This is a genomic window from Mesorhizobium sp. GW821-FHT07A06, assembly GCF_059419085.1.
In genome coordinates, this window is the sequence record NZ_JBWKRC010000003.1 from 335,092 (window position 1) to 445,953 (window position 110,862).

Here is a 110,862-nt window from a genome sequence, read left to right on the forward strand (position 1 = left end):
TCGCCACTATGCCTTGCGCGAAGGCTCCGGTGGCGCCGGCAAGCATCGCGGCGGTTTCGGCCTCGCCTATGAGGTGGAAATCCTGCGCGGCGATGCGCGCGCCTCCTTCGTCATGGATCACGGCCGCTTCGGCCCGCAAGGCGCGCTCGGCGGCGGGGATGGCGCGGTCAACACCGTCACCGTCTTCCGCAATGGCGAGGAACATGTGCCGCCGCATCTCTCCAAGGAGCAGGACATCCCGCTCAAGGCCGGCGACCGCGTGCGCGTCGGCACGCCTGGCGGCGGCGGTTATGGCGATCCGCGCGAGCGCGACGTCGATCAGGTGCAGCGCGACGTGGCGCTGGGGTACTACACCTCCGAGGAAGCCGCCCAGAAATTCGGCGTGGTCCTGTCGGCGGACGGTCTGACAATTGACCGCAAGGCGACGGACAGGCAGCGCGCCGGCTAAACACCGCCAAGCGCCATGACACAGAGCGGTCACAGCGCCGTGATCGCCGCAGCACATGTCGTTTCCGTCACCGCCGGTGGCACGAAAGCCCGTAGACTTCCGAGGTCAACGGAGATCTGGAACATGCGTCTTTTCGGTCGTTTCGTGCTTGCCGCTTCCGTCGCCCTTACCCTTGCTGCCGGTGCTGCTTCCGCCCAGGACAAGAAGCTCAGGATCGGCACCGAGGGCGCTTATCCGCCCTTCAACTACGTCAGCGCCGACGGCACGCTGGGCGGCTTCGACATCGATCTCGGCAAGGCGCTGTGCGCCGAAATGAAAGTTGAGTGCGAATTCAGCGTGCAGGATTTCGACGGCTCGATCCCCGCTCTGCAGGCCGGCAAGTTCGATGCCATCATCAACATCACCATCACGCCCGAGCGGGCCGAGAAGGTCGAGTTCACCCACAAATACTACCAGACGCCGCCGGCCATCGCCGTGCCGAAGGATTCCGCCATTGCGGGCACTTCGCCGGACGATTTGAAGGGCAAGGCGCTCGGTGTGCAGACCGCCACCATCCACCAGAAATTCGCAGAGCAGAAATATTCGGGCTCGACCGTGAAGGCCTACCCGACCGGCGACGATGCTCGTACCGACATGGCCAACGGCCGGCTTGATGCGATGATGGACGGCTCGATCATCCTGACCGAATGGCTGAAGAAACCGGACGGCGCCTGCTGCAAGCTGCTCGGCACACTGACGGCCGATCCGGCCATCCACGGCCCCGGCGTCGGCATCGCGCTGCAGAAGGGCGACAAGGGACTGGCTGACAAGTTCAATGCCGCCATAGACGCGCTGCGCGCCAATGGAAAATACAAGGAAATCAACGACAAGTACTTTTCGTTCGACGTCTACGGGAGTTAATCCCGGCACCAATCGACCTCGGCGGCGCCACCCGGCGCTGCCGATTTTTTTACGAACGATGGAGATATCCTTGGCTGAGCGGCATTCCCCTTTCTACAGCAGCATCGTCGGGCTGGGCGCGACCATGGGTCGGGTCGGCGGCGATTTCATCTCGGCCAGATATTATTCCGGCATCGCCGACGAGCACCTGAACACCCGCATGAATGTCGGCGTGCAGGACCTCAGCACCATGGGCAAGATGGACATCAAGGGGCCGCACGCCGAGGCGCTGGTCAACCATGTCATCGTCAACGACGCCGCGGCGATGAAACCGGGCCAGGTCCGCTATTCCACGGTCTGTCGCGAGGATGGCGGCATCATGGACGACCTCACCGTGTTCCGGCTGGGACCGGAGCATTTCATGCTGGTCACCGGCTCGGTCAATCGCCTGAAGATGCTGCCCTGGCTGCAGCACCATGCCCAGGGGCGCAAGGCCTATGTCACCGACATCACCGCCGCCGTCGCCTTTCCGACCATCCAGGGTCCGCGCTCGCGCCAATTGTTGAAGGCGCTGGTCTCTGATGCCGATCTGGACGGCCTGAAACGCTGGGCGTTCACATCGGGGCGCGTCGGCGAGACAAAGGTGCTGATCTCGCGCACCGGCGTGACCGGTGAACTCGGCTTCGAACTCTTCGTGCCGGCCGACGAGGCCGCTTCCGTCTGGGAGGCGCTGATGCGGACAGGAGCGGACTTCGGCCTGAAACCCTATGGCGTGCTGGCGATGTTCACGCTCGGGCTGGAAAAGGCCTATCCAGCGCATGGCATCGACATGGATGAGAGTCGCACGCCGTTCCATGTCGGCCTCGACCGCTGGATCAAGTTCGACAAAGGCGATTTCGTCGGCCGCGAGGCTTTGCTCAAGGTGCGCGACAAGGGACTCGATGAACGCTGGACCGGGCTGATCCTCGACGGCGACAAACCGGCTGCGACGAACGCCCGTGTACTGGCCGATGGTGAAGATGCCGGCGTCGTCACCTACAGCGATCACGGCTATTCACTCGGCAAGCTGCTGGCGACCGCGCATCTGCGCCTGCCGTTCACCGCGATCGGTACCGAACTCAGCATCGATATCGATGGCAAGCCGACTCGCGCGGTCGTGGCGCCGATGCCGTTCTTCGATCCCGAAGGGGCGAGGTTGCGGGCCTAGCAGCCTCACTGTGGCCAGCCGCCGGCGCCGCCCCTGACCTTCCTGCCGGCATCCTCTGCCCGTACAGTGACGGGGAGAGGGAACAGCTAGAGCGTATTTTTTCCGCTGGAAAATAAACGCGCTCTGCACGTAATTGTCGCAGCATTCCAGGTTGGCGAGTTGTGATGGTCCCGGACCCCACTGGCGCAGTGCTACTGTATAAGCTGCCTCATGGAGAGACATTGAAGACCGTCCGCGACGCAGCTTGCAGTCGATGATGCCCTCACAGTTGTGACCAACCCCCATCGACCGGAATCTCAAGGCCGGTCGTGAAGGTCGCGTCGAACGCGAGGAAGAGGACGGCCTTCGCGATCTCCTCCGAGGTCCCGAAGCGCTTCATCGGGATGATGCCGAGTGTGTGCCCCCTCACGTGGGCCCGCATCTCCTTTCGAGGCTGCCCGTCTCGATGGGACCGGGCGACACCGCGTTGACGCGGATGTCCTTGGGAAGGAGCTCGGCTGCGAGCAAGCGGGCGAAGGATCGCAGCGCAGCCTTGGCGGCGCCGTAGGTGGCTTGCCCGGGCAGTGCCTTGACGTTGGCGACAGAGGTCGTGAGGACGACTGAGCCGCGATTGATCAGCGGCGCGAGCTTCTGGATATTTGTGAACTGCTTTGTATGATAATGCGGTGCAGAGACGACGGTCAATGATATTTGTAACTATTTAGTACGAAACTATTTCAGGATCCTGTGGACGCAAGGGTGCTGGGTTGGACAAGTCGATACCGGAGACCTTGACGACGGCCTGCCACGCGGCTTCCTGGCTGGCGCGATCGTGGAGGTGTGGTTGGCGCTGCACCTCCATTGGGCCTGAGAACTTCCCTTGAGCCGAGGCGAAGAATTGCCCTGAGACGTCGGTTCCGAACTCCGACGCCTGGAGGTAACGACGGGCCGCGGTCTCCGGCTTCTGATTCATACCGGGAATGAGGTTCACGATTGGAATCATCAGATACTTCACCAACAGGCCAGCGTTTCGCGCCACCTTGGTGTCGTTCGACGCACCGGGGGAGACAGCGTACACGGCCATGCCGGAGGGTAGCCTGCGCGCCAGCGCCGCGACCCACCAAGCGATGATGAGCTTCGCGTCGGCATACGCATTGTTGGGCGCGTACTTCACGTTCGGCCCGTTGCGAATCAGCGCTTCAACAGCGGCGGTTCGGTTACCTTGGAAACTCTTGGCCGCGAAGGTTGGCAGTTCGGTGTACTTGAACATGGGTACGCCCCCGCGGGCAGGCTCCGCACTGGTGACAACGATCCGCGCGTCGGGGCTGAGAAGGTCGGCGCGAAGCAACCCGACAGTCAGCTGATGATGGCCGATCAGCGGGGCCTCAGAAGCCTCAATGCCCGCCGCAGTGATCACGCGCTTCTTGGTTGGGACCAATCCGGCATTGAGCAGCAGGAAATCGACCGGCCGAGCTTGTTTGACCAGCTCGGCGAGCGCGGACCGGACGCTAGCCGGCGTGTCCAACTCCAGTTCCAGAGGCGTGAAGGTCTGTCTTTTGGTTTCCGCTGCCAGTTGAGCGGCCGCTTCCTTGGCCTGAGCCAGTCTGCGTCCGGTGATGATGATCTCGCCCCAGCCCTCTTCGGCAAGAGAGCGGGCTGCTGCATAACCGAGCCCGGAGGTTGCGCCAGTGACGAGGGCGACCGAATGGTTCATGGGCGGCTCCTTGGTGAAGGTTAAGGTCGAAGGAGTCCCACAGTGTAGGGCCGCCTTGTGATTTTTGAACTACTCGATTATATATTGGTGTAAAGGATAGGGGTCAAGGAGTTTAGAACTAAATGTTTCAAAATGCCGAGAGGCCTCGTGGTCGCCCCCGTAGCTTCGACGAGAAGGACGCCTTGGAAAAGGCGACCCGGGTGTTCCGGTCGAAAGGCTACGACGGCGTGACCATTGACGATCTCGTCGCGGGCATGGGTGTGGGACGGCCAAGCCTGTATTCCGTCTTCGGCGACAAGCGGACGATATTTTTGCGTGCCCTTCGGGCGTACGCTGAAGCGAAGGGTGCTCGCGCTGCGAAGGCGCTCTTCTCGCCGACGACTCTTCGCGATTCGCTCGCCGGCTTCATGAGGCACGCCGTAGAAAGTGCGACCGAGGAAGGATCAGCCCCTGGTTGTCTTCTGGTGTGCGTTGCGCCGCTCGTGGACGATGCCGAGGTCCGGCAGTTCCTGCAGGACGCCGCGGCTGGCGGGATGGCGCTGGTAGAACGGCGATTCTACGACGCGATCAGCGCGGGAGAGGTGCCGTCTGACTTTCCGGTATCCGCGCGCGCGAGCCAGGTCCTCGACCTGTCGCGCGGTCTCACCATGCGTGCGCAGATGGGCATGCCGCGCAAGCCGCTGCTCAAAGACGCAGAGGAGGCGGCCGACTTAGTCCTACTGCCGAGACGGTGAACTGCGGCGCCAGAAGGTGATGTCGCGCTCGTGGGGGTCCGGCCGATCCGAATATTCAGCCGGCCCATCACCCCCGCCGATCGAGCCGCGCCACCAGCCGGTCCCCCGCCCACTGGATGCCGCAGACCAGAATGATCAGCACGATCACCACGGCGACCATCACCGACGTCTCGAAACGCTGATAGCCGTAACGGATGGCGAGATCGCCGAGGCCGCCGGCGCCGATGGCGCCGGCCATGGCCGAGGCGCCGATCAGCGTCACCAGGGTCACCGTGAAGCCGGCGACGATGCCGGGCAGCGCCTCGGGCACCAGCACCTCGCGGATGATCGCCCAGCGGTTGCCGCCCATGGCGCGCGCCGCCTCGATCAGGCCGTGGTCGACCTCGCGCAGCGACACTTCGGCGATGCGCGCATAATAGGGCGTGGCGGCGATCGACAGCGGCACGATGGCCGCCCAGGTGCCGATCGAGGTGCCGACGATCAGCCGCGTCAGCGGGATCAGCGCCACCAGAAGGATGATGAACGGCACCGAGCGGAAGCCGTTGATGACGGCGCCGAGCACGCGATTGACCCACAGGCTTTCGGCGATGCCGCCGCGTTCGGTGGCGATCAATGCCAGCCCGAGCGGCAGGCCGAAGACCAGCGAGATGAGGCCGGAGGCGGCCGTCATAAGCACCGTTTCCCAGATCGATCGCAGCAGAAGCTCAAACAGGATTGGCGACATGGCCAAGCACCTCCACCCGCGCCTGGCGGGATTTCAGGAATGAGATGATTTCAGCGAGGTGACTCGCGTCGCTGCCGGGAACGGAGAGGAACAGCGTGCCGACGGGCTGCTGCTGGATATGGTCGATGCCGCCATGGACGAGGCGGAAGGAGCCTGGAACGGACGCGGCAAGGTCGGACAGCAGCGGGCCGCTCGCGGCTTCGCCGGCCACGTCGACGCGCAGGATCGTGTGCGCGCCGGCCGCCGGCAGCAGGCGCGCCGACAACTCGGCCGGCAATTGTGGTCGGATGGCGCCAAGGAGGCTGCGTGTGACGTCGGACTGCGGCTCGGCGAACACCGACCACACCGGCCCGTCCTCGACGATGCGCCCGGCATCGATCACCGCCACGCGGTCGGCGATGGAGCGGATCACCTCCATCTCGTGGGTGATCAACAAGATGGTCAGGCCAAGCTTCCGGTTGATGTCTTTCAGCAGCGCGAGAATCGAGCGCGTCGTCTCCGGGTCGAGGGCCGAGGTCGCTTCATCCGACAGCAGCAGCGCCGGCCGCGCGGCCAGCGCCCGGGCAATGCCGACGCGCTGCTTCTGGCCGCCCGACAGCGATGCTGGATAGGCCTTGGCCTTGTCCGACAGGCCGACGAGTTCAAGCAGCTCCGCCGCCCGTGCCAGACGCTCGGCTCTCGGTCGGCCCTCGATCTTCAACGGCAGCGCGACATTGTCCTCCACTGTCTTGGCCGACAGCAGGTTGAAATGCTGGAAGATCATGCCGATACGCCGCCGCAACGGCTGCAGGTCGCGCTCGCCGAGCCGGCTGATCTCGCGGCCCTCGATGAACACCTCACCGGAATCCGGCCGCTCCAGCCCGTTCAGGCAGCGGATCAGCGTCGATTTGCCGGCGCCGCTGCGGCCGATAATGCCGAGGATCTCACCCTTGCGTACGGTGAGCGAAATGCCGTCGAGCGCCGCTGTGGCGCCAAAGCGACGCTTCAGATCGACAAGGCGCACCAGGTCCTGCGGCGCGTCCGGTCGGGCGTGGGTCGGACCGGCGATTTCCCCGGGCGCCGTGATATGTTGGTTCATGCGGTTCCCTGTTCTCGCCATCGCAAAACGCAATTGCGGCCCGCGCTCAGGCGCGGACCGCTTTTGCTCTCGAACTGGACGTCGGGCGATCAATAGGCGCTGAGGCCGGTGCCCTTGTAGACCTTGTCGAATTCGGCCTTGACCGCGTCGTTCTGGTAGGAAGCCACCAGTGTCTTCACCCAGGCTTCGTTCTCGTTGCCGACCTTGACCGCGATGAAATTGCGGTACGGATTGTCGGATATCGGCTCCTGGGCAATGCGGTTTTCCGGCGTCAGGCCGCTTTTCAGCGCCCAGTCGGTGTTGACCACGGCGGCATCGAGATCCTCGACCGAGCGGCCGACGATGCCGGCGTCAAGCTCCTTGATCTCGACCTTCCTGGGGTTCTCCGCGATGTCGGCGGTGGTGGCCAGGATGCCGGTGCCGTCCTTCAGCTTGATCACGCCTTCGTTCTGCAGCACGCGCAGCGCCCGGCCTTCATTGGACGGGTCGTTCGGCACGCCGATGACCGCGCCCTCGGGCAGATCGGCGACTTTCGTGTATTTCTTCGAATAGAGGCCGATCGGCCAGACGCCGGTGTAGCCGACCCGCACGATATGGTAGCCTTGCGTCTTGATCTGGTTGTCGAGATAGGGCTGGTGCTGGAAGGCGTTGGCGTCGATTTCGCCGCGCTCCAGCGCCTCGTTGGGCTGGGTGTAGTCGTTGAACACCACGGTCTCGACGGTCAGGCCCTTTTCGGCCGCCTGGGCGACCACGACGCGCCAGACGTCCTCATCCTCGCCGCTGATGATGCCGACCTTGATCGCCTTCTTGTCTTCGGCGAAGGACGCATGCGGCGCCATCAGGCCGCCGACCGCGACGGCCGATGCGAACAGCAGAGCCAGGCCACCGCGCCGGTTGATGATTGACCAAAGGGAAGATGGCAAAGTGCTGTTGACGTCGGGCATGATTGATCTCTGCGGTTGTGAAGTCACGGTGCCAGGGCGGATTGCCCAAGCTTGGTCATATCGTCAGGAATTCTATCGGTTTTATCAAAGAACGTGTTTCGCTGGTCTCGGAGAAGCAGGGAATATTCTCTCAAAAATTCCAGGGAAGGGAGCACAGGACACCACCGGATCGATCGCGGCGGCACCGCGCTGCGATCCGGTGGCTACGGATGTTGACGTGGACGAGCCCGGCATGGACGGCGCGCGGCCAAGAGCGTCTGGAGCAGTTGCTTGAGCTGCTGGAGAACCTCATCGAGGTGAGATCTGACTTCTCTCCCGCGCGGGTTGGCGCCGCAAGCAATTGCAGGCGGACCACTTTCCCGCTTGACTGACCAGCCGGACCGAATACCCTAGAACGAAATACCGGCTCTGATCGCCGGGCGGCAAGAATGCCTCGTATGCCTCGCCCTTGCGGCGCTGGCTGCGGGGCATTGTCATTTCTGGGGTCCTGTTTGAAACGGCGCATCGAGATCGGCATCCTCTATTCCCGCTCGGGGAGCTATCAGCTCGTCTCCGATGCGTGCCGCATGGGCGCCATGCGCGCCATCGCCGACATCAATGCCGATCGCGGCTCGGGCATCGAGCTCGTGCCCGTCGAACGCGATCCGCAAAGCAATGCCGACCGCTACGCGACGCTTTGCGAGGACATCTTCAAGACCAGCAGTGCCCGCCATGTCGTCGGCTGCGTCACATCCTGGAGCCGCAAGGAGACGATCCCGGTGCTGGAGAAGGCTGGGGGCATGCTCTGGTACGCCTGCCCCTATGAGGGCTTCGAGGCCAACGAGCATGTCGTCTACATGCACGCCTGCCCCAATCAGCATCTGGTGCCGCTGATGGCCCATGTCGTGCCGCGCTTCGGCGCCAACGGCTTCCTGCTTGGCTCGAACTATATCTGGGGCTGGGAGATGAACCGTGTCGCGCGCGACCTGATCGCGGACGCCGGCGGCAAGGTCCTGGGCGAACGCTATCTGCGCATCGGCGAGACCGACGTGTCGCGCCTGATCGGGGAAATCCGGGCGACGCGGCCGAACTTCATCCTCAACAATCTGATCGGCACATCGTCCTACGCCTTCCTGGCCGCCTATCGCGATTTGGGCGATGAGGATCCTGCCTTCAGCCCGCAAACCTGCCCGGTCATCTCCTGCAACCTCACCGAGGGCGAGCTGCCGGCGATCGGCGAAACGGGCAAGGGACATCTGTCGGTCGGGCCTTATTTCGCACCACGGCCGGCGGCTTTCGCGTCCTCCTTCGAGGCCTCCGCCTATGCCTCCGTGCAGGTGATGGCCGACGTCCTGTCGCGAGATCCCGACGCCGGTCCGGCGGAATTCTCCAAAGCCTTCGCCGAAACGCGCTTCTCCACCCGTCTGGGGCCGATCGCCATCGACGCCCACACCCAGCACGCGACGCTGCCGGTCATCATCGGCCGGATCGCCGACGGCTATTTCGAGGTCGTCAGCCGGCAGCACGAGGTCGCGCCGGATCCCTATCTGTCGCGCTACGACCCCGCCAAGACGTTCGGCCGCCCGCGCCTGAGGGTGGTGTCGTGACCCGAACCCCGCGCATCCCCAATCTCGGCGGCGCCAAGGCCTTCATCCTGCATCGCCCGCATCCGACGGTGCAGGCCATCACAAGACAATTGTCGGCCATCGGCCTCGTCACGCTCGACTGCTGGCCGGAACTGCCGCCCGAGGCGCTCGCCGCCGATTTCGTCTTCTTCGACACCGATCTCGGTTTCGACGAGCAATTCCCCTGGAAGCCGGGCGAGGCGCCGATGCCACTGGTGGCGCTGATCGGTTCGGAGGCGCCGGGCCGCATCGAATGGGCATTGTCGCACAAGGCCGACGCCCAGCTTTTGAAGCCGGTCGGCACCGCCGGCGTCTACAGCGCGCTGCTGATCGCACGACAGAGTTTCGAGGCGCGCAAGAATTTAGCCGGCGAAATTGCCTCGCTGCGCCAGCGTGTCGCCGAGCGCCAGACGATCGTGCGTGCGGTGGCGGCACTGTCGAAAGGCACCGACGACGAGCGCGCCTATGCGCAACTGCGCTCGCTGGCGATGAGCTGGCAGATCAGCGTCGAGGATGCCGCACGCCGGATCGTGGCGATGATGAGCGAGGAAACAGGCGAGGAAGGCGGCGATGACCAGTCCCATCGCGCCTGATCTCATCGCGCCCGCGCGCATGCCGGCCAGGCCACGCACGGGCGTCTGGCGCCGGCTGGTCAAGCGCCGTCTGGCGATGCTCGGCCTGGTCATCGTCGCCATCGTGGTCGCCGGCGCCGTGCTGGCGGCCTGGCTGACCGGCTATGATCCCAACGAACAGATGTTCGACGGCCTGACCATCGAGGGCTCGCCCTTGCCGCCGGATGCCAAATTCTGGCTCGGCACCGACCTGCTTGGCCGCGACCTGCTGACCCGCATTCTCTACGGCGCCCGCACCTCGCTGATCATCGGCATCGTCGCCAATGGCGTTGCGCTGTTCATCGGCACGCTGGTCGGCGTCACGGCAGGCTATTTCCGCGGCTGGATCGGCAGCGCGCTGATGCGCTTCACCGATCTTATGATGGCGTTTCCGGCGCTGCTACTCGCCATCTGCCTGGCGGCGGTGTTCGAGCCCAGCCTGTGGATCGTTGCCATGGTCATCGCTCTGGTCAACTGGGTGCAGACCGCGCGCGTCATCTACACCGAAACCTCCTCGCTCGCCGAACGCGAGTTCATCGACGCCGAACGCACCATCGGGGCGAGTGCGCCGCGCATTCTGTTTCGCCACATCCTGCCGCATCTCCTGCCGACCATCATCGTCTGGGGCACGCTCGGCATTTCGACGACGGTGCTGCTCGAGGCTACGCTCTCCTTCCTCGGCATCGGCGTGCAGCCGCCGACGGCCTCCTGGGGCAACATCATTTTCGAGAACCAGACCTATTTCCAGGCAGCGCCCTGGCTGGTGTTCTTCCCCGGCGCGGCGATCCTGGCGCTGGCGCTGGCCTTCAACCTGATCGGCGACGCGCTGCGTGACATCCTCGATCCGACGCAAAGGGGCCGGGCATGATCGCCTATCTCGGCCGCCGGCTGATCCAGTCGCTGCTCATCCTGCTCGGCGTCTCGCTGATCACCTTCGCGCTGCTCTACCTGTTGCCGGCCGATCCGGTGCGCCAGATCGCCGGGCGCAGCGCCACGCCACAGACGGTCGAGAACATCCGCCAGCAGCTCGGCCTCGACCAGCCCTTCGTCGTCCAGTACTGGCACTATCTGACCAGGCTCGTCAGCGGCGATCTCGGCCGCTCATACATCCAGCGCTCCGAAGTTACCGAGCTGATCGTCTCGCGGTTGCCGGCGAGCCTGCTGTTGATGGTCGGCGCCATCCTGTGCGAGTTGCTGATCGGCCTCTCCATGGGCCTGATCGCCGCCGTCAAGCGCGGCACCGCGACCGACCAGACCTTGATGGTCGCATCCTTCGTCGGCGTCTCGGCGCCGCAATTCGTCGTCGGCCTCTTGCTGCTTTACGTCTTTGCCGTGCGGCTGAGCTGGTTTCCGATCGGCGGCTACGGCACCTGGCGCCATCTGGTGTTGCCGTCGCTCACCATGGGCATCCTCGGCGCCGGCTGGTACGCGCGCATGATGCGTTCGTCGATGATCGACGTGCTGCGTCAGGACTACGTCCGCACCGCGCGTGCGAAAGGCCTGGCGCGTGGTGCCATCCTCTTCCGCCACGCACTGCCCAACGCCATCCTGCCGATCATCGCCATGATCGGCATCGACATCGGCATCTTCATGGGCGGCATCGTCGTCGTCGAAAGCGTGTTCGGCTGGCCCGGCATCGGCCAGCTGGCATGGCAGGCCATCCAGCGCGTCGACATCCCGATCATCATGGGCGTCACGCTGGTCTCGGCCTTTGCCATCGTGCTCGGCAATCTCCTGGCCGACATCATCGCGCCCTTCATCGATCCCCGCATCAAGCTCAGATGACAATCAGGACATGACCGAAAACAAACAGAGAAAGGGAACATAACAATGAAAAAGTATCTCATATCCACGGTAGCGGCATCGGCGCTGGCGCTGATGCTCGGCATGACGAGCGCCCGCGCCGAGGACACGATCGATCCCAACGCCAAGCAGGGCGGCGCCATCACCATCACCTACAAGGACGATGTCGCCACCCTCGACCCGGCGATCGGCTATGACTGGCAGAACTGGTCGATGATCAAGAGCCTGTTCGACGGGTTGATGGACTACGAGCCTGGCACCACCAACCTCAAGCCCGACCTTGCCGAGAGCTACGAGATCTCGCCCGACGGCAAGACCTTCACCTTCAAGCTGCGCCACGGCGTGAAATTCCACAACGGCCGCGAAATGACCGCCGACGATGTGAAATACTCGCTCGACCGCGTCACCAATCCGAAGACGCAGAGCCCGGGCGCCGGCTTCTTCGGCTCGATCAAGGGCTACGACGACGTCGCCGCCGGCAAGGCCGAAACACTCTCCGGCGTAACCGTTGTCGACCCCTACACCGTCAAGTTCGAACTGACCCGCCCCGACGCCACCTTCCTGCATGTCATGGCCATCAACTTCGCCCATGTCGTGCCGAAGGAAGAGGTCGAGAAATACGGCGCCGATTTCGGCAAGCATCCGGTCGGCACCGGCGCCTTCAAGCTCGCCGAATGGACGTTGGGACAGCGCATCGTCTTCGAGCGCAACCCGGATTATTGGCACAAGGGCCTGCCGCACCTGGACAAGATCACCTTCGAGATCGGCCAGGAGCCGATCGTGGCGCTGCTGCGCCTGCAGAAGGGCGAGATCGACGTGCCCGGCGACGGCATTCCGCCGGCGAAGTTCCAGGAAGTGATGGCCGATCCCGAGCAGAAGGCGCGTGTCGTCGAAGGCGGCCAGCTGCACACCGGCTATGTCACCATGAACACCACCATGGCGCCGTTCGACAATGTGAAGGTGCGCCAGGCCGTCAACATGGCCATCAACAAGGCGCGCGTCATCCAGATCATCAACGGCCGCGCCGTGCCGGCCAACCAGCCGCTGCCGCCGTCCATGCCGGGCTACGACAAGGAATACAAGGGCTATCCCTATGATGTCGCCAAGGCCAAGGCGCTGCTTGCCGAGGCCGGCCACCCCGATGGTTTCGACACGCAACTGTTCGCCATGAACACCGACCCCAACCCGCGCATAGCCCAGGCGATCCAGCAGGATCTGGCGGCGATCGGCATCAAGGCCAGCATCCAGTCGCTCGCCCAAGCCAATGTCATTGCCGCCGGCGGCGACAAGGCCGGCGCGCCGATGATCTGGTCGGGCGGCATGGCCTGGATCGCCGACTTCCCGGATCCGTCGAACTTCTACGGCCCGATCCTCGGCTGCGCCGGTGCCGTGCCGGGCGGCTGGAACTGGTCCTGGTACTGCAACAAGGATCTCGACGCCAAGGCGGCCGAGGCCGACTCGGTGGTCGATCCCTCAAAGGCCGTCGAACGCGACAAGATGTGGAGCGCCATCTACGGCAAGGTGATGGAGGACGCGCCCTGGGCGCCGGTCTTCAACGAACAGCGCTTCACCATGAAATCGGCCCGCATGGGCGGCGCCGACAACCTCTATGTCGACCCGGTCCATATCCCGATCAACTATGACAATGTGTACGTAAAAGATGTGCAATAACTGCGATTACACTATCCACGGGCGCCATCACCATTTCGGCTGGGACAATTCCTTCGTCCCGGCCGAACGTGTGGCGCCCGGCTCGACCATCGAGTTCCAGTGCCTCGACTCCTCAGGCGGTCAGCTGAAGGCCGACAGCACGGTTGGCGATATCGCCAAGCTCGACTTCGCAACGATCAACCCGGTGACCGGGCCAATCTTCGTCGAGGGTGCCGAACCGGGTGACGCGCTGAAGGTGACGATCGAGATGTTCAAACCGTCCGGCTTCGGCTGGACGGCGAACATTCCGGGCTTCGGGCTGCTCGCCGACGATTTCATGGAGCCGGCGCTGAACATCTGGAAATATGACGCAGCCTCGCTCGAGCCGGCGCTGTTCGGCAAGAATGCGCGTGTGCCGCTAAAACCTTTTGCCGGCACCATTGGCAACGCACCGGCCGAGATGGGCCATCACTCGGTGGTTCCGCCCAGGCGCGTCGGCGGCAATCTCGACATCCGCGATCTCGCCGCCGGCACCACGCTCTATCTGCCGGTGGAAGTGGCTGGTGCGCTGTTCTCGGTCGGCGACACCCATGCCGCGCAAGGCGACGGCGAGGTCTGCGGCACGGCGATCGAAAGCCCGATGGACGTCGTGCTCAAGCTCGACCTGGTCAAGGACGCGAGGCTGAAGACTCCGCGCTTCACCACGCCGGGCCCGGTGACGCGCCATCTCGACGCCAAGGGCTATGAGGTGACGACCGGCATCGGGCCGGACCTGATGACGGGCGCGAAGGAGGCCGTTGCGCAAATGGTCGACCTGCTCGCCGGGCGCTACAAGCTCGATCCGGTCGAGGCTTACATGCTGGCCTCGGTCTGCGGCGACCTGCGCATCAGCGAGATCGTCGACATGCCGAACTGGGTGGTCTCGTTCTACTTCCCGCGCTGCGTCTTCGAATGAACGCCGGCGCGGGCAGGAAGCGGACCGGGGTTGCCGCTCCGGTGACGGCGGGACCGGTGCTCGATATTACCGGCCTGTCGGTCAGCGTGCGCGGCGAGGATGGCGGGCGCGAGGTTGTTTCCGACCTGTCGTTCACGCTTGCTCGCGGCGAAACGCTCTGCATCGCCGGCGAGTCCGGCTCCGGGAAATCGATGACGGCGCTGGCGATCATGCAATTGCTGCCGCAGCCTGCCGCCCGCATATCCTCCGGCACCATCCGCCTCGGTGAAACCGAGCTGACTGATCTCGACGAGCGCCAGATGCGACGCATTCGCGGCGACCGCATCGCCATGATCTTCCAGGAGCCGATGACCTCGCTGAACCCTGTGCTGTCGATCGGACGCCAGCTCACCGAATCCATCGAGGCGCATACCAGCCTGTCGCAAGCCGAGGCCCGCCAGCGTGCCATCGAGGCTCTGAAGGCGGTCCGCATTTCGGAAGCCGAAAGCCGGCTAAGGCAGTTTCCGCACGAACTCTCCGGCGGCATGCGCCAGCGGGTGATGATCGCCATGGCGTTGGCGCTCGAGCCCGACGTGCTGATCGCCGACGAGCCGACGACGGCACTCGACGTCACCGTGCAGGGCGAGGTACTGGAACTGCTGCGTGACCTGCAGCGCCAGCACGGCACCAGCGTCGTCCTCATCACTCACGACATGGGCGTGGTTGCCGAGATGGCCGATCGCGTCATCATCATGCGGCATGGCCGCATGATCGAGGAGGGCAGGACATCGGACATTTTTGCCCGACCGCGGGCCGACTACACCCGCGAACTGCTGGCCGCTGTACCGCGCATCGGCAGCGGCGTCGGGCGGCAAAAATCCAGGGATGCACAAGCGCTAACGCTGGCCAATGTCGCCGAGGTCAAGGATCTGCATGTCCGCTTCGACCTGCGCGGCGGCGTCCTCGGCAGGGTCAACCGCCGTGTTCACGCCGTCGAAGGCGTCAGTTTCTCGATCGCGCCCAACGAGACGCTGGCGCTGGTCGGCGAGTCCGGCTGCGGCAAGTCGACCACCGCGAAGGCGTTGGCCGGGCTGGTGCCGTACAGCGGCGACATCGTTGTCGGTGGACGCAATTTGTCGGGCCTGGGTCGCGACGAACGCAAGGCGGTGCGCCGCGACGTGCAGATGATTTTCCAGGACCCCTTTGCCTCGCTCGACCCGCGCATGCGCGTCGGCGATCTTGTCGCCGAGCCGCTCGTCATCCATGGCATCGCCTCGAAGGACGAGAGGCGGGAGCGCGTGGCGGCATTGTTCGAGCGTGTCGGCCTGTCGGCGGACCAGATGGAGCTCTATCCGCACGAATTCTCCGGCGGCCAGCGACAGCGGGTCTGCATTGCGCGCGCGCTGGCGCTACGGCCGAAACTGATCATCGCGGATGAAAGCGTATCGGCGCTTGACGTCTCTGTGCAGGCACGCGTGCTCGACCTGTTGAAGGAATTGCAGCGCGAATTCGGCGTCGCCTACCTCTTCATCTCGCACGACATGGCGGTGGTCGAGAACATTTCCGACCGCGTCGCCGTCATGTATCTCGGCCAGATCGTCGAGATGGGCACGCGCGACCAGGTCTTTTCCAACCCGCGTCACCCCTACACGAAACGGCTGATCGAGGCCGTGCCGGTGCCTGATCCGGCCAGGCGCAGGAGCCGCTTTGCTCGGCTCGATCAGGAGATCCCGAGCGCGACTCGCAAGATCGGCGAGGCGCCGCTGAAGCTGGCCTTGCAAGATGTCGGCAACGGCCATCTCGTCGCTGCCGGTAACTAAGGCAATTCCAGGAAAAGTGGGAAGCGGATTCCGTGCGCAATTGCGTCAAAACAAAGAGTTGGAGCAAGCCACCGTTTCCGTGAGACAGCTACTGCTCGAAAGCAACCTCACGGATTTTCGGGCTTCTCGCAGGGAACTCGCCCAATTTGGTTAGCGAATACAAGCTTTCCATCTCTCCGGCAGGGCGACCGGGAAAGAGCTGGTTCCAGAGCTGCACGACATGTTCGGCCATTTTCAGCTTGATGGCCAAATCCGTTTCATATGTGTGCAAGACATGCTGATGGATCATCTGCCGCGTGCGCAGCAGTGCCTCGGAACGGGAGGACGTGATGATGCTGGTCACGCTGTCGCCGTGCAGACGGTGATGATTGAGCAACGCAGCCTCATAGGCGACGGAGCCGTTGCGGATTGCCTCGAGGATAAAGTACCAGTCGCCGCCCGCCGGCAGGGACAGGACCTGCGCGACGAAATCCGGCGTGATGTCGAACTTCCGGAAAACCGCCGCGCTGATATTGATGACCGTGTTCTTGACACCCAGCCCTTCGTTGACCTCCCGCGCCGCCGAAACCTGGTAGCTGCGCTTCCATTTGAAATTGGAGAGATCGGTGAGGTACGGGCTGGACAGATAGTCGCCGACGGTCTCGCTTCGATCATTGATGATCTTCGATGCGCAAAAGGCAAACTTCACGCCTGGATCGCGGAACAAGGGCACCAGTGTTTCGAGGAAACTCGGGTCTGATACGTCATCGGCTTCGGCGATCCAGATCAAGTCGGCCCTTGCAAGCGACATGCCTTTGAACCACTGGGGGTAGGGCGCCCCGGAATTCCTGTCATTGACGATGACACGGGTGCCATGGACGCCGGCATAATAATCCAGGATCGATCGGCTATCGTCGGTCGAGGCATCGTCCAGGATGATGAGTTCAAAATCCTGAAACGACTGCCCCAGGATACTATCCATACGCTCCCGCAGATAGCGGGCGTAATTGTAGTTCGGCACGATGATCGAGACCGCCGGCGGCTTGTTTGCGACCTTCCGCATGGTCGACAGCAGTCGCGGAAAGACCCGATCGGTGGAAAAATTTAGCCTTGCCTTGGCGCTCGCCTGCCTGCCAAGCCGCATCCGCAGGGGCTTGTCCCGGATCAGGTTCAGCGTCGCATCGGCCATAGCTACGGGATCAGCCAATCCGACGATGATGCCGGCATCGTCTTCGACGAAATCCGGAGCCCCACCGCTCTCGGCGAAGCAGATCACCGGCAATTCGGCGAAGGCAGCCTCCAGCATGACGCGGCCGAACGGCTCTTCGCGGGAGGTCAGAAGAAACAGGTCGGCCCGCCGCAGGTAAGCCCCCACATCGTCGACATCACCCAGAAATGTGACTTTCTCGTCCAACCCGTCCGCCCGCAATCTGCCGAGTTGCTGCGACCATGTACCGAGAACCTCATCTCGTTCCCGCCCCGGAAACGAGCCGAGCCAGTAGAAATGATAGTCTTCAACCCCGCGTGCCCGAAGGATCCGGGCGACCTCGATAAAGAGGTCGGCACCCTTGCGGAAGGGCATGCCGATGCCCGAACCCAGGACGATGACCTTGTCCGTCGGCCAGCCGGCAAGGCGGCGGCTTTCAAGGCGCCGGATTTCCGTGAGGTTTTGATCGGCGTTGGGTTGCGGAACCGCGCTTGGGATGACATCGATGGCGCCCGCTGCAACGTTGTGCTCGGACACCAGATAGTCCCGGACACTTCGGGAACACGCCACAAATCTTCGCGTGCGGGAAACGACATCGCCCATATTGTCCTTTGCGTATCGGGCAACGCTCGTTCCCAACTCCCTGGCATGCGTCAGGATTGGCCGCTCCAGTTCAGCAAGCAGCGCGTGCGCACGGCCGGTCGCAAGGCTGTTGCAATAGATGAGGTCCGGTATGCCACCGCACCATTCCGTAATGTGGGCCAACTTCGAGGCGGGCGTCTCTGCCTCTGAAGCCAGATCATCCAGAACGACGGTATCGGCGAGGCGTCGAAACTCTTCGAGCCGTTGACCCCCTGCCAGGCACAGGACCTTGATCTCCAGATTGGTGTGCGATTGCAGCCATTGGATGATGTTGATCAACGATGCCTGCGCTCCGCCGAGAGCCGCATCGTGCGACACGAACAAAACGCGCCACGACGGCTTCCCGGGTGATCTGCCGGCCGCTGGCCGTGCCGACAGGACGTCCCGCGTCTCCTGCAGATAGGCGTAGCCATAGCGGGCATCGGGCTCGAGATAGGCTCCCTCAGCCCACTCGTTCCAGGCATTGACGAAGATCAGCCGGCTGTCGAAATCGGCAAAACGATCGCATGTATCGACGACCGCGTTGGCGAGCCATTGCTTGTAGCGGGACGGCGATGCGTTCACCAGAATGTAGGCGGCCTCCATCCTCCGCGCCGTGTTGTCCCAGGAAGGGCAAAGCCCGCGAAACAGCGTGTAGGGAACCTGCGGGTACGCGCGGCTGCGATTGAGGAGCTCTGTCCAGTCGTAGACCTTCCCCCTGAAGCCGCTCCTGAGCGTTGGCATGCCGGCGCTGATCTCGGGAAGTCGTCCAAGATTCGGTGGGAACTCGACGGCGGCGTCGAATCCGAATTCGGCGGGATCGCCCGAGTCGAACGACTGCGGATAGGCAAGAAAAATCTCGCCGATGCCGGCCTCCCGGCAATGGGTCCTCCAGCGCCGTGCCGTTTCAGCCGCCGACGGAAACAATCCGGGCCGATAAACCATAAGCAGTGGCTTGCCGCCGATACGGATGTATCTTCTGTCACGGAAATAGCCGGCTACGTATCGGATGAAGGCCAGGTCGTCCTCGGGCGAGTGCGATTGCGGGATCAAGACTTCCTGTTCGCGCCCATTCCAACGGCGGCTCCACGGCTCGTTTGCCCAGTTGATGCAGAAGCCCATCTCGTGTGCGTCGTTCTCGACGAATTGGGCGATCGGCATCTCAAGGACGCGCTTGCCGTTGAACCAGTAGAAGTGGAAACAGAATCCCGAGAGGCCATACTGAAGGGCAATCTCGATCTGCTCCTTCTGGATGTCCTTCACTCGCAGGTCGTAGAAGCCAAGATCCGCCGGGAGCCTGGGCTGGTAATGACCGTCGAACTGCGGCGTGGCCCGCGTCACATTCGTCCATTCCGTGAAGCCCTTTCCCCAGAAGGCGTCATTTTCAGGAATCGGATGAAACTGCGGCAGATAAAATGCAATGAGGCGCGCCCTCAAAGCGGCTGGTCGCCCCTCGCCGGATCGCGGCACATAGGTGGCGGGTCTCTGGGGGGCGCCGGCATTTGTGCCTGGAGCACGCCGGGTGCTGCGCCCCTCAATCTTGCCGAAACGAATGTAGTGATCCAACGGATTCATCGACGTGGCAGTCACGTCGGGATACTTCGCCAGGTAGTATTCGTTGTCGAAGTCAGGACTCGGGTTTCGCGACTCGGCGGCACCGTGCCTGATGTAATGCAGGATCGGATCTTTTCCGCTCCTGGCTACATCCGGATTCTGGGCCAGGTACCACGACAAATCGAACAGCCCGCTGGCGCGAATTCGTTGCCAGGTTCGGAATATCTTCCATCGCCTTCTGCTGACGAGCGATCCTACGAAGATCTGGAGTTCGGATCTATCCAATCGGGTCTGCCTCCCGGCAATCCGGCGCCATGTCGTCATCCCAGGTAACGCCGGAGATCTTTGTGCAGATCATTCCAAGCACACGCTCTAGGGCATGCTGCAACGTGCCGTCTTGTTGGCTTGCCTCTTCGGGGAAGACTGCCATAGGCAGATCAAGCCGCATGAGCGGTTCCAGCGCGCCGCGGCGAACCCAGAACATCGTCCCGGCAAAGAAGTCGAGACGAGAGCTGGAGGGCAGCCCCATCGTCTCCAGCAAGTTGAGGACCATCGCCCTGTTCTCCCCCCACGCAGCCTTCTCCCCCTTCCATTCATTGGGCAACCGAAAGCGTCTGGATCCAATCATCTGGGTGTCGGGCGAACGCTCGAACTCGGCGATGATGCGGTCAACCATCTCGCGGGATCCGATCAGGTCGAACGCACTCGCCTGGCGCCAGATATCACCGAGGACCATGCGCGGCCCGCGCGGCCCGGACTTCTTGCCATGCAGCTTGCAGATCAGGTCAAAGGGATCGAGCCTTCCTTCATGAAGTAATTGGATGAAAGGGCCGACGTCGCGACCGCGATTGTCATAAACCACCACCTCGGCATCCGGAAATCTCGCCTGGACGCGCTGCGCGAGTGCCACGTCGGGCTCGGTCAGTGTGAGGATGAGATGGAACGGGCGATCGATCCTCGCCAGCAGCGCCTCGAATTCGGGCCAGAGATCGGGGTAATGCAGATGAAGCGCTACGGCGATCCTGGGTTTGGCGGTGGGCCGGCGTTCGGGGGCCTCGGCTGGCGGACCATCAAAGTGCCGCGACAGGGTTTTCTGCAGATTGTCGCTCGCCGTGCCAAAACCCCAACCGGCAAGGCTGCCAAGGGCACGGGCCAACTCGCGCCCTTCCGCCCCTGAAATGTGCAAAAGAGGCTGCAATACGATCCCGTGGCCAAGCGGCAGTTGAAATCGCCTGTGGCGACGGCGCCGACTCAACAGCGTGCCAACATCCCTGATGCTTATGGGGCGAGCGCTCGCCGCAACGACGTCGCTTCTGTCAAACCGCAGCACCAGGCCGCCTTCACTGCTTTTAAGCAGATAGGACGTCCGGCTGGTGACAGGCACATAGACGATCTTGTCGGCCTGTCCCGGCCGGCGAACATTGAGCCGGAGAAACGGCATCCGCCTCTCTGTTGGAGAAAGCTCGACGATGTAGCGTCCCGGCGTGTGGATGTGGATTTCGCTCGGCGCACCGCTTCGGTCTACGCCATATGCGTCGCCTTTTCGCGGTTCGCAGGGCAGGACATCGGGCGGAACAAGCCTCGTGTCGATAGCGTCAGGCGACATAGCCGCTGTTCCGATTCGCGTGCGATCGGTCAAGGATGCTGTCAAATATGCCGATCAGCCGGCCCAGGGAATTGATCAGTCTATTTCGATTAAGCGTAAGGCAGTAGAAGCCTATCTTCGTCAGATAGCGGAGTATGTCCACAAATGGGCTATAGGCTATGCCGTACTTCCTGCGCAAGTGGATCTCCGATCGCATCTTGGACCGATATCGGAAGATCCGTGACCGGGTTGATTGTGCAACCGAAGTGCCAACGTCGTGGACAGCATGCGCGCTACTGACAAGGATCATGGGTTCGTCACGCTGCAGCAGCCGATAAGAGAGATCGTCATCTTCGAAATACAGGAAGATATCCTCGTCGAAGCCTCCCGTATCGAGGAAGAGTGTTCTTCTGATCATGAACACGCCGCCATTGACGAAGCGCACGCAACAATCCCCCCAGACCTGCCGGATACGTGTGGGCAGCGACACACCGGAAAGGCGATCGATTTCGCTCTGCTCGCGAAACCACAGGCGCCCATCCACCGTGTTCGTGCGCGGCACGAAGACGCCGCAATTCGGGTAGCGTTCAGCCGCCTGCATGAGCGCGTCGACGGCGTCCGCGCCAAGGCGCACATCGGGATTGACGAACAGCAAATACTCTCCCGATGCCGCCGCCGCCCCGATGTTGCAGGCACGCCCAAAGCCGAGGTTTGCAGGATTATCGATGCGATGAACGGCAAAACCGGATAGCGCGGCGGAAAGATCGTCGGTGCTTGCGTTGTCGACGCACACGATCTCGATGCCCGGGGGCAAGCAAGCGAGCGCGCCGCGCACAGTATGCGCGCTGTTGTGCGTCACGGTAACGGCGGTTATCGATCTATTCATTACTAAAGCCATCCTGATATCCCAGTTGGCTTCCCCCTGCAGGCTGGCTATCCATACGCAATCTAAGCGTTACGGCTCTGGCGGTCGAGTCCATTCCCCTGAACTAAGACTGGGACGATGTGTACGCTGGTTCAGCCTTGCCGGCCGTCACGGCTAACATGGCCGTGCCGCTTCCGAGCTTCCGGCTGGCGTGATCTGGCCAATCGGCCGTGCCGCCGCCCGGCGAGCAAGAGCCTGCCAGGCTTCGAACGTGAAATCCGCAAGCCGCCCCCTTGCCGTTCATCCTCATCTTGCACATGTTCAATACCGCTTGCTGGTGATCGTTTGGGGGGACGGTCGGATTCATCACGGGAGGAAATAGAGAATGAAGGCATGCTGTTTGGTTTCGGCCGCGCTTCTCGCCGCGACCGCGATCCCCGCCTCGGCCGCCGGAATTTCCGATGGGAAAGTCAAGATCGGCATCCTCAATGACCAATCCGGCGTCTATGCCGATTTCGGCGGCAAATGGTCGGTCGAGGCGGCCAAGATGGCGGTCGAGGATTTCGGCGGCAAGGTGCAGGGCGCGCCGATCGAGATCATCAGCGCCGACCATCAGAACAAGCCCGACATCGCCTCCAACATCGCAAGGCAGTGGTACGACACCGAACAGGTCGACGCCATCATGGAACTGACGACCTCATCGGTCGCGCTCGCCGTCCAGGGGATTTCCAAGGAAAAGAAGAAGATAGACATCGTCACGGGTGCCGCGACCACCGACCTTACCGGCAAGCAGTGCTCGCCCTACGGCTTCCACTGGGCCTATGACACCCATTCGCAGGCGGTGGGAACCGGCGGTTCCCTCGTGCAGCAGGGTGGCGACAGCTGGTTCTTCGTCACCGTTGACTATGCGTTCGGCTATTCGCTCAAGGAACAGACCGCCAAATTCGTCGAGAGCCATGGCGGCAAGGTGTTGGGCGAGGTGCGTTATCCCCTCGGGTCTACCGATTACTCATCCTTCCTGCTGCAGGCGCAGTCTTCGGGCGCCAAGGTCATCGGGCTGGCGAATGCCGGCCTCGACACGTCCAATTCCATCAAGCAGGCCGCCGAATTCGGCATCGTCCAGGGCGGCCAGCGTCTCGCGGCGCTTCTGTTCACACTGGCCGAGGTGCATGGGCTGGGTCTCCAGGCCGCGCAAGGCGTCGTGCTGACCGAGGGCTATTACTGGGATCGCGACGACAAGAGCCGCGAATTCGGACAGCGCTTCTTCAAGCGCACCAATCGCATGCCGAACATGATCCAGGCCGCGACCTATTCGGCGGTGACGCAGTATCTGAAAGCGATCGACAAGGCCGGCACCGACGAGACCGAGGCCGTCGCCAGGCAATTGCATTCGTTGCCGGTGGACGACGCCGTGACCACCAACGGCAAGGTGCAGTCGGATGGCAACATGGTCCACGACATGTATCTCTACCAGGTCAAGGCGCCCGGCGAGAGCACCAAGGATTGGGACTACTACAAGTATCTCGCCACCATCCCCGGCAAGGAGGCCTTCCTGAGCGAGAAGGAAAGCGGCTGCCCAACGGCGGCACAGTGATCGGCGCGGCCGATGGCGCCGCCTGACCTCGACGGGAGCGAACCGCCCGTGGTGCTGTCCGCCCGCGGGCTGCGGCGCGATTTCGCCGGCTTCGTCGCCGTCAGGAATGTCGACCTCGATGTCCGCCACCGCAACATCCATGCCCTGATCGGGCCCAACGGCGCCGGCAAGACTACGGTCTTCAACCTGCTCACCAAGTTCCTGGCGCCGACCAGCGGCAGGATCGAACTGCTCGGCCACGACATCACCCGCACCTCGCCGGCGAAGGTGGCGCGGATGGGGCTGGTGCGCTCGTTCCAGATATCGGCGATCTTTCCGCATCTCAGCGTGCTCGACAATGTGCGCGTCGCGCTGCAGCGGCCGGCTGGGCTCGGCGTCCAGTTCTGGCGCTCGCTTGCCGCGCTCGACCGCTTGACGCCGCGTGCGATCGAGCTGCTGCGGTCGGTCGGTCTCGACGATGCCAGGAACAGGCTGGCCGGCGATCTTTCCTATGGCAGGAAACGTGTGCTCGAGATCGCCACCACATTGGCGCTCGATCCGAAAGTGCTGCTGCTGGACGAGCCGATGGCCGGCATGGGGCATGAGGACGTGGCCACGGTTTCGGCCATCATTCGCTCGGTGGCCAGCGACCGCGCCGTCTTGATGGTCGAGCACAATCTGACGGTCGTCGCGGATCTCTGCGACTGGATCACGGTCATGCAGCGCGGCGAGGTGCTTGCGGCCGGCGACTACGCCACAGTCAGCCGCGACGAACGCGTCAAGGTCGCCTATATGGGCACCGCCGATGACTGATGCCGCGCCCCTGCTGGTGGTCCGCGGTCTCAACGCCTGGTATGGCGAGGGCCATGCGCTGCATGGCGTCGACCTGGAGGTATTTCGCGGCGAAACGGTCACGCTGCTCGGCCGCAACGGCGTCGGCAAGACGACGACGCTGCGCGCCATCATGGGGCTGATCCGCAAGCGAACGGGCGAGGTCGTTTTCGACGGCACGGACCTGATGCGTCTGCCGCTGCACCGCACCGCGCACCAGGGCATCGGCTTCGTGCCGGAGGAGCGCGGCATCTTCGCGACGCTGACCGTGGAAGAGAACCTGGTCCTGCCGCCGGTCGTCGCCGAAGGCGGCATGAGCGTCGCGGAAATATTCGATCTTTTCCCCAATCTGAAGGAGCGTCGCAACAGCCCTGGCACAAGGCTGTCGGGCGGCGAACAGCAGATGCTGGCGATCGCGCGCATGCTCAGGACCGGTGTGAAGATGCTGCTTCTCGACGAGCCGACCGAGGGCCTCGCGCCAGTCATCGTGCAACGCATCGGCGAGCTGCTGGTGACATTGAAGAAGCGCGGCATGACGATCCTGCTGGTCGAGCAGAATTTCCGCTTCGCCAGCCGTGTCGCCGACCGTTTCTACCTGATGGAGCACGGCAAGGTCGTCGCCGGATTTCCGACCGGTGAGCTGGCGGACCGCATGACGCAGCTCCACGACATTCTGGGTGTATGATGACGCCATGACGATGATCTTCGGCATCCCCGTCCAGGCCTTCCTTGGCCAGTTGCTGGTCGGCCTGATCAACGGCTCTTTCTACGCCATGCTGAGCCTGGGCCTGGCCGTCATTTTCGGCCTGCTGCGTGTCATCAATTTCGCCCATGGCGCCCAGTATATGCTCGGCGCCTTCACAGGTTATCTCCTGCTCACCTATCTCGGCATCGGCTATTGGCCCGCTCTGATCCTTGCGCCGCTGATCGTCGGCCTCTTCGGCGTCGTGGTCGAGCGCCTGGCGCTGTCACGGCTTTATGACACCGATCCGCTCTACGGCCTGCTCTTCACCTTCGGCCTGGCGCTCGTGCTCGAAGGCATATTCCGCTACTCTTACGGCGTGTCGGGAAATCCCTACGCCGTGCCGCCGCTGCTTTCGGGCGGCACCAATCTCGGCTTCATGTTCCTGCCCAATTATCGCGGCTGGGTCGTGGTCGCCTCGCTGATTGTCTGTTTCGGGACCTGGGCGTTGATCGAGAAGACCAGGCTCGGTTCCTATCTGCGCGCGGCAACCGAGAATCCCCGTCTCGTCCAGGCTTTCGGCGTCAATGTGCCGTTGCTCCTGACGCTGACCTACGGCCTCGGTTCCGCCCTTGCCGGGCTGGCCGGAATTCTGGCGGCGCCTGTCTATCAGGTGAGCCCGCTGATGGGATCGGATCTCATCATCGTCGTCTTCGCGGTCGTCGTGGTGGGCGGCATGGGATCGATCCTCGGCGCGATCGTCACCGGTTACATGCTTGGCCTCGCCGAAGGCCTGACCAAGGTCTTCTACCCCGAGGCCTCCAACCTCGTGGTCTTCGTCATCATGGCGATCGTGCTCTTGGTCCGGCCGGCCGGCCTGTTCGGAAGGGACGCCTGACATGGCGCAAGGGACACCCGACATGGCCGGGCTGACGCTTCGCGAGACATCAGCCAGCACCCCGGCATGGCTCGAATGGACGCTGGTCGGGCTCGGCATCGCGGCGCTGCTGGTGGCGCCCTTCCTGGTCTATCCGATCTTCCTGATGAAGATGCTGTGTTTCGCGCTGTTCGCCTGCGCGTTCAATCTCCTGCTCGGCTATACCGGCCTGCTGTCGTTCGGCCATGCCACCTTCTTTGGCGGCGCCGCCTACTTCACCGCGCATGCCGTCAAGGTCTGGGGCTGGCCGCCGGAAGCCGGCATCCTGCTCGGCATTGCGGGCGCAGCCTTGCTCGGCCTTGTCATGGGTTTCTTCGCCATTCGCCGGCAAGGCATCTATTTCGCCATGATCACGCTGGCGCTGTCGCAGATGTTCTTCTTCTTCTGCGTCCAGGCGCCCTTCACCGAGGGTGAGGACGGCATTCAAGGCGTGCCGCGCGGCATGCTGCTTGGCGTCCTCGACCTGAACGTCTCGCTGAATATGTATTACTTCGTGCTTGTCGTGTTCCTGGTCGGCGTCTTCGCCATCTGGCGCATCGTCAATTCGCCCTTCGGCATGATCCTGCGCTCGATCCGCGAAAACGAGAACCGCGCCATTTCGCTGGGCTATTCCGTCGCCAACTACAAGCTCGGCGCCTTCGTCATGTCGGCGACGCTGGCCGGGCTGGCGGGCTCCCTCAAGGCGATCGTCTTCCAGTTCGCCACGCTCACCGACGTCACCTGGCAGATGTCGGGCGAGGTGATCCTGATGACGCTGCTCGGCGGCATCGGCACGATGGTCGGGCCGATCGTGGGCGCCAGCCTCGTCGTTGGGCTTGAAAACACGCTCGCCACCTCCGGTTTCCCGGTGACCATCGCCACCGGGCTCATCTTCATGGTCTGCGTGCTGGTCTTCCGCCGCGGCATCGTCGGGGAGCTTTATGCGCGGCTGCTCGGGCGGGAGGGGAAGGATTGATCAGCGCCGGATTGGATGGGCGCGATGAGCGGACCGGCCGCGCGCTCGAAGGACGCCAGGCGCCGATGTGCAGACGTCTTGAAATGGGCCGAAAGTAGAAGCTGCCGTTCCGCTGTTGATCCAAGGCAGACCCTCAACTCAATTGACCGGTGCCGTCACCATCCAGGAGTGCTTGGCGTTCCCGCGAGAAAGACCAGACATTTGCCTCGTCTGCTTCCAGTACCCAGATGCTGTCGAAATCGTCATCGGGCCATGATTGCGGAGCGGTCCCTGTGCCACCGACAAGCGCAGCCGTCAGAGCAGGAATAGACTCGTGTTGCCAGCTAACCAACACAGGTGATTGGGCTGTGCGGATGGCATCCGCCGCTAACTGCTCTTGGCCCTTTGAATGAGTGACATCCGGTTCAAGGCCGAGACGCCTTGCCAGTGGAGTGATTGTCTGGCTAGGCCGCTTGCTCCGAGTGCCGGAACCGTCTCTTTTGATCATGCCTGACGCAACAATTGATGCAGGTCTGCCCAGAGGTAGAGGCGGCTCGTAAAAAAATCGGCAAAGGCCTCCCGCGCGTTGCCAGCCTCGCACCGTCAGTGATGCGGGATCACTTTCGCCCTGTTCGGTGACTCCGAGGTCCGGACCACCTGGGACCGGCTTTTCGGCATGACGGATGATCATTACAAGCTTGTTTGGCATCGTTTCGCCTGCCTTATGTTAGCATTGGATCAAGTCGCCTGGGATCGCTCTCGATGCAAGCTCGTTTCCACCTGTTGTGGGCCCACCATGGCGGCATCGGACTGCCGGGCCAAAATTTCCTGCGTTTAGCGTAGTGGGATGCCAAGGTAATCCTCCCGACTTTTTACCTCGGCTTCGCTTAAATAGCCCATTCGGAGGCAGTTCGCGACTTCATATGGGTGGTCCGGCGGGATTGAGAGCGTGGCGTTAAAGTCATCGAGGCACCCCTGCCGCAGCGCTTTATCCACCAGTTGCTGCAACGTCGCTTCTTTTCCATGCTGGTGCGTTCGATATTCGCCGAGGACATAATACCCAACCCCAACGACAACGGCCGCGAAAGCGCCCAGCAGTCGCAATCGCGCGTTATTGGGCATTTGCCCTCCGCAGAGCAGCGCAGCCGTTCAGGCTACCGGGCTTGGTCAGGGTGAATCCCTGCCGGTCAATCCCCCGGCTGCCGCTCGACCCTCGGTCCAGAACTGGTTGGCACCGATCGGTGTTGCAGAGGGGGGTCGCGTTCTTGGGCACAGTCGTGGCGGCAATCGGTGGTCGGCACCGGCCACGCGGGTGCTTCGAAGACGGTCAGTTGGCGCGCGGACCCTGTGCACCACGTCACCGCTTGCACAGTCGCGCCACCAGGCCGCGAAAGCCGAATGGCAACCAAATCATTTGAATATCGATGTGATCCGACGCAAATGCACTCTTGCCGAGGAAATCCTCAAGTCCCTTTAGATCAAATGTTTGTCGGGTTTCGGGGCCAACGAATTGCAACCTCTTCATTGAAGAGCAATCTGTCGCATAGATCGACATTGTTCCGCCCGGACGTAGAACCCTGTGGGCTTCCGCCAGGGCGGTTCCGGTCGGCGAGCAGAAGTAAATCACGTTGACGGCAAGAACCTTGTCCATTGAGGCGGTTTCCACTGGCAGCCGCTCGAAGGTACCCTGGATCAGCTTCAGCTTTCCGTCTTGAATTGCGGCTCGATTTCGAATTTGGGCCTGACGAAACATCGTCGGCGACCGGTCCACCCCCGTAACCGTACCGCTATGCGCAAGTCTGGCCATTTTCTTGAGCGCCCAACCCGGCCCAAACCCTATTTCAAGCACGTCATCCCGCTCGCCGATGCCCAATCGTTCGATGGCCCGCCTGTTGGGCAGGTGATTTATCAGGCCCATGACTGCCCCAGCAGCACGTCCGCACATGCCCTCCGGCATGGAAAACTGTTGCGCAATAAAGTTGTGCAGGCCAATGGTGCCTATGCCATCGAGTGTCTCGACGACGGATGGACCTGATGGTGCCAGATGCCGGCCAGGCGCACCTTGGAATGCAAGGCTATCGTTTCCGCCGCATCTGTCAATCTGTGGAACCAATGGCGTTGCGGGCGGCCCCTGGGCTTCTTCATCCAACATTCATTGTCGCTTTTTATTGCGGGCGATACCCAGGATGCCAGTTCGATGCGGCAGTGTCCGAAACGTGCCCGGCGCCATGGCGCCAGCGGCCATCGTTGCCACCGCAGACAGGACTACGATCGCCGAACGACGGTGTAGGTCGTCTCTATGGTCAGAGGAACACCGGACCGATCAGCCGGGCCCTTTCGAGTGGAGCGAGAAACGACATCGCCGCAATAGCGGTGCCGCTGAATCCTCCGCATTGCCACAGGAAGCGCGAGCGCCAAAAAGCAAACGATGGCAACGATCGGTACCGCTACGGCTGCAAGGGCCGCGCCTAGAACCAGCGCGGACGCAATCCAGAAGGTTTCAGCGATCCTGTTCATTGAGATGACTCCATTCTCCGCGAAGCAATGAGCCACTTATGTTTCCCGCGCATTTCCGCTGGAATACATATTCGTAAGATGCCGTAGTGGCGGACGCATCGCCGGCGCCTCGAGGCTCAGCCCGTCGTCCCCTCACCCATAGCACCCGCGCTGCACCGCCAGCCGCCGCACCAGCGCCAGCACGGCATCAATCGTCGGCGTCGGCTTGTCCGTCAGCCGGCCAAGTTCCTGTACCGCTGTTACCAGCGCGTCGATCTCCATCGGGCGCCCGCGCTCCAAATCCTGCAGCATCGAGGTCTTGTGCTCGCCGACGTCGCCAGCGCCCTTGATGCGGCGGTCGACCCCGATCGGAAAACGCACGCCCAGGCTTTCGCCGATCGCTTGCGCCTCCAGCATCATGGTGCGGGCAAGCTGGCGGGTACCTTCGTCGGCGACGATTCCCGCCAGCGTGCTGCCGGTCAGCGCCGAGATCGGGTTGAAGGAGAGGTTGCCCCACAGCTTCACCCAGATTTCGCTGCGGATATCCTCGCGCACCGGCGCCTGCAGGCCGGCCTTGACCATTTCCTCCGCCAGACGCGTCACCCGTTCGCTGCGCTCGCCCGAGGGTTCGCCAAGCGAGAAGCGCTTGCCCTCGACATGGCGGATGAGGCCGGGCGCGTCGACCTCGACGGCGGGATAGACGACCGAGCCGACGACGCGCTCCGGCCCGATCCGCTGCCAGATCGCGCCGCCGGGATCGACCGCGTTCAGCCTGGTGCCTTCGAGCGGCCCGACCACGCCATGGAAATACCACCACGGCACGCCGTTCTGCATGGTGACGACTGATGTGTGGTCTCCAAGCAGTGGTGCGATCTGGTCCAGTGCCGGGGTGAGCGAGTGGGCCTTCAGCGCCAGCACGACAGCGTCCTGCACGCCGAGTTCCTCGGCCTTCGCGGCGGCTCTCACCGGCGCCACCGATTCCTGGCCGTCCTCGATCAGGCGCAGGCCGTTTGCCTTGACCGCTTCGAGGTGGGCGCCGCGTGCGACGATCGACAGGTCGGTTCGGCCGGCGATGGCCAGCTTGGCCGCGAGATAGCCGCCGATCGCGCCGGCGCCGAAAATGGTGATCTTCATCGTGGGCCTTTGATTTCATGCATGTCGTTATCCAGGAACCGAGAACACGTGCAAGCGACATGCATCAGAGCCCGAGTTTGGCGGCAAGCCCGATGCGCTGCAGCTTGCCCGTCGCGCCCTTGGGGATTTCGTCCAGGATCAGCACCTTGCGCGGCACCTTGAAGTCGGCGAGCCGCGTCGCGGCGTGAGCGCGTATATCGTTTTCGGTGGCGCTCATGCCTTCGCGCAGCACCACGGCCGCCGCCACCTCTTCGCCGAGCTTGTCATGCGGCATGGCGAAGGTGACCACCTGCGCCACCGCCGGATGGTCCATCAGCACGTCGTCGACCTCGAGCGGCGAGATCTTCTCGCCGCCACGGTTGATGATCTCCTTGAGCCTGCCGGTGACGCGGAGATAACCGTCCTCGTCGAGCACGCCCTGGTCGCCGGTGTGGAACCAGCCATGCGCGAAGGCCGTGGCGTTGGCGTCCGGGTTCTTCTCATAGCCCGCGGTGACATTGGGACCGCGAATGACGATCTCGCCGGTCTCGCCGGCTGTCAGCAGCCGCCCGTCCGGCGCCATCACCGCCACTTCGGGGCCGGCGGAAGCCCCTACGCTTCCCGGCTTGCGCAGGCCCGGCGGCAGCCGGTTCGACGCCATCTGGTGCGCGGCCTCGGTCATCCCGTAGGATTCGATCACCGGACAGCCGAAGGTTGTCTCGAGCTCGCCCATCACTTGCGCCGGCAGCGACGCCGAGGAGGAGCGGATGAAGCGCAGGCGCGCCGCCGCCAGCACCTCCGCATTGCGCGCCGCGCGCGGCAGGATCGCCTGGTGCATGGTCGGCACCGCCGTGTACCAGCTCGGCCTGGCGTCGCCCAACCACTGGAAGAAGCGCAGGGCGTTGAAGCCCGGCGTGCAGAAGATGCTGCCCCCCGCTGCCAGCGACGACAGCACCGCCGCGATCAGGCCATGGATGTGGAACAGCGGCATGATGTTGAGGCAGCGGTCGTCGGCGCTCAAGCCGAGCGTCGCGCCGATATGACGGGCGGAAGCGGCAATGTTGGCATGGCTGAGCGGCACCAGCTTCGGACGCGATGTCGTGCCTGACGTGTGCAACAAAAGCGCGATGTCGCCGTCCCCTGCCATGTCGGGCGCCGCTTGCGGGCCGACCGCCGCGCCTTCGATGGTGAAACTGCCGGCAGGCGTGTCGGGTTGCACGATGAGCCTCAACACGCCGATGCCGAGGCGTTCAGCCACCGCCACCGCCGGCCCGGCCTCGTTCTCCGCGACGAGGATCGCCTTGGCGCCGATGTCGGTGAGGTAGAAATCGAGCTCGTCTGCCCGGTAGGCCGAGTTGAGCGGCGCCGTCGAGGCGGCCGCGGCCACGGCGACGAAAGCGGTGGCCATCTCCGGCCCATTCGGCAGCACGATGGCCACCCTGTCGCCCCGGCCGATGCCGAGCGCATGCAGCCGCTCGGCCGTGGCCTGGATCAGGCTCCGCAGCCCGCCATGGGTGAGTGTGGTTCTCTCGGGGGCCAGGATCGCCGGAGCGTCGTCGGCGCCGGCGGCGAGGCGGAGGGAGAGGTCGGGGTGGGCTTCAGCTTGGGTCATGGTCACCGGCTATGTTCAAACGACTGCTTTTGGAAGTCCAGCGGACGACACCGACCCTGGACAATTGTAGAGGGCGCCGCCGCCCCTCATTGCCCTGCCGGGCATTTCTCCCCGTATAGTGACGGGGAAAAAGGGCTGACAGCAACGTCGGCGCTTACCTTGCAACGCTGGCGACTGGCGAAATCATTCGCGACAGGGTCCTTCTCCCGGTCGCTATGCTCGGTCGGCCTTGCCCCATCCCTCAATACCCAAGCGCCACCCCGTCCTTGCGCGGATCGGAGGCTCCGGTCAGCGTGCCTTTCTCCCAGTCGATCAGCACCGCCTGCCCGCCGCCAAGCGGATGCTGCGGTTCGACGACGCGATGGCCGCGCTTGCGCAGGCCTTCGAGCGTCTCGCCGGGAACGTTGCGCTCGGCCTCCACAACGCCGTCATTGTAGAACACGCGCGGCGCATCCAGCGCCTGCTGCGGGTCCATGCCGAAGTCGATCATGTTGGTCAAAAGATGGACATGGCCGAAAGGCTGGTAGCCGCCGCCCATGACGCCGAACGGCATCACCACGCGGCCGTTCTTCGTCGCCATGCCGGGCATGATCGTGTGCATAGGCCGCTTGCCGGGCGCGATCGCGTTCGGGTGTGCCGGGTCGAGCCGGAAGCTCGAGCCGCGATTCTGCAGCACGACGCCGGTCTTCGGACTGACGACACCGCTGCCGAACGAATAATAGGTCGAGTTGATGAAGGAGACCGCGTTGCGGTCGCGGTCGACGATCGAGATGTAGACCGTGTCGCTGCCGGGCAGGTCCAGGCGCGGCAGATGCGTCATGGCGCGGTCGCGATGAATTTCGGCGCGCAGCCGGTCGGCATAGGCGCTGGACAGAAGCTCTCTCACCGGCACCGGAACATGGTCCTGGTCGCCGAGGTAGCGGTCGCGGTCCTGATAGGCGAGGCGCCCGGCCTCGATTTCGAGATGCAGCCGCTCGGTACCGTTGGGGTCGAGCTCGCCGACCTTGAAGCCCGACAGCACGTTCAGCATCAACAGCGCCGTCATCCCCTGGTTGTTCGGCGGCATCTGGTGGATGTCATGGCCGCGGTAGGAGGTGCTGACCGGCGCCACATAGTCGCCCTTGGTCGCTGCGAAATCCTCGTGCGAATGCAGCCCGCCGAGTTCATTGAGCCGGCGCACCATGTCGTCGGCGACGGCACCTTCATAGAACCCCGCGCGGCCCTGCCTCGCGATCACCCGCAAGGTGGCGGCGAGTTCCGGCTGGCGATGGATATCGCCGGCCTTCGGCGCCTTGCCGTCCGGCAGGAAGATGCGCGCGGCGTGTTCGTCGGCCGACAGGTCGGTTTCCGGCTCGGCCCAGTCGAAGGCGACGCGGTCATGCACGACATAGCCGTTCTCGGCATAATGGATGGCGGGCACCAGAACCTCGGCCAGGCTCTTGCGTCCATGATCCTCCAGCAGCCGGCACCAGGCGTCGATGGCGCCCGGCACGGTCACCGCGTGCGGCCCCTGTTTGGGAAGCTCGCTGAAACCCTTGTCCAGATACCAGTCGACCGTGGCGCCCGCGGGCGCTCGGCCGGAACCGTTGAAGGCCAGCACGTCGCCTTGCCCCTTCGGGCAGTAAAGGACAAAGCAATCGCCACCGATGCCGGTCGATTGCGGCTCGACGACGCCTTGCACGGCGGCGGCGCAGACGGCGGCGTCCATGGCGTTGCCGCCGGCGCGCAGCATGTCGATCGCGGCAAGGGTGGCGAGCGGATGCGAGGTCGCGGCAACCGCCTCCGTGGCACGAACCGGCGAGCGGCCGGGAAACTGGAAATCACGCATTCTGTCTGGATATCCCATGGTCACTTCAGCGAATTGGTCTGATGGAAATCATTGCCGCCGCCCGAAGATCTGCGCCACCGACAGGAGCAGAACGGAAAGCACGATCAGGCAGGTCGAGATGGCGGCGATGGTCGGATCGATCTGGTCGCGCAGCGCGTTGAACATGCGGCGTGTCAATGTCGTCGTCTCGCCGCCCGATATGAACAGCGAAACCACCACTTCGTCAAAGGAAGTGATGAAGGCGAACAGCGCGCCCGAGACGATCGAGAAGCGGATTTGCGGCATGGTCACCTGCCAGAAGGCGCCGATGCGCCCGGCGCCCAGGCTGCGCGCCACCCGCTCCTGGTTCATGTCGTAGGAGCGCAATCCCGAAAGTACGGTCAGCACCACCAGGGGCAGCGCCTGCACCGTATGGGCGATGACCAGGCCGGTCAGCGTGTTGTTGAGGCCGATGCGCGCATAGAGGAAGAAGGTGCCGATGCCGATCAGGATCACCGGTATGATCAGCGAGGCCGTCAATAGCGCGTTGATGGTACCGTTGAAGCGCAGCGTGCCCCGGTTGATCGCATAGGCGGCGGCGGTGCCGAGCGGCGTCGCCATCAGCACGGTCATGACGGCCACCTTGACCGATACGACGGTCGCGTCGCGCCATTCCAGCGACTGGAAGTAGCTCTGGTACCAGCGCAGCGACCATTGCCGTGGCGGGAACTGCAGCAGCGTCGAATCCGAAAACGACATGATGACGATGATGACCGACGGCGCGATCAGGAACAACAGCACCAGGCCGCCCAGCGCGTAGAGCCACAGACGTTGCCGGTGCGAGATCGGCAGGCCGACATCCCCGCTCATCGCGAACTCCATACACCGGTGGCGCGCGCGCCGAGCAGCCATTGGAAGAGACCGAGAAGCGCCAGCGTGACCAACAGCAGCACGACGCCAAGCGCCGCGCCCGCACCCCAGTTGGAATAGAGGCTGGTGGTCTGCTCCATGCGCATCGCCCACATGATCACCTTGCCGCCGCCCATCAGAGCAGGCGTGACGAAGAAGCCGAGGCAGAGCACGAAGACGATGACCACGCCCGAGGCGAGGCCGGGCAGCGACAGCGGAAAGAAGATCTGCCGGAAGGTGGCGACCGGGCCGGCGCCAAGGTTCATGCCGGCGCGCAGGCAGTCGGTGTCGATGGTCTTCATCGAGGCGTAGAGCGGCAGCACCAGGAAGGGCAGCAATATATATGCGTCATGCCGATGACGACGCCGGACAGATTGTTGGCGAGCGGCAGCGGCTGGCTGATCACGCCGAGGTCGATCAGCCAGCTGTTGATCAGGCCCTTGCGCTGCAGGATCACCAGCCAGGCATAGGTGCGCACCAGCACCGATGTCCAGAACGGCAGGATGACGAAGATGAGGCAGATCGACGCCGCGCGGCGCGGCAGCTGCGACAGCATGTAGGCCAGGGGATAGCCGAGCAGCACGCAGGCGCCGGTGACGATGAAGGCTACCTTGAAGGTGGTGATGAAGGTCTTGATGTAGGAGGCCTGCTCGAAGAAGCGCGCATAGTTGGACGCGCTGAAGGCCCCGGCTTCGTCGAACAGCGACAGCCAGAACAGCCAGCCGATCGGCACGATGATGATGGCGAAGACGAGGAACAGGCTGGGTGACAGAAGCGCCAGCAGACTGAGCTGCTCGCGCCGCGCATCGGCACGCAGCGCCCGCGCGTTGAGGTCCCGGCCCGCGCCGGCGGCCTCGTCGAGGAGGGCGGATGGCGCGTTCATCCCTCTGCTTCCACCAGGATCGTGTCCTTTGCATCGAGGCCAAGCCTGACCGGCTGGCCGGGGGCCGGCAGCCTGGACAGCACATCGCTGCGGCAATAGTCGCGCAGCGTCAGCTGGCGGCCGTCGCGCAGCGAGGCGTAACAGACGAAGCTGTCGCCCTGGTAGATGATGTCACTGAGCGTGGCGTCGAGCACGTTGATGCCGTCCGACGGCTCGGCCGCCGTGACCAGCCGCAGCTTCTCCGGCCGCACCACCATCAGATGCCGGCCGGCGGCGGGCGGCGCCCCTGCCGTCTGGATCCGCCTGTCCTCATACCAGACCGACCCGTTGCGGCATTCGACCGGAATGAAATTCGATTCGCCGATGAAGCCGGCGACGAATTGCGTCTTCGGCGCGGCGTAGAGCGTTTCCGGCTTGTCGAGCTGCTCGATGCGCCCGGCGTTCATCACCGCGATGCGGTCCGACATGGTGATGGCTTCGCGCTGGTCGTGCGTGACATAGACCGTCGTCATGCCAAGCCGCCGGTGCAGGGCGCGCAGTTCGATCTGCATGTGTTCGCGCAGGCCCTTGTCGAGCGCCGACAGCGGTTCGTCCATCAGCACGATGCGCGGCTCGAAGACGATGGCGCGCGCCAGGGCCACACGCTGGCGCTGGCCGCCGGAAAGCTGGTCGACCCGGCGCTCGCCGAGGCCCTTGAGCTTGACCAGCTCGAGCGCCTTCTCCACCCGCTCGGCCGTTTCCGGGACCGCCACGCCGCGCTGCTTCAGCGGGAAGGCGATGTTGTGAAAGACGTTCATATGCGGAAACAGCGCGTAGTTCTGGAACACCATGCCGATGTTGCGCTTGTGCGGCGGCGTGGTGATGATCTCATCGTCGCCGACCCGGATCGAGCCGCCATTGGCCCTGACGAAACCGGCCAGGATCATCAGCAGCGTCGTCTTTCCGGAGCCGGAGGGCCCGAGCAGCGTCAGGAACTCGCCGGCCTCGACATCGAGGTTCAGGTCGCGCAGCACCGACACGCTGCCAAATCGTTTCTCGATCCGGCGCATGCTGATCGGCAGCGCGGATGGCGCAATGGACAAGGTCATCGTCTCCTGGTGAGGGGGCGGCGCAAGCAGGGCGGGTTCTGTGTCATCATGCGCCGCCCTGCCGTGGTTCGGGTCCGGCCACGGCCTATTGCTGGATCAGATTGTTGAACTTCTCCGTCGCCTCCACCAGATTGTCACGCCAGAACTCGGCGTCCTGCAGCACCTGCTTCTTGACGTTTTCGGGCGACGAGTTGATGTCCTTGATCCGCTCCGGCGGGATCTTGCCTGTCTCGAAAGCCTTCTCGTTCACCGGGCCATTGTCGACATAGAGCGGCAGATTGGCCTGCAATTGCGGGCTGACGAACATCGCCAGCGCCTTCATGGCGGCTTCCTTGTTCTTGGCGCCCTTGGGAATGACCATGCAGTCGGCGGTGAGCACGCCCTGGTCGAAGGAGAAGCTGACCGGCGCGCCTTCCTTCTTCAGCGTGCCGGCGCGGCCGTTCCAGATGCTCGCCATGTCGACTTCGCCGTCCTTGACCAGCTGCATCGCCTGCGCGCCTGATGTCCACCAGGCATCGACATGGCCGCGGATCTTGTCGACGGATTTCAGCGCGCCGTCGATGTCGACCGGATAGACCTTGTCGATCGGCAGGCCAGAGGCGAGTGCGGCGACGCTCAGCGTCTCGGTCGACTGGCTGCCGCTCAGCGCGCGCCGCCCCGGAAATTTCTCCACGTTCCAGAAGTCGGCCCAGGTCTTCGGACCCTTGTCGCCGAAGACGTCGGTCCGGTAGATGAGGACGACCGAGGTATAGGAAATGCCGACCCAGTCGTCATGCACCAGCTTCGGGTTGATGCCGCTCTTGTCGATGATGCCGTAGTCGAGCTTCTCGAACAGGCCTTCCTTCGAGCCGCGCGCGCATTCGTCGGCGCCGAGTTCGGTTATATCCCATTTCACCGCATTGCCGGTCACCTGCAGGCGCACGTCGTCGAGGCCGTTGGTGGTGTCCTGCTTGATGGTGATGCCGAGCGCGTCGGCGGTCGGATTGAAGAAGGCCTTGGTCTGCGCCTCCTGATAGGTGCCGCCCCATGAGGCGACGGTCATGGTATCGCCCGCCATGGCGGGGGCCGCGCCGGCCGCCATCAGGGCGGCAACCGCAACAACGCTAACGCTTCTGATCCTGTTCATTTTTCGGCTCTCCAACCGGTGTTCCCATTATTTTTGATTTCGCATGCTATTTTGTATACAATTTTGAGTGTAGCTTGGCGATCAGCGATGTCAACAGCGCTCGGCATCGCCAGGAGCCCTTGACGGAGGGCTGAGGGGATGCGGTGCCAGGGCGTGGCAAATCGAGCCGACTTTGAATACAGCTATGAGACCACATCGACTTCCGGCGGAAAGACCGGAGAACTGGAAACGGACTTGGCCAAGGAAACCAAAAACACGCTGCGCGACTCTGTCTATTCCTCGCTCAAGGCGATGATCGTGACCGGTCAGATTCCACCCGGATCGCGCGTCACCGAGAACGATATCGCGGTCAGGCTCAATGTCAGCCGCACGCCGGTGCGCGAAGCTTTCAACCGCCTCGAACGCGACGGCCTCGTCACCGGCCGGCCGCGCCAGGGCTATGTCGTCACCGAGTTCGACATCAACATGTTCCGCGAGGCTTTCGACATCCGCGAACTCCTCGACGGCCATGCGACCGAACTTGCGGCCGCCGCCGCGACCGAGAAGGACAAGGCACGGCTCCGTGCCATGCTGGCGGAATGCGAGCGGCTGGCCGCCATTCCCGACCGCACCACCAGGGAAAAATTCCAGGAACTGGAGGTCGGCATCGACCTGCACCGCGTCATTGCGCAGATCAGCGGCAACGCCATGCTGCATGGCATGCTGTGCGGCATCCTCGACAAGTGCCAGCACTATGTCTGGACCGAATTGCTGTGGCTCGACGAATGGAAGATCGCCCGCGAAGAGCATGCCGAGATTGTCGAGGCGATCTGCGCCGGGGACACCGCACGGGCCGGCGCCCTGGCCCGTGCCCATGTGCGGGGATCACGCGAGAATGTGCTGCGCCTGCTGCAGGCCAAGTCGGATTACCAGAGTTTTCTGGCCAAGGCGTCCTGAGGGCGATTGTAACGACACGCTCCGCGCGATCGCGATCGCCCCACCCTTCCTTGAAGAGCGAGCTTCCGCGTCCGTTGTAGGGCAGTCCGGAACGGCGGCGGCGATGCTACCGATGCGCGCCGCGAGCCTGGGCAGTCGCTTCAGCCAATACCGCCAGCGCCTGCTCGACACTCCGCGCCTGGGCATCGGTGCGCTCGATATGCTTCACCATCAGCTTTCGCAGCACGGCAAGCTTTGCGGCGCGATATGCGGCACTCTTTTCGGAGGGCATCATGGTCATGGCACAATCAGTGTGTGGTGGGATCGATCTGGCGCAGGCGCGAACGCGCTTCAGTCACACGTTTTTGCTCGGATCTGATCCGGCAGCACAGGGCCAGGCTGATGCCGACGCCACGCTCCTCGTCCAGCATTGCATTCGCTCGCGTGAGAAATAATTCCGCGCGCTTGACGCGCTGCCTGGCTCTCGCCAGTTCCAGTTCCAGATGGTCGTACATTGTTCCGCACCCTTGAGGTCCGCGGTCCCTTCGAGGGGAAAACCGCCGCCAGGCGGTTTGGTTCCATTGCTTGGCGCAAGGGCGGCAAGGGCCGACCGACCTTCAGCCCTTGTGTTCCTGGAGGCTGTTGCCGCCGTCGACCACCAAAAGAGCCCCGTTGACATAGCTGGCGCCTTCGGAAGCCAGGAACACGACCGCCGCCGCCACTTCATCCGGCCGGCCCGCCCGCGCCGGCGGCGTATGCAAGGCCGCCGTCCGTTCCATCTCGCTCGACGCGCCCGTTTCGATCCAGCCGGGAGCCACGGCATTCACCGTCACGCCGCTCCTGGCCACTTCGAGTGCCAGCGTGCGCGTCAGGCCGACCATGCCGGCCTTGGCGGCCGAATAGGCCGAGGTACCTTCGAAAGACACCAGCGGGCCGGTGACCGACGCCACATTGACGATGCGCCCATAGCCCGCTTCGATCATCGCCGGCAGGAACGCATGGGTGACCAGGAACGCCGTCTTCAGGCTGACATCGATGCCTCGGTCCCAATCGGCCTCGGTCATAGCGAGAAACGCCTTGTCGGCCGAGGGTGATGCCAGCGAGCCCATGCCGGCATTGTTGACCAGTATGTCGATGGCGCCGACATCTGCCCGCAGCCGCGCGACATCGGCGGCCTTGGTGAGATCGGCGACCATGGCCCTGGCATCGATACCCTTGGCACGAAGTTCGGTGGCGCGCTCAAGCACACGCGCGCTGGCGCCGGTGAGGAACACGGCGTTGCCGGTGCTGCCAAGCTGGCGGGCAATGGCGAAGCCGATGCCGTCGACGGCTCCGGCGCCGGTGATCAAGGCGCGTTTGATGCGGGGAAGGGTCATGGTCGGGTCTACTCCAAAGGCCGTGCCTGCCGCACACAGACGGACAGTGTCGGCTGTATCATCAGAACCGAAAAGCCGTGACAGCGCCAGGCGTCCGACCACGACGCCGAAGAGGCCAACGATCAGGCAGGAACATAGGTCAGCCGGATCACGTTCTCGCCAATCCGATCGTGAGTCAGAAAGCGGAGCGGCGGCCGGGGCCCAGCGAACGGTGCTCCCGATTGCAACCTCTCGCCGGGCACTGGGAGGCTGTGCCCGGCGAGTTAACAGGACTGCGCGCCGCGACTGGCGCATAGCCCTGTCAGTTGATCACGTTGCTGTAGAACTTCGCCTCGACGTCGGTCATATCGATCGCTGCAAGGTCCTCGGGCAGCGCATAGGCATCGGCGTCGGCATGCACCTTCGCCTTGCCGAAGTCATTCGCGCCGGCGATGAAATCGTTGGTGACGTAGCGCGCGGTTTCGATGTCGATGCTCGACTGGCCGATGGTCTTGAGGATTTTGAAGAAATTGTCCCAGGCCGGAATGTTGTGCTCGCCCCAGCCTGCACGCTTGGTCATGTCTCCCTTGAAGGTGCGGTGGATCTGCATCAGGCTTTCTGTGCCCGCACGGGGACCATAATTGGCCTTGGTCGTGGGCAGGGCCTTGAACACGATGGCAGTCGCTGCGCGTGGGTTGCGGTCGGCGAACTCGCTGCCCATCGCCCAGCCCTTGAGATATTTCTTCAGGAACTCCAGCCGCTCGGCATCCTCCAGATCGGCGCGCCGCACCACGAGCGAGTTCGAGGGCAGGGGCGAGCCACGCATGCCCAGCCAGTAGTCGAAGTCCAGACCCTTTGCGCCCAGATCGGCCCGCAGGCCTTCCCATGCGAGGCATGCGTCACCCTGACCGCCGGCGAGCGCCGTCGTCCAGGTCGGCCAGCCAGCCTCGACATAGGTGATCTTCTTTGGGTCGACGCCAACGGCCGCGAACATCGGGTCGCAGATCGACTGCCAGGCCGCGGATCCCAGTAGCACGGTCTTGCCTTCCAGCTCTTTCAGATTCTTCACCGCCTGGCCCTTGCGGAAAGCGACATTAAAGAGATCGAGGAAGCCGCTACCGAAGACCGAGACGAGGTCCATGCCCGCATTCACCGCAAAGGAAAGCACGCCCGGCGAGGGGAAGCCGATGTCGGCCTGTTGCACCGCCAGGAACTTCACCACAGCGGTCCCGTCCGATGGGCCCGGCTCCATGTCCGTATCCACTCCGAGGTCCCCGAAGTAACCCATCTCCTTGGCGACCCAGTAAGGGTAGTCGTCCATCACCTCGATCGTGCCGCGCGGCGAAATCCAGGTGAAGGGCGAATTGTAGGGCCTGGCCTCGGCAGTGCCCGAGGTCAGCACGCCGCCGCCCAGAACGGTGGTGGTCACAAGGCCGCCGGCACTGATTTGCAGCAGCCGCCGACGAGTCATCATTTGGTGAGCCATAGGGTCTCCTCCCATATTGGTTGGGCCGCGATATTGCATTGCACAGGTCGAACGCGGCGTTTCGCCCTCTCGGTCAGCTTTCCCAGCCGGCCAGTCTCTTTCCGAGCCAGAAAAAGAACGCGTAGATCGTGATCCCGGTGACTGCGAGGATCAGGATGCACGCGAAGAACTCCGGCATCCGAAGCGTTGAGGAATAGGTCGTCAGGCGGCTGCCGAGTCCGAATCCACCGCCCGACATCTCGGCGCCGACGGCGGTGATCATGCCGAAGATAGCCCCGATCATCAGGCCGACGATCACCATCGGCATGGCCATCGGAATGCGTATCTTGCTGAAGATCTGCAGTGTCGAGGCGCCGCAAGACCGCACAAGCGCGATCTTCATAGCGTCGACACGCCGGAAGCCTGTGGCGGCGTTGATCATCACCATCGGACCGGACGCCAGCCCGACGGCGATGATCCTCGGGGTGAACCCAAAGCCGAAGTTCAGGATCAAGAGCGGCACCAGCGCCAGCATCGGCGTGGTCACCAGCAACAGTATGTAAGGCGTGATTACCTTTTCCACGAAGGGGAACTGCGTGATGACCGCCGCGAGCACCAATCCGATCGACGCGCCGATGGCATAGCCAGTCACGAGCTCGATCAGCGTGTAGGAATAGTGTTCCGCGATCGTCGGCATTTCGGCCGAGGCGAACACGCTGGCGATGGCTGATGGGGTGGGCAGGATGAATTGCGGGACCTCAAACAGACGCAGCAGCAGTTCGCTTCCGCCGATGACGAGTAAAGCCACGGCGACGATCGCGGCAACTTCCTTGGCCCCCTGGCCACCGAGCCCGCTGGCAACTCCGGTTGCGCCGACGATGCCGGCACCGGTCTGGGTCGTTATGCTCATGATGGACCTCCTCATCCCGCGATGGCGGCCGCAGGCTTCGCCGACGGCTGGTGCTTGATGTCGTGCTTGATCATGTTGACGAGTTCGAAGAACTCGCGCGTCTCCATGAGGTCGAGCGACCTTGGCCGCGGAAACGGGATATCGACCATTCGCGCGATCTGGCCCGGGCGCGCGCTCATGATGTAGACCTTGTCGGCCAGGAACACCGCCTCGGCGATGGAGTGGGTGATCAGGATCACCGTCTTGCGGGATTCCAGCCAGATCTCCTCGACCAGCTTGTTCATCTCATCGCGCGTGAAGGCGTCGAGGGCTCCGAACGGTTCGTCCATCAGGAGCACCGTCGGATCGCTCGCCAGTGCGCGCACGATGGACGCACGCTGCTGCATGCCGCCGGACAATTCGCGGGGCATCTTGTCGCCGAAGCCGCCGAGGCCGACACGCTCAAGGAACGTATCGATCCGCGCGGCATCCGGGCGTTGCCTCCGGATTTCGAACGGCAGCTCGATATTCTGGCGAATGGTCCGCCAGGGCAGGAGGTTCGCTTCCTGAAACATCATGCCGATGCTGGGATGCGGGCGCGTAATCCATGCCTCGCCGAGTGCGATCGCGCCCGAGGTCAGCTTGTGAAGCCCGGCGATTGACCAGAGCAGCGTGGTCTTGCCGCAACCGGATGGCCCAACAACCGAGATGAATTCGCCCGGCCGCACCGTCAGATCGACGTCCTTGAGGGCGTGAACGTCGCCCGACTGAGTCATATAGGTTTTGGTGGCGCCTCTGACGTTCAGCACCTTGTCTTTAGTAGGTTGCATCTTCTGGCGCGTCCTCCGGCGCGGTCATCGGGGCGTGCCCCTCCGTTCCCCCGAGCGATGGCGCTCAGGGGCGGTCAAACTCGGTTTGCAGTGTCGTCAGGCGGCGAGCAGCTCGTTCAGATGGCGGTCCACCTGTTCCATGTATCCCGGCTCGAACCCGTTCAGGCCCATGTGACCCTCGGGCGACTGGATCACCCGGAACAGCGCGCCCGGTACAAGGCGACAGTCGGCCTCGCATTCGTGCGGCGGGAAGAAGCCGTCATGACTGATGGGCATGACCATCGTCCTTGCCTCGACCCGAGCCAGCGCCGCGGCAAGATCACCTCCCGCGTGTCGAGACACATCCGCCCGCTGCCACTTGTGCATCTCACACAATAGGACATTGGGGTCCATCGGCTCGAAATAGGCCTTCATCACGCCATTGATGAAATCATCCAGCGACGACATGCCGACCACGCTGCGCCACCGCTCCTCTTGGTAGAACTGCGTGGACCAGCCGAGTGTCGCCACGATCCGCGCCATTCGGTCCATACCCTCGCGCACGACAAGGCCCGAGGCATACCAGCCGCTGTTCCAGCGCGGGTCGGACGTGATCGCCTCCTTCAGCGTTTCGACAAAGACCTGCTGATGCAGCGAAATGCGAGCGGTTGCGGCGATCGGCGCCGCCCGTTCAACCATCCGCGGATGAACGACCGCCCATTCATAGACCTGCTGTCCGCCCATCGACCCGCCGACCACGAGCGCCAGCCGTTCGATGCCGAACAGGTCTGTCAGCATACGATGCTGCGCGCGGACATCGTCGCCGATGCAGAGCTTCGGGAACTTCGCCATCGCCTGTGGTGGGGGCGTGTTCTGCGGCGAAGACGAGACGCCGCTGCCGAGTTGATCCACGATGACGATGAAGTACCGGTTCGGATCAAGCGCATGGTCCGGACCAACATAAACGTCCTGCATTACCTTGCCGGTTCCGGAGAACCAGGTGGTCACCAGGACGGCATTGGACTTCTCAGCGTTCAGTGTTCCGAAGGTGCGGTAGGCCAGCTTTGCGCCGCGTAGCGTTTCTCCGCTTTCAAGGATCAGGTTGCCGAGATCGTGAAGCTTGTAGTCGCCCTGCGTTTCGGGACCATAGAACGGATTGTCGACCATCGCGCCGCTCTCAGTTCAGGCTTTTCGAAACGGCATCGACGGCCGCCTGCGCGCAGCCTTCGTCCTCATCCTCGCTGGCGCCACTGACGCCGATCCCGCCGATGACGTCACCGGCCACGGTCTTGATTGGAAGACCGCCGGCAAAGGCCACGAGGCCGGGAACAAAGGCCGCACCTGGCAAGCCAGCGTCCACGCCGTCGCGCTTCACGCCGAACGATAGATCGGCCATCGCCCGGGTGGGGGCTGCGTAGAGGGAGGAGGTGATCGCCTTGTTCTGAGCGATGTCGGTGCAGGCCTTGCAGGCCCCATCCTGTCGCGCGGCGGCAATCAGCCGCCCGCCGTCGTCGACCACGACGACGTTGACCTTGGGATAGCCGGCGGCGGCCTGAGCGGCGAAGCAGGCCGCGATCATCCTTTCGGCGGCATCATAGGTAAGTATGGATTTGCTGCCGAGACCCTCGGCCACGCCGAGCGTCGGCAAGCAAGCCATTAGCGCTGCTGCCGCAAGCAATCGTTTGGTCATCGCGTCTCCTCCCTCGGCAAATCACCCGTGAGAGGTGATTCAGCGTTGCACGATCATGTGCCTTACGGATTTACCAAAGGACGTCGGGCGCCATCTATCGCGAAGGTTCGCGATGCGAACTGGGATCGATGAGGGATCGCGTTATCGATCCAACAATCTGAGAATGCGGGGCATTCCTATTGAGGGCGTTTTCCGCCGCTTGCGGACGCGAATGCCTACAACGCGACACCGACCGTTCTTCAGGCCAAGGGGAAGTCAGACCTTGCGAGCAAGCTGACCAGGGCGGATGTGCTGGAGACACCGGTTTTCCGCCGTATACTCCTGAGCTGATGATCGATCGTGGAGAAAGACCTGCGGCGAATTCTGGCTATTTCCTTGTAGCTCAGGCCCTTTGCGACCAGTCTGGCGATCTCGATCTCGGATAGTGTCAGCGTTGCCAGCGACGCTGTGCCCGTAAGGCGCGCTGACAAGGCCAAATGATAGCTCCGCCGTACCTCGTCCCCATTCCCGGTCGTCGTGTCGTGATCGGCGATCTCCTTGGCAACGGAGATGATCGGGTTGAGGACATCGACCACCGTGTGTTCGAAGCAATCGTGGAGACCGGATTCCCAAGGAACAAGGTGCTCGGTCCAGTCAGCGCAAATCAGGCCGTAGCTGCCGCGTCCGGTCCGAAGCGCCCAAGCGAACTTTGATTTCGTCCTCGCCCCCGACATCCTTTGTCGTAGTCGCATCGTGATGCGACTGTCCTGCTTGATATCGGCAAAGATCAATGGGTGCGGCTCCAGCCACATGGCCTGCATCGCAGGATCGCGATTATCGACAGCCCCGCCACCGCCGAAAGAGGGAACGTCGTAGTCCGCGTCCTTCGCTTCCGCGAAGCCGGGGAAATAATCCCTAGCCTCACGCAATCCAAAACCGGTGTCAACGCGCTGACATCCAAGCTCGGCTCGCAGCCAGTTTGTGGCAATGAACCAGCAGCCTGGAAGGTCATCAAGATGAAGGAGCATGTGGGCGGCTAGATCGCGCGCCTGTGCGCGTCGGATTACACCGCGATCAAGGAGTCGGTTACGCAGCCGCTGCTGCGCGGCGAAGACACCTCCGCGGAAATCCTCCGCAAAGGCTGCCGCTTCCCACGCTTCCTGGCTTCGACTTTCCGACACCCTTTTCCCTTCCAACTTCCATCTCGCCGGCCTGCGTCGACGAAATTGATGGCAGATGGGCAACCTCCATCGACTCTATGCCGACCTTCTTCTGAGTCAAATCCCGATTAGCCAGTAAAGGATGGCCGGTAGCCAGCCGCTTAGCCCGAACAGGAGCGTCCGTGCGCATGGGGCGCGACGCGATCGCGGTTCTAGCCTGCCGAGCCAGACGGGCCGCGATCATTCGGGTGATGTCGTCCTGAATGGCGAAAATGTTGTCGAGTTCGCGGTCGTAGTGCTCGCCCCAGATAAGGACCGCCGAGGACGCGTCGATCAGCTGCACAGTCACCTGACTCGGTTGCCGGTCTTTCGCACTCTGCCTTCGACGATGTATTTAACGCCAAGCTTTTCCGCCACCCCGGTCACGTTCATTGGCCTTGCCGCGGAACTGGAAGGAGAAGTTCCGCGCAATGACCAGAAGGCCCCTGAACTTGCCAAGCCCGGCGATGATGTCTTCGGTTATCCCTAGCGCAATCAAGCTGGAACGTAGGTCAGCCGGATCACGTCCTCGCAGATCCGATCGTGAGTCAGAAGGCGGAGCGGCGGTCGGGGGCCGGCGAAATATGGCTTGCCGTGACCAAGCACGACGGGGTGCAGGTAGATTCGATATTCATCGATCAGGCCAAGCTCTGTGAGGCTTTGCGCCAAGGTCGGACCAGCAACCTCGATCTCCCCGTCGCTCCCGGCCTTCAGATCGCGGATAGCACTTTCGAGATCATCCTCGATCAGCCTGGCCTTGGGGCCGACCGACTTCAGCGAGCGCGAAACGACCCATTTGGGCTGGTTCCGCCACGCCGCCGCGAAGGCCTGTCGCTCCGCATCCCATTCAGGATGATCGTCGTCCCAGTAACGCATGATCTCATACATTTGGCGACCATACACGCTGCCCGCCTGCTTCTGAGCCTCCTCGATGAAGTGGCGGAAGAGCGTGGGGGGTGGCGCAAATCCCGTATGGTCGACGTAGCCGTCCAGGGACTGGTTCATTCCGAACACGAGCTTTGCCACACATTCCCCTTCCTCGCACGGCACATCCGCGCGCTGCTGGTTGCGTTATGCAATCAGTCTAGATTGCCTGACGCTGTCTGGCAATTGGTTTTTGCAGAGCGCATGAACGTCTCATGATCCAGCGTCCTGACCGATCGGACTCTCGCGGGCGCCGGTCGCGCGGGTCAGGTTCGGTCGTTTGTCGGTCATGGACGGAATCCTGGCAGGAGGTGCTGCCGGCGCGTGGATGCGGCGAGGCAGCCCGTTGATGTCGACCGTGTGAGCGGATTAGCCGTGCCAGTGCGAGCAGCGAACGGGTGGCAAGGCAGCTCAATCGCGGGCTGACATCTCCCTGCAATCGCAGGCGGTCTCCACGCAACCTGACGGCCGGTTAGACGCAGATCGCCGCCTTCGACACGGCGATAGACACGACCAGCCCCGCCGGCTGCCAGTCGCGCTCGATTGCAGCCCCCAATGCGCTTGCCAGCCCCCGTTCGAGCCGGCTGCCGAACCCGGCGGCTGCGCCGAGCGAAGGCTGAGGGCGCCCAGTCTCGCGCCAGGCCAGGCGCGTCTCACCGCCGTCTGTCGTGACGTCAACGTCGATCCGGCCGGGCGCCACCGCCATCGCCAAGCCGGTAGGTCGCGTGATGGCTTCCAATCGAAATAGATCTCGAAGCGGTGTTTACATCGTGCCGGAGAGATCTCCGCTCAAATAACGGATCTCATCCAGGCCGAGAACGACTCGATCGCCGCCGCCCGCGCACCGTGAGGCATCGAGACGACGTAGAAGCCATATCCCGGCAGGGATAACGGATGTGCCTTGACGAGGACTCCGTTCTCCAATTCCTGGCTGACGACGATATCGCTGCAGATCGCAATACCCTGGCCAGCGACGACCGCGTCGATGGCATGAATCTCCTCGCGAAAGCTCAGATCCCATGCCTTGTCCATTTTCAGATCGGGATCAATCGAACGCGCCATTGCCAGCCATCGCCGCCAGGTCGGAGCGTCCGGATCGCGGCTCATCCAATCGAAATGGATCAGCGGAAAGCGCAGCAGATCGGCAACGCGCTGAACCGGCCGCGCCTCGCGCATCAATAGACCCGGACTGCAAACAGGAAAGAACGCATCACGACAGACCTCCCGCGCGGCGAAATCCAAAGGCGGCTGACGTGCATAGCGGATCGCCACGTCCGCGGCGCCGGCACGCAGATCGAGCACCGCGTCCGTCCCTATTATCTCCAAGGGCACGCCCGGATTTGCTTCTCGCCACTTCGGCAGACGCGGAACAAGCCATCGACTTGCGAAGGCGCTCGGGCTTGTAACCCGCAGAGGCCCATGGATATCGGGCTCGGAGAGCGCGGCGATCGCGCCGGCAAGAACATCGAAGCCATTGCGCAGAGCCGGAAACAAGCTTGCCCCCGCGCTCGTCAGCGTGAGAGGTCGCGGCCGTCGCTGAAACAACAGTCGACCGCACTGCTCCTCCAACAAGCGGATTTGGTGGCTGATAGCGGTCGGTGTCACACCAAGTTCCGCGGCGGCGGTCTTGAAACTACCATGCCGCGCGGCCGCCTCGAAGGCGTGCAGCGAGCGCAGCGGCGGTAGCTTCCTCATTCTACCAGTCTAGATGAATTTCTCTCATCGACCAGCTGAAATCTTCGATTTTGCGGCAGATCGCACTCCCATGAGACCATTGTCCGGCAAGAACGGAGGCTTACTCCAATGGACCAGAAGCGGCTGACGGACTCTGTCTCGGGCAAATCCCGTCCCGCCATGTCGGCGCTCGATTGGCTTCGACACAAATTGAGCGGCGAGTTGGTCCTGCCGGGAGGCCGCACATATGACGAGGCCCGCAAGGTCTGGAACGGGGCGATCGACAAACGACCAGCCGCGATCGTCTATTGCGCCAACGCCGACGACGTCATCCAGACGGTGACATTCGCCAGGACAACGAACAATCCCGTGGCCGTTCGAAGTGGCGGGCACAACGTTGCCGGGCTCTCGGTCTGCGACGACGGAATCGTCATCGACCTGTCTCGCATGAAGGCAATCGAGGTTGACCCGGTGCGCCGCGTCGTGCGGGCCGAGGCGGGCCTTAGCCTTGGCGAGTTCGATGCGGCGACGCAGGCCCACGGCCTGGCAACGACGATGGGCGTCAATGGCGATACCGGCATTGCCGGGCTGACACTGGGCGGCGGCTTCGGCAAGCTAGGCCGCAAATATGGCCTCACCTGCGACAATCTCATCGCCGCCGACGTGGTGACCGCCGATGGCCGTATGGTGCGCGCCAGCGCCTCGGAAAATCCCGACCTGTTCTGGGGGCTGAGGGGTGGAGGCGGCAATTTCGGCATCGTTACGGCGTTCGAATATCAGTTACACGCCGTCGGTCCTGGTCTGCTGGTCGGCTCGGTTCTTCACCGCTACGATCACGCTCGCGGCGCGATGAAATTCTATCACGAATTCTGCCGCAGAGCCCCCGATGAACTCAGCGTCGACGCCGCCCTCGTCTCCCTTCCGACAGGTGAACGAGCCTTCAGTATTTCGGCCTGCCATGCCGGCCGTCCGGAAGCCGGCGAGGACATCATCGCTCCGCTGATGAAGTTCGGCTCGCCCATCGACAGCAACCTCGCTATCCGTCCTTACCTTGAGATTCAGTCCGCCGGCGACAGTCTTTTCCCGCGCGGGCGGCGCTATTACTGGAAAGCGCAGTTCCTCGGCGAAATCAGCGACGGCGCGATCGACGCGCTCCTGGAAATCTTCCCCAAGGCCCCTTCGCCTTCCGCGCTGTTGGTGTTCCAGCAGGTTGGCGGCGCGATCGCCCGTGTCCCACCATCCGCCTCTCCCTATGCCAACCGCCACGCACAGTACGACTGCTTCCCGCTCGCAATCTGGGACGACCCGGCGGACGACGAGGCCAATATCCGTTGGGCTCGCGAGCTGTGGAGCGCCATCAGCCCCTATTCGACCGGCGGCGTCTACGCGAACAATCTCGGTGATGAAGGGGAGGATCGGGTCCGCGCGGCTTACGGCGAGAACCATGCGCGGCTCGTAGCGCTGAAGAACAAATACGATCCGAGCAATTTCTTCCGCCTGAACCAGAACATCCGGCCAACGGTATAATTCGCGGGTGGGGGAAGAGAATGCGCGGCCGTTGGACCATTCTCGCCGTCCTGTTTGTCGTTCGCGCCGTGGCTGTTCCGCCGTGTCGCCGCCAGCCAATTCCGGTCTGCGGTTTCGCCGACGTGAGGGCGAGCAACGATGCTGGAAGCCGTGCGCACCGGGCGATTCTCCGACGTCCTGTTTGCGTCCTGGTCAACCACAAGATCGTCCTGCCGGGCCATCCGGCTCGGAATCGCGATGCTTCCGGCCGGCTTGCCGCCGGTGCCTGCGCAACGTCGATCTTGTCGTGATCGACGGGCCGCCGCGGGCAGCCCGGATATTGAGGTGGCTATCGGCCTTCACCCAAAACCGGCTTAAATTCCAGAACCTAAGCCGGCACATCCCATCTCGAATGGCCAAAAAATACAACGATTTCAGTGTGATGAAATGGCGCGCCCGAAGAGATTCGAACTCCTGACCCCCAGATTCGTAGTCTGGTGCTCTATCCAGCTGAGCTACGGGCGCGCATCAGGCCATGTTTTCGACGGCCCCGCGATCCGATCCTGAGGACCGGCCACGAATGTGTGCAGTTCCCTAGCGACTGAATTTGGGAAAAGCAAGCCGATCCGGCAAAAGTTTTGTCGTGAGTGTGTCATCTGGCGATGACAGCCCCGCACCGGAGGCTTTGAAGCGGCCGACGAGCCGGTCTGATTTCAATCCGAACGGGAAAAGTCGCGGGGAAGGCCATCAAAAGCCTCAGGCCCGAAAGGCGAGCGCCTTAGAGCAATTCCAGGAAAAGTGTGAAACGGTTTTCCGTCCGGAGTTGCGTTAAAACAATGAGTTAGAGCAGTTCGCCGTTTCCGTGAAACGGTGAAATGCTCTAGGAAAGCACCACCACGGCCGTCACGCCGGACGGCGCAGGCTGCCGCGCGCCTGGTCGAGCCGCACCGGTTGGTCGGGGATGGTGACGGCGAAAGTGGTGCGCCCGCCAATCGATTCGACCAGTTCCACCGTGCCGCCATGGGCACGGATCAGTTCGTGCGCTATCGCCAGGCCAAGACCGGTGCCGCCGCTGCGCGCCGAGCCGCGGAACGCCGCGAACAGGTTCTCGCGCGCCTTCGGCGGCAGGCCGGGACCCGTATCGGTGACGGCGATGCGGCTGACACTGCCCATGCGTTCTGCCGAGACCGCGAGCCGCCGCACCAACGCGCTCTCAGTGTCCGCCGCCATCGCCTGCACGGAGTTGCGGCACAGATTGGTGAGCACCCGGAACAGCTGGTCGGAATCGGCATCCACCTCGAAAGCCGCCTCGACCGCGTTGATGAACTCGATGCCCTCCTCGATGTCGAGCAGGCCGTGCACGTCCTCCACCAGCTGGCGCAGCCGCACCCTGCGGCGCGAAGGCGGCGGCTCCTGCGTGCGGCCATAGTGAAGCACGCCTTCCGAATAGGAGACGGCCCGGTCGAGCGCGCGCAGCAGCTTCGGCGCGAAGGCTTGTACGGTCGGATCCCTGACCTGGCGCAGGCGGTCCGACATCAGCTGTGCCGAGGCCAGGATGTTGCGCATGTCGTGGTTGATCTTCGAGACCGCCAGGCCGAGGTCGGCAAGGTGCTTCTGCTCGGAGAGCATCTTTTGCAGCCGCTCCTGCATCTGCGACAGCTCGCGTTCGGCAACGCCGATCTCGTCGGCGCGGGCGGCGGGATGGATGATGCGCCCGGGATCGTCCGGGGCCTCGGAAAAGGACAGCATCGAGCGCGTCATGGTACGGATCGGCCCGATCATGATCAGGTCGATCGCGGCATAGACCAGCATGGCGGTGAACAGCGAGATCAGCAGCGAGACGAAGGCGACGTTGCGCGAATAGATGAGCATCGCCTTGCGTAGCGAGTAGTCCGGCATGATCAGCTCGAACTCCTTGTCGCTGTCGCCGACCGGTCCGAAGACGCGCAGCATCCGGTCGCCGCCGAAGAACAGCGTGTCGAGCGCGCCGGTCATGCCCTTGATCATGCCGACGCTGGCGAGGTCGATGTGCTCGTCGACCTGCGGCGGCATGTCCGCCACCACCAGAAGCCGCGAGACGCCGCCGTCGCGCACCGCGATCGCCTTGGCGCCGATCGCCATCAGCACGTCGTTCTGGGCCGTGCGCGACAATGAGGTGGACTCGCCCTGCACCAGCACGATCGACACGGCGGCGGCCGTGCTCAGCCGCTCCTTGAGCCAGCTCAGCCGGTAGCTGGCGATCCAGGGCAGGAAGATGAGCACTTCAGCCAAAAGCACGAAAACGATGGTCAACAGCAGCAGTTTCGTCGACAGGCCGCGTGACAGGGGCACCGTGCGGACGGGGGCTGGCGCCGTGCCGATCCCTTCCCCTGCTTGGCTGGCTTCGCTCATGCGACTCTGTCTTCACAATCACTTGATCGGCCAAGATTAGGCGATTACGCCTTTTTTGCCAATTTCATCCTTTGGTCCGAACATTAAATTACCGTCATGAAACCTGCGTCCACGTCGCGAAGACGCCGGATTGACTTCCAAAACCCTTCTTTCTATAAGCCCGCTCACGCTCGGGCCATTCGTCCCGGCGCGGTTTCGATCGCGCCAAAACAGGCCCGGCAAAGCTCCTGTTACAAAGTGACAGAATCAAGAAGGGCCGCACCCCGCGGTATTAAAACAAATGAAGCGTACCTACCAACCGTCCAAACTCGTCCGCAAACGCCGGCATGGTTTCCGTGCCCGCATGGCCACCAAGGGTGGTCGTGGCGTCGTCGCGGCTCGCCGCAACCGCGGCCGCAAGCGGCTCAGCGCCTAAGCGAGACGAGATCGTTGCCCGCAACCGGCAAGCCAGTGGGGCAAAATCCCAAGCGGCTTCTGAAACGCGCGGAATTCCTGGCCGTCCGTCGTGGTGAGAAGCGACGCGGACGGTTTTTCCTCGTCGAGGTCCTTGACCGCGGCGATGGCGGCGTGCCGCGTGTCGGCTACACCGTTACCAAGAAGGTCGGCAACGCTGTTGTGCGCAACCGCGTCAGGCGGCGGCTGAGAGAAGCCGTCCGCACCCATGCCGCAGATGACATGGCGCCCGGCAATGATTATGTCATCGTCGGGCGTGATGATGCGCTGCGCGCCCCCTTCGGCCAGTTGAAGGCCGAACTCTCCCGCCGACTTCGCGGAACACGATAGGCCAAGGGCTCTCGATGGAAAACAACCGGAACTTCTTCATCACCATCGCGCTGTCGGTGCTGATCCTGACTTTGTGGCAGGTTTTCTACATGAACCCGCGCGTCGAGCAGCAGCGCGAGGCCGCCAAGATCGAGCAGCAGCGGGCGGCGGAGCAGAAGAAGGCGGCGGAAGCGGCCAATCCGGGTGCTGCAACACCGGCACCTGCACCAGGCACCATTCCCAGCGCGCCAGGCGGTGATACCGTCACCGCGGCCAGCCGCGATCAGGCGCTTGCCGCATCGAAGCGCGTCAAGATCGACACGCCGAGCCTCGAGGGCTCGATCAACCTGACCGGCGCGCGGCTCGACGACCTCAAGCTCAAGCACTACACCGAGACCGTCGACAAGAATTCGCCCGAGATCGAACTGCTCAACCCGCAGGCGCTGCCCACCGGATATTTCGCCGAGATCGGCTTCGTCGGCAACGACAAGACCGGTCCTGTGCCCGGTGCGGAAACGGCGTGGAGTGTCGACGGCAATCCGACGCTGACCCCGTCGACGCCGGTGACGCTGACCTACACCAACGACAAGGGCCTGACCTTCAGGCGCACCTTCTCCGTGGACGGCGACTACATGTTCACGGTGTCGGACACGGTGCAGAATTCCGGCTCGAGCGCGGTTTCGCTGTTCAATTACGGCCGCGTCACCCGCTACGACAAGCCGGCCGTCGCCAGCACTTATGTGCTGCATGAGGGGCTGATCGGCGTGACCGGCACCGAAGGCCTGGCCGAATATAAATACGCCAAGATCGAGTCTGAAAAGCAGGTCACGCCGGGAAAGTCGACCGACGGCTGGCTCGGCATCACCGACAAATTCTGGGCCGTGACGCTGGTGCCGACCGAAAAGCAGCCTTTTCAGCCGCGCTATGCCTTTTTCGAGGATGGCCGCCACCGCTATCAGTCCGACTTCCTCACCGATGCGATCAATGTCGATGCCGGCCAGTCCGCGACCGTCGAGACCGAGATCTTCGCCGGCGCCAAGGAAGTCGCCAAGATCAACGCCTATGAGAAGGACCGGAACATTCGCCAGTTCAATCTGGTGATCGACTGGGGCTGGTTCTATTTCATCACCAAGCCGATGTTCTGGCTGATCGACACGCTCTACAAATTCTTCGGCAATTTCGGCCTGGCGATCCTCGCCACCACCGTCATCGTCAAGGCCATCTTCTTCCCGCTCGCCAACAAGTCCTACGCGTCGATGGCGAACATGAAGAAGGTGCAGCCCAAGATGCTGGAGATCCGCGAGAAATACGCGGACGACAAGATGAAGCAGCAGCAGGCGATGATGGAGCTGTACAAGACCGAGAAGATCAATCCGCTTGCCGGCTGCTGGCCGGTGGCGCTGCAGATTCCGGTCTTCTTCTCGCTCTACAAGGTGCTCTACATCACCATCGAGATGCGCCACGCGCCGTTCTTCGGCTGGATCCAGGATCTGGCGGCACCCGATCCGACGTCGCTGTTCAACCTGTTCGGCCTTATCCCGGTCACGCTGCCGCATATGCTGATGATTGGTGTCTGGCCGCTGATCATGGGCGTCACCATGTTCCTGCAGATGCGCATGAATCCGACGCCGCCGGATCCGACGCAGGCCGCGATCTTCACGTGGATGCCGATCATCTTCACATTCATGATGGCGGGTTTCCCGGCCGGCCTCGTCATCTACTGGGCCTGGAACAACACGCTCTCGATCCTCCAGCAGGGCGTGATCATGAAGCGCCAGGGCGCCAAGATCGAGCTGTGGGACAATCTGGTCGCACTCTTTCGAAAGAAACCGTCGCCGGCGGAGTAACCGCCCTTCTTCCGCGAAAAGCGGAATAGAAGCTCTCCCTCTGAAGCCCGGTTTGTCCGGGCTTTTTCTTTGGGAAGATATCCGTTCACGTTCCCGTGATCGACGAAACTGCGAGCGGTCGCGGGACGTGACTGCGTGTGCGTTTCCAAAGGCTATCAATTCCGATCAGCCCTCACCCGGAGGAAGACCACATGCGCTTGCCATCATTCAGAACCATCGCCATTTCGGCCCTTGTCGCCGGCGTGGCGATTGCCGCTCCTGCCTACGCCAAGAACCCGAATGTCGGCGGCGCGCCGATGTACACCACCAAGAACATCGTCGAGAATGCCGTCAATTCGAAGGACCACACGACGTTGGTGGCCGCCGTCAAGGCCGCCGGCCTGGTCGATACCTTGCAGGGCGCCGGACCGTTCACCGTCTTCGCGCCCACCAACGAAGCCTTCGCGGCATTGCCCAAGGGCACTGTCGATACGCTGCTGAAGCCTGAAAACAAGGGCCAGCTCACCAAGGTGCTGACCGCGCATGTGGTGGCCGGCAAGATTTCGGGCGCCGAGATGATGAAGAAGGCCAAGGCTATGGGCGGCAAATACGAGATGAAGACCGTCTCCGGCGACACGCTCACCGCCGAGGTCAAGAAGGGCAAGCTCTACATCATGGACGAGTCCGGCGGCATGGCGAAGGTGACCATCGCCGACGTCAACCAGTCCAACGGCGTCATCCATGTCGTCAACAAGGTGCTCTTGCCGAAGTAGCGGGTTCCGGCGAAAGGGGTATCGGCAGGTCGTTGGGGCTTTATCGGCCAGCCGTTCCCGCCTCGCGTCGAGGTGCCAGGTTTCTTGGGAAGTCGTATCGGCGAGGCCGGGGTCCTGTCGTCCCTCACAGGACCCCGGTTTCCTTTTGTGGGATATGTGCGTGGCTGGTCCCGACCCAGTCAGCCGGGCCCGGCTTCATTCCATGACGGCGCTGTGGTCGACCTTGGCCGGCGTGCCCGGCTTGCGCAGCAGGAGCACCAGGGGGATGGCCGCCAGCGACAGGATCATCATCAGCTTGAAGTCGTTCATGTAGCTGATGATTGTCGCCTGCAACGTCACGACGCCGTCCAGCGCGGCCCGCCCGGCGGCGGTGTAGGGGTTCATCGCCTGCGCGATCGCCGGGTTGCTGAACGCCTGGTTGAAGGGCGTCACATAGGTGGCGATGTTGGCATGGTTGATCTGCACGTTCTGCGTCAACAGCGCGGTGACCACCGATATGCCGACGCTCGAGCCGATGTTTCGCGACAGGTTGTAAAGCCCGGTGCCTTCCGCGCGCCGCTCCGGCGCCAGGGTGGCGAAGGTGATGGTGGTCAGCGGCACGAACAGGAAGCCCAGCCCGGCGCCCTGGACGAAGCCGGTGCTGATGATCGTCCATTGCGAGACATCGGGCGTCCAGCCGGTCATGTCGTACATCGCCCAGGCGGTGATCAGCAGGCCGATCAGCAGCAGCCATCGCGTATCCACCTTGCCGATCAGCCTGCCGACCAGGAACATGCACGCCATCGTGCCAAGGCCGCGCGGGCCCATGACTATGCCGGCCGTCACCACCGGATAGCCCATCAGCGTCTGCAGGTAGGGTGTCATCAGCGCCAGCGAGGCGAGATATGTGATGCCGATGATGAAGATGAAGACCATGCCGACGGCGAAATTCCTGTCCAGGAAGAGCCGCGGGTTCACGAAGGTGTTCTTGGCGGTGAAGGTATGGACGAGGAAGATGTAGAAGGCCGACGCGCAGATCAACGCCTCGACGATGATCTCGGATGAGGAGAACCAGTTGAGCTGCTCGCCGCGATCGAGAAACATCTGCAGCGCCGCGATGGTGATGCTGAGCATGCCGAAACCCAGCCAGTCCAGCCTTGCCTTGATGTCCAGCTTGGTTTCCAGGACGAACAGGGACACGCCCGCGAAAGCCAGCGCGCCGATCGGCACGTTGATGTAAAATACCCAGCGCCAGGAGACATTCTCGGTCAGCCAGCCGCCGATGACCGGGCCCAGCACCGGCCCGACCATCACCGAAACGCCGAACAGCGCCATCGCCGAGCCGCGCTCCTCGACGCTGTAGATATCGAGCAGGATGCTCTGCGACAGCGGCACCAGGGCCGCGCCGAACAGGCCCTGCAGCAGGCGGAAGCCGACGATCTGCGGCAGCGACTGCGCGAAGCCGCACAGGACCGAGGCGACCACGAAGCCGGTGATCGAGGTCAGAAGGATGCGCTTGCGGCCGAAGCGGTTTGCGAGGTAGCCCGAAGGTGGTGTCATCACCGCCGCCGCGACGATGTAGGAGGTCAGCACCCAGTTGATCTGGTCGGCGCTGGCCGACACGCTGCCCTGGATGTAGGGCAGCGCCACATTGGCGATGGTCGTGTCCAGCGCCTGCATGATGACGGCCAGGATCACGCAAGCAGTGATGGCGCCGCGATTGGCGACCACCGGTGTGGCACCTGCCGCGGACGCGTTGCTCATGATTTCTGTCCGAACCGGTTCAGGAGGTTGGTGACGAAGTCCGGCAGGCCGCGCGCATGGCCGGTCTCGACGTCGACCACGGCGCTCATGCCGCCGCGCAGCGGAGGCTTGCCCTGGGGATCGTCAACCGTCACCCGCATCGGGATGCGCTGCACGACCTTGACCCAGTTGCCGGTGGTGTTCTGGGCCGGCAGCAGCGAGAAGCTCGACGACGAGGCGGGACTGATCGAAGCGACCGTGCCGTGCCAGACGGCGCCCGGATAGGTGTCGACGCTGATCGTCGCCGTCTGTCCCGGCCGCACATAGGTCAGTTCGGTCTCCTTCGGCTCCGCCTCGATCCACAGATCGGTCGACGAAACCAGGCTGAAGGCCGGCTGCGAAGCCGGCAGATACTTGCCGACCTGAAGCGCGTCGACATTGGTGACGATGCCGTCGAACGGCGCCTTGACCACCGAATCGCCGAGGTTGCGCTGCGCGTCATCGACGCCCGACTGGGCCTGCAGGTAGAAGGGGTTCTTTTCCACCGGCTGGCTGGCATCGCCGCCCAGCTGGGCAAGCATGGCCTGCGCCTGCGCCTTGGCGACGGACACTTTCTGGCGCGCGGCGACGAGGTCGTGCTGGGCGCTGTCGAAAGTCGCCTTGGAGGCGGTCGAGGTCTTGAGCAGATCCTGCTGCCGCTGGAAGGCGGCCTCGTAGTAGGGAATGTCGGCCTCGGCCTGCTCGATTTGCGACAGCGATTGCTGGTAGCTGGCCTGCAGGGTCAGTACCTGATTGCGCACGGTCCCGAGCTGGGCCTGGGCGGCTGCAAGAGCGGTTTCGAAAGAGGCGGGCCGCAGGCGGAAGAGCACGTCGCCCTTCTTTACAGCCTGGTTCTCGTGCACGTCGATCTCCTGCACGGTGCCGGAGACGTCGGTGGACACGCCCAGCGACTGCGCCTGGATATAGGCATTGTCGGTCGTCATCACCTGGCCTCCGGTGACGTAATAATAGCCGCCGACGGCCAGCGCGACGGGAAGCAGGGCAAAAAGCACCGGCCGCGTCAGGCCGCGCTTCGGCTTGGCCGGGGCAGGAGCAGGAGGGGCAAGGGCGGCAGGGGCCTGCTGTGGCTGCGGCTCCTTGGCCGGAGCCTCGAGTGCCGCGGGTTCCAGCGCAACCGGAGCTTCCAGCTCGTCATTGTCGATGACGACATTGGCGCGCCTCTGTTCGCGCTCGCTGTCCAGCAGGATGATCTGGTCGCCGGCGCGACCCGTTGAAGGGTCATCCTCGGCAGGCTTCTTTGGGGATGTTGATTCAGCCATGTACGTTCTCCCGGTCGACGGCCGGCTGGGTGCAAGCCGCGAGCAGATTGGATTTGATCAAGCTTAGGGTCTGCAGCAGATGCCGCTGTGTTTCAGACGAAAGGCCGGCGAAGGCCTCGTCTCGGGTTTTCTGGCCGTTGCCGCGCATGGTATCGAGCAGCGGATGGGCCCGCGGGGTCAGGTAAAGCAGCCACGCCCTGCGATCGGTGGGGTCGGGCCGGCGTTCGATGAAGCCGCGCGCCTCCATCTTGTCGAGCAGCCGCGCAAGCGTGATCGGCATGATCTCGATGAGGTCGGCGAGCTTGTTCTGGTGAATGCCTTCATGCAGGCAGAGATAGGCCAGCACCTGCCATTGGGCGCGGGTCAGCCCCGATGTCCGGGAACGCTGCTCGAACCGCTTCCGAAGCAAGCGCGCAACGTCGTGCAGCACGAAGCTGATATTTGGCGAGGGGGACATGGGAGGAGGTCAGGATCTACGGACAACTTTTCGTGAGCATGCTTATTATCATCATGCACATAATCCTGCTGGACGGCGCGCGCAAGACGCACTAAGCCGCGCGGAAGAAAAATTTCATGGGCCACGGTGCGGAGAAGACGCCTCGCGGCGCGAATTTTCCGGCAAGGACTTCGACGATGAATTGGATCAGGATCGCAGCCGTGACGGTGCTTGTCGGGTGCCCGGGCGCGGCGGTCGCGAAGGACGCGGTCAGTTGCGGTGGCGCCGCGATGCTGGGCGGCGCGCAACTGAACTGCAGCCACGTTGAACCCAAGGCACCGCCGCAATTCTGCACGTTTAGCTGGGCTCTCCACATGGCATCAGGCGACCAGAAAGTCGTCGAAGGCACCTTCCTGCTGCCGCCCGGAGCCTCGAATGTCACCGTTTATCAGGGCAGCGGTTTCGACAGCGCGCTGTCCAATCCGATCGTGATCTGCCGCGGCAACAAATGAGTTTGCTCGCCACGGGAGACTGGCTCCCCGGCCGATTGGTGCTATAGGGCGGATCACGTTATTTTGACCAGGCGCCTCCGGCCGCGGATGCGCCTGTCTGCCAATTCCCGGACGAACCGATATGGACGGACCCAACCCCGACATCAAGCATCCGATCCCGATGCACACGCGTGTCGGCTTCCTGAAGCCGCTGGTGACGGAGCCGAACATCGAGATCGGCGAGTTCACCTATTATGACGACCCGGACGGGCCGGACCAATTCGCGCGCAAATGCGTGCTTCACCACTATCCCTTCATCGGCGACAAGCTCATTATCGGCAAGTTCTGCGCCATCGCCGAAGGCGCGCGCTTCATCATGAACGGCGCCAACCACGCAATGTCAGGCTTTTCGACCTATCCGTTCAACATTTTCGGCCATGGCTGGGAAAAGGGCTTTGACCCGGCGACATGGTCGAGGGAGGTGCGTGGCGACACGGTGGTCGGCAGCGATGTCTGGATCGGCATGGAGGCGGTGATCCTGCCCGGCGTGGAGATCGGCCATGGCGCCATCATCGCCGCCAAATCCGTGGTGACGCATGATGTTGCGCCCTATGCGATTGTTGCCGGCAACGCGGCCAAGACGGTGAAGATGCGTTTCGACGACAGGACGATCAGGCGGCTGCTGGCATTGGCATGGTGGGATTGGCCGGTGGACAAGATCGGCCGCAACCTCGATGCCATCAGGGGCGCCGATATCTCTCTTCTGGAGGCAGCAGCTTGAACGCTCAAAACAGCACCGTGATCGGCACCGACCTGTTCACGCGCGGGTGGATTTTCATCCGCGGCGTGCCGGCCATGAAATTCCTGCCGCCGGAAGGGCCGCCGGAAATCGCCTTCGCCGGCCGCTCGAATGTCGGCAAGTCCTCGCTGATCAATGCTCTGGTCAACCAGAAGGGGCTGGCCCGCACCTCCAACACCCCGGGGCGCACGCAGGAACTCAACTATTTCGTGCCGGACGGATTTTCGGGCGAGGGCGCTGACCTGCCGCCGATGGCGCTGGTCGACATGCCGGGCTACGGCTACGCCACCGCGCCCAAGGAGAAGGTCGACGAATGGACCAAACTGGTCTTCGACTATCTCAAGGGCCGCGTCACGCTGAAGCGGGTCTATGTGCTGATCGATGCCCGCCACGGCATCAAGGCCAAGGACGACGAAGTGCTGTCGCTGCTCGACAAGGCGGCGGTATCCTACCAGATCGTGCTGACCAAGACCGACAAGATCAAGGTCGCCGGCGTGCCGCGGCTGATCGAGGAGACGCTGCAGAAGATCAAGAAGCGTCCTGCGGCGTTTCCATTCGTCCTGGCGACGTCATCGGAAAAGGGCGAAGGCCTGGAGGAATTGCAGGCCGCGATCGTGCTTGCCGCCAATGGCGGCTAGGGAAGGGAGATCGGGCCGGTCCCGATGAGCCGCCCGGCTGGCCCTATGCCTTTGCCTCCAGGGCAATCATCTGGTGGCTTTCCTCCTCGGCGAGCCTTTCGGTGCCGTAGGCCTTCAGGAACATGGCGACCCCCGACCGGACGATGTGGTCGATCTCATCCTGGTTCGGCGCCTTGGTCCGGTAGGCGAAGATGCACTGCCGGAAAAGGCCGGCCAGGCAAAGTTCGGTGAATTGGTAGGCGGCAAGATCGACATCGTCGATCTCGAGCAGGCCGCGTTCGATGGCGGCATTGAGGAATTCCACCACCTTGTCATGGCCGCGTTTGGGTCCGCGTTCGTAAAAACGCGCGCCCATGTCGGGGATCCTGTCGGAGGCGCCGATCACGGTGCGTTGGGCCTGGATGACCTTGGCCGAGGTGATCTTCATGGACAGCACCTTGCCGAACTTCACCAGCGTCTGGCGCAGGTCGTCGGCGCGGTCGAGCATGTCGTACATGTTCTTGAAGATGGTGCCGCGCTCTTCCTCGATCAGCGCCTCGAACAGCTCTTCCTTGTTGGCGAAATAGACATAGATGGTGCCTTTCGACACGCCGGCTTCGCGCGTGATGTCGTTCATCGAGGCGGCCTCGAAGCCCTTGTCTATGAAGACACGGCGGGCGCCATCGATGATCTGGCTGCGCTTGACCGGGTCCTGTCCGGCCGCAGGGCGTCCGCGGCGCAGGCTGTCCAGCAGGTCGCACTGTTCCTTTTCGATATTGGCTGAGGTTTCGGCTTTGGTTTCGGCCATGGGGTAACACCTCGAAATAATTCGAACCAACCGGTTCGATTGCCTCTTGATATGGTCCTCTTTTCACGCTATGTCAACGCCCAGATCGAACCGAACGGTTCAGTATTATTACTTTAGAGAGATGTCATGTCCTCGAACGCGCCCACCACCGCCGAAGTCCGCCCTTTCCCCAGCGCCAAGGTCGCTCCGGCGACGGAAGCACCGGAGATTCCCGTCCAGCCGGTCGCACCGCCGCCGGCGGCTGAAGCTCCGGTCAGGAAGAAGCGCTCGGTGCGCTCCTTCCTGCTGCCGATCATCGGCCTTGCCCTGCTGAGCGGCGGCGCCTGGTACGGCTACGACTACTGGACCACGGGCCGTTTCATGATCTCGACCGATGACGCGTATGTCCAGGCCGACATGGCGTTCGTCTCGCCCAAGATTTCCGGCTATGTCGACCAGGTCAAGGTGAGCGAGAACCAGCTTGTCAAGGCTGGGGATCCGCTGCTGACCATCGACGATGGCGACTACAAGATCGCTGTCGCGCAGGCCGAGGCGCAGATCGCCACGCTGTCGAAGACGCTTGACCGCATCGACGCCCAGACCAAGGCCGCGCAGGCCTCCCTGCAGCAGGCGCAGGCGCAGAAGGTCGCCGATCAGGCCGCGGCCGACAATGCCGGTCGGGCCCAGCAGCGCGCCGCGCAGCTGGTCAAGACGCATGTCGGCACGCAGGCACAGCTGGACGACGCCCAGACCGCGCTCGACCAGGCCAATGCCGCTCTCGTCGGTGCCGATGCCCAGATCGCCGCCGCGCAGGCCAATATCAGTGTGCTCGAGGCGCAGCGCGCCGAGTCGGCGAGCACGCTCGCCTCCTTGCAGCTCAACCGCGACAAGGCCGCGCGCGACCTGTCCTTCACCGTGCTCAAGGCGCCTTATGACGGCGTCGTCGGCAACCGCTCGGTTGAGCAGGGCGATCTCGTCAGCCCCGGCCAGAAGCTCGCCGTCGTCGTGCCGATGGACAAGCTCTACATCGTCGCCAACTTCAAGGAGACCCAGCTTGCCCGGCTGGTTCCCGGCGAAAAGGTCAACATCTCGGTCGACGCCATCGACGGCCAGCCCATCCAGGGAACCGTCTCGTCGCTGGCTCCGGCTTCGGGAGCGGTTTTCTCGCTTCTGCCGCCGGAAAACGCCACCGGCAACTTCACCAAGGTCGTGCAGCGCGTCCCGGTGCGCATCGACGTCCCGGCCGATGCCCTGAAGACCGGCAAGCTGCGCGCGGGCTTGAGCGTTGTCGTCAACGTCGACAGCCGCACCGCACCTGTCGCCACAACCAACTAAGCGCTTTTCGGAGGGCGGCTCGGTGGCTGATTGAGCACCGAGCCGCCCGGCCTCAAGGAGGCCCACGCAATGGCAACCGCAACAGTCACCGCAGGAGCGCCGCCGGCACGGCCGGCGGTCCCCGACACCATTTCCACACGCCGTATCATCGCCTTCCTGGCGATGGTGTTCGGCATGTTCATGGCGATCCTGGACATCCAGATCGTCTCGGCCTCGCTGGCCGAGATCCAGGCGGGCCTCAGCGCCAGCTCCGACGAAATCCCGTGGGTGCAGACGGCCTACCTGATCGCCGAGGTGGTCATGATCCCGCTCTCCGGCTTCCTCAGCCGCATGCTCTCGACGCGCGTGCTGTTCACCATCGCCGCCGCCGGCTTCACCGCGGCCAGCGCCCTTGCGGCGACCGCCACCAACATCGACCAGATGATCGTCTACCGCGCCGTGCAAGGCTTCATCGGCGGCGGCATGATCCCGAGCGTCTTTGCCGCGGCCTTCACCATCTTCCCGCCCTCGCGCCGCGCCATCGTCTCGCCGATGATCGGCCTGGTGGCGACGCTGGCGCCGACCATCGGTCCGACCGTCGGCGGCTATATCAGTCACGCCTTTTCATGGCACTGGCTGTTCCTGGTCAATGTCGTGCCCGGCATCCTGGTGGCGACCGCCGCCTGGTCGCTGATCGATTTCGACAAGCCCAATCTCAAGCTGTTCAACAAGTTCGACTGGTGGGGCCTCGCCGGCATGGCGGCCTTCCTGGGCTGCATGGAATATGTGCTTGAGGAAGGCCCGAACAATGATTGGCTGCAGGACCAGGGGGTGTTCATCTGCGCCATCGTCATGACTGTCGGCGCGGTGGTCTTCTTCTGGCGGGTCTTCACCGCCGAGGAACCCATCGTCGACCTCAGGGCGTTCAGCAACATCAACTTCGCCTTCGGCTCGCTGTTCTCCTTCGTCATCGGCATCGGTCTCTACGGCCTGACCTATCTCTATCCGGTCTTCCTTGGCCGTATCCGGGGTTACGATTCGATGATGATCGGCGAGGCGCTGTTCGTCAGCGGCCTGGCGATGTTCGTCACCGCCCCGATCTCGGGCATCCTGTCGAGCAAGATGGATTTGCGGCTGATGATGATGATCGGCTTCTTCGGCTTCGCCACCGGCACCTGGTGGATGACGCATCTGACCGCCGACTGGGATTTCTACGAGCTGCTCATCCCGCAGATCCTGCGCGGTTGTTCGATGATGCTGTGCATGGTGCCGATCAACAACATCGCGCTCGGCACCTTGCCGCCGGACCGGCTGAAGAATGCGTCCGGGCTGTTCAACCTCACCCGCAACCTCGGCGGTGCCGTCGGCCTTGCCCTTATCAACACCGTGCTGATCGATCGCAACGCCTTCCACTACGCAAGGCTCTCCGAGCATGTGCAGTGGGGCAGTGCGGCCGCGCAGACCAAGCTGCAGAACATGACGCTCAACTTCGAGCAGACCACCGGCCTCGATGCGGCCAGCGCGGCGATCTCCAAGCTGTCGGGCATGGTCCAGCAGCAGGCGGCGCTGCTGTCCTTCATGGACGTGTTCTACATGCTGACCGTGCTGTTCGCGACGCTCGGCCTGTTCACCATGCTGATCAACAAGCCGGCCGCGCCCGGTGGTGGCGGCGGCGGCGGGCATTGAATAGAGATCCATCCGCCGGCAGCGGTTTCGGGAAGTTCCTCCAGTCCACGCCCGAAACCCTGACAGCGCAAAAAAACTCCGGGCCGCAAGACCCGGAGTTTTTTCATGTATAGCCTGTTCAGGCCGTGGCGGGCTTGAAGCTCAGCGCCACGCCGTTGATGCAATGGCGCAGGCCGGTCGGCGCCGGGCCATCGTCGAAGACATGGCCGAGATGGCCGCCGCAGCGGCGGCAATGCACCTCGGTGCGTGTCATCCCGAGCGACCGGTCCTCGGTCTTGCCGATGCCGTTGGCGATCTCCTGCCAGAAGCTCGGCCAGCCGGTGCCGGAATCGAACTTCGTCTCCGAGGGATAGACCGGCAGATCGCAGCCGGCGCAGGCGAAAATGCCCTTGCGGTGCTCGTTGAGCAGCGGGCTGGTGCCCGGATACTCCGTGCCTTGTTTGCGCAGCACGTCGAAGGCGGCCGGCGACAGGATCGCTTTCCACTCATCGTCTGTCTTGGTGATCTCGAATTTCTCGGCGGCCTGCGCGGCTTGCGGGCTGCTCATGCGCAGCAGGGTTGACGCGGCCCCGACGACGCCGATGGTGGCGGCACCGCTCAAAAGAAAGTCGCGACGGTTCATGGCCAGTTCCTCCTGTCGTCTCTTTTGCCAAACTATGCCGCCACGCGGAAATCAAAAGCCGGTGACGGTTTGCCCTAAAACGACACTCCGCGCCGTTCCACGGTTGATCGTGGGCGGCGCGGAGCATGCGTGTCGACTGCGCATCACGGGAGCGGGACGACGCGATCGACGGAGAGCTCTTGCTGCATCTTCGTGCGCGGCAAGCCCTTTGTTACATCTTCGGCAGAAGAACCTTGTCGATGACGTGAATGACGCCATTGGATTGCTCGACATCGGCGATCGTTACATTGGCGACATTGCCATTCTCGTCGGTGACGGTGACCTTGCCGCCATCGGCCTTGAGCGACAGCTCGCAACCGCCGACCGTCTTGACCTTGTGCGTGCCGCCATCGGCCTTGGCCATCGAGGCCACGTCCGCCGCCATCGCCTTGGCGCCGATGACATGGCAGGTCAGGATCTTGACGAGCTTGTCCTTGTTCTCGGGCTTGAGCAGCGTGTCGACCGTGCCGGCCGGCAATGCGGCGAAGGCCTCGTTGGTCGGCGCGAACACTGTGAAAGGACCGGCGCCCTGCAGCGTCTCAACCAGGCCGGCAGCCTTGACGGCGGCGACCAGGGTCGTGTGATCCTTCGAATTGACGGCATTCTCGACGATGGTCTTGTTGGCATACATGGCGGCGCCGCCGACCATCGGGTTTTCGGCATAGGCGGCGGTGGCAAGCGCGGAGACAGCGATCGTACCGGCGAGCAAAAGGGTGGCGAATCTACGCATAACGTTCAAACTCCTCGGGTTTCTCTTCCCATTCTTGGGGACGCGAGGAGATACGGAACACAAACGCGGGAGTTTCAGAATATTTTTAGATTTTCAATTTAATCGGGCGGGAGAAGAGATCTATTCGACGCAACATTTTGCCGGCTTACGCGTCTGTTTAGACGCGCATGACATAAGATAGATTGGAATTGTTCTGGCGACAGCTTCGCGGTGAGAAGCGAGGTCAGATGCTCTTCAGGTCGCCCGCGGCCACCACCGGCCCGGTGGGCTGCCCGGTTGGCGAACCACCGGCGGGCTCAAGACTGACGGCCAGCACCGCACCCTGGGCAAGCTTCTGCTGGGCTGCCGGCGAGACGACAATATGCGCTGTCGACCCGACCGGGATGATACCCATCGACACCGGAGGATTCTTGCCCTCGATCATCCAAAGTTCGAAGTCCTTGCCGGCGGCACGCTCGCCGGAGACATGCGACAGGCCGACCTCGTGATGCGCGGCATCGTAAACCGCGAGATATTTGACGTCGCTGCCATCGGCAGCCAGCGAGGCGACGAGCCGTGCCTGCGGCAGCGCGACCGGCGGGTTGACGTAAGGGATGGCAATGTAGATCGCCAGCGCGGCGACCGCCGCCGCGGCAAGGCCGCGCCAGAAGGCGAGGCTGGACCACAGGCCGGCGCGTGCGTCGACTGAAGTGGCCGCGGTCGATGCGAACAACCGGCGATCGATCGCCGGCTTCACCGAAGCCGGCGGCTCGATTTCCGGATACGCCGCGCCCAGCGGCGAGAGATGAACCTCCCAGCCGTCGACGAGCCGTGCGAATTCGGCTTCGGTATCGATGCGCCTGATCGCGATCTGCCGCTCTTCCGCCGGCAGAACGCCAAGAACGTATTCGGCGGCGAACAGGTCGTCGCCTCCACGTTCCGGTCCATTGTCCTCTGCCAGCGTCATCTTTCCAGACATTCTCTGAGTTTCATCAGGCTGCGGCGCAGCCAGGTACGCATCGTGTTCAGCGGCACGCCGTGGCGTTCCGCCAGTTCGGCATAGCTTTCGCCCTTGAGATAAGCGCCCCGGACGGCCGCCGCCCGGTCCTTCTCCAGCTCATCGAGGCAATGATGGATGCGTTCGGATTCATCGCCCGCCACCGCCATCGCTTCAGGTCCCGGTGCCGGATCGGCCACATCGAGCGCGGCATCGATATCGGCGGCAGGCTTGCGCCGCGCCCTGATGCGATCGATCGCGTGGTTGCGTGCGATTGCCACCAGCCAGGAGATCGGGCTCAGATCGGAAACAGCAAAACGATCCGCTTTCGTCCATATCTTGACGAAGACTTCCTGCAACGCTTCTTCCGCATCTCCCCGATCGTTCAATACACGAAGGCAGACGCCGAAAAGTTTCGCGCTGGTCTGCCGGTAGAGCAGATCGAACGCAGCCCGATCCTTCATCGAAGTCCGGACGATCAGCTTCGAGATGTCCTGCGGCGTCATGCGAGCCAAATTAGGCGATTGCGTTGTATTTGCAACGCCGGAAATATTCCGTGCACATGAAGCTCCGACGTTCGGTGGCGGCTTCGATTGCCAAGGGAATCGCCGCTGGCTAGCTTGTCCAAAAGCAGGGAGCGCTGATGTCGGTCGAACGGACCCTTTGGGAAGAAGACGCAACCGGCCTCGCCGATCTGGTGCGCAGGGGCGAACTGTCGGCGATCGAGCTGACCGAAGCGGCGATCGCGCGCGCCGAGGCCACGCGGCCCGAAATCAATGCCACGGCCGAGCCGCTCTACGAGGCCGCGCGGGCGCGGGCCAGGACCATCGACCGCTCCCTGCCGCTGGCCGGCGTGCCCTTCGCCATCAAGGACCTCGGCATCGCCATCAAGGGCGTGCCGTCGCATGGCGGCAGCCGCATTCCCGCCTGGGTGCCCGGGGTCAATTCGGTGATGACCGACCGCTACCTTGCCGCCGGGCTGATCCCGATCGTCACCTCGACATCGCCGGAGCACGGGCTGCGGCTGATGACTGAATCAAAGGCCTTCGGCATCACCCGCAATCCCTGGAATACCGGCCACACCAGCGGCGGCTCGTCGGGTGGCGCGGCAGCCCTCGTCGCCGCCGGCGTGGTGCCGGTGGCGCATGCCTCCGATGGCGGCGGCTCGATTCGGGTGCCCTCCGCCTGCACGGGCCTGGTCGGCCTCAAGACCTCGCGCGGCCGCATCCCGCTGACGCCGCTGGTGAGCGAAAGCTGGTACGGCATGGTGGTCGACCATGCTGTCACCCGCTCGGTGCGCGACACCGCGCTGCTGCTCGACCTCACCCATGGCCCGGACTCCTTGTCGCCCTATGCCGCGCTGCCGCCGAAGGGCACGTTCGCCGCCGCCGCCGCGCGCGATCCCGGCCAACTGAGGTTGGCCGTCTATCGCAAGTCGCCGCTTGGCCTGCCGATCTCGGCCGAAACAATGAAAGCGCTCGACATGGCGGTGGCGCTTGCGCGAGAGGGCGACCATACGGTGGAGGACATAGACCTGCCCTTCATCGACCGTGACTTCTTCGCCGACTTCTGCAGGACGGTTGCTTCGGCCGTCGCCGGCATGCTGCGAGCGGAAGCGCTGCGCGTCGGCCGTTCCGTCACCGGCGATATCGAGCGCGCCACGCGGGTGCTGGGCCGGTTGGGCGAAATGGTCTCGGCCGGCGAGACCTATGCCGGCCTGCAGCGGCTCCATGCCGCTTCGCGGCGGATGATCGAGGAAACCGCGCACTATGACGCGGTGCTGATGCCGATCATCGCCCACCCGCCGCTCGCCTGCGGCGCCATGGATCCGAAAGGCGCCGATGAACTGATCGAGAACCTGCTCGACAAGCTTCACCTGACGCCCCTGCTGAAGCTCAAGCCGCTGTTCGGGCAGCTGATGGACAAGAGCCTTCTGTTCACGCACTGGCCGGCGATCCACAATGTCAGCGGCCAGCCGTCTATCGCGCTGCCAGTCCATGTCACCGACGCCGGCCTGCCGCTCGGCATTCAGGCCGCCGGCCGTCCGGGCGACGAGGAGACGCTTTTGTCCTTCGCCGCGCAGATGGAGAAGATTTCGGGTTGGCTGGGCCGTAGGGCGCCCCTGATGGCTCCGTCGCGATGACGACGTCGTGAGACGTTCGAATATGACAGCAATGCCATTTGCCCCCTGCGCCAATTCCCGCTAAGACGCCGCCGTCCTTACCTGATGCAGGTCGGCCCAAAATGCCTAGCGGTTTTGGAGCAGCGGCATGCACAAACCAAAAGCCAGGGAACCGCCCCGATGACGGACATCGCCGCCACCGCCGAGATGCAGGCAGCCCTGCTGTCGCGAGCCCTGCCCTACATGCAGCGCTACGAGCATAAGACCGTCGTGGTGAAATATGGCGGGCACGCCATGGGCGACATCGAACTCGGCAAGGCTTTCGCCCGCGACATCGCGCTGTTGAAGCAATCCGGTGTCAACCCGATCGTCGTTCACGGCGGCGGCCCGCAGATCGGCGCCATGCTGACCAAGATGGGCATCGAATCCAAATTCGAAGGTGGGCTGCGCGTCACCGACCAGAAGACGGTGGAGATCGTCGAGATGGTGCTGGCCGGCTCGATCAACAAGGAGATCGTCGCGCTGATCAATGCCGAGGGCGAGTGGGCGATCGGCCTGTGCGGCAAGGACGGCAACATGGTGTTCGCCGAAAAGGCGCGCAAGACCATGATCGACCCGGATTCCAACATCGAGCGCGTGCTCGATCTCGGCTTTGTCGGTGAGCCGGTAGAGGTAGACCGCACGCTGCTCGACCTTCTGGCGCGCTCCGAGATGATCCCGGTGCTGGCGCCGGTGGCGCCCGGCCGCGACGGTCACACCTACAACATCAATGCCGACACCTTCGCTGGCGCCATCGCCGGCGCCTGCAAGGCCTCTCGTCTTTTGTTCCTGACCGACGTGCCGGGTGTGCTCGACAAGAACAAGAAGCTGATCGACGAGCTGACCGTCGCCGAGGCCAGGGCGCTGATCAAGGACGGCACGGTCTCGGGCGGCATGATTCCCAAGGTCGAGACCTGCATCGAGGCGATCGAGCGCGGCGTCGAAGGCGTCGTCATCCTCAACGGCAAGACGCCCCATTCGGTGCTGCTCGAACTCTTCACCGAGCACGGCGCCGGCACGCTGATCGTGCCCTAGTAAAATATCAGCCGGCTAATCTTTTCTCCGGCGGTTCGCGATTTGCGGTGGAAAGCGCCGGTTTCGGCACCGCGCGCCGAACGGTCATCGATTCTTCCTCGGCGTCCTGCGGCGCGCCCCAGAATTCGGCAAGCGTCGGGCCGTCTTTCACCCTGATGTCGCCGACCAGAAATCCCCAGACTTCGCGGAACCAGACGCGGCGGCCCATTTTGGTGTACCAGCGCATCGAGTGGCGCTGCTCGGGATCGGGATGGAACAGGATGCGCGCCAGCGCCTTCGGCCTGGACTGCACGGCAAGTTCGATGAGCTTGACGCTGAAGAACAGCACCCACGGCTTCAGCCGCGTCATGTGCAGCACCTGGTGCTTGTAGTCCCAGAGCCGAGCATCTTTTTGGATGACCTTGCGGTTGCGCGCGATGCTGAAGAACGGCGTCCAGCGATGCGGCGTCACATAGAGCGCCTGGATCTGGTCGGGGTCATAGGCGATGAGCTGGCGAAAGCCGCGCCACAGGTCGCGAAACCCTTCATCCTCGAAGCCGGCCACCCAGGTCGCCATCGACAGGATGCCGTGGTGGCGCAGCAGTCTGATCGCCTCGCGGTCGGATGAGGTGCTGCCGCCCTTCCGGATCAATTGAAGCGTCTGCTCGTCGGTGTTTTCCATGCCAAGCAGCCAGCGGATGACACCGGCCTTGCGGTAGAGATGCAGTATGTCGGCGTCGCGCACGATGTCGTCTGCACGCGTCGAGCCGACGATCAGCACCGGCACGTCCTCGGCGATCAGCGCATCCAGGAACGCGCGCCAGGCCTTCTTGGAAACCGTCGGGTTCTCGTCGGCGAGATTGATCAATTCGACGCCGTGTTCGCGGTATAGCCAGGCGATCTCCCGCGCGAATTTCTTGGGATCGCGATGCCGCCAGCGGGTCCAGAAGCCGCGCTGGCCGCAATAGTTGCACAGATGCGGACAGCCGCGCGAAAACTGCATCACCACGGCACGCTTGCCGCCCCAATAGCTGTACCTGTCATGGTCGATCAGCTCCCAGCCGACACGGTAGGCGTCGAGCTCGGCAATGGTCATCGCCGCCTGCGTGGCGAAGGGCCGGCGCAGAGCGTCGCGAAAGGCGACACCCGCCACGCTCGCCGGCGGCTGGTGCATCTCCAGCGCCTCGACCAGCGCCACCACGGTCGCCTCGCCCTCGCCGCGCACGATGAAGTCGAAAACATCCGTCGCAGCCAGAATGTCGTGCCAGTGATAGGTCGGGAAAACGCCGCCATAGATGATGATGGTCGCCGGCTCGCGCTGCTTGACCATCGCGGCGATCAGCAAGGCGGTCGGGTGCGCCGAGGTCGAGCCGGAATGGCCGATCAGGACGAAGTCCGGGAAGTCGTGCAGAGCGTCGCCCACCACTTTCTCGAGCGGCATCGGCCCGAATTCGGCATCGACGAGCCGCACGTCATGACCGGCATCGATCAGCGGGCCGCCGATCGCCAGCAGGCCGAGCGGCGGCAGATGGTCGTCGGGCACGCGGCTGCCGATGGCGGTGTGCGGTGGATTGATCAGGACGATTTTCATGGCGGACCTCATGGAGAGATGGTCCGCGTATGCTGATCCGGGATGTGGACCCCGGATGGGCTCGTTTCAGCAGTTTGCGTGCAGCTTTTCCCCAGGCAACGAGGAAGGCTGGCGCCGTCATCGCCTGAGATGCGCGAGCGGCACGTGGCCTGGCCCCTTGATGTTCTGCAGCACCAGTTGGGTATGGACGTCGCGCACGCCGTCGAGCCGCATCAGCCGGTGCATGACGAAGGCGTTGAGCTCGTCGACCGACGGCACCATCACGTGCAGCAGGAAATCGTGGTCGCCGGTCATCGTCCAGCACGAGGACACCTCGTCCATGCGCTGCACGGCGGCAATGAAGCTCTCGGGCGAGCCGTCGCTGTGGCTGACAAGGCGGACCTGGATGAACACCTCGACCATAAGACCGACCGCGCGGCGGCTGATCACGGCTGCAAAGCCCTTGATGATGCCGGCGTCCTGCAGTGCCTCGAAGCGTCGTGCGCATGGCGTCGTCGACAGGCCGATCTCTTGCGCCAGCTCGGAGACCGGCTTGCGGCCATCACGTTGCAGGACATCGAGCATCTTGATCTCGAAATCGTCGAATTGAGGCATTTTCACTCCTTCTGCGCGGATTGTGAGTGAATATTATCTCCAATATCGCCGCCGAACCATCATCAAAACCGATTTGCCTCGACGAATCCGGCTAGCCTCTTGGCACGTCAGCAATCGATGATCTGCTAGGAGGAAACCATGACGACGATGACCGTTGCCGAATATGCCCGCGACTGCGCGGCACAGGGGTTGCGCGGCGACTATTCGGTCTGCCGTGCCGATTTCACCGTGGCGCAGGGCTATGATTACAGCGCCGAGGAACAGGCGGTATGGCGCACTTTGTGCGACCGCCAGACCAAACTGACGCGCAAGCTCGCCCATCATTCCTATCTCGACGGTGTCGACAAGCTCGGCCTGCTCGACCGCATCCCCGATTTCGAGGATGTCAGCGCCAAGCTGCGCAAGCTGACCGGCTGGGAGATCGTCGCGGTGCCGGGTCTCATTCCCGCCGCCCCCTTCTTCGATCATCTGGCCAATCGCCGCTTCCCGGTCACCAACTGGCTGCGCACCAGGCAGGAACTCGACTACATCGTCGAGCCCGACATGTTCCACGATTTCTTCGGCCACGTGCCGGTGCTGTCGCAGCCGGTATTCGCCGATTTCATGCAGATGTATGGCAAGAGGGCCGGCGACATCATCGCGCTCGGCGGTGACGAGATGATCACAAGGCTCTACTGGTACACGGCCGAATACGGCCTCATGCACGAGGCCGGCCAGCCGTTGAAAGCCTTTGGCGCCGGCCTGATGTCATCCTTCACCGAACTGCAGTTCGCCGTCGAGGGCAAGGACGCCCATCACGTGCCCTTCGACCTCGAAACGGTGATGCGCACCGGCTACGAGATCGACAAGTTCCAGCGCGCCTATTTCGTGCTGCCGTCCTTCGACGCCTTGCGCGATGCCTTCCAGGGCGCCGATTTCGAGGCGATCGTGGCGCGCCGCAAGGGCCAGCCGGCGCTCGACCCGGCGACGGTCTGATACATCTCGCCCAAAGACCCAGAGCGCGTCGCATGGATCCGTTTCAATGCGACGCGCTTTGGACGCTTTGACCCCGACAGGCTATTGCATGGCGGCCGGGTTCATCCACAAGAACTCCCAGACGTAGCCGTCGGGATCTTCGATGTGGCGGTTGTACATGAAACCGAGGTCCTGCGCCGGATTGGGATCGGCGCGGCCGCCGGCCGCCACGCCCTTCTCGATCGTCGCATTGACCTCGTCCTTGCTGCCGGCGGTGAGGGCGATCAGCATCTGGCTGTCGCGCCTGGCGTCGCCGATCTGACGCGTGGTGAACTGGCCGTAATGCTGGTGCGTCAGCAACATGACCCCAATGGAATCCGAGAACATGATCGAGCTGGCCTGGTCGTTCGAGAATTGCGGGTTCAGTGTGCCTCCGACCGCGAGATAGAAGTTGGTCGCTGCCTGCAGATCGCGCACCGGTAGATTAACGAAGATCATTTTGCTCATCGGCATAAGCCCTGCTTTCGTTGACGGGTACTAGCCAGTCTAGTACTGTGGGTGTGACTATCATGCGGGAACGGTACCGTCTAGTACCGGTCAGGAGGATTCCATGGAAATCGACGGTGAGACCAGATCGGCGCGCAAGGATCGTGAAATCATCCAGGCGGCCACGGCGGCGTTCATCAGCAAGGGTTATGACGGGACCAGCATGGAGGAAATCGCCACCAGGGCGGGGGCTTCCAAGCAGACCGTCTACAAGCACTTCACCGACAAGGAGACGCTGTTCGGCGAAGTCGTTCTGTCAACCGCCACCCAGGTCAACGACATCATCGAGTCCGTGACGACGCTGCTTTCCGAGGCGAGATTCATGGAAGGCGGCTTGCAGCAGCTTGCCCGAAGTCTGATCACGATGCTCATGGATGAAGAATTGTTGAGGCTGCGGCGCCTGATCATCGCCAACGCGGATCGAATGCCGCAGCTTGGCCGCAGTTGGTACGAAAAAGGTTTTGAGCGCATGCTTGCCTCGACGGCGTCCTGCTTTCAAAAGCTCACCAGTCGGGGACTGATACAGACCAGTGACCCCTATCTGGCGGCCAGCCATCTTTTTGGAATGCTTCTTTGGATCCCCATGAATGAAGCCATGTTCACGGGAAGCAACCGGCGCTCCAGGGCCGAACTGGAACAGCACGCGGACGCCTCGGTGGAGGCGTTTCTTGTCACCTATGGGGTCAAGCCGAAATAGTCTGGGTCCCCGCAGACATTTGCGGTGACGGCGCGAATAAACGGCGCGTTATCGCACAGGGGTGTCCGCACCCTCGGCCTTCAGCCGGGCGAGTTGTGCACGCTGAAGGTCGAGGGCCGCGTTGATGAAACGCGATATGGTCGCGAGCTCGGCGTCGCTGAAGGTGGCGATCACCTTCTCGCCCTCCTTGGCGATGGCGCCGTAATAGCGCGACGACAGCTCCCTGGTCGCCTCGGTCGCTTCGATCACCACCTTGCGCCTGTCTTCAAGGCTGCGCGTGCGTGTCAGCAGGCCGCGCGCTTCCAGCCGGTCGATCAGCGCCGTTACCGCTGCCGGCGTCAGCCCGGTCGCGGTCGCGATCGCGCCGGCCGATTGCGGGCCGCTATAGAGCAGCCCGATGCAATGGCGTTCGGCCATGTTCAATCCAAGCTTCGTGCCGACCGCTTCGTCATAGGCCTGCGTGGCGTCCTGCCATTGCATCACGGCAAGGCCGATCGCGGCCGTCATCTCGTCGCGATGCACGCTTGACGAATTTATTTCGATCATCTAACTATCAATCCGTCTAACATTTAGACTATCGCAACAATATGCGGCCCGGGCCCCGACAAGGCAAGTGCCGGTCGCCGACAAGGAGTGAAAAATGAGCCTGATTCAACAGCGTGCGCCCCTCTCGCACGAGGAGGAATTCAAATACGCCAAGCTGGCGATGGAATGGTATGGCTGGGGCTCTCCCATCGGCCTCGGCATCCTGCTCGTCGCGCTGGCCGCCGCGGCCGTGCTGGTGCGCCTCGCGATCTACGGCTTTTGACGGCCCTGCCGGGCTTCCGCCGGGGCCGTTGTCGGCTCCGGCGACATATCGGTTTGCAGCGGAGCGAATGGGCTCGCGGTGCACCGTCAGACCGCGACCACCTTGCTCAGATGGTCCCCCAGCCGGCAGGCCAGCGCGGTGATCGTCGTCGTCGGGTTGGCTTGACCCGAGGTGCAGAACACCGAGGAGCCGCCGACATAGAGATTGTCCATGCCGTGCACCTTGCAGTTGGCGTCCACCACGCTCCTGGTAACGTCGGTGCCCATGCGCGTGCCGCCCATGTGATGGTGGCCAGCGGTCTCCTCGTCGGTCGGGTAGTCCTCGGCGTTGGCAATCCAGTCCATCAGGCGAACGCGGCCGAGATCCTTCTCGATGAGCGTCGTGCCGAACAGTTTCAGGCCTTCGACAAGCGTGCGGCGTTCCAGCTCCGATTTCTTCCAGTGCAACTCGATGCGCGGCACGCCGGCATGGTCGACATCGGTCTTCGACAGCTCGATCTGGTTGGAGGCCAGCGGCGCCTGTTCCCAGGCTACGTAGAGCTGGGCCGCGCAGCGCAGGTTCTGGCTGAGCTGATAGGCGACCCATTCGGCCATGTCGGGTGCCGTGCAGGCGAGGTCGGCAATCACATGCTTGACGCCGGCATAGGGCGTCTCGATCAGCCTGATGCCGAAATTCATGATCCGCAGGCGCTCCATCGCGGCGAGCGTCGGCGAGAAGAAGGCTTCGTTGACGGCATCGACCTCGAACTCGCTGTAGTCGGCCAGGATGGCATTGCCGCCCTCGAAGGTCGGATGTTCCATCCAGTAGCGGCCGAGCGCCGTGGCGTTTGGGACCACGCCGCCGTTGGAGCGCTGGTTCGACCACAGAAGCAGGCGCGAATTCTCCAGCCCGCCGGTACAGACGATGAAATAGTCGGCGCTGAAGGTGCCGGCATCCTGGCCGTTCGACCACAGTTTGGCGCCGGTCACCCGTTTGCCGTCGCCGGCAAGTTCGGTGGCATAGGTGTTGAGCACGACGGCGATGTTGCGGCTCCTGTCGAGCTCGTCGGCGAATTTCTCGCCGAAGCGCACAGCCGGGCTCTTGATCAGCTGTACCCAGCGTATGTCGTCCGAGATAGGCACGTCAGGCCGGAAATCGGGAAGCTCGAGGATATCGTGCACCTCGGGTAAGTAGGGCTCGATGTCGGCGCGGCGGATTGGCCAGCCGGTGTCGGGTGCCCAGGCCTTCGGCTCGAAATCCTGCTTGTCGAGCACGCGGCACCAGCCGGCCCAGTGGTTGGAGCTGCCGCCCATATACCGCAGCCGGGTGATGTCGAGATCGAAATAGAAGTCGCCGACCGTGGTGCCGCGGTAGAAATCCTGCGACTCGTCGCTGAACTCGCGCGAACCGGCCTCCAGCACGACGACCTGGATGCCGGCAGCGCTCAGCTTGCGGGCGATGGTGGTGCCGGCCGGACCGGAACCGAGAATGCAGACCCTGGGCTTGAAGGTGGCTGCGCGGTACGCCTCGTAGCTGTCGAAGATCATGCCAGGTCGCTCCGCCTGAGGATCCAGCCATTGACCTCGACAATTTCGTTCGGGTCGGCCTGGGATCGACTGGCATGGGTGGCGCCGGCCTCGGGCAGCTTGCGGAACAAGGACAGGGCAGGCAGTGCGATTATCGCCCGCACGAGTGTGCGGCGTGACATTTTTTTGAAGAAACTCATGACAGGTCTCTCGCATAGGGGCTTCGACGCGCATGCCATTCCCCGAACGGCACACGCATCGTCACAGACGCCAGTATCGTGCCAAGTCAGGCCTCAAGGCAGCGAAAAGGCGGGCAAGCGGTACAACCGAATGCACACAGGGTTAGAAATTCCTTAACAGGCGGGTGTGCCGGGCCGGCCGCTCAGGCGGCCGCGGAAATGTCCGTATCGAGGATCGACAGATTGCGGCCGGCATGCTTGGCCTGATAGAGGCGCTGGTCGGCGGCACGCATCAGCTCCGAGACGTTTGCATCTTCTCCGCAGACGGTGCCGCCGATGCTGACGGTCAGCGGAATGGTCCGTTCGTCGACGGGCCGGAAGCGGATCAGCTCGACCTCGCGGCGAATGCGCTCGGCAACGCGCTTGGCTTCTTTTTCCGTGGCTCCGACCAGAAACGCCCCGAACTCCTCGCCGCCAATGCGCCCGAGCACGTCGCCGCTACGCACGCCGCGCTCGATGGCGCCGGCGATCAACAGCAAGGCGTCGTCGCCGGTCAGATGGCCGAAACTGTCATTGATCTTCTTGAAATGATCGGCGTCGATGATCAGCAGCGCCCCGCGGTCGGACTTGCGCCGGGAGCCGTCCAGCGCGGCGAAGAAACTCTCCCGGTTGAGCATGCCGGTCATGTCGTCGCGGCTCGCCTTTTCCGACAAGCGGCGGTGTGCCGCGGCAAGCTGGGCGTGCGCCCGGGCCAGTTCGCGGTGCGCGTTTTTCAGCCTGTCGCTCTGCCAGAAGGTGCTGATGCAGGCCACCCATGCAAGGACCAGCGGGCAGAGGGTCGAGGTCAGCCAGATCGTCCGGTTGATCGGAAATCCCATGGCCGGAACGATGATCAGCGTGAGCAGAAGAGAGGCGGCGACGGAGGCAAAAGCGATAGCGGCGGATTTCAGAATGATGCTGTTCATCGCGGGCTCCCACAGGACTGTCTCTGTGCCAGCAAGCCCTGAAGGCCACCTTTCCCGGTTGCTTAAAATTTGAATCGTGAGGCCATTTCCACCACTAAAAGCGCGTGGAAGTTGTGGATAAAGTCCCTTTCAGAATCCCCGTTTCATGCCATAAGGAGCGCATGACCACGCTGCCTGATCCCGCCCGCTTCGCACATGTCACCGACTGGGTGTTCGACCTCGACAACACGCTCTATCCGCATCATTCGAATCTGTTCTCGCAGATCGACGTCAAGATGACGGCCTATGTCGGGGAGCTGCTGGCGTTGCCGCGCGACGAGGCGCGCAAGCTGCAGAAGGAGCTTTATCTCGAATACGGCACGACGCTGAACGGACTGATGACGCGCCACGGCATCGATCCCGACGATTTCCTCGAGAAGGTCCATGATATCGACTATTCATGGCTGGTGCCCGACCCGGTTCTCGGCACCGCCATCCGCCAGCTTCCCGGCCGCAAGTTCATCTTCACCAATGGCGACCGCAAGCACGCAGAGCGCACCGCGCGCCAGCTCGGCATCCTCGATCATTTCGACGACATCTTCGATATCGTCGCCGCCGGCCTCAATCCCAAGCCCGCTCGCCAGACCTATGAGAAGTTCGCCGAACTGCACGCGGTCACCGGCCACAATGCCGTGATGTTCGAGGATCTCGCCCGCAACCTGGAGGTGCCGAAGGCGCTGGGCATGACCACCGTGCTGGTGGTGCCGCGCAATTTCGAGCCGACCTTTTCCGAGATCTGGGAACGCGACCCCGCGCAGGATGACGATGTCGATTTCGTCACCGACGATCTGGCGGGGTTTCTGACTGCGATTGTGGAGAGGGAGTAGGTGGAGGGGAATTGAGGAATTGGAGAACTGAGGAATTGAAGAACGATCTGGCCCCTTTTTCCTCAATTCCTCAATTCTCCAGCTCCCAGCCCTACTCCCCTAACTTGTAGAACCGGCTGATAATGCCCCAAGCCTCGTCGGCTGTGTCGACGAAATCGATGATGTCCTGGTCGCCGGGGCTGATCGTGCCTTGCTCGGCGAGGAAGTCGAGGTCGATGGCCCTTTTCCAGAAGGATTTGCCGAACAGGATCACCGGCACGCGCTCCATGCGTCCGGTCTGGATCAAGGTCAACGTTTCGAAGAACTCGTCCATCGTGCCGAAGCCGCCAGGAAACACCGCCACCGCCTTGGCGCGCATGACGAAATGCATCTTGCGGATGGCGAAATAGTGGAAGTTGAAACAGAGCTCCGGCGTCACATAGGGGTTCGGCGCCTGCTCGTGCGGCAGCACGATGTTGAGCCCGATCGACGGCGCCCCAACGTCATCGGCGCCGCGATTGCCGGCCTCCATCACACCAGGGCCGCCGCCGGTCACCACCACATATTCGCGGTAGTATGACGCCGCCGACTGCTGTGAGCACAGACGGGCGAATTTGCGCGCCTCCTCGTAGTATTTGCTGTTTTCCTCGAGGTTCTTCTTCTGCGTCTCGTTCTTGGCCGCCCAGGCTTCGCCGCCCGGTTCCGGCAGGCGCGCGCCGCCGAACAGGATCACCGTCGAACGTATGCCACGCTCGGCCAGGATCATTTCCGGTTTCAAAAGTTCGAGCTGCAGCCTGACCGCCCGCAATTCGCGCCGCGTCATGAAGTCAGGGTCGTTCCAGGCAAGCCGGTACGTCTCGGCCCGCGTCTGCGGCGTGTCCGGCACGCTTTTCGACCGCTCCAGATCCTCGTCCGAATGCGGCAGCGGCGTCCATCCCGCCTTTTCCATGGGAGTCATCGAATCCACCCGTCCAATTCCTTTACTTGCGTCGTCCCGTGACGCAGCCACGATTGACCCCCATTGAGCCTTAACATAAGCAGGTTCCGCAAAAGTGTCCGGCGGTTTTGCGACAAGAACCTGCTACATGCAAAGACCCAAGCATGCAAAGCATGCCTGGGGGTCCGCGCGACTCTCAAAACAGGTTAAGGCGCAGCCCCTTAACAGCTTGGTAATGGAGCAAATTCATGTCGAAGCCCGATCTGGCGAGCCTCGAAAAGACCATCGAGAAGGCCTTCGAGGAGCGCGACTCCATTTCGACCGCGACACGCGGCGAGACGCGCGACGCCATCCAGTCGGCGCTGGACCTGCTCGATCGCGGTAGCGCCCGCGTCGCCGAGCGGCAGGCCGACGGCAAGTGGCACGTCAACCAGTGGCTGAAGAAGGCCGTGCTGCTCTCTTTCCGCCTCAACCCGATGGAGGTCATCAAGGGTGGCCCGGGCCAGGCCGTCTGGTGGGACAAGGTGCCCTCCAAGTTCGACGGCTGGAGTGCCGTCGATTTCGAGAAGGCGGGATTCCGCGCTGTGCCGTCGTCGATCGTGCGCCGCTCTGCCTATGTCGCGCCAGGCGCCGTGCTGATGCCGTCCTTCGTCAATGTCGGCGCCTATGTCGATAGCGGCACCATGGTCGACACCTGGGCCTCGGTCGGCTCCTGCGCCCAGATCGGCAAGAACGTTCACCTGTCGGGCGGCGTCGGCATTGGCGGCGTGCTGGAGCCGATGCAGGCCGGTCCCACCATCATCGAGGACAATTGCTTCATCGGCGCGCGTTCGGAAGTCGTCGAGGGCTGCATCGTGCGCGAGGGTTCGGTGCTCGGCATGGGCGTCTTCATCGGCCAGTCGACCAAGATCGTCGACCGAGCCACCGGCGAGATCTTCTACGGCGAGGTGCCGCCAAACTCCGTCGTCGTCGCCGGCTCGTTGCCCGGCAAGCCTCTTCCAAACAACGAACCCGGCCCCAGCCTCTACTGTGCCGTCATCGTCAAGCGCGTCGACGCCAAGACCCGCTCCAAGACTTCGATCAACGAATTGCTGCGCGATTGATCTTTCCGCCGGGCGGGCGCACCTTCCGCCGGCGCGACAATCGGTCGCGCTGGTTCAACATGGAGGGGTGACATGGACTGGAAGTATCTGCTGACCAGCTATGAGGGTCGCATCAACCGCGCAAAGTTCTGGGCTTGCGTGGGCGTGATTTTCGTCGGCGCGGTGATCGCCACAATTCTCGACAACATACTGGGTACGACATTCAACCACATGCCGTACGGCTTTATCTATTTGCTCTACGCGTTGGCCATGCTCTATTCGGTCTTCGCCGTCTATGCCAAGCGCTGGCATGACCGAGGCAAGTCCGGCTGGTGGAGCCTGATCATTCTGGTGCCTTTCATCGGCGCGATCTGGTTTCTGGTGGAATGCGGCATTCTCGAAGGCGCCAAGGGTGCCAATCAATACGGATCGGACCCGCTTGCCTGACAGTTCAAATCTCACCTGGCTTTTCTTCAAGACATCGGGCCGCGTCAGTCGCGCGGCCTATTTTCTTGGTGGCTTGCTGGTCGCCATCATCCAGGCGTTCCCGCTCTATCGCTTCACGCTGGTGCCGGAAGGCTCGGCCGAGAGCAACATGTGGTCGTTCATCTTTTTCATCGCCTTCATTGCCTCGCTATGGTCGAACATCGCGCTGGCGGTGAAGCGGCTGCACGACCTCGACAAGCCGGGCATTGCCGCGCTGATCCTGTTCGTGCCGGTCGTCTCGATTGTCGCCTTTCTTGTGCTGTGCCTGTTTCCAGGGCAGCCTGGGCCCAACCGCTATGGCCGCCGTACCAACGAGCCGGCGCAACCCTAGAGCCGGATGATCTCAGGTCTAATCGACCTGAGATCTGAATCCGGCTCTAAATCAAAGAGATAGAGCATGATGTCGTCCGAAAGCCGGTTCACACTTTTCGGCATCACGCTCTGAGGACCGATCGGACATGCGCTACCGTACGCTTGATCCGAAACTGATCATCGAGACCGCCGAGCGGCTCGAGGGGCGCGTCGCGGAACGTTTTCCCAAGGCCGGACTGCGTGGCGTGGCCGCCGAGCTGGTATCGCTGTCGCGCGATCTGGCCAAGGCGGCGAAAGGGCTCGAGGAGCCGATCTGGTGGCTGCGCGGTCTCATCGTCGCTGCCTTCATCAGCGGTGTGCTGATCTTCCTGTTCGTCGGCACCATCCTGCCGCTCGACCGCATTTCCGGAACCGACGATGCCGTGCAGTCGGTGCAAGGCATCGAGGCTTCGATCAACACCGTCATCCTCGCCGTGCTTGGCTTTCTGGCCTTGATCCGCACAGAAGAGCGCATCAAGCGCAAGAGGGTCTTTCGCCAGCTCCACGGCCTGCGCTCGCTGATCCATGTCATCGACATGCACCAGCTGACCAAGGATCCGGCGGCGCTTTCGGCCAGTTTCAAGCCGACGGCGCAGTCGCCGGCCCGCATCACCAATGCCGCCGACCTGGCGCGCTATCTCGACTATTGCTCCGAAATGCTGTCGATCACCGGCAAGATCGCCGCTCTGTTCGCCCAGTCGGTCAATGACGACGTGGTTATCGATGGCGTCAACGACATCGAGAATCTGAGCTCCAACCTGTCGCGCAAGATCTGGCAGAAGATCACCCTGATCGAGAGCCACCCGGCGGCACAACCTGTTCCGGCGCCAGGCCCGGCGAGCCAAGCCGCGCCGCTTCCGCCGCGCGCACCAAAGCGGTAACGCTTTTCAAGATCGGCGCCGGCGTGCCCGTTCTTTCAGCGAGACTGAGCACCGCCCCTTGCAGCTCGTCGATCTCCGTCGGCCGGCCGCGCTGCAGATCGTCCCACATCGAAGAGCGCGCCTCGGGATCGATCGCCAGCATGCGCCGCGCCAGCCGTTTGAACAGCCAGTCCGGCAACCGAAGCACTGTTGGCAGCAGCGCCGGCCGCGGGCCGGCGATCCGCGCCGGCGCGATGCCGCAGGCCTTCATCGCGCGCAGCGCTTCGTCGATCTGCCCGGCCAGGATCAGCCGCCAGCGCCGGTCGGCGAGTTCGTTCGCAAGCGGCAGGCCCGACAGCGCCACCAGGGCGTTGTTCAGGTTCATCAACAGCTTGCCCCACAGCACGGCCTTCATGTCGCCATGCGTCTCGACCGCCAGCCCCCCGACACTAAGAAGACCGGCGACATCGAGAAGGCCGGCGCGGCCGCCATCCTCGATCATCACCTTGCCCTCGCTGGCGCGGTGGACGCGCAGCGGCAGCTCGCCGTCGGGTGACTGCACCACGTTGAACGGCACCATGCCGGCCAGCACGGTTCGTTGGCCGAGCCCGGCGCGCAGCTTGTCGGCATTGCCGACGCCGTTCTGCAGGCTCACCACCACGGCGTCGAGGCGGGCATGGGTATTGATGAGCGCTGCCATCTCGTGTGTCGCGCGGCTCTTGACGGTGACCAGGATCACGTCCGCCCCGGGCAAGGCAGCGGCCGGATCCACGGTGATCCCAAGCACGTCGCTCTTGACCAGGCGATCGCGGCCCTCGAGGTCGCTGATGCGCAGTCCGCCCTGCTGTACGGCTGCCTCGATACGCGGCCGTGCCAGCAGAATCACCTGCCTGCCGGCGAGCGCCAGGCAGCCGCCGACATAGCAGCCGATGCTGCCGGCGCCGGCGATGACGATCCTTTTTTGCCCGTTTGCCATGCTGCCGCTCCGCACCGGCCCGACTATACGACATGAAAACCATAATGTCGGCGGCATCGTCCGCCATTGGACTGGCCTCCATGTCTGGCCGTGACAGGCCCTCAGCTTTCGACTATCGCTTTTGCCATGACGCTGCCGACCGATCCCGCCGCCAACCTCGCCGCCCTTATCCGTTGCGCCTCGGTGACGCCAGCCGAAGGCGGCGCGCTGAGCGCGCTGGAAACAATGTTGAAACCGCTAGGCTTCCTGGTCGATCGGCCGGTGTTCTCCGAGGACGGCACGCCCGACATCGAGAACCTCTATGCAAGGCGGTCCGGCAACGGCCCGCATCTGATGTTCGCCGGCCATACCGATGTCGTGCCGGTCGGCGACGAGGCCGCCTGGACGCACCCGCCTTTTGCCGCCGAGATCGCCAATGGCGAGATGTATGGCCGTGGCGCGGTCGACATGAAGGGCGGTATCGCCTGTTTCGTCGCCGCCGTGGCACGCCATGTTGAGGCGAATGGCGGCCCAAAGGGCTCGGTGTCGCTGCTGATCACCGGCGACGAGGAAGGCCCGGCCGTCAACGGCACGGTCAAGCTCCTCGAATGGGCCGCTTCCAGGGGCGAGAAATGGGATGCCTCGATCGTCGGCGAGCCGACCAATCCGGATGCACTGGGCGACATGATCAAGATCGGCCGTCGCGGCTCGATGTCGGGTTCGATATCGGTCAATGGCCGCCAGGGCCATGCCGCTTATCCGCAGCTTGCCGATAATCCGGTGCGCGGGCTGATCAGTCTGGTCGACGCCTTGCTGCATCCCGTCTTCGACAAGGGCACCAGGGATTTCCAGCCGACCAATCTGGAGGTCACCTCCATCGATGTCGGCAACCCGGCCACCAACGTGATTCCGGCCAAGGCCACCGCGACCTTCAACATCCGCTTCAACGACACCTGGACGGCCGAGACCATCCAGGCCGAAATCCACAACCGGCTCGACCAGGCGGCCAAGCGCAAGAAGTACCGGCCGGGCAAGAAGACGCCGGTCGACTACGACCTTGTCTGGCGCGATCGGCCGAGCCATGTCTTCCTGACCCGTGACGACAAGCTGGTCGACACGCTTGCCGGCTCCATCAAGGCGGCGGTTGGCAAGGAACCGACGCTGTCGACCTCCGGCGGCACATCGGATGCACGCTTCATCAAGGATTATTGCCCGGTGGTCGAGTTCGGCCTGGTCGGCAAGACCATGCACATGGTCGACGAGCGCGTTGCCCTTGCCGACCTCGAGACATTGACGCGGATCTACCAGCGCTTCATCGAAGACTGGTTCGGACAAGGCTGAGCAGCATGCTTTCGGCGGACGAAACCCAAGCCTCGTTGCTCGGTGCCTGGCGGCTGATGCTCGGCAAGGTCGATGGCCTGCGCCTGCTCGACCTGTCGGCCGACGGTTTCTGGAATTCTTTCTTCGCCATCATCGTTGCCGCGCCGCCGCTGATCGTCGGCTGGGTCGGCATCGCCAACGAGATCGGTGATCCCGATGCTTTCGTGGGGCGCTTCAGCATGCTGTTGCGCCTGGCCACGGTCGACATAGGCTCCTGGGTGCTGCCGCTGATCGCGCTCGCCCTGGTCGCGCCGCGCGCCGGCATTGGCGGCCGCTTCGTCCACTACGTCGTTGCCAGCAACTGGGCCTCGGCCATCACCGCCTGGCTGATGCTGCCCTCGGCGCTCGTCAGGCTTTTCCTCTCCTCGGCGAGCCAGGTCTCGAGCCTTGTGTCGCTGTTGTTGTTTGCCCTGTCGATGGTGCTGACCTGGCGCATGACCACTGCGACGATCGGCAAGGGCGCAGCGGTTGGAACCGCCGTTTTCGTCGGCATGTTCATCGCTTCGCTAATGGTGTTGTTCGCGCTGCAGATGCTGCTTGGCATCACCGTGCCGGACGATATCGGGGCTCAGAGCCTTTCCGGGCTCTTTCCCGGGTAGAGCCTGCCGGGCTCGGAACAGGACCTGCCGGACCCATTCCGAATAGAGCCTCCGGCCTCTATTCAGGGATAGAGCCTGCTGGCTCATCCGGGATAATCGACGCCAATGAGAAAAAGCCCGTCGGGCGGCGCCACCTGGCCACAGGCGGCGCGGTCGTGCGCCTCCAGCGCCGCCTTGAGGTCGGCCTCGGTCCAGCCGCCGTCGCCGACGCGTTTCAGCGAGCCGACCATGGAGCGCACCTGGTTGTGCAGGAAGGAACGTGCCGAGGCCCTGACCTCGATCATGTCGCCTGTCCGGCTGACATCGAGCCGCTCCAGCGTCCGGACCGGGCTGTTGGCCTGGCATTGCGTCGAGCGGAAGGTGGTGAAGTCGTGCCGGCCGAGCAGGACTTTCGCCGCCTCGTGCATGGCGACGGCGTCGAGCCGCTTCGGCACCCACCACACCTTGCCCTTTTCCAGCGCCGAGGGCGCACGTCGGTTGAGGATGCGGTAGAGATAGTGACGGCCGGTGGCCGAGAAGCGGGCGTCGAAATCGTCGGGAACGACCGTCGCCTTCAGGATCACAACATGCGCGCCGGCGGCCTGAAGATGAGCGTTGACCGCGTCGCGCACCTTGTCACCAGGCCATGCCTTGGCGAGGTCGACATGCGCCACCTGGGCCGTTGCATGCACGCCGGCATCGGTGCGGCCGGCGGCACGCAGCCGCACCGCCTCGCCGCTGAATTTCTCGATCGCCTGCTCGATCGCCTGCTGCACCGAAGGCTGGTCGGCCTGGTGCTGCCAGCCGGCGAAAAGGCTGCCGTCATATTCGATGTCGAGGCGAAAACGCGGCATGCCGGGCAGCTATACGCTCTTGCCTAAGCGGCGAGAGCGGTGAAGGCGGAAGCGTAGACCAGCCTGCCGGCTTCCGGAGCGTCGCCCCAGGCCAGCGCTTGCAGCGCCTCGCCCTGGTATTCGCTCTCGAATTTTTCGGCCCGCGCATGGCTATAGCCGAAACGGCCATAATAGGCCGGGTCGCCCAGCACCACGGCCAGCGTCTCGCCGGCATCCCTCAGGCGGATATGCGCCTCTCGGATCAGCGCGCCACCAATGCCGCTGCCATGGAACGAAGGCTCCACCGCCAGCGGCGCCAGGGCCACGGCCGCGAGGCTCTTGCCGCCATTCTGGACGAAGAGCCTTGAAAACAGGATATGGCCGACCACCTGGCCTTCTTCTTCGGCCACCAGCTCGACCACGGCGTCGCCGCCGGTCACCAGCGCGTCGACCAAGCCGGCCTCCGCCTGCTGGCCGAAAGCGTGTTCCTCGACGAGGCGGATGGCCTCGCGATCCCGCGGCGTCGCCGCGCGTATCGACATCATGCTCATGAGAACTTCATTCCTTTTACGATCTTGGCTCCGCGCAGGAATTCCGACGCGGCGGCGGGCTTTCCGCCCGCACGTTGAACTTCGACCAGTCTGATCGCGCCTGTTCCGCAGGCGACCGTCAGCCGGTCATCGAGAATTCCTCCCGACTCGCCCAGATCTTCCGAAAGCGACCGGCCTTCGGACAGCGTCGAGCGAAGCAGTTTCAGCCGTTCCATGCGGCCGCCAATGTCAATTTCAGACCAGGCGCCGGGAAAGGGCGACAGGCCACGAAGACGGTTATGGACCTCGACGGCAGGCCGTGTCCAATCCACGCGCGTCTCGAATTTATCGATTTTTCTGGCGTAAGTCACCCCGTCCGCCGCTTGCGCGGTAAATGTCAGGGTGTTCTCTTCCAGCCGCGCCAGCGCTTCCACCATCAGGGAGGCACCGACACTCATCAACCGATCATGCAGATCGCCGGCTGTCATATCGGGTTCGATAGCGCATTTTTCAAGCAATCCCACCGGGCCGGTGTCGAGCCCCTCTTCCATGCGCATCACCATCATGCCGCTTTCCAGGTCTCCCGCCATGATGGCGCGCTGGATGGGAGCGGCACCGCGCCAGCGCGGCAAGATCGATGCGTGGCCGTTGATGCAGCCAAGCCGGGGCGCGTCGAGAACAGCCTTGGGCAGCAGCAATCCATAGGCGACGACCGCGGCGATATCCGCCTGCAAGTCACGGAAAGCGGTCTGTTCGGCCTCGGCCTTGAGAGAGGTCGGCGTGCGTACCGCGATGCCCAGCCGCTCCGCTTCGCGCTGCACCGGCGACGGCGTCAACCCCAACCCGCGCCGGCCGGCGGCGCGAGGCGGCTGCGTGTAGACGGCGGAAATCTCATGTCCGGCCTCGGCAATCGCGCGCAGCGTCGGCACCGAAAATTCCGGCGTGCCCATGAAGATGACGCGAAGGGGCATTCCCCTATCCCACCAGCTTGCCCGGCGCCTTGTCCTTGGCGAGCTTCTTGAATTTCTTCACCACCATGTCGCGCTTCAGCTTCGAGATGTGGTCGATGAACAGCACCCCGTTGAGATGGTCGATCTCGTGCTGCAGGCAGGTCGCCATCAGACCCTCGGCCTCCATCTCCTGCAGTTTGCCGTCGCGGTCGAGATATTTCACCCGAACGGAAGCCGGGCGTTCGACCTCGGCGTAATAGTCGGGGATGGACAGGCAGCCTTCCTCGTAGACGGAGCGCTGATCGGCGCTTTCGAGGATCTCCGGATTGATGAAGACATGCGGTGCCGGCGTTTCGTCTTCCTTGGCAAGGTCGATTACCAGCATGCGCAACGGCTCGCCGATCTGGATTGCCGCCAGCCCGATGCCGGGCGCGTCATACATTGTCGCCAGCATGTCGTCGGCCAGTTTGCGCAAGGGCGCGTCCACGCGCTCCACGGGCTTCGAAACCTGGCGCAGGATGGGATCGGGAAGGATGATGAGCGGCTTGATCGGCATGGCGTCCCACGTAAGACGTCCAGCGAAAAGCGTCAACCGTTGGACCTGAGTCTCGTTCACGTTTTGATCTGTGCCAGCCCCACGAATCGGCTATGCTGTCCACATGAATGATCTGAGCACCATCCTTTCGCAGCCCGTCGCCCGGCTCGGCGCCTCGACAATCACGCTCGGCCACGCTCTGGCCTTCGGCGCCTTGTTGTTTTTCGGCCTGTTCGTGGCTCTGGTCGTCGCGCTGTGGCGGTCGGCCAAGGCGCGTGCCGTCGCGGCCGCGGAAGCCGCCGACCATGCCCGCGACGCCGAGGCGCGGATGGCCGGCATATTGCAAAGCCAGGCTGAGATGCAGGGCCGCATGGGCGCCATCGCCGAAGTGTTCGGCGCGCGTCAGGCGGAGTTGACGCAGTCGATCGGCCAGCGCCTCGACGCCATGACCGGCCGCATCGGCCAGACCATGACCGAGCAGACCAAATCCACGCATGAGAGCCTGGCCAAACTGCAGGAACGGCTGGCGGTCATCGATACCGCGCAAGGCAACATCCAGTCGCTTGCCGGCCAGGTCGTGCAGCTCCAGGCCATCCTTTCCAACAAGCAGACGCGTGGCGCCTTCGGCCAGTCGCGCATGGAGGCGATCGTCGCCGACGGCCTGCCGATGGGCGCGTATGAATTCCAGGCGACGCTGTCGAACGGCAGCCGGCCCGATTGCCTGGTCAAGATGCCGAACGGCGCGCCCTCGCTGGCCATCGATGCCAAGTTTCCCCTGGAAGCCTGGAATGCCATCCGCGCCGCCGATGGCGCCGACCTGCAGAAGGTCGCGTCCCAGGCCTTCCGCCGCGACATCGAGATCCATGTCCGCGATATTTCGGAGAAGTATCTTATCCAGGGCGAAACGCAGGACACCGCCTTCATGTTCGTGCCGTCGGAATCGGTGTTCGCCGAGATTCACGAGAATTTCGAGGCGATCGTCCACAAGGCGCACCGCGCCCGCGTTGTCATCGTCTCGCCGTCGCTGCTGATGCTGTCGATCCAGGTCATCCAGGCGATCCTCAAGGACGCCCGCATGCGCGAACAGGCGCATCTGATCCAGGGCGAAGTGATCCGGCTGATGGAAGATGTCGCGCGCGTCGACGAGCGCGTGCGCAAGCTGCAGGGCCATTTCGGCCAGTCGGCCAAGGATATCGAGGACATCCTCGTCTCGACATCGAAAGTGACCAAGCGCGGCCAGAAGATCGAGGCGCTGGAGTTCGGTGCGCAGGCCGAAGGCGATGCAGGCCCGGAGACGCCGTCCCGGGCACCGGCCGCGAAACTCGACCCCGGCCCGCGCGTTGCCGATTCTAAGACCGGGCAGCTCAGGCTGCGGGTCGTCGAAGGCGACGACTGAGCGGATTGTTTGATCTTGACGCAATTCCCCGGGGAAAGCGCTACGCGCTTTTCCCAGGAAGACCGCCCACACCTTTCCTGGAATTGCGTTAGGCCACGGCGACGATGACGTGGGCCTGAATCTTGGCGGCAACCGCACCGCTGCCATGCCTGGCCGCGATCGCTGACGCGGCATGGTCCGTTGCGGCGTCGAGTTTTCCCGGATCCCTGGCCTCGATTTCGGTGCGAAGCACCGTTCCCTGGCAATACGCAAGCGCCGGAATGCGCGGCGAGGGCGCGCGGCTCTGTTCGGCCCTCGTCTCGATCGCCACACCGGAGAAACCCGCCTCCTCAAGGTCTCCGCGGATCAATGCCGTATCGTGGTAGCCGTGCGGCGTGCGGGCCAGAAAGCGTGGTGGATCGCTGGGAAAGATCCTGGCCAGGGCATTCGTCACATCATCGGCAAACACATTCTCTTCGATGCGATCCCATACGTTGAACAGAAAGTGTCCGCCCGGCTTCAGCACCCGCCTTGCCTCGCGGTAGGCGGAGGGGCGGCTGGGAAAGAACATCGCGCCGAACTGGCAGCAAACGAGATCGAAGGTCGCATCTTCAAACGGCAGCGCCATGGCATCGGCCTGGCGCCATTGGATGCGGCTGTCGGGAGCTTGTCGCGAAGCGGCATAGTCGAGCATCGGCTGGTTGAGGTCGGTAACGACATAGCTTGCGTCAGGAGACAGTCTTGGCGCCAATGCGCGGGTGACAACCCCGGTGCCCGCGGCGACTTCCAAAACGGCGCTCGGCGAAAAGGATGCCGCTCGTTGTGCAAGATCCGCGGCGAACGGCTCGAAAATCAACGGCACCATATAGCGGTCGTAGTTTTCCGGGATCGAGCCGGCAAACAACTTGTCCGTTTCCAACATGGCTATCACCCGCCTGTTTGATGTCGAGCCAGGCTAGCACATAATTGTTGTCCTGGGCGGCTTTCGGCGCGGAGGCAGGTGCTACTGCTCTTCCACGATGCTTATTCCTTCGAATTCCGGAAGCCAGTGCAGAGCCGATCGATGCCACTTCTGTTGTGTCGGGATCAGATCCTCGCGTTGCCGCGCGGTCCCCGCTCGGATCCCATAGATCTTCGGGCCGTAGCCGACAGACGTCGCATAAAGATGCGAGCCGCAATCGCCGCAAAATGCCTGGGCGCGCTTGGCGCCGCTCGATCCGGTCTTGATATAGATTTTTGGCGTGCCCCTGGGGATCCGGTAATGATCCTCGGGCGCGGGAACGGTGACGCGAAAGGCCGTACCGGTCAGTTGCTGGCAGTCCGTGCAGTGACAGATGGAGGTCTTTTCCGCGTCGACCTCCGCTTCATAGGTGATGGCACCGCAATGGCACGCGCCGTCGATCTTCATTGTTGCTCCTCCGAAATCGATCGGCTGATCTTAGCGGCGCCAGGCGGTGCGGCCAACGGTGCAGTGCTGGTCCACGACTAGTTCGACGCGGCCTCGATCTGTTTGCGTCGCTGATCCCAGGTGCCCGTGGTCTGCGGCTTGACGAACAGCCGCGTGATCTCCGGCATCTCCTCCTTCAGCCGCGTCTCGATGCGCTGGACACAGGCCTCGATTTCCGGCGCGGTAAGATGATCCTCGAATTCGATGCTCAACCCCGCGACGATCTCTTGCGGTCCCATGTGGACGGTCAGGACGCCGTTCGCCCGCTGCACCGCCGGATCCTGCTGGGCGATTGCCAGCACTTTCCCTTGCACCTCGAGGGATGCCGGTTCGCCGATGAGCAGGCCCTTGCTTTCGCGGGCGAGGAAAATCGCCGTCGCGCCGAGGATGAGCGCGATGCCGATCGAGGCGGCGCCGTCGAGCTCCGGCATCTCCAGCAACTCCGCCGCCAATATGCCGGCAAAGGCCACGATCAAGCCAAGAAGCGCCGCGCTGTCCTCGAACAGCACCGTATAGACGCTCGGGTCCTTGCTCGATTGCACGGCTTGCAGCCAGCCTTGCTTGCCCTTCTCCCGGCGAAATTCCTTCAGCGCCACCAGCCATGAGCTGCCTTCGAACAGGAAGGAGAGGCCCAGAACGACATAGTTCACCTTGACATTGGCGACAGGCTCCGGGGCCATGATGTGGACAATGCCCTCGTAGAACGACACGCCGGCGCCCAGCGCGAAAACCAGAAGCGCGACGATGAAGCTCCAGAAATAGAGCTCGCGGGCGTGGCCGAGCGGATGTGTGCGGTCGGCCGGGCGCGCGGCCCGGTGCATGCCGTAGAGCAGCAGCCCGCCATTTCCGGTATCGACCAGCGAGTGGACGCCTTCCGACAGCATCGCCGAACTGCCGGTGAAGAAGGCGGCGGCGAATTTGGTCAGCGCGATCGCCAGATTGCCGGCGAGCGCGGCATAGATGACCGTTTTGGAGCCGCCATGGCCGGCCATGCAGTTTGGTTCCCGTTTAACGCGCCCAGTCTAACGGCCGGATGGCCGAAGCTCCACCACAACGCGCCAACGGCCGGGTCGTTCAGACGCGATTTGCCTGGGATTGGCGCGGAACGGTGACTATTCGACGATTTCGTCGGTCCACACCTTGAAGCCGGCCAGTGTTCCCGGTCCGAAAATATGGGTCAGCGGCACATCCGCCGCGTCGCGTCCGGAGGCGATCAGGATACGACCGATGCGCGGTGCATTGTTGCGCGGGTCGAAGACGTGCCAGCGCCCGCCGAGATAGACTTCCATCCAGGCGGCGAAATCCATGCTCGACCACGGTTTCGGCATGCCGATATCGCTGATGTAGCCGGTGCAGTAGCGTGTCGGGATGTTGAGCGCCCGGCAGAAGGTCACGGCGAGGTGCGCGAAGTCGCGGCACACGCCGCTCTGCTCGCGATAGGCTTCCGCCGCGGTGCGCGTCGGCCGCGCGTTGCCATAGTTGAAGACGATGTGGTTGTGGACGAAATCGCACACCGCCTGCACGCGCGGTATGCCGAGCGGCGTATGGCCGAACAGCCGCCATGCCTCGCTGGCCAGAAGGTCGCTCTCGCAAAACCGGCTGGGCAACAGGAACAGCAGCGTTTCCGCCGGCAGGTCGCGCACCTCGTGCTGCCAGGCCATCAGCTCGCTCATCTCGAATGTGCCGGGCGCGCCGATGACGGCATCGGTGCCGAATGTGAACCGTCCGGGCGGCGCAACGAAGCGGTTGCACCAATTGCCGAAACTGTCGCGGTAGCTCTCGATCGGCACCGGCGGGTTCGATGTCAAGAAATCCGGGCGCTCGAGATCGGAAGCGCGGGAATAGTGGACATTGAGCATCGCGATAAGCGGCGTTTCCTGCGGGAAGTCGAAACTCATCTCGCAGCCGATATGGATCCGCATTGTCGTCCTGACCGGCCTGCCTGACGATCACCCGGCGAATGCGCGGGTCGATGCTGCAGTGCGAAGATGAGAATGGCACGGACCGCCGTGGTTTACGAGTAAATTAGAAACCGGTTGAAAGCGGCCGACCGGCAGTTCCTGACAGGCGCTGCCCCCTTGCAGCGAAGCGTTTCTCTTGTTTCACTTCACTCCCCGCAATTGGAGGAACGAATCATGGCTAAAGGTGCGATGAAGGCAGGCAAGGAAGCCCGCAAGCCGAAGAAGGACGCCAAGAAGCCGGCAGCCGCTCCCGTCCTGAAGGCGCCGCCAGTCAAGGCGATGCGCATCAAGGAGAAGTAGGCCTCGACAAGGCCGGCGCGGTGGGATCTCACCGGCGGCATTCGGCAATGCCGCCGGCGGGTGTTGATCGGGCTTTTGGAAAACCCTATATCCTTGGCGCGGGGACGACCCCGTGCTTCTCCCAAAAATCAGGTCGGGACGACCCGCCCATTGTTGATCTGAGGATCGGATTGTATTTCCGATCCGATGCTGGATGGAGCGTTCCCGATGTCTTGGATTTTTCTGTTTTTCGCCGGCCTGTTCGAAATCGGCTGGGCGATCGGTCTCAAATACACTGATGGGTTCACCAGGCTTGTCCCGACCGTGCTCACGGTCGCGTCGATGATCGTCAGCCTTACCTTGCTCGGCCTGGCGCTGAAGGCGCTTCCCGTCGGCACCGCCTATGCGGTGTGGACCGGCATCGGCACGGTCGGCACGGCGCTGCTTGGCATCTGGCTGCTCGGCGAGCCCGCCACGGCGATCCGGCTTGCCTGCATCGCGCTGATTGTCTGCGGCATCATGGGGCTGAAGTTCGCGGCTTGACTGCACGTCGCCCAAAGGCGCCAAACGGCTTTGGGACAACGATACGCATCCTCGAAGGCCAAAGCCCTACTTTCGCGCAAACACATTCAGGGCCGCTGCAAGGCGACCCTGATCCAATATTCAAACGTGGCTGCGCCGAAGCTGCTAGCGGGCGGAGAAACCGGGAGGCGCTCTGCCGGTACGCGCCTTGCGGGCCGCATAGCGTGCGTCGCGCTTGGCCTTTCGCTCTGCCTCGTCGGCGAGCAGACGGGCAATGCGCTCGGTCTCTTCGGCTTCCCGAATTTTGGCTTCGGCCTGGGCTGCTTCTTCCGCGGCAACGCGCGCCGCCTCGGCCGCTGCCTCGCGCTCAGCCTTCTCGGCTGCCTCGCGTGCCAGCTTTTCCTGCTTCAGCCTGGCCTTTTCAGCCTCGCGTATCGCGCGAGCCTCAAGGATTGCCTTGCGTTCGGCCTGCCGTGCCAGCACCGCAGGATCATCTGCCGCCGGCTTTGACTTGAAACGCTCCAGAAGCGCCTTCTTTGCCTCGTTCGCGGCGTTGCGCCGCTCGAAAATGTCTTTTTCCCTGTAGATAGCCAAGTCCACTTCCCTGAAGTCAATTCGCGAGGCTTACATACGCGCGAATGCCGAGAGTTCAAGCGCCAAAACGGTATGCCAGCCATGAAATTCCGCGATGTTGCAGCCGGGAGACGCCTTTTCCCACCCAAACCGACATGCACTGTTCACTGTCCAGACCTCTGGCGGCCAGGCGTATCGCTCGCTACCTCTAACGCCAAAACCCAACACCAGGATGACATCACATGGAACTCGGTCTCTACACTTTCGCCGACGTCAGCCCGCAGCCGGGTCCCGGCGCCATCGGGCCGCATGAGCGGCTGCGCAACCTGATCGAGGAGATCGAACTGGCCGACCAGGTCGGCCTCGACGTCTTTGGCCTGGGCGAACATCACCGGCCCGATTATGCAGCCTCCGCGCCAGTCGTGGCCCTGGCGGCCGCGGCGGAGCACTCCAAACGCATCAAGCTGACCAGCGCGGTCACCGTGCTCTCCTCGGACGATCCGGTGCGCGTCTTCCAGCAGTTCGCCACGCTCGATCTTCTGTCGGGCGGCCGTGCCGAGATCATGGCCGGGCGCGGCTCGTTCATCGAATCCTTTCCGCTCTTCGGTTATAATCTCGAGGATTATGACGAGCTCTTCGCCGAAAAGCTCGATCTGCTACTTGCCATCCGCGATCAGGTGAAAGTCACATGGTCCGGCAACCTGCGCGCGGCGATCAACGATCGTGGCGTATACCCCCGTCCGTTCCAGGACAGGCTGCCGATCTGGATCGCGATTGGTGGAACGCCGCAGTCGGCCGCCCGCGCCGGCGCGCTCGGCCTGCCGCTGGCGCTCGCCATCATCGGCGGCGAGCCGGCGCGCTTCGCGCCGCTGTTCGACCTTTACCGCGAGGCCGCCAAGCGGGCCGGCAGTGACCCGGCCGGTCTCGCCACCAGCATCAACGTGCATGGCTTCATCGCCGACACCACCGAACAGGCGGCCGACGATTTCTACGGCCCGCAGGCGGAGGTCATGAACCGCATCGGCCGCGAGCGTGGCTGGGGCCCGACGTCGCGGGCGCATTTCGACCAGTCACGTGGTCCGAACGGCGCCCTGTTCGTAGGCAGCCCGGAGCAGGTGGCCGAAAAGATCGTCGCCCAGCACAAGATCTTCAACAATGACCGCTTCCTGCTGCAGATGGCGATCGGCACCATGCCGCATGCCAAGATCATGAAGGCGATCGAGCTCTACGGCACCAGGGTGGCGCCGATCGTGCGCAAGGAGACGGAGAAATCCGCGCCGGCGGTGGCTGCTCCGGTGGCATAAGCCAACGGCAGGGCCGGCTTCTCGGGCCCTGCCGGCTAACGGAACCTTGAAGCCGCGCCAGCGTTTTCGGTCGACGGATCGCACCAATTGCGGTGCACCGCTGAGGGACCGAGATGAAAGCCGAATCCGAGGCGCTGGGCGCGGGCGTTGCCGAAGCGGCCGAAGCGCGCGCCGTGGCGCGTGCCGATACGCATCTGATGCGTACGCTGCTGGTCGGCATCTTCATTTTCATGACCGTCTATGCGCTCTACTTCGGCCGCGCCTTCTTCATGCCGGTCATCCTGGCGTTCCTGCTGGCGCTGACATTGACGCCGATCGTACGGCTGCTGCGCAAGCGCGGCATCCCTGAAGTGGTTTCGGCGACGCTTCTCGTGCTGCTGTCCATCTGTGTGTTCGCAAGCGCTGGCTACTTGCTCAGCGGCCCGGTGATCGATCTCCTCAACAACACCTCGTCGATCGGCCAGCAGCTCACCGAGCGGCTGGCGCAATTGCGGCGTCCGCTGGAAAGGATCATGCAGGTCTCGCATCAGATCGAGCAAATGACCGAGACCTCGCAGGAGCCGGGCATCCAGAAGGTGGCGGTGGCCCAGTCCGGCATATTATCGGCGGCCGCCAGCAACATCCTGGCGGCGGGAACCAGCCTCACCATCATCTTCGTGCTGTCGCTGTTCCTGCTCGCCTCGGGCACGATGTTCTACGAGAAGATCATCCAGTCCTTCGCCAGCCTCACGGAAAAGAAGCGGGCACTGCGTGTCGTCTATGACGTCGAGCGCGAGATCTCGCACTATTTGCTCACCGTCACCATCATCAATGCCGGTCTCGGCACGGTCATCGGCCTTGGCCTGTGGGCGCTCGGCATGCCCAACCCGCTGGTCTGGGGCGTGGCCGCCGCGCTGCTCAACTTCCTGCCCTATGTCGGCGCGCTGCTGACCATCGTGCTGGTCGCGGTGATGGCGCTGATCAGCTTCGACACCATCTCTTACGCGCTTCTGGCGCCGGCCTTCGTGCTGCTCTGCGACGTCGTCGAGGGCCAGTTCGTGACGCCGATGGTGGTCGGCAGGCGCCTGGAGATCAACGCCGTGGCGATCTTCATCGCCATTGCCTTCTGGTCGTGGCTGTGGGGTTTCGTCGGCGCCTTGATGGCGGTGCCGCTGCTGGTCGTCATCAAGGTGTTCTGCGACCATTTCGAGGGGCTCGGCCATGTCGGCAATTTTCTCGCCGCGCAGCAGAACGGTGTGGTGGGGGACGATGATGCCGCCGACACCGAGCCGGCGAAGGGCTGATCAATATTTTTGAATTTGCGGCCTCGCCAGGTGCATCCTACATGCGGTTTCTACACAGGATGCCAACGCATGACCGAACTGTCCGTTCTCGACCTGTCGCCGATCGTCGAAGGCAGCGATGCCTCGCAGTCGCTGGCCAACTCGCTCGATCTTGCCCGCCATGCCGAGCGGCTGGGCTACAAGCGCTACTGGCTGGCCGAGCATCACAACATGCCGGGTATCGCCAGCGCCGCCACATCGGTGGTCATCGCTCATGTCGCCGGCGGCACCAAAACCATTCGCGTCGGGGCCGGCGGCATCATGTTGCCCAACCATGCGCCGCTGGTGATCGCCGAGCAGTTCGGCACGCTGGCGGCCCTGTTTCCCGGCCGCATCGATCTGGGGCTCGGCCGGGCCCCCGGCACCGACATGAACACCGCGCGCGCTTTGCGCCGCAACCTCGAAGCCGGTGCTGACAATTTCCCGCAGGATGTCGTCGAACTGATGGGCTATTTCCTCCCCGCGGAGGAAGGCCAGCGCCTGCGCGCCGTGCCGGGCGAAGGCCAGACCGTGCCGATCTGGATCCTCGGCTCGAGCCTCTATGGCGCGCAGCTCGCCGCCATGCTTGGCCTGCCCTACGCCTTTGCCTCGCATTTCGCGCCAGCGGAGCTCGATCATGCGCTGGACATCTACCGCTCCCGCTTCCAGCCGTCGGAGCAGCTCGACAAGCCGCATGTCATGCTCGGCCTCAATGTCTTCGCGGCACCTACCGATGCCGAGGCGCGTCTGCTGTTCACCTCGCTGCAGCAGGCCTTCGTCAACCTGCGCACCGGCAGGCCGGGAAAATTGGCGCCGCCCGTCGAGAACTATGACCGCGATCTGGACCCGATGGCCAAGACAATGCTCGGCCAGGCGCTGTCCTGCGCCGTCGTCGGCTCTCCCGAAACGGTGCGGCAAGGCATCGACGCCTTCGTGCGCCGCACCGGTGCCGACGAGCTGATGGTCACCGCGCAGATCTTTGATCACGCGGCGCGGGTGCGCTCCTTCGAGATCTTGGCTGAGGCTCACAAATCGCTTTTGCAGGCGGCCTGATGTTCCGAGCGGACTCCGCCGGCTTCGCCAACGCGTCGTCTGCCTAGGTTTCTTTGTTTGCCGCGGGTTCTTGCCGCAAAACCGCGGGACACTTTTTACGGAACCTGCCTGGCAGGCACTGTTGCAGGCACCGCCGTTTTGCTATGGGCGGGTTTCCCTCCACGGATCGGAAACTTCCCTTGAAAAACGACCATGAAGCGCGCGAGCGGTTTGCCATCGATCTGGCGCGGCGCGCCGGTGACCTCGGGCTCAGATATTTCCGCGATCTGGAGAGCCTGACCATCGAGAGCAAGGGCCATCAGGACCTGGTCTCGCAAGCCGACCGTGAGGTCGAGCTGTTCATCCGCGCCGCGATCGCCGCCGACTATCCGCAAGATGGCATCGTCGGCGAGGAGCATGCCTCGGTCGCAGGCTCGACAGGCCATGTCTGGGTCATCGACCCCATCGACGGCACCGCCAATTTCGTGCGCGGCATTCCGGCCTGGTGCGTGGTGATCGCTTGCGCGCGGGATGGGGAGACGGTCGTCGGCGTCATCCACGAGCCGTCGACCGGCGAGACGTTTCACGGCAGGCGCGACGGTGGCGCCTTCGTCAACGGCCGGCCGATCAAGGCAAGCGCGGCGACCAGCCTGGAAGAAGGGTCGGTGGGGACCGGCTTCTCGAATCGGGCCGAAGCCGAGAACATCGCCGTGCTGATCAAGAAGATCCTCGCCGAAGGCGGTGTCTTCTTCCGCAACGCGTCCGGCGCGCTGATGCTGGCCTATGTGGCCTCGGGCCGGCTGCTTGGCTATGTGGAGGAGCACATGAACGCCTGGGACTGCCTGGCCGGCATGCTGTTGATCGAGGAAGCCGGCGGTGCCGTTCTGAAGGCGGATCGCGCGACGGTGCTGCAAAGCGGGACACAGGTCATATCAGGCGGCAAGGGCGTCTTTTCGAAACTGCAGGCGCTTTGTTACGGGGTGTTCAAGCCCTGATCCAACACGCGTCGTTCAGGCACTCGCGCTCTGGGCGATTGCTCCCAGCGGCCGGCACGAATTGCGGATCATCAGCCGGCCTTTGAGCACCAGCTTGCGCGGCGGCGCGTCCCGGTTGCCGGCAAGGCGGTCGAGCAGCAGATTGGCCGCCTGTTCACCGATCGCCTGCACCGGCTGCGCCACCGTGGTCAGTTGCGGCTGGAACACGTCGGACCACGGAAAATCGTCGAAGCAGGCGACCGAAATATCCTCCGGGCAGGACAGGCCGATGTCGCGGATCGCCTTCATGGTGCCGATCACCATCGGATTGTTGGCCGAGAAGATCGCGCTTGGCCGATTGTGCAGCGACAGCAGCTGCATGGTCGCGTTATAGCCGTCGATCTCATGGAAATTGCCGGAGCGAACCAGTTCCTCGGCCACCGGCAGGCCGGCCGCCCGAAGCGCCTCGCTGTATCCGGTCATGCGGTCGTGCATGGGCGAAATATCGGACGTGCCGGTGATGTAGCCGATGCGCCGGTGGCCAAGATTGATCAGGTAGGTGATGGCGTCGAACACGGCGCGCTGGTTGTCGAGCACCACCGCGTCGGTATCGACGCCTTCGCAGATGCGGTCCAGCAGCACGACCGGCACATTGGCGTCGTGGACGATCCCCTTGAGGATCGCGCCGTCGCCGACACGCGCCACGATCAGCCCGTCGACCATGCGGTCGAGCAAGAGCCTGATCTGGTCGTCCTGGGTGTTCAGATCCTCGTCCGTGCAGCAAAGCATGACGGCATAGCCGGCGCGGTCGAAGGCCTGCTGGATGACCGAGACGACATCGGTGAAGAACGGATTGGTGATGTGCGGCACGGTCAGGCCAATGGTGCGCGTCGTGCCCATTTTCAGGCTGCGGGCGATCGCATTGCGCTTGTAGCCGATATCGCGGATCGCCTGCTCGATGCGCTGGCTGAGTTCGGGGCTGACGGTCGCCGTGCCGTTGATCAGCGCCGACACGGTGGCGACCGAGACACGCGCCGCTTCCGCCACATGCAGCATGGTCGGCGCCGTCGATTTTCGCTGTCTCGTCCGCTTGGATGCTGCCATTTTCGAAACGTTTCGCCAGTGTCTGTTCGCTATACCTACGGAATATCAAGGTTTTTCGCAAGAATTGAAAAGGGTCAATCCTGCGTTATCAGATAGCGGCTTGACAGTATCGAAACGTTTAGAATAGCGTTTGGATGAGATTGACGAGGACGGAAGGGAGGCCGCCATTGTCATGGAGCACAGAGGTTCCATCGCCCATGGGCATGTCGCGGCGGCGGACCATTCCAATGTCGTCCTGAGCGCCGAGCGCATTTCCAAGAGCTTCGGCGGCATCGCCGCCCTGGTCGATGTCGGCTTCGATTTGCGGCGTGGCGAGGTCCATGCCCTGATGGGCGAGAACGGCGCCGGCAAGTCGACGCTGATGAAGATCCTCTCCGGCGTCTATACCGGCTACGAAGGCACGGTCAGCGTCGATGGAAGACCGGTCAGCTTCGCCGGCGTGCGCGACGCCGAGGATGCCGGCATCGCCATCATCCACCAGGAACTCAACCTGGTGCCGGAACTCAGCGTCGCCGACAACATCTTCCTCGGCCGCGAAAAACTGATCGCCGGGCTGATCGTCGACCGCAAGGCGAGCAGCCGTGCGGCGGCCGCCCTCCTGCAGCGACTCGGCATTGAACTCGATCCGGAAGCGCGCGTCGGCGCCTTGCGCGTCGGCGAACAGCAACTGGTGGAGATCGCCAAGGCGCTGTCGATGTCGGCGCGCATCCTGATCATGGACGAGCCGACCTCGGCCCTTTCGCCCGCCGAATGCCAGCGGCTGTTCCGCATCATCCGCCAGCTTGCCGAAAGCGGTGTCGCCATCATCTACATCTCGCACCGCATCGACGAGGTGATGCATCTGGCCGGCCGCGTCACGGTGTTCCGCGACGGGCGCCATGTGCTGACGCGGCCGATGGCCGAGCTTGACGAGAATGCCATCATTTCGGCGATGGTCGGACGGGACCTGCTCGCATCCTCCCAAGAGGAGCGGGATCCCGGCGGCCGAACCGTGCTTTCGGTCAGCAATCTGTCGCTGACGAAACCCGACCGCCAGGGTTGGCGGCAGGTGATCGACGGCGTCAGCTTCGATCTGGCCGCCGGCGAAATCCTCGGCATAGGCGGCCTTTTGGGCTCGGGCCGCACCGAGATCATGGAAGCGATCTTCGGCTCGGGCGATGGGCGTGCCGGCGGCGAGGTCAAACTCGACGGCCGGTCCGTGAACATCCGCTCGCCGCGCGACGCCAGGCGGCTGGGCATCGCGCTGGTCACCGAGGACCGCAAGACGCAAGGCCTGCACTTGCAGGCCTCGATCACGGACAATGTCGCGCTGCCGCTGGTCGGGTCGCTGGCACGCTTCGGCATCCGCTCGCTGTCCGGCGAGCAGGGCCTGGCGAGGCAGGCGGTCAAGGCACTCGGCATACGCTGCCAGGACATCGATCAGCCCGCCGGCACGCTGTCGGGCGGCAACCAGCAGAAGGTCGTCATCGGCAAGTGGCTGGCGACCAGGCCGCGCGTGCTTTTGCTGGACGAGCCGACGCGCGGCATCGATGTCGGCGCCAAGCGCGAGATCTACGACCTCATCTTCCAGTTGGCGCGCGATGGCCTGGCCATCGCGGTCATCAGCTCCGAATTGCCGGAATTGCTGCATCTCTCGGATCGTATCCTGGTGATGGCCGAGGGCCGCCAGACCGGCATTCTTTCCCGCGCCGCGGCAAGCGAAGAGACCATCATGCGCCTTGCCGCGCCGCGCCGGACCCTATCGAGACCAGCCGCATGACCGCACTGAAACTCCTGTCCCGGACCAAGCTCTATTGGGGCCTGATCGCCATCTTCCTGATCGGCGTGCTCGGCTCGCCGGTCAGTTCCAAGGGCAACAACATCTTCCTATCCTACGGCAATCTGCTCGACGTGCTGCGCCAGGTGTCGACCACCGGACTGATCGCCACCGGCATGACGGCGGTGATCATCACCGGCGGCATCGATCTCTCCGTCGGCTCGCTGATGGCCATCTGTTCGGTGGTCTGCGCCATGCTGCTGACGGTGCCGGGTGTTACACCGGGCGTCGTGCTGGGCGTGCCGACTGTCGCGCTGGTGGCGCTTTGCCTTGGTTTCGTCGTCACCCGCTTCATTTTCCTCAACGTGGAAAAGTCCCGTACCGGTCCGGATGCCGCCGCGCGCGATGTGAAGCTGGACAGTGTTCGCGGCCTGGTCACGCCGGCAATCGTCGGCGTGTTCCTGTGCGGCCTGTCGCTATGGTACCTGCTGCCGCAGATCGAGCCCAAATTCGGCGTGCTCGGCGTGCTCTTGGTGGCGCCCTGCGTCGGCCTGCTGTTCGGCGCCATCAACGGCTTCATCATCGTTGCCGGTCGGCTGCAGCCCTTCATCGTCACGCTGGCGATGATGGTGACGGCGCTCGGTATCGCCCGGCTCACCGCCGGCCAGAACAATGCCGTGCTGCCGGTCTATACCGGCTCGAACGCCACCGCCGATTTCGAGATGCTGCGCTCGCTGGTGTTCGGCGTCATCCCGATGCCCGGCCTGTTCTTCCTCGGTGCCATCCTGATCTATGGCGCGGTGCTGCGCTTCACTCCGTTCGGCCGCTATGTCTATGCCATCGGCGGCAACGAGGAGGCGGCGCGGCTCTCAGGCATCGCCGCCGGCCGCGTCAAGATCGCCACCTATGCCGTCTCCGGCCTGCTCGCCGGCCTCGCCGCGGTGCTCTATGTGGCGCAGTACCGGCAAGGCAAGCCCGATGCCGGCGCCGGTCTGGAGCTCGACGCCATCGCCGCCGTGGTCATCGGCGGAACCAGCCTCATGGGCGGACGCGGCAGCCTGATCGGCACGTTCTGCGGCGTGCTGATCTTCGGGCTGCTCTCCAACATACTGCAGCTCCACAACATCAATTCGAATCTTCAACTGGTGCTGAAGGGGATGATCATCATCGGCACCGTGCTCGTCCAGGAGCGCAATGCCGGCGATCTCCTGGCCTATCTGCGCCTGCCCGGCGGGCAACCGGCGCGCAAGGAAACGGCCGCAGCCAAGCGGCCGCCACAAGAGACCCCGTCTCTCAATCTCGGAGGAAACAAGAAATGAAACGACGTGACATGCTGAAGCTTGCCGCACTCGGCGCGGCACTGCTGACCACCACCGCGCTGCTTTCGACCGGCAACGCCTTCGCCCAGGACAAGAAGTGGAAGATCGGCTTCTCGCAGGTGACGACCATCGAGCCCTGGCGCGCCCAGTTCAACAAGGACATCATCGCCGAAGCCGCCAAGCATCCCGAGGTCGAGCTGATCATCACCGATGGCGAGGACAAGACCGAGAAGCAGGTCGCCGACGTCGAGAACCTGATCCGTCAGGAGGTCGACGCGCTTTTGGTGTCGCCGAAGGAATCCGCGGGCCTGACCGGCGTCGTGCAGCAGGCCATCGACGCCAAGATTCCGGTCTTCGTGCTCGACCGCAACGTCGACACCAAGGACTACACGCAGTTCGTCGGCGGCGATAACAAGCTGATCGGCCGCGCGGCCGGCGAATATGCCGTCGAACTGCTCGGCGGCAAGGGCAAGGCGGCGGGCAATGTCGTCGAGATCTGGGGCGGGATGGGCACCCAGCCGGCGCATGACCGCCATGACGGCTTCCACGAATTCACCGACAAGGAGCCGGGCATCAAGTATCTGCTCGACCAGCAGTCGGGCGACTGGAAGCAGGACCAGGCCTACAATCTGATGGCCAACGCGCTGAAAACCAACGAGAAGATCGATCTCGTTTACGGCCACAACGACCCAATGGCCTACGGCGCCTATCTTGCCGCCAAGGACGTCGGCCGCGAGAAGGACATCAAGTTCATCGGCATCGACGGCTTGCCCAATGAAGGCGTGCAAATGGTGAACAAGGGCGAGCTGACGGCGACCTTCACCTATGTCACCCCCGGTGCTGAAGGCCTGCGTCAGGCGATCAAGTTCCTCAACGGCGAGAAGGTCGAGAAGACCATCACGCTGCCGACCGAGAAGATCACCAAGGAAAACGCCGCCCAGGTGCTGAAGGACAACGGACTCTGAGACGATACGCTTCTGCCGGGCGCTGATTGGCGTCCGGCAGGACCAGCCTACGCCAGCTTCGCCAGCAGCTTTGTGAACGTGGCGATCTCCTTGGCCGAGAGCGGTGCCAGCGTTTCCCTGGTGATTTCGCGGGCCAGCGGGATCAGCCGTTCGATCGCATCGCGACCCTCGGCGGTCAGATTGACCAGCAGCCGCCTTTTGTCGACCTCATGCCTGGAGAGCGCCACCAGGCCGCGTGCCTTCAGGCGGTCGATCACGCCCTTCACGGTCGCCGCGTCCATCGCGATCAGCGTGCCGAGGTGGTTCTGCGAGGTCTCGCCGACATCGCGCAGCTTGGCCAGCGCCGCGAATTGTGGCGGCGTCAGGTCGCCGATATGCGCGGCGAAGATGGACACATGGCGCTGGTGCGCCTTGCGCAGGATGAAGCCGACCTGTTCCTGGAGGAGGTAGTCATGTTCCTCAGGCTCTTCGGCCTCGACCAGCTTGAGCAGATTGTCCTCGCCGTTCACCGCAACCCGTCCCAGGCCTTGATGTCGTCGGCCGCAAGGCCACCCATGCGGTTGTGGACGCGCGGGCCGCAGGTCATGGCGAGGCAAAACAGGATCTCGTCGGGACGCGGGCCGTCGCTTATGCCGACTTCCATGGCGTCGAAATGGCTGCGCACATAGGCGGCGTTGATGTGGCCGAGCGGTACGTCGAGCTTCGAGCCGAAGGCGCCGACCTTCTTGGCCGACGGCACGATCGCCTTGGCGTCGCCGAGCCGCTCGCGCATGGCGTAGCCGCCCGGCACATGCCAGAGCGCGCCGTGTTCCAGTTCGCCCGCCGTGCCGACGATGGCGCCCTTGCCGTAGCCGTCGATCTGCTTGACATCGCCGCCGAGCGCCGCGATCAGCCGGTCGCAGAGCAGCAGGCCGAGCGGCTTCAGATCGTCCATGGCGCTTTGCAGATCCTCGACATAGCGTCCCGCGAACGGGTTCCTGACCACGGCCATGGCCGCCGCCCGGCGGCGCGGTACGTCCGCGACCGGTCCGCCCTCGTGAAAGATTTCTTCGCTCAGCACCGCGACCTTGCGGATCGGAAACTCAGGCATGGGCAACTTCCTCCCTCGGATGTTTGTTGGGCGCGGAAAGTGCAACCGAGCCACTGATGCGGGCCTCACCGCCAAGAAACAGTGCCGATGCGGCAATCAGCCCGCGCCGGCGAAAATCTTCGGCGACGGCCAGGCCATTGTCCAGCGCCTGCGCCACTTCGCCAAACGCCAGCGTGCCGACGGCTTGTGTCACCAGTCGCGCGCCGAGATCGCTGTCGGGCGACAACTCCTGTGCCGGAGTGCGCTTGATGGCGGGATTGCCGGGCAGGTCGACCGCGTTGGCGATGAGCGTCGCCGCCGCATCGGCCTCTGCGCCGGTCCGCGCCAGCACGGTGACGGCGTCGGCAATGCCGAGCGAAAAGGAGCGGCCGCGCCAGCCGCTGGTGGCAACGCCGCGAACGCCGTCTTCCGCACGGATCGTGATCCGGTCGGCCATGCCGTTGCCGGTGCCGGCGACCGCCAGACCGATCGACCGGCCCGTGCCAATGTGAAGGGCGCTGTCGCCGCCATTGTTGACATAGGCGCGATCGAGCCTGCGGCCGGCAAGCAATGCGGCGAGCATTTCGTCGGCTACCGATCCTGCAACGGCCGCCATCGGTGTTATGAAGCATTCCGCCAAGGGCATGACGGCGGCTTCCATGCGGCGCGCCGTCGGGCCGTCAAAGGCGCGCGGCCGCAGGAAAAATGCCGGGAGCCGCAATTCGGGAAGCTCCTTGACCAACTCGATCAGGATCGTCTGGAAGCGCGCGACAGCCTGGGCGTAGGCGGCACGACACTCGCCCGCCTCGCCAAAGGCCTCGACGATCAGGTCGATCGGCCCGTGGTTGAGGTGCAGCCGCTTGCCGTCCTGCAGCCAGTGGACTTGCGGGCCGTCCATCACCCGGCTCCGTTCGAGGCGGCACGCCGCAATTGCGCGAGCGGCGGCCATGGATTGTCGGACGGCGCGCCGGTTCCGCGACGTGGGTTGAGATACTCGCCGCCCTTGGCGACGATATCTTCGACGCTGCGGATTTCGGCCTCGTAGCCGCCGAGCCTGATATAGTCGTCGCGGCGCAGCGTGAATTCGATCGGCGCCACCAGCGCCGGTGTCGGCACATAGCCGAAAGCGCCTTCCGGCACCTTGGTGACATCGACCATCAGCGTGATGCCGCCGCCCGGCCAGACATAGACCGGCGCGCCGCCGACCGTCACATAGGTCTTCAGGCCTTGCACCGACCGGGTGAGATTGACCGGGTTTTCGGTGACGCCGGCCCGCAGCGAACCGCCGGCGCCGCCGATGAACAGCACGGTGCACAGCGCTGGCTCGCAATTGTCCTCGATCAGATTGACCGACTTCCGCAGCCGTTCGGGAAACGGTTTTTCGACAGGCTTCAATTCGTCGTCGAGTTCGTAATAGGCGAATTGTTCGCCTGTGGTCGAAACCATCAGCAACGACAGGCCGGGTCGCGCGCCCTTCTTGGCGTTCCAGTCGCCAAGGATCGACAGCGGGTCGGAAATCGAGGTGCCGCCCCAGCCGAGGCCGGGCTCGGAAACCTTGAAATAGCGGCCCGGCGTCGAGCGGCGGCCAATGATCTTGATCCCCGTATCCTGCCAGCCCAGCACCTTGCCGGCCTGATGCTCGGAAACGACGCCGGTGATGTGGTCGTCGACCACCACCACCTCGTCGACCAGCCCGCGCCATTGCGTGGCGAACATGCCGATCGTCGCCGAGCCGCAGCCGACGCGCATGCGGTGCTCCTGCTTGCCGTCGATGACAGGTGGTTTGCCGGCTTCGACGATGATGGTGGCACCGCCGTCGATGATCAGTTCCACCGGCTTGCGGTTGCACAGATTGAGCAGCGCATCGCAGGTGGCGCGGCCTTCGGCCTTGGAGCCGCCGGTGAGGTGATGCACCCCGCCCAGCGACAGCATTTGCGAGCCGTATTCGCCTGTCGTGACATGGCCGATCGCCTCGCCCTCCGCCCGAACAACAGCCGTTTCCGGTCCGATATGACGGTCGGTATCGATCTTCACCTTGACGCCGCAATACGAAAAGATGCCTTCGGTGACGACCGTGACGAGATCGACGCCCTCGACCTCCTGGCTGACGATGAACGGCGCCGGCTTGTAGTCGGGATAGGTGGTGCCGGCGCCTATTGCCGTGACGAAGCGGCGCCCGGTGTTGACCAACTCGCCGTCCCAGGCCTCGCCTTCGGCGACGAAAGGCACGATCGCCGCGCCGGTCTCGGCCGCGTGGTCGAGGATGGTCAGAGGGTCCATCCGTACGATCCGGCCGCCGGCATTGCCGTAGCGGTCGCAGGCGCCGGTGCGGCCATCTGCGATGTAGCACATGACCGGGCAGGCATCGCAGCGGATCTTCTCCGCCACCAGCTTCTCGCCGGGATCGTGCGTTTCGAAGCGCTCGGCAAGCTCGCTCATCGGCGTGCCTCCTTTTCGCGGATGCCATCTTTTTCACGAATGCCAGCGCGCAGACGCGTCGGCGTCGCCGGAATCCTGGTGACCAGAACGCCGGTGGCGTGGCGGATGGCGTTGAGGATCGCGGGTGCGGTCGGGATCAGCACATGCTCACCCAGCCCCTTCGCGCCGAACGGGCCTTCCGGATCGGGAACCTCGACCAGGATGGTTTCGATCGGCGGCACGTCGCCTATGGTCGGAATGAGATAGTCGTGCAAATTCTCGGTCCGGCCGGGAATGTATTCTTCCATCAGCGCCATGCCGATGCCTTGCGCGATGCCGCCTTCGATCTGCCCTTCGACCAGCAGCGGGTTGATCGCCTTGCCGACATCGTGCGCGGCGGTGATTTTCAGCAGCTTCACCGTGCCGAGCTTGAGATCGACCTCGAGTTCGGCGATCTGCGCGCCGAAGCCGTACACGGCATAGGGCTTGCCTTGGCCCTTGGCATCGAGCGGCAGCGTCGGCGGATCGTAGGTCTCCTCGGCGCGGAAGACGAAGCCTTCGGCATCGACGTCGAGCGAGGCGAGATCGATGCGGCGTACGGCCTCGCCCTCGCGGATGACGATCGCCACACCATCCAGCTGGAGGGATGCCTTTTCCGAGACATTGGCAAAGCGCAGGATGTTCTCACGCAACGCGCGGCCGGCCTTCTCGGCCGCCTTGCCGGTGACGAAAGTCTGGCGCGAGGCCGAAGTCTTGCCGGCATCGGGGCTGATCGCCGTATCGGCGCTCTTCAGCCGGAATTTCTCCAGCGGCAGGCCGAGCGCGTCGGCGCAGATCTGGGTGATGACGGTGTTGGAGCCCTGGCCGATATCGACGGCGCCCTGGTGCAGGACGACCGTGCCGTCGGCCGCGATGCCGACCCGGATGGTCGATGGATTGGGCAGCGAGGTGTTGCCGCAGCCATACCAGCAGGAGGCCACGCCGACGCCGCGCTTTTTGTCCGCGTGGGCATGGTTGAACGCGTCCGCGTCGGCTGTCGCGCGCACCCAATGCGGCCGCAGCGCCTCAAGGCACTCGGCAATGCCGACGCCGGACTCCAGGCGTTGCCCGGTAACCGTTTCGGAGCCGTTCCGAAGGCAGTTTTTCAGGCGAAAATCGAGGCGGTCGATGTCAAGCTTGCCGGCTAGCTCGTCATAGAGCGTTTCCTGCATGATGGTCGCCTGCGGCACGCCAAAGCCGCGGAAGGCGCCGGAGATCGGGCCATGCGTATGGATGGCGCGGCCCTCGGCGCGATAGTTGGGCGTCGCATAGGGTCCGGACGCATGCACCGGCACTCGGTTGGCAACGGTCGGGCCCCAGCTGGCATAGGCGCCGGTGTTGAAATCTCCGGCAAAGGTCATGACGGTGACATGGCCTTCGGCGTCGACGCCGATGGTCGCCCGCATCTCAGCCGGATGGCGCTTGGTGGTCGATGTCATCGATTCATTGCGGGTGTAGGCCAGCGCCGCCGGTCGGCCGGTTTTCAGCGCCACGAGGCCGATCAGCGGCTGCAGCGAAACGTCGAGTTTCGAGCCGAAACCGCCGCCGGTCGCGGTCGGCACGATGCGCACCTTGTCGACGGCAAGGCCAAGCACCTTCGCCGTCTCGTCGCGGTCCATGTAGGGCGCCTGCGTGCACGCGACGACAACCAGCGTGTCGCCATCCAGATAGGCATGGCCGGCTTCCGGTTCGATATAGGCGTGCTCGACATAGGACGTTTCGATGGCGCCGCTCACGGTGAGGGCGGCATCGGCAAGCGCCGCCTCGGGATCGCCGCGCTCGACGAGGCCCGTGGTCAGAAGGTTGGCCGGGCGGTTGTCATGGATCCGTGCCGCACCTTCGGCCTGCGCTTCGCAAGATTGCAGGAAATGCGGCAATTCGGTCCAGTGGACCGGGAAATCCGACAGGTCGAGATCGAGGATCGCCTCGCGCTCGCCGGCGACCAGCGCCACCGCCTCGCCGCGAAGCCGCGCAAGTCCTTCGGCCAAAGCCGGCTGATCGGCGAACGGGCCGATCGCACCGAAGCAGTTCTTTCCCGGTATGTCGGCCGCCGTGAAGACACCGGCGATGCCGGGGTGTCTCTTCGCCCAACCATCGAGGTCGCCAAAGGCAAAGCTGGCGTGATAATGCGGCGAGCGGACCACCAGCACGGAAAGTGCATCGGCAGGGAAGGAATCGCCGCCGAACTTTTCGCCGCCTGTGACCTTCGGGATTCCATCTAACCGGACTGGGGATGAGCCGACGGCGTGGCCTGAAGTTGGCATTCTGTGGTCAAGGTTGCGATCCAAATGATGATGCTGATGCCGCCCCTCACCCTTACCCTCTCCCCGCAAGGGACGGGGAGAGGGAGGCGTCGACGCTGGAGCTTGTCCCTTCTCCCCGTCCCTATACGGGGAGAAGGTGCCGGCAGGCGGATGAGGGGCAGCGCCATCCATTGACGGTTCGAACCGCCCGGCATCCAT

Annotated in this window: 112 protein-coding genes, 1 tRNA gene and 2 pseudogenes (2 of these 115 cut by a window edge); 50 read left to right on the forward strand and 65 right to left on the reverse strand. The window is 63.5% G+C overall.

What is annotated here, in order from left to right; genetic code table 11:
• The 3 genes from AC07SZ_RS12070 to AC07SZ_RS12080 form a co-directional block, all read left to right on the forward strand.
• Positions 1-448: the final stretch of a hydantoinase B/oxoprolinase family protein gene (locus AC07SZ_RS12070; RefSeq protein WP_494914393.1), read on the forward strand. Its footprint begins 1,301 nt before the window's first position; only the last 448 of its 1,749 coding nucleotides appear in the window; its start codon lies beyond the left edge, outside the window; its stop codon occupies positions 446-448.
• Between the two features lie 123 nt (positions 449-571).
• Complete coding sequence (locus AC07SZ_RS12075; RefSeq protein WP_056573779.1) at positions 572-1,348, forward strand: ABC transporter substrate-binding protein; 777 nt, start codon at positions 572-574, stop codon at positions 1,346-1,348.
• 70 nt (positions 1,349-1,418) lie between these two features.
• On the forward strand, positions 1,419-2,534 hold the full coding sequence (locus tag AC07SZ_RS12080) for an aminomethyl transferase family protein (protein WP_494914395.1): 1,116 nt from the start codon (positions 1,419-1,421) through the stop codon (positions 2,532-2,534).
• A 262-nt stretch (positions 2,535-2,796) separates the two neighbouring features.
• On the opposite strand, the gene AC07SZ_RS12085 is transcribed toward AC07SZ_RS12080, so the two are convergent.
• From AC07SZ_RS12085 to AC07SZ_RS12095, 3 genes are read right to left on the reverse strand one after another with little or no spacing between them, the layout of a single operon-like run.
• Entirely contained in the window at positions 2,797-2,943 is a 147-nt protein-coding gene (locus tag AC07SZ_RS12085; RefSeq protein ID WP_274534590.1) for an SDR family oxidoreductase, read from the reverse strand.
• Positions 2,940-3,218, reverse strand: coding sequence for an SDR family oxidoreductase (locus AC07SZ_RS12090; RefSeq protein ID WP_494914397.1), 279 nt, complete (start codon positions 3,216-3,218; stop codon positions 2,940-2,942). Before AC07SZ_RS12090 ends, AC07SZ_RS12085 begins: the two co-directional genes overlap by 4 nt.
• Before the next feature lie 16 nt (positions 3,219-3,234).
• Positions 3,235-4,227, reverse strand: coding sequence for an SDR family NAD(P)-dependent oxidoreductase (locus AC07SZ_RS12095; RefSeq protein ID WP_494914398.1), 993 nt, complete (start codon positions 4,225-4,227; stop codon positions 3,235-3,237).
• A 122-nt stretch (positions 4,228-4,349) separates the two neighbouring features.
• Between AC07SZ_RS12095 and AC07SZ_RS12100 the strand changes: the two genes are divergently transcribed.
• Positions 4,350-4,961: a TetR/AcrR family transcriptional regulator gene (locus AC07SZ_RS12100; RefSeq protein ID WP_056573767.1), complete on the forward strand. Its 612-nt coding sequence runs from the start codon at positions 4,350-4,352 to the stop codon at positions 4,959-4,961.
• A gap of 67 nt (positions 4,962-5,028) precedes the next feature.
• Here the strand turns inward: AC07SZ_RS12100 and AC07SZ_RS12105 are convergent, their stop codons facing one another.
• The 3 genes from AC07SZ_RS12105 to AC07SZ_RS12115 all read right to left on the reverse strand — a co-directional run bounded on the left by AC07SZ_RS12105 (position 5,029) and on the right by AC07SZ_RS12115 (position 7,707).
• The gene (locus tag AC07SZ_RS12105; RefSeq protein ID WP_056573766.1) at positions 5,029-5,685 is read right to left on the reverse strand and encodes a methionine ABC transporter permease; all 657 of its coding nucleotides are present in this window, start codon (positions 5,683-5,685) and stop codon (positions 5,029-5,031) included.
• Complete coding sequence (locus tag AC07SZ_RS12110; RefSeq protein ID WP_056573760.1) at positions 5,666-6,763, reverse strand: methionine ABC transporter ATP-binding protein; 1,098 nt, start codon at positions 6,761-6,763, stop codon at positions 5,666-5,668. Before AC07SZ_RS12110 ends, AC07SZ_RS12105 begins: the two co-directional genes overlap by 20 nt.
• 89 nt (positions 6,764-6,852) lie before the next feature.
• Positions 6,853-7,707 carry a MetQ/NlpA family lipoprotein gene (locus AC07SZ_RS12115; protein WP_056573756.1) on the reverse strand — a complete coding sequence of 285 codons (855 nt, stop codon included), beginning with the start codon at positions 7,705-7,707 and terminating at the stop codon, positions 6,853-6,855.
• Positions 7,708-8,198: 491 nt separating this feature from the next.
• Between AC07SZ_RS12115 and AC07SZ_RS12120 the strand changes: the two genes are divergently transcribed.
• The 7 genes from AC07SZ_RS12120 to AC07SZ_RS12150 are packed head-to-tail and all read left to right on the forward strand — an operon-like array spanning position 8,199 to position 16,129.
• Positions 8,199-9,293, forward strand: coding sequence for a transporter substrate-binding protein (locus AC07SZ_RS12120; RefSeq protein ID WP_056573753.1), 1,095 nt, complete (start codon positions 8,199-8,201; stop codon positions 9,291-9,293).
• Positions 9,290-9,904, forward strand: a complete 615-nt coding sequence (locus tag AC07SZ_RS12125; RefSeq protein ID WP_056573750.1) for an ANTAR domain-containing response regulator — start codon at positions 9,290-9,292, stop codon at positions 9,902-9,904. The genes AC07SZ_RS12120 and AC07SZ_RS12125 overlap by 4 nt, the downstream gene beginning before the upstream one ends.
• On the forward strand, positions 9,882-10,790 hold the full coding sequence (locus AC07SZ_RS12130) for an ABC transporter permease (RefSeq protein ID WP_494914400.1): 909 nt from the start codon (positions 9,882-9,884) through the stop codon (positions 10,788-10,790). The genes AC07SZ_RS12125 and AC07SZ_RS12130 overlap by 23 nt, the downstream gene beginning before the upstream one ends.
• A complete protein-coding gene (locus AC07SZ_RS12135; protein WP_056573744.1) occupies positions 10,787-11,707 on the forward strand; it encodes an ABC transporter permease in 921 nt (306 codons plus the stop codon). The genes AC07SZ_RS12130 and AC07SZ_RS12135 overlap by 4 nt, the downstream gene beginning before the upstream one ends.
• A 45-nt stretch (positions 11,708-11,752) precedes the next feature.
• A complete protein-coding gene (locus tag AC07SZ_RS12140) occupies positions 11,753-13,396 on the forward strand; it encodes an ABC transporter substrate-binding protein (protein ID WP_056573741.1) in 1,644 nt (547 codons plus the stop codon).
• On the forward strand, positions 13,386-14,330 hold the full coding sequence (locus AC07SZ_RS12145) for an acetamidase/formamidase family protein (RefSeq protein ID WP_056573738.1): 945 nt from the start codon (positions 13,386-13,388) through the stop codon (positions 14,328-14,330). The genes AC07SZ_RS12140 and AC07SZ_RS12145 overlap by 11 nt, the downstream gene beginning before the upstream one ends.
• Positions 14,327-16,129 carry an ABC transporter ATP-binding protein gene (locus AC07SZ_RS12150; protein WP_172371423.1) on the forward strand — a complete coding sequence of 601 codons (1,803 nt, stop codon included), beginning with the start codon at positions 14,327-14,329 and terminating at the stop codon, positions 16,127-16,129. The genes AC07SZ_RS12145 and AC07SZ_RS12150 overlap by 4 nt, the downstream gene beginning before the upstream one ends.
• An 88-nt stretch (positions 16,130-16,217) precedes the next feature.
• Here AC07SZ_RS12150 and AC07SZ_RS12155 read toward each other — a convergent pair whose 3' ends face one another.
• From AC07SZ_RS12155 to AC07SZ_RS12165, 3 genes are read right to left on the reverse strand one after another with little or no spacing between them, the layout of a single operon-like run.
• Positions 16,218-19,814 carry a glycoside hydrolase family 99-like domain-containing protein gene (locus AC07SZ_RS12155; protein WP_494914403.1) on the reverse strand — a complete coding sequence of 1,199 codons (3,597 nt, stop codon included), beginning with the start codon at positions 19,812-19,814 and terminating at the stop codon, positions 16,218-16,220.
• Entirely contained in the window at positions 19,768-21,096 is a 1,329-nt protein-coding gene (locus AC07SZ_RS12160) for a rhamnan synthesis F family protein (RefSeq protein ID WP_494914405.1), read from the reverse strand. Before AC07SZ_RS12160 ends, AC07SZ_RS12155 begins: the two co-directional genes overlap by 47 nt.
• Complete coding sequence (locus AC07SZ_RS12165) at positions 21,086-21,961, reverse strand: glycosyltransferase family 2 protein (protein ID WP_246738910.1); 876 nt, start codon at positions 21,959-21,961, stop codon at positions 21,086-21,088. The genes AC07SZ_RS12160 and AC07SZ_RS12165 overlap by 11 nt, the downstream gene beginning before the upstream one ends.
• A gap of 364 nt (positions 21,962-22,325) precedes the next feature.
• Here AC07SZ_RS12165 and AC07SZ_RS12170 point away from each other — a divergent pair, with 364 nt between their 5' ends.
• From AC07SZ_RS12170 to AC07SZ_RS12190, 5 genes are read left to right on the forward strand one after another with little or no spacing between them, the layout of a single operon-like run.
• Positions 22,326-23,534 carry an ABC transporter substrate-binding protein gene (locus tag AC07SZ_RS12170; RefSeq protein ID WP_494914407.1) on the forward strand — a complete coding sequence of 403 codons (1,209 nt, stop codon included), beginning with the start codon at positions 22,326-22,328 and terminating at the stop codon, positions 23,532-23,534.
• A 12-nt stretch (positions 23,535-23,546) separates the two neighbouring features.
• Positions 23,547-24,326: an ABC transporter ATP-binding protein gene (locus AC07SZ_RS12175; RefSeq protein ID WP_494914408.1), complete on the forward strand. Its 780-nt coding sequence runs from the start codon at positions 23,547-23,549 to the stop codon at positions 24,324-24,326.
• A complete protein-coding gene (locus AC07SZ_RS12180) occupies positions 24,319-25,029 on the forward strand; it encodes an ABC transporter ATP-binding protein (protein ID WP_494914409.1) in 711 nt (236 codons plus the stop codon). The genes AC07SZ_RS12175 and AC07SZ_RS12180 overlap by 8 nt, the downstream gene beginning before the upstream one ends.
• Positions 25,030-25,036: 7 nt before the next feature.
• Positions 25,037-25,924 carry a branched-chain amino acid ABC transporter permease gene (locus AC07SZ_RS12185; protein ID WP_056576300.1) on the forward strand — a complete coding sequence of 296 codons (888 nt, stop codon included), beginning with the start codon at positions 25,037-25,039 and terminating at the stop codon, positions 25,922-25,924.
• 22 nt (positions 25,925-25,946) lie between these two features.
• A complete protein-coding gene (locus AC07SZ_RS12190; RefSeq protein ID WP_494914714.1) occupies positions 25,947-26,918 on the forward strand; it encodes a branched-chain amino acid ABC transporter permease in 972 nt (323 codons plus the stop codon).
• Between the two features lie 813 nt (positions 26,919-27,731).
• On the opposite strand, the gene AC07SZ_RS12195 is transcribed toward AC07SZ_RS12190, so the two are convergent.
• The 9 genes and pseudogenes from AC07SZ_RS12195 to AC07SZ_RS12235 all read right to left on the reverse strand — a co-directional run bounded on the left by AC07SZ_RS12195 (position 27,732) and on the right by AC07SZ_RS12235 (position 37,931).
• Positions 27,732-28,019 carry a hypothetical protein gene (locus AC07SZ_RS12195; protein WP_494914410.1) on the reverse strand — a complete coding sequence of 96 codons (288 nt, stop codon included), beginning with the start codon at positions 28,017-28,019 and terminating at the stop codon, positions 27,732-27,734.
• Between the two features lie 235 nt (positions 28,020-28,254).
• On the reverse strand, positions 28,255-29,049 hold the full coding sequence (locus AC07SZ_RS12200) for a class I SAM-dependent methyltransferase (RefSeq protein ID WP_081294973.1): 795 nt from the start codon (positions 29,047-29,049) through the stop codon (positions 28,255-28,257).
• 497 nt (positions 29,050-29,546) lie between these two features.
• Positions 29,547-30,527 (reverse strand): 2-dehydropantoate 2-reductase, encoded by a 981-nt coding sequence (locus AC07SZ_RS12205; RefSeq protein WP_494914411.1) that lies wholly within the window; start codon positions 30,525-30,527, stop codon positions 29,547-29,549.
• Between the two features lie 64 nt (positions 30,528-30,591).
• Positions 30,592-32,118, reverse strand: a complete 1,527-nt coding sequence (locus AC07SZ_RS12210; protein WP_494914412.1) for an acyl--CoA ligase — start codon at positions 32,116-32,118, stop codon at positions 30,592-30,594.
• A gap of 241 nt (positions 32,119-32,359) precedes the next feature.
• The gene (gene ggt / locus AC07SZ_RS12215; protein WP_494914413.1) at positions 32,360-33,946 is read right to left on the reverse strand and encodes a gamma-glutamyltransferase; all 1,587 of its coding nucleotides are present in this window, start codon (positions 33,944-33,946) and stop codon (positions 32,360-32,362) included.
• Positions 33,947-33,994: 48 nt separating this feature from the next.
• The gene (locus AC07SZ_RS12220; RefSeq protein WP_494914414.1) at positions 33,995-34,795 is read right to left on the reverse strand and encodes an ABC transporter permease; all 801 of its coding nucleotides are present in this window, start codon (positions 34,793-34,795) and stop codon (positions 33,995-33,997) included.
• A pseudogene (locus AC07SZ_RS12225) lies at positions 34,792-35,717 on the reverse strand (ABC transporter permease). The gene AC07SZ_RS12220 and the pseudogene AC07SZ_RS12225 overlap by 4 nt, the downstream one beginning before the upstream one ends.
• A complete protein-coding gene (locus AC07SZ_RS12230) occupies positions 35,714-36,799 on the reverse strand; it encodes an ABC transporter ATP-binding protein (protein WP_056576294.1) in 1,086 nt (361 codons plus the stop codon). The pseudogene AC07SZ_RS12225 and the gene AC07SZ_RS12230 overlap by 4 nt, the downstream one beginning before the upstream one ends.
• Positions 36,800-36,890: 91 nt before the next feature.
• A complete protein-coding gene (locus AC07SZ_RS12235) occupies positions 36,891-37,931 on the reverse strand; it encodes an ABC transporter substrate-binding protein (RefSeq protein ID WP_494914416.1) in 1,041 nt (346 codons plus the stop codon).
• Positions 37,932-38,165: 234 nt separating this feature from the next.
• On the opposite strand from AC07SZ_RS12235, the gene AC07SZ_RS12240 reads away from it, so the two are divergent.
• Positions 38,166-38,867, forward strand: coding sequence for a GntR family transcriptional regulator (locus AC07SZ_RS12240; RefSeq protein WP_494914417.1), 702 nt, complete (start codon positions 38,166-38,168; stop codon positions 38,865-38,867).
• A gap of 106 nt (positions 38,868-38,973) precedes the next feature.
• Here AC07SZ_RS12240 and AC07SZ_RS12245 read toward each other — a convergent pair whose 3' ends face one another.
• The 10 genes and pseudogenes from AC07SZ_RS12245 to AC07SZ_RS12290 form a co-directional block, all read right to left on the reverse strand.
• Positions 38,974-39,147, reverse strand: a complete 174-nt coding sequence (locus AC07SZ_RS12245) for a hypothetical protein (protein WP_171883272.1) — start codon at positions 39,145-39,147, stop codon at positions 38,974-38,976.
• A gap of 7 nt (positions 39,148-39,154) precedes the next feature.
• On the reverse strand, positions 39,155-39,361 hold the full coding sequence (locus AC07SZ_RS12250) for a hypothetical protein (protein ID WP_056573697.1): 207 nt from the start codon (positions 39,359-39,361) through the stop codon (positions 39,155-39,157).
• Positions 39,362-39,463: 102 nt separating this feature from the next.
• Entirely contained in the window at positions 39,464-40,222 is a 759-nt protein-coding gene (locus AC07SZ_RS12255) for an SDR family oxidoreductase (protein WP_494914418.1), read from the reverse strand.
• A 122-nt stretch (positions 40,223-40,344) separates the two neighbouring features.
• Positions 40,345-40,449 (reverse strand): annotated as a pseudogene (locus tag AC07SZ_RS12260) (dihydrofolate reductase family protein); the annotation flags it as partial.
• Between the two features lie 74 nt (positions 40,450-40,523).
• Positions 40,524-41,687 carry an ABC transporter substrate-binding protein gene (locus AC07SZ_RS12265; protein ID WP_494914419.1) on the reverse strand — a complete coding sequence of 388 codons (1,164 nt, stop codon included), beginning with the start codon at positions 41,685-41,687 and terminating at the stop codon, positions 40,524-40,526.
• Between the two features lie 73 nt (positions 41,688-41,760).
• The gene (locus AC07SZ_RS12270; RefSeq protein ID WP_056573688.1) at positions 41,761-42,576 is read right to left on the reverse strand and encodes an ABC transporter permease; all 816 of its coding nucleotides are present in this window, start codon (positions 42,574-42,576) and stop codon (positions 41,761-41,763) included.
• A gap of 11 nt (positions 42,577-42,587) precedes the next feature.
• Entirely contained in the window at positions 42,588-43,385 is a 798-nt protein-coding gene (locus tag AC07SZ_RS12275) for an ABC transporter ATP-binding protein (RefSeq protein WP_056573684.1), read from the reverse strand.
• 96 nt (positions 43,386-43,481) lie between these two features.
• Complete coding sequence (locus AC07SZ_RS12280; RefSeq protein ID WP_172371404.1) at positions 43,482-44,531, reverse strand: alpha/beta fold hydrolase; 1,050 nt, start codon at positions 44,529-44,531, stop codon at positions 43,482-43,484.
• A 10-nt stretch (positions 44,532-44,541) separates the two neighbouring features.
• Positions 44,542-45,054, reverse strand: coding sequence for a GlcG/HbpS family heme-binding protein (locus tag AC07SZ_RS12285; protein ID WP_081294970.1), 513 nt, complete (start codon positions 45,052-45,054; stop codon positions 44,542-44,544).
• Positions 45,055-45,293: 239 nt separating this feature from the next.
• A complete protein-coding gene (locus AC07SZ_RS12290) occupies positions 45,294-46,229 on the reverse strand; it encodes a helix-turn-helix transcriptional regulator (RefSeq protein WP_155772478.1) in 936 nt (311 codons plus the stop codon).
• Positions 46,230-46,335: 106 nt separating this feature from the next.
• Here AC07SZ_RS12290 and AC07SZ_RS12295 point away from each other — a divergent pair, with 106 nt between their 5' ends.
• Positions 46,336-46,722, forward strand: coding sequence for a hypothetical protein (locus AC07SZ_RS12295; RefSeq protein WP_494914421.1), 387 nt, complete (start codon positions 46,336-46,338; stop codon positions 46,720-46,722).
• A gap of 5 nt (positions 46,723-46,727) precedes the next feature.
• On the opposite strand, the gene AC07SZ_RS12300 is transcribed toward AC07SZ_RS12295, so the two are convergent.
• The 3 genes from AC07SZ_RS12300 to AC07SZ_RS12310 form a co-directional block, all read right to left on the reverse strand.
• Positions 46,728-47,258 carry a dihydrofolate reductase family protein gene (locus AC07SZ_RS12300; protein WP_056573668.1) on the reverse strand — a complete coding sequence of 177 codons (531 nt, stop codon included), beginning with the start codon at positions 47,256-47,258 and terminating at the stop codon, positions 46,728-46,730.
• Positions 47,259-47,628: 370 nt separating this feature from the next.
• On the reverse strand, positions 47,629-47,895 hold the full coding sequence (locus AC07SZ_RS12305) for a hypothetical protein (protein ID WP_494914423.1): 267 nt from the start codon (positions 47,893-47,895) through the stop codon (positions 47,629-47,631).
• A gap of 50 nt (positions 47,896-47,945) precedes the next feature.
• A complete protein-coding gene (locus AC07SZ_RS12310) occupies positions 47,946-48,851 on the reverse strand; it encodes a LysR substrate-binding domain-containing protein (RefSeq protein ID WP_056573663.1) in 906 nt (301 codons plus the stop codon).
• A 108-nt stretch (positions 48,852-48,959) separates the two neighbouring features.
• Between AC07SZ_RS12310 and AC07SZ_RS12315 the strand changes: the two genes are divergently transcribed.
• Positions 48,960-50,357: an FAD-binding oxidoreductase gene (locus AC07SZ_RS12315; protein WP_494914425.1), complete on the forward strand. Its 1,398-nt coding sequence runs from the start codon at positions 48,960-48,962 to the stop codon at positions 50,355-50,357.
• A 427-nt stretch (positions 50,358-50,784) separates the two neighbouring features.
• Here AC07SZ_RS12315 and AC07SZ_RS12320 read toward each other — a convergent pair.
• Positions 50,785-50,861 (reverse strand) — tRNA-Arg (locus tag AC07SZ_RS12320).
• A 378-nt stretch (positions 50,862-51,239) separates the two neighbouring features.
• On the reverse strand, positions 51,240-52,727 hold the full coding sequence (locus AC07SZ_RS12325; protein WP_494914426.1) for an ATP-binding protein: 1,488 nt from the start codon (positions 52,725-52,727) through the stop codon (positions 51,240-51,242).
• A 280-nt stretch (positions 52,728-53,007) separates the two neighbouring features.
• Between AC07SZ_RS12325 and rpmH the strand changes: the two genes are divergently transcribed.
• From rpmH to AC07SZ_RS12345, 4 genes are all read left to right on the forward strand, one after another.
• The gene (rpmH, locus tag AC07SZ_RS12330; protein WP_008833937.1) at positions 53,008-53,142 is read left to right on the forward strand and encodes a 50S ribosomal protein L34; all 135 of its coding nucleotides are present in this window, start codon (positions 53,008-53,010) and stop codon (positions 53,140-53,142) included.
• Positions 53,143-53,156: 14 nt separating this feature from the next.
• Positions 53,157-53,510 carry a ribonuclease P protein component gene (gene rnpA, locus AC07SZ_RS12335; protein ID WP_056573647.1) on the forward strand — a complete coding sequence of 118 codons (354 nt, stop codon included), beginning with the start codon at positions 53,157-53,159 and terminating at the stop codon, positions 53,508-53,510.
• Positions 53,511-53,524: 14 nt separating this feature from the next.
• On the forward strand, positions 53,525-55,336 hold the full coding sequence (gene yidC / locus AC07SZ_RS12340; protein ID WP_494914428.1) for a membrane protein insertase YidC: 1,812 nt from the start codon (positions 53,525-53,527) through the stop codon (positions 55,334-55,336).
• Between the two features lie 191 nt (positions 55,337-55,527).
• The gene (locus AC07SZ_RS12345; RefSeq protein WP_056573642.1) at positions 55,528-56,088 is read left to right on the forward strand and encodes a fasciclin domain-containing protein; all 561 of its coding nucleotides are present in this window, start codon (positions 55,528-55,530) and stop codon (positions 56,086-56,088) included.
• A gap of 195 nt (positions 56,089-56,283) precedes the next feature.
• On the opposite strand, the gene AC07SZ_RS12350 is transcribed toward AC07SZ_RS12345, so the two are convergent.
• From AC07SZ_RS12350 to AC07SZ_RS12360, 3 genes are read right to left on the reverse strand one after another with little or no spacing between them, the layout of a single operon-like run.
• Positions 56,284-57,831, reverse strand: coding sequence for a DHA2 family efflux MFS transporter permease subunit (locus AC07SZ_RS12350; RefSeq protein ID WP_056573640.1), 1,548 nt, complete (start codon positions 57,829-57,831; stop codon positions 56,284-56,286).
• A complete protein-coding gene (locus AC07SZ_RS12355) occupies positions 57,828-59,129 on the reverse strand; it encodes an HlyD family secretion protein (RefSeq protein ID WP_494914429.1) in 1,302 nt (433 codons plus the stop codon). Before AC07SZ_RS12355 ends, AC07SZ_RS12350 begins: the two co-directional genes overlap by 4 nt.
• The gene (locus tag AC07SZ_RS12360; RefSeq protein WP_494914431.1) at positions 59,122-59,586 is read right to left on the reverse strand and encodes a MarR family winged helix-turn-helix transcriptional regulator; all 465 of its coding nucleotides are present in this window, start codon (positions 59,584-59,586) and stop codon (positions 59,122-59,124) included. Before AC07SZ_RS12360 ends, AC07SZ_RS12355 begins: the two co-directional genes overlap by 8 nt.
• A gap of 200 nt (positions 59,587-59,786) precedes the next feature.
• Here AC07SZ_RS12360 and AC07SZ_RS12365 point away from each other — a divergent pair, with 200 nt between their 5' ends.
• The 3 genes from AC07SZ_RS12365 to yihA all read left to right on the forward strand — a co-directional run bounded on the left by AC07SZ_RS12365 (position 59,787) and on the right by yihA (position 61,493).
• Positions 59,787-60,077, forward strand: a complete 291-nt coding sequence (locus AC07SZ_RS12365) for a hypothetical protein (RefSeq protein ID WP_494914432.1) — start codon at positions 59,787-59,789, stop codon at positions 60,075-60,077.
• Positions 60,078-60,198: 121 nt separating this feature from the next.
• Complete coding sequence (locus AC07SZ_RS12370) at positions 60,199-60,837, forward strand: CatB-related O-acetyltransferase (protein ID WP_056573634.1); 639 nt, start codon at positions 60,199-60,201, stop codon at positions 60,835-60,837.
• Positions 60,834-61,493 carry a ribosome biogenesis GTP-binding protein YihA/YsxC gene (yihA, locus tag AC07SZ_RS12375; protein WP_056573631.1) on the forward strand — a complete coding sequence of 220 codons (660 nt, stop codon included), beginning with the start codon at positions 60,834-60,836 and terminating at the stop codon, positions 61,491-61,493. The genes AC07SZ_RS12370 and yihA overlap by 4 nt, the downstream gene beginning before the upstream one ends.
• Positions 61,494-61,536: 43 nt before the next feature.
• Here yihA and AC07SZ_RS12380 read toward each other — a convergent pair whose 3' ends face one another.
• Entirely contained in the window at positions 61,537-62,280 is a 744-nt protein-coding gene (locus AC07SZ_RS12380) for a TetR/AcrR family transcriptional regulator (RefSeq protein ID WP_056573627.1), read from the reverse strand.
• Positions 62,281-62,406: 126 nt separating this feature from the next.
• Between AC07SZ_RS12380 and AC07SZ_RS12385 the strand changes: the two genes are divergently transcribed.
• Positions 62,407-63,594: an HlyD family secretion protein gene (locus AC07SZ_RS12385; RefSeq protein ID WP_056573624.1), complete on the forward strand. Its 1,188-nt coding sequence runs from the start codon at positions 62,407-62,409 to the stop codon at positions 63,592-63,594.
• A 69-nt stretch (positions 63,595-63,663) separates the two neighbouring features.
• Positions 63,664-65,259, forward strand: a complete 1,596-nt coding sequence (locus tag AC07SZ_RS12390; RefSeq protein WP_056573620.1) for a DHA2 family efflux MFS transporter permease subunit — start codon at positions 63,664-63,666, stop codon at positions 65,257-65,259.
• 118 nt (positions 65,260-65,377) lie between these two features.
• Here AC07SZ_RS12390 and msrB read toward each other — a convergent pair whose 3' ends face one another.
• The 4 genes from msrB to AC07SZ_RS12410 all read right to left on the reverse strand — a co-directional run bounded on the left by msrB (position 65,378) and on the right by AC07SZ_RS12410 (position 68,132).
• A complete protein-coding gene (gene msrB / locus AC07SZ_RS12395) occupies positions 65,378-65,881 on the reverse strand; it encodes a peptide-methionine (R)-S-oxide reductase MsrB (RefSeq protein ID WP_494914434.1) in 504 nt (167 codons plus the stop codon).
• A gap of 211 nt (positions 65,882-66,092) precedes the next feature.
• Positions 66,093-66,650, reverse strand: a complete 558-nt coding sequence (locus AC07SZ_RS12400; protein WP_056573615.1) for a fasciclin domain-containing protein — start codon at positions 66,648-66,650, stop codon at positions 66,093-66,095.
• A 223-nt stretch (positions 66,651-66,873) separates the two neighbouring features.
• The gene (locus tag AC07SZ_RS12405) at positions 66,874-67,596 is read right to left on the reverse strand and encodes an anti-sigma factor (RefSeq protein ID WP_494914716.1); all 723 of its coding nucleotides are present in this window, start codon (positions 67,594-67,596) and stop codon (positions 66,874-66,876) included.
• Entirely contained in the window at positions 67,593-68,132 is a 540-nt protein-coding gene (locus AC07SZ_RS12410; protein ID WP_056573608.1) for a sigma-70 family RNA polymerase sigma factor, read from the reverse strand. Before AC07SZ_RS12410 ends, AC07SZ_RS12405 begins: the two co-directional genes overlap by 4 nt.
• Before the next feature lie 137 nt (positions 68,133-68,269).
• Here AC07SZ_RS12410 and AC07SZ_RS12415 point away from each other — a divergent pair, with 137 nt between their 5' ends.
• Both AC07SZ_RS12415 and argB read left to right on the forward strand, forming a co-directional pair.
• Positions 68,270-69,769: an amidase gene (locus AC07SZ_RS12415; protein ID WP_494914435.1), complete on the forward strand. Its 1,500-nt coding sequence runs from the start codon at positions 68,270-68,272 to the stop codon at positions 69,767-69,769.
• 159 nt (positions 69,770-69,928) lie between these two features.
• Positions 69,929-70,822 (forward strand): acetylglutamate kinase, encoded by an 894-nt coding sequence (argB, locus tag AC07SZ_RS12420; protein WP_056573602.1) that lies wholly within the window; start codon positions 69,929-69,931, stop codon positions 70,820-70,822.
• A gap of 7 nt (positions 70,823-70,829) precedes the next feature.
• Here the strand turns inward: argB and bchE are convergent, their stop codons facing one another.
• The gene (gene bchE, locus AC07SZ_RS12425; protein WP_494914436.1) at positions 70,830-72,392 is read right to left on the reverse strand and encodes a magnesium-protoporphyrin IX monomethyl ester anaerobic oxidative cyclase; all 1,563 of its coding nucleotides are present in this window, start codon (positions 72,390-72,392) and stop codon (positions 70,830-70,832) included.
• Positions 72,393-72,509: 117 nt separating this feature from the next.
• Positions 72,510-72,986, reverse strand: a complete 477-nt coding sequence (locus AC07SZ_RS12430) for an Lrp/AsnC family transcriptional regulator (RefSeq protein ID WP_023810775.1) — start codon at positions 72,984-72,986, stop codon at positions 72,510-72,512.
• Between the two features lie 138 nt (positions 72,987-73,124).
• On the opposite strand from AC07SZ_RS12430, the gene phhA reads away from it, so the two are divergent.
• Positions 73,125-73,961 (forward strand): phenylalanine 4-monooxygenase, encoded by an 837-nt coding sequence (gene phhA, locus AC07SZ_RS12435; protein WP_172371378.1) that lies wholly within the window; start codon positions 73,125-73,127, stop codon positions 73,959-73,961.
• Positions 73,962-74,042: 81 nt separating this feature from the next.
• Here the strand turns inward: phhA and AC07SZ_RS12440 are convergent, their stop codons facing one another.
• Entirely contained in the window at positions 74,043-74,447 is a 405-nt protein-coding gene (locus tag AC07SZ_RS12440) for a VOC family protein (protein ID WP_494914437.1), read from the reverse strand.
• A 103-nt stretch (positions 74,448-74,550) separates the two neighbouring features.
• Here AC07SZ_RS12440 and AC07SZ_RS12445 point away from each other — a divergent pair, with 103 nt between their 5' ends.
• A complete protein-coding gene (locus tag AC07SZ_RS12445) occupies positions 74,551-75,183 on the forward strand; it encodes a TetR/AcrR family transcriptional regulator (RefSeq protein ID WP_056573596.1) in 633 nt (210 codons plus the stop codon).
• Between the two features lie 48 nt (positions 75,184-75,231).
• Here AC07SZ_RS12445 and AC07SZ_RS12450 read toward each other — a convergent pair whose 3' ends face one another.
• Positions 75,232-75,729, reverse strand: a complete 498-nt coding sequence (locus tag AC07SZ_RS12450) for a MarR family winged helix-turn-helix transcriptional regulator (protein WP_494914439.1) — start codon at positions 75,727-75,729, stop codon at positions 75,232-75,234.
• A gap of 94 nt (positions 75,730-75,823) precedes the next feature.
• Between AC07SZ_RS12450 and AC07SZ_RS12455 the strand changes: the two genes are divergently transcribed.
• Positions 75,824-75,991 (forward strand): hypothetical protein, encoded by a 168-nt coding sequence (locus AC07SZ_RS12455; RefSeq protein WP_171883271.1) that lies wholly within the window; start codon positions 75,824-75,826, stop codon positions 75,989-75,991.
• 86 nt (positions 75,992-76,077) lie between these two features.
• On the opposite strand, the gene AC07SZ_RS12460 is transcribed toward AC07SZ_RS12455, so the two are convergent.
• The 3 genes from AC07SZ_RS12460 to AC07SZ_RS12470 all read right to left on the reverse strand — a co-directional run bounded on the left by AC07SZ_RS12460 (position 76,078) and on the right by AC07SZ_RS12470 (position 78,640).
• Positions 76,078-77,517: a GMC oxidoreductase gene (locus AC07SZ_RS12460; RefSeq protein ID WP_494914440.1), complete on the reverse strand. Its 1,440-nt coding sequence runs from the start codon at positions 77,515-77,517 to the stop codon at positions 76,078-76,080.
• Complete coding sequence (locus AC07SZ_RS12465) at positions 77,514-77,696, reverse strand: hypothetical protein (protein WP_056573587.1); 183 nt, start codon at positions 77,694-77,696, stop codon at positions 77,514-77,516. The genes AC07SZ_RS12460 and AC07SZ_RS12465 overlap by 4 nt, the downstream gene beginning before the upstream one ends.
• 182 nt (positions 77,697-77,878) lie before the next feature.
• A complete protein-coding gene (locus tag AC07SZ_RS12470; RefSeq protein ID WP_056573584.1) occupies positions 77,879-78,640 on the reverse strand; it encodes a GGDEF domain-containing protein in 762 nt (253 codons plus the stop codon).
• A 161-nt stretch (positions 78,641-78,801) separates the two neighbouring features.
• On the opposite strand from AC07SZ_RS12470, the gene AC07SZ_RS12475 reads away from it, so the two are divergent.
• Positions 78,802-79,506, forward strand: a complete 705-nt coding sequence (locus AC07SZ_RS12475) for a pyrimidine 5'-nucleotidase (RefSeq protein WP_056573581.1) — start codon at positions 78,802-78,804, stop codon at positions 79,504-79,506.
• A gap of 91 nt (positions 79,507-79,597) precedes the next feature.
• On the opposite strand, the gene AC07SZ_RS12480 is transcribed toward AC07SZ_RS12475, so the two are convergent.
• On the reverse strand, positions 79,598-80,443 hold the full coding sequence (locus AC07SZ_RS12480; RefSeq protein ID WP_081294967.1) for an LOG family protein: 846 nt from the start codon (positions 80,441-80,443) through the stop codon (positions 79,598-79,600).
• Between the two features lie 227 nt (positions 80,444-80,670).
• On the opposite strand from AC07SZ_RS12480, the gene dapD reads away from it, so the two are divergent.
• The 4 genes from dapD to AC07SZ_RS12500 all read left to right on the forward strand — a co-directional run bounded on the left by dapD (position 80,671) and on the right by AC07SZ_RS12500 (position 83,222).
• Entirely contained in the window at positions 80,671-81,525 is an 855-nt protein-coding gene (dapD, locus tag AC07SZ_RS12485; protein ID WP_056573572.1) for a 2,3,4,5-tetrahydropyridine-2,6-dicarboxylate N-succinyltransferase, read from the forward strand.
• Positions 81,526-81,597: 72 nt separating this feature from the next.
• Positions 81,598-81,951 (forward strand): DUF805 domain-containing protein, encoded by a 354-nt coding sequence (locus AC07SZ_RS12490; RefSeq protein WP_056573568.1) that lies wholly within the window; start codon positions 81,598-81,600, stop codon positions 81,949-81,951.
• Positions 81,944-82,321: a DUF805 domain-containing protein gene (locus AC07SZ_RS12495; protein WP_010912753.1), complete on the forward strand. Its 378-nt coding sequence runs from the start codon at positions 81,944-81,946 to the stop codon at positions 82,319-82,321. Before AC07SZ_RS12490 ends, AC07SZ_RS12495 begins: the two co-directional genes overlap by 8 nt.
• Before the next feature lie 127 nt (positions 82,322-82,448).
• Complete coding sequence (locus tag AC07SZ_RS12500) at positions 82,449-83,222, forward strand: hypothetical protein (protein WP_494914441.1); 774 nt, start codon at positions 82,449-82,451, stop codon at positions 83,220-83,222.
• On the opposite strand, the gene AC07SZ_RS12505 is transcribed toward AC07SZ_RS12500, so the two are convergent.
• Positions 83,125-84,177, reverse strand: coding sequence for a 2-dehydropantoate 2-reductase (locus AC07SZ_RS12505; RefSeq protein WP_494914442.1), 1,053 nt, complete (start codon positions 84,175-84,177; stop codon positions 83,125-83,127). The genes AC07SZ_RS12500 and AC07SZ_RS12505 overlap by 98 nt on opposite strands.
• 126 nt (positions 84,178-84,303) lie before the next feature.
• On the opposite strand from AC07SZ_RS12505, the gene dapE reads away from it, so the two are divergent.
• Together dapE and AC07SZ_RS12515 are read left to right on the forward strand one after the other, a co-directional pair.
• Positions 84,304-85,497, forward strand: coding sequence for a succinyl-diaminopimelate desuccinylase (gene dapE, locus AC07SZ_RS12510; protein ID WP_056573562.1), 1,194 nt, complete (start codon positions 84,304-84,306; stop codon positions 85,495-85,497).
• Between the two features lie 5 nt (positions 85,498-85,502).
• Positions 85,503-86,135, forward strand: coding sequence for a transporter (locus AC07SZ_RS12515; protein WP_494914444.1), 633 nt, complete (start codon positions 85,503-85,505; stop codon positions 86,133-86,135).
• 83 nt (positions 86,136-86,218) lie between these two features.
• Here the strand turns inward: AC07SZ_RS12515 and truA are convergent, their stop codons facing one another.
• The 4 genes from truA to def are packed head-to-tail and all read right to left on the reverse strand — an operon-like array spanning position 86,219 to position 88,983.
• Positions 86,219-86,968 (reverse strand): tRNA pseudouridine(38-40) synthase TruA, encoded by a 750-nt coding sequence (truA, locus tag AC07SZ_RS12520; protein WP_494914446.1) that lies wholly within the window; start codon positions 86,966-86,968, stop codon positions 86,219-86,221.
• A gap of 23 nt (positions 86,969-86,991) precedes the next feature.
• Positions 86,992-87,498 carry a GNAT family N-acetyltransferase gene (locus AC07SZ_RS12525; protein ID WP_056573554.1) on the reverse strand — a complete coding sequence of 169 codons (507 nt, stop codon included), beginning with the start codon at positions 87,496-87,498 and terminating at the stop codon, positions 86,992-86,994.
• On the reverse strand, positions 87,495-88,448 hold the full coding sequence (fmt, locus tag AC07SZ_RS12530) for a methionyl-tRNA formyltransferase (protein ID WP_494914448.1): 954 nt from the start codon (positions 88,446-88,448) through the stop codon (positions 87,495-87,497). Before fmt ends, AC07SZ_RS12525 begins: the two co-directional genes overlap by 4 nt.
• Before the next feature lie 4 nt (positions 88,449-88,452).
• Positions 88,453-88,983: a peptide deformylase gene (gene def, locus AC07SZ_RS12535; protein WP_056573548.1), complete on the reverse strand. Its 531-nt coding sequence runs from the start codon at positions 88,981-88,983 to the stop codon at positions 88,453-88,455.
• A 103-nt stretch (positions 88,984-89,086) separates the two neighbouring features.
• Between def and AC07SZ_RS12540 the strand changes: the two genes are divergently transcribed.
• The gene (locus AC07SZ_RS12540; RefSeq protein ID WP_494914450.1) at positions 89,087-90,358 is read left to right on the forward strand and encodes a DNA recombination protein RmuC; all 1,272 of its coding nucleotides are present in this window, start codon (positions 89,087-89,089) and stop codon (positions 90,356-90,358) included.
• Between the two features lie 88 nt (positions 90,359-90,446).
• On the opposite strand, the gene AC07SZ_RS12545 is transcribed toward AC07SZ_RS12540, so the two are convergent.
• From AC07SZ_RS12545 to AC07SZ_RS12560, 4 genes are all read right to left on the reverse strand, one after another.
• Entirely contained in the window at positions 90,447-91,259 is an 813-nt protein-coding gene (locus tag AC07SZ_RS12545; RefSeq protein ID WP_494914451.1) for a class I SAM-dependent methyltransferase, read from the reverse strand.
• A gap of 81 nt (positions 91,260-91,340) precedes the next feature.
• Positions 91,341-91,745 (reverse strand): GFA family protein, encoded by a 405-nt coding sequence (locus AC07SZ_RS12550; protein WP_494914452.1) that lies wholly within the window; start codon positions 91,743-91,745, stop codon positions 91,341-91,343.
• Between the two features lie 77 nt (positions 91,746-91,822).
• Positions 91,823-92,776, reverse strand: a complete 954-nt coding sequence (locus tag AC07SZ_RS12555) for a cation diffusion facilitator family transporter (RefSeq protein WP_056568404.1) — start codon at positions 92,774-92,776, stop codon at positions 91,823-91,825.
• Positions 92,777-92,896: 120 nt separating this feature from the next.
• On the reverse strand, positions 92,897-93,706 hold the full coding sequence (locus AC07SZ_RS12560; RefSeq protein WP_056568407.1) for a transglutaminase-like domain-containing protein: 810 nt from the start codon (positions 93,704-93,706) through the stop codon (positions 92,897-92,899).
• 213 nt (positions 93,707-93,919) lie between these two features.
• Here AC07SZ_RS12560 and AC07SZ_RS12565 point away from each other — a divergent pair, with 213 nt between their 5' ends.
• Positions 93,920-94,045: a hypothetical protein gene (locus AC07SZ_RS12565; RefSeq protein WP_081294966.1), complete on the forward strand. Its 126-nt coding sequence runs from the start codon at positions 93,920-93,922 to the stop codon at positions 94,043-94,045.
• A gap of 207 nt (positions 94,046-94,252) precedes the next feature.
• Entirely contained in the window at positions 94,253-94,567 is a 315-nt protein-coding gene (gene sugE / locus AC07SZ_RS12570) for a quaternary ammonium compound efflux SMR transporter SugE (RefSeq protein ID WP_056570253.1), read from the forward strand.
• A gap of 144 nt (positions 94,568-94,711) precedes the next feature.
• On the opposite strand, the gene AC07SZ_RS12575 is transcribed toward sugE, so the two are convergent.
• Positions 94,712-95,140, reverse strand: coding sequence for a DUF6481 family protein (locus AC07SZ_RS12575; RefSeq protein WP_065005444.1), 429 nt, complete (start codon positions 95,138-95,140; stop codon positions 94,712-94,714).
• Positions 95,141-95,361: 221 nt separating this feature from the next.
• Between AC07SZ_RS12575 and AC07SZ_RS12580 the strand changes: the two genes are divergently transcribed.
• The 4 genes from AC07SZ_RS12580 (at position 95,362) to AC07SZ_RS12595 (ending at position 99,751) form a co-directional block, all read left to right on the forward strand.
• The gene (locus tag AC07SZ_RS12580) at positions 95,362-96,423 is read left to right on the forward strand and encodes an LLM class flavin-dependent oxidoreductase (protein ID WP_494914453.1); all 1,062 of its coding nucleotides are present in this window, start codon (positions 95,362-95,364) and stop codon (positions 96,421-96,423) included.
• 113 nt (positions 96,424-96,536) lie between these two features.
• Positions 96,537-97,706, forward strand: a complete 1,170-nt coding sequence (locus AC07SZ_RS12585) for an AI-2E family transporter (RefSeq protein ID WP_172371344.1) — start codon at positions 96,537-96,539, stop codon at positions 97,704-97,706.
• Positions 97,707-97,775: 69 nt separating this feature from the next.
• Positions 97,776-98,777 (forward strand): LLM class flavin-dependent oxidoreductase, encoded by a 1,002-nt coding sequence (locus AC07SZ_RS12590; protein ID WP_494914454.1) that lies wholly within the window; start codon positions 97,776-97,778, stop codon positions 98,775-98,777.
• Between the two features lie 179 nt (positions 98,778-98,956).
• Complete coding sequence (locus AC07SZ_RS12595; RefSeq protein ID WP_494914455.1) at positions 98,957-99,751, forward strand: inositol monophosphatase family protein; 795 nt, start codon at positions 98,957-98,959, stop codon at positions 99,749-99,751.
• A gap of 15 nt (positions 99,752-99,766) precedes the next feature.
• On the opposite strand, the gene AC07SZ_RS12600 is transcribed toward AC07SZ_RS12595, so the two are convergent.
• Entirely contained in the window at positions 99,767-100,786 is a 1,020-nt protein-coding gene (locus tag AC07SZ_RS12600; RefSeq protein WP_494914717.1) for a LacI family DNA-binding transcriptional regulator, read from the reverse strand.
• A gap of 220 nt (positions 100,787-101,006) precedes the next feature.
• Here AC07SZ_RS12600 and AC07SZ_RS12605 point away from each other — a divergent pair, with 220 nt between their 5' ends.
• The 3 genes from AC07SZ_RS12605 to AC07SZ_RS12615 are packed head-to-tail and all read left to right on the forward strand — an operon-like array spanning position 101,007 to position 104,874.
• Positions 101,007-102,593, forward strand: coding sequence for a sugar ABC transporter ATP-binding protein (locus AC07SZ_RS12605; protein WP_494914457.1), 1,587 nt, complete (start codon positions 101,007-101,009; stop codon positions 102,591-102,593).
• Complete coding sequence (locus AC07SZ_RS12610; RefSeq protein WP_056568427.1) at positions 102,590-103,909, forward strand: ABC transporter permease; 1,320 nt, start codon at positions 102,590-102,592, stop codon at positions 103,907-103,909. The genes AC07SZ_RS12605 and AC07SZ_RS12610 overlap by 4 nt, the downstream gene beginning before the upstream one ends.
• Positions 103,906-104,874, forward strand: a complete 969-nt coding sequence (locus AC07SZ_RS12615; RefSeq protein WP_056568429.1) for a substrate-binding domain-containing protein — start codon at positions 103,906-103,908, stop codon at positions 104,872-104,874. The genes AC07SZ_RS12610 and AC07SZ_RS12615 overlap by 4 nt, the downstream gene beginning before the upstream one ends.
• 47 nt (positions 104,875-104,921) lie before the next feature.
• Here AC07SZ_RS12615 and AC07SZ_RS12620 read toward each other — a convergent pair whose 3' ends face one another.
• The 5 genes in view from AC07SZ_RS12620 to AC07SZ_RS12640 are tightly spaced (each overlapping or abutting the next) and all read right to left on the reverse strand, a layout consistent with a single transcriptional unit that may run on beyond the window.
• On the reverse strand, positions 104,922-105,383 hold the full coding sequence (locus tag AC07SZ_RS12620; RefSeq protein ID WP_494914459.1) for a MarR family winged helix-turn-helix transcriptional regulator: 462 nt from the start codon (positions 105,381-105,383) through the stop codon (positions 104,922-104,924).
• Positions 105,380-105,964 carry an amino acid synthesis family protein gene (locus AC07SZ_RS12625; protein WP_056568436.1) on the reverse strand — a complete coding sequence of 195 codons (585 nt, stop codon included), beginning with the start codon at positions 105,962-105,964 and terminating at the stop codon, positions 105,380-105,382. The genes AC07SZ_RS12620 and AC07SZ_RS12625 overlap by 4 nt, the downstream gene beginning before the upstream one ends.
• A complete protein-coding gene (locus AC07SZ_RS12630; protein ID WP_056568439.1) occupies positions 105,957-106,841 on the reverse strand; it encodes a UPF0280 family protein in 885 nt (294 codons plus the stop codon). Before AC07SZ_RS12630 ends, AC07SZ_RS12625 begins: the two co-directional genes overlap by 8 nt.
• On the reverse strand, positions 106,841-108,382 hold the full coding sequence (locus tag AC07SZ_RS12635; protein WP_172371336.1) for a 6-hydroxynicotinate reductase: 1,542 nt from the start codon (positions 108,380-108,382) through the stop codon (positions 106,841-106,843). Before AC07SZ_RS12635 ends, AC07SZ_RS12630 begins: the two co-directional genes overlap by 1 nt.
• Positions 108,379-110,862 carry the 3' portion of a molybdopterin-dependent oxidoreductase gene (locus AC07SZ_RS12640; protein ID WP_494914462.1) on the reverse strand. It continues 510 nt past the right edge of the window, so the window shows 2,484 of its 2,994 coding nt (coding positions 511-2,994); its start codon lies beyond the right edge, outside the window; it ends in the stop codon at positions 108,379-108,381. Before AC07SZ_RS12640 ends, AC07SZ_RS12635 begins: the two co-directional genes overlap by 4 nt.

Bases quoted from the DNA above. Each gene is read 5' to 3' on its own strand.
- AC07SZ_RS12555 (WP_056568404.1), bottom strand. From the start codon at position 92,776: ATGGCCGGCCATGGCGGCTCCAAAACGGTCATCTATGCCGCGCTCGCC.
- AC07SZ_RS12390 (WP_056573620.1), top strand. From the start codon at position 63,664: ATGGCAACCGCAACAGTCACCGCAGGAGCGCCGCCGGCACGGCCGGCG.
- AC07SZ_RS12115 (WP_056573756.1), bottom strand. From the start codon at position 7,707: ATGCCCGACGTCAACAGCACTTTGCCATCTTCCCTTTGGTCAATCATC.
- AC07SZ_RS12360 (WP_494914431.1), bottom strand. From the start codon at position 59,586: ATGTCCCCCTCGCCAAATATCAGCTTCGTGCTGCACGACGTTGCGCGC.
- AC07SZ_RS12455 (WP_171883271.1), top strand. From the start codon at position 75,824: ATGAGCCTGATTCAACAGCGTGCGCCCCTCTCGCACGAGGAGGAATTC.
- AC07SZ_RS12385 (WP_056573624.1), top strand. From the start codon at position 62,407: ATGTCCTCGAACGCGCCCACCACCGCCGAAGTCCGCCCTTTCCCCAGC.
- AC07SZ_RS12100 (WP_056573767.1), top strand. From the start codon at position 4,350: ATGTTTCAAAATGCCGAGAGGCCTCGTGGTCGCCCCCGTAGCTTCGAC.
- AC07SZ_RS12350 (WP_056573640.1), bottom strand. From the start codon at position 57,831: ATGAGCAACGCGTCCGCGGCAGGTGCCACACCGGTGGTCGCCAATCGC.
- AC07SZ_RS12195 (WP_494914410.1), bottom strand. From the start codon at position 28,019: ATGCCCAATAACGCGCGATTGCGACTGCTGGGCGCTTTCGCGGCCGTT.
- AC07SZ_RS12355 (WP_494914429.1), bottom strand. From the start codon at position 59,129: ATGGCTGAATCAACATCCCCAAAGAAGCCTGCCGAGGATGACCCTTCA.
- AC07SZ_RS12405 (WP_494914716.1), bottom strand. From the start codon at position 67,596: ATGACGCTGGCAGAGGACAATGGACCGGAACGTGGAGGCGACGACCTG.
- AC07SZ_RS12275 (WP_056573684.1), bottom strand. From the start codon at position 43,385: ATGCAACCTACTAAAGACAAGGTGCTGAACGTCAGAGGCGCCACCAAA.
- AC07SZ_RS12525 (WP_056573554.1), bottom strand. From the start codon at position 87,498: ATGAGCATGATGTCGATACGCGCGGCGACGCCGCGGGATCGCGAGGCC.
- AC07SZ_RS12110 (WP_056573760.1), bottom strand. From the start codon at position 6,763: ATGAACCAACATATCACGGCGCCCGGGGAAATCGCCGGTCCGACCCAC.
- AC07SZ_RS12130 (WP_494914400.1), top strand. From the start codon at position 9,882: ATGACCAGTCCCATCGCGCCTGATCTCATCGCGCCCGCGCGCATGCCG.
- AC07SZ_RS12200 (WP_081294973.1), bottom strand. From the start codon at position 29,049: ATGTTGGATGAAGAAGCCCAGGGGCCGCCCGCAACGCCATTGGTTCCA.
- msrB (WP_494914434.1), bottom strand. From the start codon at position 65,881: ATGAACCGTCGCGACTTTCTTTTGAGCGGTGCCGCCACCATCGGCGTC.
- AC07SZ_RS12295 (WP_494914421.1), top strand. From the start codon at position 46,336: ATGGCCGGTAGCCAGCCGCTTAGCCCGAACAGGAGCGTCCGTGCGCAT.
- AC07SZ_RS12630 (WP_056568439.1), bottom strand. From the start codon at position 106,841: ATGGACGGCCCGCAAGTCCACTGGCTGCAGGACGGCAAGCGGCTGCAC.
- fmt (WP_494914448.1), bottom strand. From the start codon at position 88,448: ATGCCCCTTCGCGTCATCTTCATGGGCACGCCGGAATTTTCGGTGCCG.
- AC07SZ_RS12135 (WP_056573744.1), top strand. From the start codon at position 10,787: ATGATCGCCTATCTCGGCCGCCGGCTGATCCAGTCGCTGCTCATCCTG.
- AC07SZ_RS12470 (WP_056573584.1), bottom strand. From the start codon at position 78,640: ATGAACAGCATCATTCTGAAATCCGCCGCTATCGCTTTTGCCTCCGTC.
- AC07SZ_RS12480 (WP_081294967.1), bottom strand. From the start codon at position 80,443: ATGACTCCCATGGAAAAGGCGGGATGGACGCCGCTGCCGCATTCGGAC.
- AC07SZ_RS12415 (WP_494914435.1), top strand. From the start codon at position 68,270: ATGTCGGTCGAACGGACCCTTTGGGAAGAAGACGCAACCGGCCTCGCC.
- AC07SZ_RS12210 (WP_494914412.1), bottom strand. From the start codon at position 32,118: ATGACCCAAGCTGAAGCCCACCCCGACCTCTCCCTCCGCCTCGCCGCC.
- AC07SZ_RS12255 (WP_494914418.1), bottom strand. From the start codon at position 40,222: ATGACCCTTCCCCGCATCAAACGCGCCTTGATCACCGGCGCCGGAGCC.
- AC07SZ_RS12550 (WP_494914452.1), bottom strand. From the start codon at position 91,745: ATGAAGATCGACGGCGCGTGCCATTGCGGTGCCATCACCTATGAAGCG.
- def (WP_056573548.1), bottom strand. From the start codon at position 88,983: ATGCCGATCAAGCCGCTCATCATCCTTCCCGATCCCATCCTGCGCCAG.
- AC07SZ_RS12140 (WP_056573741.1), top strand. From the start codon at position 11,753: ATGAAAAAGTATCTCATATCCACGGTAGCGGCATCGGCGCTGGCGCTG.
- AC07SZ_RS12150 (WP_172371423.1), top strand. From the start codon at position 14,327: ATGAACGCCGGCGCGGGCAGGAAGCGGACCGGGGTTGCCGCTCCGGTG.
- AC07SZ_RS12490 (WP_056573568.1), top strand. From the start codon at position 81,598: ATGGACTGGAAGTATCTGCTGACCAGCTATGAGGGTCGCATCAACCGC.
- sugE (WP_056570253.1), top strand. From the start codon at position 94,253: ATGTCTTGGATTTTTCTGTTTTTCGCCGGCCTGTTCGAAATCGGCTGG.
- AC07SZ_RS12190 (WP_494914714.1), top strand. From the start codon at position 25,947: ATGGCCGGGCTGACGCTTCGCGAGACATCAGCCAGCACCCCGGCATGG.
- AC07SZ_RS12185 (WP_056576300.1), top strand. From the start codon at position 25,037: ATGACGATGATCTTCGGCATCCCCGTCCAGGCCTTCCTTGGCCAGTTG.
- AC07SZ_RS12540 (WP_494914450.1), top strand. From the start codon at position 89,087: ATGAATGATCTGAGCACCATCCTTTCGCAGCCCGTCGCCCGGCTCGGC.
- AC07SZ_RS12625 (WP_056568436.1), bottom strand. From the start codon at position 105,964: ATGCCTGAGTTTCCGATCCGCAAGGTCGCGGTGCTGAGCGAAGAAATC.
- AC07SZ_RS12180 (WP_494914409.1), top strand. From the start codon at position 24,319: ATGACTGATGCCGCGCCCCTGCTGGTGGTCCGCGGTCTCAACGCCTGG.
- AC07SZ_RS12465 (WP_056573587.1), bottom strand. From the start codon at position 77,696: ATGAGTTTCTTCAAAAAAATGTCACGCCGCACACTCGTGCGGGCGATA.
- AC07SZ_RS12460 (WP_494914440.1), bottom strand. From the start codon at position 77,517: ATGATCTTCGACAGCTACGAGGCGTACCGCGCAGCCACCTTCAAGCCC.
- AC07SZ_RS12615 (WP_056568429.1), top strand. From the start codon at position 103,906: ATGAAACGACGTGACATGCTGAAGCTTGCCGCACTCGGCGCGGCACTG.
- AC07SZ_RS12635 (WP_172371336.1), bottom strand. From the start codon at position 108,382: ATGAGCGAGCTTGCCGAGCGCTTCGAAACGCACGATCCCGGCGAGAAG.
- AC07SZ_RS12545 (WP_494914451.1), bottom strand. From the start codon at position 91,259: ATGTTGGAAACGGACAAGTTGTTTGCCGGCTCGATCCCGGAAAACTAC.
- AC07SZ_RS12245 (WP_171883272.1), bottom strand. From the start codon at position 39,147: ATGACCATGATGCCCTCCGAAAAGAGTGCCGCATATCGCGCCGCAAAG.
- AC07SZ_RS12430 (WP_023810775.1), bottom strand. From the start codon at position 72,986: ATGCCTCAATTCGACGATTTCGAGATCAAGATGCTCGATGTCCTGCAA.
- AC07SZ_RS12165 (WP_246738910.1), bottom strand. From the start codon at position 21,961: ATGAATAGATCGATAACCGCCGTTACCGTGACGCACAACAGCGCGCAT.
- AC07SZ_RS12315 (WP_494914425.1), top strand. From the start codon at position 48,960: ATGGACCAGAAGCGGCTGACGGACTCTGTCTCGGGCAAATCCCGTCCC.
- AC07SZ_RS12580 (WP_494914453.1), top strand. From the start codon at position 95,362: ATGGAACTCGGTCTCTACACTTTCGCCGACGTCAGCCCGCAGCCGGGT.
- bchE (WP_494914436.1), bottom strand. From the start codon at position 72,392: ATGAAAATCGTCCTGATCAATCCACCGCACACCGCCATCGGCAGCCGC.
- AC07SZ_RS12450 (WP_494914439.1), bottom strand. From the start codon at position 75,729: ATGATCGAAATAAATTCGTCAAGCGTGCATCGCGACGAGATGACGGCC.
- AC07SZ_RS12400 (WP_056573615.1), bottom strand. From the start codon at position 66,650: ATGCGTAGATTCGCCACCCTTTTGCTCGCCGGTACGATCGCTGTCTCC.
- AC07SZ_RS12410 (WP_056573608.1), bottom strand. From the start codon at position 68,132: ATGACGCCGCAGGACATCTCGAAGCTGATCGTCCGGACTTCGATGAAG.
- AC07SZ_RS12075 (WP_056573779.1), top strand. From the start codon at position 572: ATGCGTCTTTTCGGTCGTTTCGTGCTTGCCGCTTCCGTCGCCCTTACC.
- rpmH (WP_008833937.1), top strand. From the start codon at position 53,008: ATGAAGCGTACCTACCAACCGTCCAAACTCGTCCGCAAACGCCGGCAT.
- AC07SZ_RS12175 (WP_494914408.1), top strand. From the start codon at position 23,547: ATGGCGCCGCCTGACCTCGACGGGAGCGAACCGCCCGTGGTGCTGTCC.
- AC07SZ_RS12285 (WP_081294970.1), bottom strand. From the start codon at position 45,054: ATGACCAAACGATTGCTTGCGGCAGCAGCGCTAATGGCTTGCTTGCCG.
- AC07SZ_RS12370 (WP_056573634.1), top strand. From the start codon at position 60,199: ATGGACGGACCCAACCCCGACATCAAGCATCCGATCCCGATGCACACG.
- ggt (WP_494914413.1), bottom strand. From the start codon at position 33,946: ATGCGTGATTTCCAGTTTCCCGGCCGCTCGCCGGTTCGTGCCACGGAG.
- yidC (WP_494914428.1), top strand. From the start codon at position 53,525: ATGGAAAACAACCGGAACTTCTTCATCACCATCGCGCTGTCGGTGCTG.
- AC07SZ_RS12095 (WP_494914398.1), bottom strand. From the start codon at position 4,227: ATGAACCATTCGGTCGCCCTCGTCACTGGCGCAACCTCCGGGCTCGGT.
- AC07SZ_RS12310 (WP_056573663.1), bottom strand. From the start codon at position 48,851: ATGAGGAAGCTACCGCCGCTGCGCTCGCTGCACGCCTTCGAGGCGGCC.
- AC07SZ_RS12250 (WP_056573697.1), bottom strand. From the start codon at position 39,361: ATGTACGACCATCTGGAACTGGAACTGGCGAGAGCCAGGCAGCGCGTC.
- AC07SZ_RS12560 (WP_056568407.1), bottom strand. From the start codon at position 93,706: ATGCGGATCCATATCGGCTGCGAGATGAGTTTCGACTTCCCGCAGGAA.
- AC07SZ_RS12610 (WP_056568427.1), top strand. From the start codon at position 102,590: ATGACCGCACTGAAACTCCTGTCCCGGACCAAGCTCTATTGGGGCCTG.
- truA (WP_494914446.1), bottom strand. From the start codon at position 86,968: ATGCCGCGTTTTCGCCTCGACATCGAATATGACGGCAGCCTTTTCGCC.
- AC07SZ_RS12380 (WP_056573627.1), bottom strand. From the start codon at position 62,280: ATGGCCGAAACCAAAGCCGAAACCTCAGCCAATATCGAAAAGGAACAG.
- dapD (WP_056573572.1), top strand. From the start codon at position 80,671: ATGTCGAAGCCCGATCTGGCGAGCCTCGAAAAGACCATCGAGAAGGCC.
- AC07SZ_RS12445 (WP_056573596.1), top strand. From the start codon at position 74,551: ATGGAAATCGACGGTGAGACCAGATCGGCGCGCAAGGATCGTGAAATC.
- dapE (WP_056573562.1), top strand. From the start codon at position 84,304: ATGACGCTGCCGACCGATCCCGCCGCCAACCTCGCCGCCCTTATCCGT.
- AC07SZ_RS12235 (WP_494914416.1), bottom strand. From the start codon at position 37,931: ATGAACAGGATCAGAAGCGTTAGCGTTGTTGCGGTTGCCGCCCTGATG.
- AC07SZ_RS12605 (WP_494914457.1), top strand. From the start codon at position 101,007: ATGGAGCACAGAGGTTCCATCGCCCATGGGCATGTCGCGGCGGCGGAC.
- AC07SZ_RS12505 (WP_494914442.1), bottom strand. From the start codon at position 84,177: ATGGCAAACGGGCAAAAAAGGATCGTCATCGCCGGCGCCGGCAGCATC.
- AC07SZ_RS12145 (WP_056573738.1), top strand. From the start codon at position 13,386: ATGTGCAATAACTGCGATTACACTATCCACGGGCGCCATCACCATTTC.
- argB (WP_056573602.1), top strand. From the start codon at position 69,929: ATGACGGACATCGCCGCCACCGCCGAGATGCAGGCAGCCCTGCTGTCG.
- AC07SZ_RS12515 (WP_494914444.1), top strand. From the start codon at position 85,503: ATGCTTTCGGCGGACGAAACCCAAGCCTCGTTGCTCGGTGCCTGGCGG.
- AC07SZ_RS12170 (WP_494914407.1), top strand. From the start codon at position 22,326: ATGAAGGCATGCTGTTTGGTTTCGGCCGCGCTTCTCGCCGCGACCGCG.
- AC07SZ_RS12565 (WP_081294966.1), top strand. From the start codon at position 93,920: ATGGCTAAAGGTGCGATGAAGGCAGGCAAGGAAGCCCGCAAGCCGAAG.
- AC07SZ_RS12600 (WP_494914717.1), bottom strand. From the start codon at position 100,786: ATGCTGCATGTGGCGGAAGCGGCGCGTGTCTCGGTCGCCACCGTGTCG.
- AC07SZ_RS12270 (WP_056573688.1), bottom strand. From the start codon at position 42,576: ATGAGCATAACGACCCAGACCGGTGCCGGCATCGTCGGCGCAACCGGA.
- AC07SZ_RS12440 (WP_494914437.1), bottom strand. From the start codon at position 74,447: ATGAGCAAAATGATCTTCGTTAATCTACCGGTGCGCGATCTGCAGGCA.
- AC07SZ_RS12280 (WP_172371404.1), bottom strand. From the start codon at position 44,531: ATGGTCGACAATCCGTTCTATGGTCCCGAAACGCAGGGCGACTACAAG.
- AC07SZ_RS12265 (WP_494914419.1), bottom strand. From the start codon at position 41,687: ATGGCTCACCAAATGATGACTCGTCGGCGGCTGCTGCAAATCAGTGCC.
- AC07SZ_RS12155 (WP_494914403.1), bottom strand. From the start codon at position 19,814: ATGACGACATGGCGCCGGATTGCCGGGAGGCAGACCCGATTGGATAGA.
- AC07SZ_RS12345 (WP_056573642.1), top strand. From the start codon at position 55,528: ATGCGCTTGCCATCATTCAGAACCATCGCCATTTCGGCCCTTGTCGCC.
- AC07SZ_RS12325 (WP_494914426.1), bottom strand. From the start codon at position 52,727: ATGAGCGAAGCCAGCCAAGCAGGGGAAGGGATCGGCACGGCGCCAGCC.
- phhA (WP_172371378.1), top strand. From the start codon at position 73,125: ATGACGACGATGACCGTTGCCGAATATGCCCGCGACTGCGCGGCACAG.
- AC07SZ_RS12475 (WP_056573581.1), top strand. From the start codon at position 78,802: ATGACCACGCTGCCTGATCCCGCCCGCTTCGCACATGTCACCGACTGG.
- AC07SZ_RS12220 (WP_494914414.1), bottom strand. From the start codon at position 34,795: ATGAGCGGGGATGTCGGCCTGCCGATCTCGCACCGGCAACGTCTGTGG.
- AC07SZ_RS12105 (WP_056573766.1), bottom strand. From the start codon at position 5,685: ATGTCGCCAATCCTGTTTGAGCTTCTGCTGCGATCGATCTGGGAAACG.
- AC07SZ_RS12205 (WP_494914411.1), bottom strand. From the start codon at position 30,527: ATGAAGATCACCATTTTCGGCGCCGGCGCGATCGGCGGCTATCTCGCG.
- AC07SZ_RS12590 (WP_494914454.1), top strand. From the start codon at position 97,776: ATGACCGAACTGTCCGTTCTCGACCTGTCGCCGATCGTCGAAGGCAGC.
- AC07SZ_RS12500 (WP_494914441.1), top strand. From the start codon at position 82,449: ATGCGCTACCGTACGCTTGATCCGAAACTGATCATCGAGACCGCCGAG.
- AC07SZ_RS12160 (WP_494914405.1), bottom strand. From the start codon at position 21,096: ATGTCGCCTGACGCTATCGACACGAGGCTTGTTCCGCCCGATGTCCTG.
- AC07SZ_RS12585 (WP_172371344.1), top strand. From the start codon at position 96,537: ATGAAAGCCGAATCCGAGGCGCTGGGCGCGGGCGTTGCCGAAGCGGCC.